We start from the raw sequence: 115,343 nt of genomic DNA, 5'->3' as shown, positions 1-115,343 counted from the left end.
TTGCAGCGTGGAGAGGCGCTGCGCCAGCGGCGGTGCGGTCGGAATTTCAACCCGTTCTACGACCTTGGCCGGCAGGTATCGGCCCACCGTCCGATTAGCCGGACGGAAATAGGTCGCCCGCACTCGCTCAACATCAGCCAGGGTGACCTTCGGCAGTTCATCCATCAGTTGAAACAGCAGCCGCCAGTCACCCGCTGCAATCAAGCTGGATATCTGTTGAATGAGTGCTTCAGGATCTTTCATTTGCTGGCGATAGCCATTGATCGCGATTTCACGCACCCGTGCAAGCTCGCGTTCGTCAAATGGCTGGGCATTTCGCCCCTCAGCCAGGTCCAACAAGGTCGACTCAACTTTTGCCGTGTCCGCATCCGGTGCCAAGACCGCAACAGCGCTCATCGTTCCAGGATCCACCCCTCCGGCGCCAGATAGCCCAGCCGCAACCGCCAGCTTGGGCTCGACGAGTTGCTTGTAAATTTGTCCACTGGGCTGCAAGCTCATCAACAAGCCGTAAATCAGCAGCGGCGCCGTATCTGGATGGGTGATGGCCGGCACGTGGTAACTTGCCATCAAAATAGGCTGCCCCCCGACGCGCCGAACAACGACACTTCGCTCGCCATCCTGGGCCGGTTCGACGGTGTAGGGCTGCGGCACAGCCGTGGAAGGACTCACCAGGGGGGCGAAGTGTTTCGCAAGCATCGCCAGAGTGGCGGGCTTGTCTAAGGCCCCCGCAATTAGCAGCGTCGCGTTATCGGGGCGGTAATAGCGCTTGTAAAACGCTTGCAGCTTGGTGATGGGTACATTCTCGATGTCACTCTTGCTGCCGATAGTGGCGTGACCGTAGGGATGCCACGCGTAGGCCGACGCATTCACGCGTTGGTTCAAGACCGCAAAAGGATGATTCTCACCGCGCTCGAACTCGTTACGCACCACAGTCATTTCGGTGTCAAGGTCAGCCTGTGCTATGCGGCTGTTGACCATGCGGTCAGCTTCTAAATCGATCAGGAATCCCAGCGTGTCGGCGTTCGCATTGAAGCTGGCAAAGTAGTTCGTGCGATCCACGGTCGTTGTGCCGTTGAAGCGTACGCCTCGTTGAGCCATGGCACCTGGAATATCACGCTGCTTCTCTGTTCCCTTAAACAGCAAATGCTCCAGCAAATGGGCCATGCCGTACTCTCCGGCTGACTCATGGCGACTGCCCACCCGATAAGTGATATTGACCGTCGTCGTGGTTTGCGTCGCATCCGGCAACAGCAATACTTGGAGGCCGTTGGCCAGTCGGTATTCTTCGATGCCTCCCAGCTCACGCACGAACTCGGGAGCTCGAGCAGTCGATGCCGCGGCAGCACGGTTCGCCAGTGGCGTCGTCGGCGCGCTTGGGTTCTGCGCCCAAACACTTGTGGCGAGAAGGCTAGTCAAAATCGCCAGTGTTGCAAATCTATTTTGGTTATACACGTAAGTCTCCAAGTGAGTGATTTCGGGGCGTGCCCGCCCCCCAATGACTTTCTGAAAATTCGCCGCCGGCTTTTCAACTACGCCTGCTCACTTTCAGCAAAGGCGGGTACGGCTCTGGCAAGTTCCATCACTTGCCCGTCACGCACGATCACCACCCGCTGCGCCCCAGCAATCGTTTCGGGTCGATGGGCAATGATCAAACGGGTCAACGGCAAGTTGCTCAAGGCCGCGGTGACTGCGCGTTCGTTTTGCAAATCCAAATGACTCGTCGCTTCGTCCAGCGCCAAGATGCGCGGCATCCTGTACAAGGCTCGCGCCAGCAAGAGCCGCTGCTTCTGCCCACCCGACAGGCCCGAGCCCAAGTCGCCCACCAAAGTTTGGTAGCCCATGGGCATGCGGCAAATGTCGGCGTGCAACTGCGCCAATTCCGCGCAGGCCTGAATTCGGGCCTGATCGGGCTGCACATCGAAGAAGGCGATGTTGTCGCTGAGTGAGCCCGTGAGCAAAGCATCCTCCTGCATCACCGTGCCGATCTGGCGGCGATAGTTCTGCAGGCCCAATTGGCGCACCGGCATGCCACCGAACAAGACCTCACCCTCGCTGGGTTTAAGCAGGCCTAACGCAATCTTGAGCAAGGTCGTCTTGCCCGCCCCCGATGGGCCAGTGACGGCCACGCTCTCGCCGGCTTCGATTCGGAAGTTAGCGTTACGCAAAATCCAAGGCTCGCCCTCACCGTAGCGGAAACTGACGCCTCTGAGTTCAATGCTGGGCACGAGGTGCTGCAAATCGTTTGCCGGCACGTCGTCCTTCTCGGGCGGCTCCAAGGCAATATCAGCCAGGCGCTCCGCATGCAGGCCCAACATCTTGAGTTCCACGGCGTAATTGATCAGGGCCGACACGCGGCCCGTGAACTGGCCCTTGTAGCTGAGGTAGGCAAACAGCATGCCCACTGTCATCGTCACCGCACCCGCTTGCTGCCCGGTCATGATGAGCTTGGCGCCCAGCCACAGCACCATCAAGTTCTCCAGCCCGAAGATGAAGGTGTTGGCTGTCGAAAACCCAATGCTCATCTTGGCCGTGCGCACATCGCGGTTTTGCACATCCACGATCAGGTTCTGCCAGCGGGCACGGCGCTCTTCTTCTCGGCCGAACAGTTTGAGTGGCGTGATGGCGCGCAGGGTTTCCAGGAAATGGGTGTTTTCTTTAGCGGCCACCACCAAGCGCTCGGCTGCGGCATCGCGGAAGGGTCGGTAGGCCGCCCAGCGCAGGAGGCCGTAAGCTACGACGGCTGTGACGGTCACCGCGCAAAGCGTGGGTGCGTAGATCAGCATCATCACCAGCGCGGCCACGGCCATCAGGCCATCCAGCACCGCTTCAATAGCGGCCGTGGTCAAAGTCTTTTGAATGGCACTGACGGCGCCGAAGCGCGAAGTGATGTCGCCCAAGTGGCGCTTCTCAAAGAAGTCCACCGGTAGGCGCACCAGATGAGCAAACACATTGCCCATCCATTGCAAGGACAGTGTCTGACCCAAGACCATCACCATCCAAGATCGAGCCAAGCCAATCGACGTCTGCACCACAAGCAGCAATGCAAAGCCGATCACCAACACTGACAACAGATCGCGGTCTCCCGAGGTGAGCACGTCGTCCACAACCATCTGGTTGAACAAGGGAGCCACGATGGCGAACATCTCCAGAACCACGGCCACGGCAAAGATTTGCAACAGCGAACGCTTAAGCCCCATCACTTTGCCGGTCAACGCTCGCATCGACACCCTCGGTGCCGATGCTTGGGACTTGAACTCCGCATTGGGGCTCAGTTCCAAAGCCACGCCGGTGAAATGGCGAGATATTTCGCTCATAGACAAGCGTCGTTCGCCCACTGCCGGATCGAGGATCACTGCGGCCTTGCCGCCGTGAAGAACTTTCTTAAGAACGACGAAGTGGTTCAAGTCCCAGTGGAGGACGCAGGGTGTTTGCAGTTCGCCGAGTTCATGCAATTCAAGACGCAAGGGGCGGGAAGAAAAGCCCAGCGCGCCAGCATGCGAGATCAGTTGCTGAAGTGTGGCCCCCTTGAGGCTGACGGGGAAGCGACGTCGTAGATCGGCTAAGTCTTGATGCCGGCCATGGACGCGGCCAATCATTGCAAGGCAGGCAAGCGCACATTCGCTAGCTTCAGATTGGAGCGATAGCTTCATTTGTGCGTCAAGGTCTACTCGCCTCTCTTGGCTAAGGCCCGTCCAGCGCGAATGCCCAACCAAGATAAGCCTGCACTGCCGACCAAAGTCCAAAAGACTTGTTCTGGATTCGGATCTGGAAATGTCAGCCTTTGTCCCACGGCGGCCAAGCACGCCAGGCAAGCATTTACCCAAGGCGCATGACGCCTACCTGCTTTGGCTGAAATAACAGTTTTGGAAAAAAAATATGACCCTGCCACCACAAATAATACAAACACCAAAATTTCACATCCTTCTTTGATTTATCTACATCAGAATCAAGACGTGCTGCCGATTTAAAACTGTAAAGCACTCGACCCGCACTTCTTCCAAGCGCGAGAAATTGCCGCAGCAAAAAATGCACGTTTCGTCGGCGCAACGCATGCAATTAATGTAAATTAACTTTCTGTAGACAACTTCAATCTAGCAAATAAATAAACATAAAGAAATTTAATGGCAAAATTCAATCGACTTATTACCACAGAGCTGCTCAGATTTTATTCTTTCTGGACCAGGCCCCAAAGGCAATGACTGCGAAGCATGAAACAGCAAGAGCAATAAACTTTATAAGCAATATTCCTGGCGCATCACCCCCCCCCAGAATCAGGCCTGAAGCACCAACAACCCAAGTAACACAACCTACTAGGATGGATTTCCTTATACTTTTCTTGCGAGCAGCCCAGTAATTATAAAAAATGGCGCAATGAATATAAATAGATAACAGCCCATGATGTCACACTTATAACACCCATTATATACGAGCCGTGGGCGCCGCAAATCATCGCGATGGAAGCGAGGGCGCATTCGAAATGCTTCGGATTGGGTTGGAGTCCACATTCAGAAAATCACCCTAGCAATCCCAGCACAACCGACACGACTAGCAAACCAGATGTCGCCAAGGTTAACCAACGCACCAATTTGTATTTCGCTAGAATTCCAACAAGGGATAGAAGTGCAACCGCCATTGCAAGAAAGGCAGGCCTCATAAATTTTCTTCTTAATGTTAAAAAATATGAACAACTGGCTTCAGAGTGCAAGAAGCTTGTCAAAAATTACCGGGCTGCGCGCGTGTAATGATTCATGTCGGACTGTATTTGTAAATTATTTGGTATTCTTCATGAAGATAACCATATGGACTATTTAATTTCAATCGCAATTACTGGCGTAAAATCTCGCAAGTAAAATATGCTTTTAAAAGCATTCTTCAAATCCAAAAAATCAACAACCTCTATGATTTATATTGAACTCCATCGCGGAAGTTGGTGCCGCTTGCGATCTCTTTCATAGAACATCGCGACGACAGATCCCCACGCCACGGTGAAAAACAGTGCGACGACTAGCATTTCCAGCATCATTTGCAGGATAAACACACTTGAATTCTCGTGGCCCATCATATAAAGTCCAACCGCGGAAATTCCTAGTGGAAGCCCGGAAATTAACATATTGGAAAAAAATCCCAAAAAATGTGGAGGCGGCAGGCGGAAGCCAATTTTCCAATATAACTTATACATTGGTGGCGAATATGATGATTCGCTTATATTGTTTTTTTGCAAAATGACCAAGGAAGCCGATAGTCGCCTACGGAATTCTTCGTTACGCATGAGTGCCCAGTTTCGATTGGCTGAAATTTTGTAGATGTTTTTTGAGAGTTGTTTGTCTGCCTGATTATTTTTCAGGAACATCGCTGCGCCGCAAAATTTTTGGCGCAACAACGAGAGTCAAACTCATTAAATCCTAACTAAGTTCCACTTAGCTGAATCGTCACTCTGAAACAACTACTTGCATGTTTTGCTGGCGGCCACCACCGCAAGTGCCGCCACTCGAAGAGTAAGACGAGAGAGCATTTGCTCCGACTGCAGCAATTGCCAACACGCCACCAACTGCACCCCAGACTGGGGCAGTGCAGATTGCAATCGTGCCGCCGGCTACGGCTAGAACAGCTCCCGCAAATCCCCAGCCATTGTTTGCGCCGCCATTGACTGCTGCAACCTGATCAATAGAGAGTTCTTTCATTTAAGTTCCTTAATTCAATCGAAAAGACGGTCGATCGTTCCGTTCTGGAGCTTTGAAGTTCATTCGCTATGTGCGAACGAACGTCTGCCTCCAAGTTCTTTGAAAAAACTAGAAGTGGCAAAGATGGGCTCAAACACCCATTCCCAAACTGTCCGACGGTACTGCATTACGTCGGCATCCAGTGCCATGCCGGCCTTCAGCAACTGCGTGTTGCCATAGGTGGTGATCGCCTGCTTTTTCAACTTCACACTAACCCGGTAGAGGGGTTCATTGGCCTGCGCCGCAGTGAGTAATGCCTGCCCCTGACCGACCGGCAAATCCTGCGCAGCAATAGGCGTTTGGCTGATGGTTTGCACCTCGCCCTCAGCCATGCCGAACTTTTGATAGGGGTAGGCCGCATAGCGCAGCCAGACAACCTGGCCAGGTTTGACGAAACCCGCTGTTCGGCTCGGCGCGTAGAGTTGCGCCTCCAAGGTTGAGGCGCCTTGCTGCGCAGTTTCGGGAATCAAGTTCACGAGCGTCTGCCCGGCCTGCACCGGCTGCCCCGTCATGATGAGCTTGGCGCCCAGCCACAGCACAAGCAAGTTCTCCAGCCCGAAGATGAAGGTGTTGGCGGTGGTGAAGCCAATGCTCATCTTGGCCGTGCGCACATCGCGGTTTTGCACATCCACGATCAGGTTCTGCCAACGGGCACGGCGCTCTTCTTCCCGGCCGAACAACTTAAGCGGCGTGATGGCACGCAGGGTTTCCAGGAAATGGGTGTTCTCTTTGGCGGCCACCACCAAGCGCTCGGCCGCGGCATCGCGGAAGGGTCGGTAGGCCACCCAGCGCAGGAGGCCGTAGGCTGCGACGGCTGTGACGGTGACCGCGCAAAGCGTAGGCGCATAGATCAGCATCATCACCAGCGCGGCCACGGCCATCAGGCCATCCAGCACCGCCTCAATGGCGGCCGTGGTCAAAGTCTTTTGAATGGCACTGACGGCGCCGAAGCGCGAGGTGATGTCGCCCAAGTGCCGCTTCTCAAGAAAGTCCACCGGCAAGCGCACCAGATGGGCGAACACGTTGCCCATCCATTGCAAGGACAAGGTCTGGCCCAAGACCATCACCATCCAAGACCGAGCCAGGCCGACGGCAGTCTGCACCACCAACAGCAAGCCGAAGCCGATCACCAGCACTGACAACAGATCGCGGTCTCCTGAGGTCAGCACATCATCCACCACCATCTGGTTGAACAAGGGTGCAAGAACAGCAAACAACTCCAGCACCACGGCCACGGCAAAGATTTGCAGGAGCGAACGTTTAAGGCCCATGACCTTGCCAGTCAAGGCTCGCAATGACACCTTTGGCGCCGGGGCTTGGGATTTGAACTCCGCATTGGGGCTCAACTCCAAAGCCACGCCGGTGAAATGGCGAGATATCTCGCCCATCGACAAGCGTCGTTCGCCAACAGCCGGATCGAGGATCACTGCGGCCTTGCCGCCGTGAAGGACTTTCTTGAGAACGATGAAATGATTCAGATCCCAGTGGAGGATGCAGGGGACCTGCAATTCGCCAAGCTCATGCAACTCAAGGCGCAATGGGCGCGAAGAAAAACCAAGGGCTGCGGCATGCGCAATCAAGTGCTGAAGGGTTGCGCCTTTGAGGCTGACAGGGAAGCGCCGGCGCAGATCTGCCAATTCATGATGCAGGCCATGGGCACTGCAAACCATAGACAAACTAGCTAGCCCACATTCCGCAGACTCAGATTGGAGAACAATTCTCATTGTTGTCGACAAATATAACGCCACATTCTTTCAATCAAATGCGACCTCGTGACTACCATTGAAGCCAAAAACAATGCACCACTGATCAGGCATTTGGAACGCTCTGACTCCAACTCTTGAAGGCCATATATTCTTCATAATTAATCAACAACTCAACCTTTAAGTCATACTATGGTGATATTTTTTCAAATACAAATGAACAAAAGCCATCGCCATTACAACAAGAAAGAATACTGGGCGCACATTCTCTAGAACGGCCGAATCCAACAAAGGCGAGACAGTGAAATTTGACCCAAATAAAATATCAAAAGAAATATTCATGCAAATATGCAGAATCGAGCATGACAATACTGATTTAGTTATTAAAAATACAACCCCCAGCGCCACAGCCCCAGGAAAAACTATCATGAAATTATCCGTAGGGTGCCCCAACGTGAACAAAACCGCAACAACAACCAAGCCAATTACTTCGCTAGAAAACATTTCCCCCATCAAAGGCTGCAGTACGCCTCGATTCAGCAACTCCTCTTGAAAGGCTTTAATCAACAAACCAACAAAAGAGGCCCACCAATATTCTGAAACCGGATTGAATGGATTAATGAGATTCGGTGAAATTTCCGCAACATTTTTGCCACTACAGGCCACTGCAACAACAAGAATAGCACTCGAATATACAAAAGAAATTAACAACGTCTCAAGCCAAAAAGGTTTAAGCAAGTCCCCAATCGAGATACCCCTGTTGACTCTCGCGAGAACGACCGCCAAAATTGCAGCTTCAACCAGAAAGAAAATTGATAATAAAAAATTCTCAGTCAACCATTCACGCGAACCAACGAACCCAAAAAATAGATGCTTCAATAATGAACCAATAATTTGACAGGCGGCCGCCAAAACAATTAGCAGCAAGAAATTTTCAAAAAACGCTCTGGCTTTATTCATTTGATTTTTTAAAAGCCGGAATGCAATGCACTCCGGCCTTGTTCTAAAGCACTTCTAAAATTTACTTACGGGTTGTCACTGGAAAGCATTTGAAGAACCTTCTTGCCGCCGCAATAGAGGCCAGCGATCACTGCATTTGCCTGCGACCATCCGACAGAGTCAACCATGCACTGAGTAAATGGCGACACATACGGTGCTCGACCTTCTGGAGTACCAGCCCAACTATCTCCACCTGACGCCAAATTCAATTCTTCGTTTTGCAAAATACGCATATACACCCTTTTTTTTGAGGATTTATTTGCCAATTGAAATCCCTCAATTTCAACCAACAATCCAGCCACTTTGGCCAAATGCTTTTCGACATTTTCGTCAACTTCCAATGTCTCTCTCAAGAATTTTTAGCCAGCCCCAATAGCCAGCCACAAAACAACCAACGACTTTATGCCGGACCCCATTCAAAAGCCACAGCCTGCCTCAGCAGCGGTACCTTGATACTCAAAAACCCAAATATATCGAGGCAGAGATTGGGATTAAATTTATCGATCCCTAAGAAAAATTCAATTTAGTCTATTCGTTACTCAGAATCGACTGTCGCATACTTTTCCGGCACAGTACATCTGCCGCCAACCGCACCCTAGACTGGCCCGAGGAGATTGCAATCGTGACCCCAGTGGCCGCCAGAAAAACACATAAAAATTTTCAGCCGTCATTTACTCTGCATTAACTAAATCAGTAGAATTTTTTAATCAAAACTCCTTGATTCAATCAAAATATCTTCGGCTGTTTCGTTTTGGCGCTTTGAGAAAATCATTCGCTATGGCTGAACCTATTTCCACCTCCGAGATCTTTGAAAAGACTCGAAGCGGCAAATACGGGTTCGAACAACCATTCCCATATTGCCCGGCGGTCCTGCATGACATCAGCATCAAGCGCCATTCCCGCCTTCAACGCTTGCGTATTGCCATAGGTGGTGACGTCCTGCTTTTTTAACTTCACACTAATTCGGTATAGGGGTTCATTGGCCTGCGCAGCGGCGAGCAAGGCCTGTCCCTGCCCGACAGGTAAATCCTGAGCAGCAATAGGGGTCTGGCTGATGCTTTGCACTTCGCCCTCAGCCATGCCGAACTTCTGATAGGGGTAGGCCGCATAGCGCAGCCAGACAACCTGGCCGGGTTTGACGAAACCCGCTGTTCGGCTCGGCGCGTAGAGTTGCGCCTCCAAGGTTGAGGCGCCTTGCTGCGCACTTTCTGGTATCAAGTTCACAAGTGTCTGCCCAGCCTGCACCGGCTGACCCAGATGAATGGTGATGGCGCTCACCCGGCCTGCCTGGGGTGCGGTGAGCGTCAATCCGCCGCGAGCATCGTTTTCGGTGAATTCCTGGCTGAGGCTAGCCAGCCCACGATCAATTTGAGCCAGGCTGGTGCTGCTACTGGTTTCGTTGTTGAGCAGTTCTGCTTTTGCCGCTTGAATGTCGCGCTGCAGGGCTGCCAAGCTTCGCTCGGCGTTGCGCTCCCGCAGTTGCACGTCCAGCAGCTCTTCTTGCTTCTGCTGCAGTTGCACGGCCGAAACAAAGCTGTCTTTCTCTAATTCGACGTAGCGGGTCAGACTCTTGGCCGCCAAGCCAGCTCGCAAACGGTTGGTTTCCAACTCAGCCTGAGCCTGACGCTCTTCGGCGGCCAAGCTGCGCAGTCGATCATTGAGGGCTTGCTGTCGTTGACGTTGCTGCTGTTGCGTCAGCATCCGCTCGGTTTCTAGCGTTTGCCGGCGCTGAGCCAAGGCCTGGGCGTTGAGGATTGCTGCATCACCAAGCGATGTTGTGCGCTCGCTTCGCAACCGCATCACCGGCTGACCCGCTGCGACCAGATCGCCTTCCTTGACCAGCAACTCAGTCACAACCCCGACTTGTGGGGCGCTGACGGTCAGCATCCCGGCCGTCGGCATCAACAAGCCCGGCAGCTTGGCCTTGCGGGTAACTTCACCACAGATGGCAAAGGTAACCAAGGCCAACGCCATGCTCAGCGAGATACCGGTGACCCATGCAAAACTGGGTGGCCGGCCAATGCGAATACTGCCGAGCCATTGAGCTTGGCTGGCCTGCATCACTTCTTGCCTGAACAACGCTTGCGTCAAAGCCATGCTCTCTGAACCCTCAAAGGATTCGAAGGCGGGCCGACTAACGCTGAGCTTGATGACGACCTGAGGAACTCAGACCGGCAACCCCGCTATCTTGCGAAGGTCCCGTGTTTAAAACGGAACCCTCCAACACCGGAGGCTTTGCGTCGCCGGCTCGCGCCGGGTTTGCGATTCAGGCCCTCCCCATTTGGGTATGAGCCTTGTCCTGATCGCAAAGAAGCCGAAGCAACTTTGCTGGCACTCCATGACTTTGCTCATGAACTGCTGACCGTGTGACAAATCTAACGGCAAAATCACGAACTCGCACTCCCCCATCTTGCAGGGGTAGCAACCCACCGGACTCTGTGCTAGGACTATTTACGGTTCTGTCGCAATAACAGCCAGCTGGCGCGGGCACTTGCGGGGTCAAATGCATACTGGGGCCGATTGTTGAAGTAGCGATTCTTGGATTAGTTCAGGTGATGAGGCGCAGCAGTTTCCCGATCATGTTGCTGGTTCCTAGTTTTCGAATTCGATACCGTAGATGAATTGGTCGAGCCTGCAAGATCAAGCGGCTCTCAGCAGTGCGAACCTGGCTAGACTTCGGTCGCTTCCCTTGCTTTGGCCCGTCGTTCACTGAACTCCGTGTAGCGTTCGCTGCTGATGCCTCGCCCCTCAATCGGCCCAGGCCCATTGCGCCCCCAATTCTGTAGCCAGAGTGGCATGGCATTCAGCATCCGATAGTCGATGCGCAACGCTACCACTGCATGCAATGGCTGTTGACACTGCATACACAAACTTAGATCCTCCACCCCAGGTTTGCCTTTAGCGGGCTGGATCATGTCCTGCACTAATTCGATAGGCACTTGACAATGCGGGCATTGCTCCTCAAGTAAACATCGATGCCAAGGACAGAAGACTAGCTCTCGCATGCGAGCGTACATATGGATGCAAGGAACCCTCGCTGTCTGAAGGCAAAGCGGGCAGAAACGATACCTACCGCGTCGGTAGTAAGGGTTGGGCAGCGTATATCCGAACTCTTTCTTCTTCCTAGAAAAATCAAAATAGATGCGCCCTGCTTCAAGCCCTTGAACCTGGGGCGAGGTAGCCCTTACTTTTCGGAAAGCAAAGTAATAGAAGCTGTCGAAGTCTTGTCGGAATGAGAACCCCAAATAGGTCGCGAATTCCTTGGCCGTGCACCCTTGCATCGCTGCGGCACGGGTGAACCAGGAATTCGGCGCCTCGTGTGGCTGCGCAAAAGGGACGTTGGCGAGCGCCGCCAACCGAGCGTCGAAATGTCGAAGGATTGGAATGGTCCAGCGAAAAGGCATAGCAAGAATGGGTGTCGGTTCAACATGTTGTGGCCTCGAGAACGCACAAGAAACCTAGGTGAATAAATCGAGTTGATGGTGAAAGGCAGGGCGCCTGTTACGCCAGCGGGCAGGTAGACCCATGGCATTTCGAAGGTGCCCGGCGGCAGTCCGATCAAAGGGCGTCACGCCGCGAAGCTGCTGCTCAGCCAAACTGCTAGTGCATCGTTGGACCTCACTTCGAGAGCCCCACATGAACCCAGTTGGCTCGGCCATCCTACGAATCGCCGTCGCGAGCACCTCATGCATGGCCGCACTGGTCAGCCATGACTCAACACTATTGAGCACTCGGCCCCGCAGCGCTGGTTGCCCCCCTCCGAATGCCAACAGAACTCGATAAGCACCGTCGGCGCTCAGGCCTTGCAGCAGGCTCAAGCCACCAAGGTCCGTGGCGCAAATGCCGGCACCTGCGCCTACCGCATCAGCGCACATTGCGGACCATCGAACTACGGCCGAGTCTGCAGGCATCATCTCGGCTGCGATGTAGTGGCCACAACTGCAGATGTCCACGGCCGGTCGATCTGGCGAAATCCCTCGACCGCAATAGCCGCAGTGATCGAGCAGAATTGTCCCGTGCAGATGGCAGGCCGCGTATGCGTTCAAGTCCCATTCGGCCCGGGCAAATCCCTGTTCTGACAGACACAGAGTGCAGACCTGTTGATGCGTTCCTCGAAGAGTCCAGTCGTCGCGCCATGCCTGGCCGAAAAGTTCGATCTCGCGCCACCGATCTCGATCAAGCCAACGAGGCAACCGGTGCTCAAACCATGCCTGTGGAACGCCAGTCAGCTGGGAAAAGGCGGCAGCCCCCTCAAACGGAATGTGTCGCCGCCCATGAGCCATCGTCTCGCTTGGCCGAGTTTCGGGTGATGACTTGGTGCGCTTCATCGATCAACAAGAGCCTGATCTTGTGGCGGCGCAAGGCATCCAAGGTCAAAGAGCGCTTGGCATCCAGGTTCGCATCATTGACCTTAAACAGTGGGTACTGCAATTGGCCAAGGATCTGCTGCACCACGGCGGCCAACGATCGCCCGCGTCGCAGACGGAGGTACAACACGCCAGACCCGCTTTCGGTCAGGTTATGCAGGGGCAAGGTGTCCATGAAGTAGCGGCACAAGGTACTCTTGCCAACCCCTGCGCCGCCATTGATGACCCCGCCCACAGGCTGCCGTAATTCCTTGCCCAGCAAGAACATCCGCTCAAGGTCGCCGACAAGCTCCTGGAACCTCGTGTGCTTGACTAGGGCGTTGTCTATGCCCGCGCCTTGCTTGATTGCTTTGGCGGAGTAGGTGCTCAACCAACGCTCGCGTGCTCTGCGCTGGGTCGCCTCGATTTCAAGTTCTTCCGGCTCCGCGAGCCGGAACTCTCTGTTAGTCAAATGCATAGGTCTCGTATTCCTTTGGGATGGCTAACAAGTCATCTTTGGAGATGGGGATCTGGCGTTGCACCTCAGGGGTGTTGTCCTGTTTGGGCTTGCCAGCAGCTGAAAACACTCTGGTAGAGGCCAGACCCTCCAGCGCCAGGAGCTCCTGGCGCTTGGCACGCTTACCCGCGCGAGCTGAGGTATTCCAGAGATCGATCAGCTCCAGCTTGGACTGGATCAGCACCTCCTCAGCATTGCGGTGGTTCAAGGTACTTTTTTTTCGAGCCCTAATGGCTTTGTGCTGAACTGTGGAGAGGCCTGCTGTGTACTGCGGGTAGCACGATGGGACTCGCATCCATGCGTTGTCCCGGGGGTTCTTCAGCCAAATCTGGTCAAGGTCTTCGTGATTGACCTTGATCTCCGCCTGGAACGTCAGAGCAATTCCTCGGCGCATTTCTTGAAGCTCGGGCGAGTTGTAGCGAAGGTACTGATGAAGAACGCCCTCGTTCCCGACGGTGAGGGTTTTTGAGTCAGCCATGATGATGTCCAGTGCATCCATGCTCGTGGGGAGCCGAGGTGGCAGTTGTGTTGCAAAGCCCTCGGCGTAAAGGTCGTACGCGCGATCGAGCCGTCTCTCGTTGATCTCAAAAGGATGAACGTCAACCACAAACTTCAACAGCCCCTTGCAAAGGGCGCTGAAGGTGATGCAGGCTGACTTCTCAGGCTTGTCTGGGATGTAATTGGTCAGCTGCTTCTCAACCCGGCCGTGGTGCGAAAGAGATCGATTGATCTCGCCAATTACCCTCTCGACGAGGGGCTTGAGCCAGGGCTGTCGAACTGCACAGTGCAGAACGTCGGTCGCCAAATGTGCAGCGACGGAGTGAAATCGGAGCGAGTGAAATTCCAGGCCGTTGTCGACGACCATGAGGTCAGGGATTCCGCAGCTCAGCCACTTGTTCTTCAAGCCAGCGATTTCCCACAGAGGATCCTTGGGACGGATGGCCACCTTGAAGGCTGACAGGGCGCTCGCAAGGCCCGCACTCCAAAAGCTGACGTAAAACCCGGCGATGTATCCGCTGAATGCATCTACGACCACCGTTATGGTTGGCCGTCCCATGGGTAGCCCCGTCAGATCATCGACAACGACGATGTCGAGAATGGTGTGATCAATCTCATACCTTGCCAGCGGCCGTGCAGCATCGATGCCACCAAGGCTGTATCGCCACTTGTTGCGGGCGTAGTTGGGACCGTATCTTGCAACGCACCGGTCATAGGGCGAGACGTCTAGGATCAGACGGCGCAGCGTGCTAGTACTGATCTCCGCGTTTTCTGGCTCAATTCGCCCTTTGGAGACCTGTTGCTCAAGTTCTCGATTGATCAGCACCTTCGTTTTGTCGGCCGATGGGCGCTGCCTTGTGCAGTAGTAGTCTCTGATTTTTCGACGTGCGATTTCCTCCACCAGGGGAATTAGCCGTCGAGGCATCTTGCGGAAGCAGATGCCGCTGATGAGCGACATCGGATTGCCACCTGACGCGTCAAAAATACGCATCCAAGCCATGACCGCAGACGCACGGGGCTTGGTGGAAATCCGCGCGTTGGCAACATCCGCAGGCGGCACGCCAAAAGGCAGTTGACCATCCAGACTATCCAGTTCAGCCTGAATCGCCCCCCTCATCCCCTTGCGCAGGCCTCGTCGCAACATATGCTTGACGAAACCCAACCGAAGCCGCAAACCAACCTGTTCCCGAATCGGCAGGCTTTCGACTGTCTTTACGAGACGAAGTTTGGAATCCGTGGCGCTGGAGAGGGCCACTGGGTATTCCTGGACGACTTGGATCCGGTCCGCCTCCAGATCACGCTGCAGCTTGGCGACAGAAATGGTCTTTAGCGCACCGGTCGACTGATCAAGGAAGGACAGTTGTGAGTCGGGAAGCGTACGATCAAGCCGCCACGTCCTCAGCCCTTCCCGGATAACCAAGCCAATGGTCAATGTGTACGTGCTCATGCTTGCTCCCGAGTTGAAGCGACTGATTGGGGGAAAGATCGAAGGCCGGGCCAACGGACAGCAATCGCCGGCCAACGGCGTAGCCAATGTGCGCGAGCGGATGCCCCGCTGTTTCGGCGTCTCCGATGGACGCTCCGGCACTTCGTGACGCCCACCGGAGCAGTGCATCGATCGTGCCGTCCGGCGGCGTGCGCCGCGCCATGGATCTCAGATCCGAGACTTGGGACCTGTGCCTCTGGTCGACCAGCCTGCCTGGCACAAGGTAAAGCGGCATCTCGAGGAGACGCAGGCGTTCGTGCAACCCTCCTTCGAGAAGTTCCCGAAAGCGGTTTTCGTAAGGCTGACCTTTGGCTTCCACCAGCGCGCGACTCCCGTCGTGCAGGGTGATTCGAAGGTCGGGCGTGTACTCCAGCTTCTTCCCGCCAATTTCATATTGAATGGTCAGCGGCTGATGCTCGATCCTCACGACGCTCGGCGTCAGAAGCAGCACCTCGATGCAGTATTTCTCCAGCTGGGATTCGTGATGAATCGGCTCAGCTTGGAACCATGGCTCGTGAATAGCGCCCACACTGCGGTGCGGCGCACGAGTGATTACTTTTCGAACTGGTTTCATATCCCGAAAGGCAATAGTTATCCAGCCCCGGTGGTTGCCGGGGATTGACTTTTTGCGCGGGGAGTATGAAACTAAAGGTTCTTGCGGTAGCTTCAAGCTCCCGGACGCCGATCACCCTTCCCGGGGTGGTCGGCGTTTTTTTGCGCGCCTGTTACTTCAGGTTGGCGGTTACATGGAATCCTCCTTCCCTGCCAGGGGCTGCGTCAGTTCTGATTGCATTGATCTTCCCTTGACGCCCAGTGCTACAGCAATCCTATGAGAATTACCTCTCGCCGCAAGTGATTGCCCACTTAGAACTCGATAGACAGCGCCTGGGCGAAAGCCATGATGGCGAGACCATTCCGCGACTGACTCTCCTCTTTGATAGAAGTCTTCGCGAATTCGCATGAGTTCCTGCTGGAGAGCGGACTTTCGTGAACTGTCTTGGCTTGACATAGCAAATATGGGTGAATAAGGGATGTTAATGGGGGCGTTCGAAGTTACCAACCCTTATTCACTCACGTGTACTTTTAGTTCATTATTTAATATACTTTTCGAAAATTCTCGCTCAGCCCGAAATTGGGACTGCTTGGCATATCAATAACTTGGCATCAATCAGAATCTGCAAAAGTCGATGTATAGAGTCGCCAAATGCTGCAAAACCATTTTATCAACATGGTTTATCATGCATCGAGCCTTTATGATTTCAATCCAGCACTGGTAGGCCTACGTTTCATATATGGCCTGAGAGGGGATTCGGCGCAGGCAAACTCAAGACTTCAGCAGAAGTTTCCGATTGAGAGTGGCGATCTTTTGCTTGGTGCACGGCATACTCAAAGTCAAGAGATTTGCCCATGTCCAATTTAGATGTTCTGGAGGCGATACCCGTTCACCGAACGCCGCTGGGAACTGGATACGTCCTCATGGCCGAAGTACCTCAACCCTGGCGGGATTTGGGGTGGGAGCAAACGGCCCATCGACGCGTCCGCTGGATCATCGCCAGCGTTGGTGACGCCGCGTTCATCGAAGAGTGGCGCGATTGGATTGACTCACTGCCGGAGAATGCCTAGGACTTTGGCCTAGGCTACTCGGGGTCGCAACGCCTGACTGGCCGCATCGCCAACCGAACCAGTCGCTAAAGAAAGAAGCGCTCGCCCCTTACATCCTTGAACGTCAGGGTACAAGCGACGACCCGCTATTGCTGCCGCGACAGCATCAGCAAGCGGAGAGTCACTGTAGATAATAAGTTATTATTTTTGATCAGTTCAGGGACTAAGAAAGTGAAGCATGTACAAGAAGGCATTTGGTGCGCAGCGGCAGAAGCTTCTGGAGTGGCTGACTTGCACCTGGCTTCCGGGTGGTCCCCCGATCTGCTTCATTGAGGGATTTCCAGGCGTAGGGAAGACTGCCCTAGCAGGTGACCTCTGTGAAGCAGCTAGAGAGAAGTTCAGCCTTCAGTCCTGTTTCGAAGAGGTCTCAAACCGTCTTGACCCGTCACTGACAGATCTGTTCATCGATCTCGCCGCCAATCTGAGCAGCCATTGCCATCAACCAGAGATGGAGGCAATGTTGCTTGGCGAGGAAATGAGTCTGCCCAAGGCTTTGGACCGGGCGTTGAGAAATAAAGTTCTCATCGTCATAGATGACATACAGAGGCTGTTCAAGCCTGACTCCGGTGAGCCAACCGACGAGCTGGCAGCCGTCCTCTCGTCGATAGGATCGCGACGGGGCCACGTAGGCCGGCTATTGCTGCTCAGCGACCGGCTGCTGGTTGAAGGTCGTTGGTCGGCCGAGATCCCGATCAAAAAGCTCGATGAGCTGGACGTCGAAGAGGCGGTATCTCTGCTCGACGATCGATTGGCCGAGGCCGGGCTTCCTGAGGCCGTCAACGATGAGCGGAAGTCCGATCTGGTGCAAGCGCTTGGCCGAAATCCACGCGCGATCGAGACCCTAGTCTCGTCACTCGCTTTCGAATCACTCGATGAGGTGATTGGACGGCACCCTGGCTTCTGGTCCGTCGAAGATCGCAGCGTGTCGCGGGACTTCCTGAAGAAGCTGGAGGCGGACCTCCTGGAGCGTTCGATCTCTCGCCTCAGCGCCGAGCACTACAGGCGCTTGCTGATGTTGAGCGTTCACCGGAAGAACTTCGAGCAAGCCGTTTTCCAGTTGCTTTTTGACGGCAAGCGCACCGAGAGCAGGCATCTCGCTCACGCCCTTGTCTCACATTTCCTTCTGAAGCAAACAGCGGGCTGGTACTCGGTTCAGCCCGTCGTGCGCGAGATTGGCCTAGCACATCTCAAGGAGCATGAGGTCGATTTCAGGCAAGCACACTCGCGAGCTGCGGACTACTACGCGCGCCCGCTGAAGTCGGTGGACGCTAGCGGCTTCAACTCGCGCCTGGTCAACTCATTCGCAGAGGCTCGCTATCACCTCTTCCATGCAGGACGTGTTGATGATTTGAGACAACTGCTAATCCAGATGCTGGACGTGGCGCGTGACCTTGGCGGCAATGCGCCGGTGCCCGATCACCCCGAGGTTCTGAACGAACGCATTGGCATCCTCACCATACTCCTGGAAGACGGTGGTCCTGGCGGGCTGCACTACTTCCTTGCGAGATGTCTTCGGGCTCGCAAAGGCGCTGGAGATTTGCAGACCTCAATTGCCCATGCGCGCAAGGCCACATCGAGCCGCAGGGCGCCAGCTGACCATTGGGTACTCCTGGCGCAACTTCTCGACCAGGCGGGCAAAAGGTCCGGAGCCATCGACGTCGTCTACAAGGCGCTTGACTCGGTGCCGTCTCAGGATAAGAGATTCGCGCTGTATCACTTTGGCGCCGGCCTCTTGGTGGGCGCAAAAAAAGCGGAGGACGCCCTGCTCCTACTGCAGGAGGGCATCCTCAACGTTCCTGCAGAGAAGAACCTCGCGGCCCTGTACCTCAAGGCTGCTGATATCTATCAGGAACAGCATCGGCCGGACACGGCGATTGGCCTGCTGAAGGAAGGACTTCAGCGGATTCCGCCGAAGCACGAACTCATCTCCATCGCCAGGGCGTTGTCACAGGCGTTGATCAAGCAAGGACGCGCTGCCGAAGCTGCAGAGCTGCTTCGCCAAACTGCGGCAGAGAACGCGTTTGACGAAGCCGACACCACCGCGCTACGTGAGATTCAGCGCGTGGTAGGAGCCAACAACGCAGGATCGGCAGAGTTGGCAGTGACCACCATGGAGCCTTCCCGCCCCTTCCGGGAGCCAGCATCGGAAATGCAGCAGGCGAAGCCGCAACCGAAGAAGGAATCCCCAAGCAAGAATATCCTTGTCATGGCAACGGAGTGGATCGCTCGGCAAGGTGGGCTGTCTACTTTCAACAGGGAACTCTGCTGTTCGCTGGCCAAGCTCAATCACGAGGTGGTGTGCGTTGTGCCGGTTATCCTTGACGATGAACTGCAGTCTGCAAAAGACGCAGGCGTCAGGCTTGTAGCCGCATCCCCCGTGAGCGTCGGTGGTCCGCTGGATGGGCTGCTTCGCAAGCTTCCATTGGACGGGTTCGCGCCAGACGTCATCATCGGACACGGTCGCGTCACGGGCCACGCAGCCAAGGCGCAGCAGGAAGATTCTTACCCTCGCGCCAAGCGCATCCACTTCGTTCACATGGCACCTGGGGAGATCGAGTGGTACAAGGGAAAAGAAGATGCCGCCCAGACCGCAGAGGCCAGAGAACAGATTGAGCGGGGGCTTTGCAAAGGTGCGAACCTCGTAGCTGCCGTGGGGCCGCGCCTACACCTGGAGTTCAGCAATCTGCTGTCTACGCTGCTACCTCCCATCCCCGTCCATCAATTCATTCCGGGCATCCGCTCCGCCAATGTTGGCAACCCCGCGCCCGGCAACTTCTGCCTCGTCCTAGGCCGCGCAGAAGACCTGGAATTGAAGGGCTTGGATATCGCGGCCTTGGCCATGGCCAAGCTGCTGGAATCAGGGTCTGAGTTTGAAACTCAGCCTGAGCTGGTTATTCGTGGAGCGCCGATCAACACCGGCACGGCGTTGCGAGAGCAGCTGCGGGGTCTGATCTACCCCAGCGACCTCCCGATCCGCGTCAAGGAGTATTCTGCCGATGTGGACGCCATCGAGAATGACTTGCGGCGAGCAGCAGTGCTGTTAATGCCGTCAAGGCGTGAGGGGTTCGGCCTCGTGGCTCTTGAGGCACTTCAACTGGGGATCCCGATCCTGGTGAGCAACAAGAGTGGATTTGCCGAGTACCTCAAGACCAAAATTCTGGCTGCGAGCAACCTGCAGCAGTACGTTGTCAGAACCGTGGATGACGCCAATGATTCCGCTGATGAATGGTGCAAGTCGATCGATTTCGTTCTTCGAGATCGGAAGGCCGCTTTCGACCGGACCATGAGCCTCAAGGAATTGCTAGCCGGCGACACGTGGGAGACAGCGTCTGCCGGACTTATAGCAGCGGCACTAGAAGATCGGCATTGATCCTCGCTAGACGATGAAGTCGGTATGGGTTAACCGCAATGCCCTCGAGACCAGTCGTTTAGACCGTCAGATGCGCCGGCGAATGTTTCATGCCAGGCAGCGTAAATTCGGCGGCTGATCGCCAATGACGGCAACCGCTGCTTACCTGCCGTCCAACAAGTTCTCTGATCATGTTCTACGAACTGACCGGAGTAGTGCTTGCGAGCGCAACGTATCCTGGACCCCGACGAACCCATCGGGCCTAGCAAGCGGCGCTTGCTAGTCTTGGAGCTGAGCAAGGGCCTATCCTTCCTCGATAAACTAGCTTTGTCCAAACAACGCCCGCTCGCATCAGAGTTGGCATCGCTTCTTTGGCATTACCAGTCTTCGCCGGGCTTGTCGAACTCCGAGTTCGGATTTGGCGTGAACGTATAACCATCAAGATCGCCACTCTGAACCGCCCAGAGGCTGCGCGCCGATCTCCGTCCGGCCGCGACATCTGCCTCGTCCTTGGCCTGAACCTCCATTAGCATCGCTGGCACGCTGATATCCCGTGCGATCTTTAACTTTGAAGCCAGCTTTCGCATGTTGGACCAGGTCCGCCCATACGGCAGACCTGCTTCAGCGATGATCTGCGCGCCCACCCAGGCAAGCGTAGGCCGTGGGGCATCCTTAAGCAGCGTGCCTATGTGCGGCGCGAAGTCCTCAGGGACCACGCCCGAGCGCAAAGCACTTTCCAACACCTCTGGCGGGAGAATGACGCTGTAGCTCGTGCTAGCTGACTGTGCCAACTCCACCAGGGCCGCACGGAGCGCCGTTGGTGCAAGTCGTGCGGTGTCATTTTGATCAACCGGCGTTTCCATGAGCCGCATTGTCCGCGCGGAGTCTCAATGGCGATTCAGCTGTTTTCCAACTTTTAGTGCAATTCAGGGAGCCGAACGTCTGCGCGCCGGTGGCCACCCCGCCGCTACGTATGCCGCGTCCGTGGCTTGCTGGTCCATCAGCATCGCTGAAACGCTGATATCCCGTGTGATCTTCAATTGTGAAGCCAGCTTCTTCGGCCCAGACGCCCCATCAAGCCTAGCAAAAGGTGCTGCCAGCAACTGGGACTCCTGTAACGACATATCGCCGAGTACGCCGGGGTCCGTCGTAATAGTTCAGACATGAACGAGCGGAATTCGTAAAAGTTCAGACATGGATGAGTAAACGGTTCAGACATGCCGGAGCAAACATTTCCTAAGTGCTTGTTCTATCTACAGATGCAGTTCAGAGATGAATGGTTTTCGACAGTCGGGCCCGCCATGCCCGCAAGGCCTGGCGGTAGCGGTCCATCTCCAGGTCGTAGAGATCAAAGACGCAGGGATCGCAGCCATTGCCGCAGCAGGCGTCTAGGTCGGGCTGCGGGGGTGGCAAAGGCATGGGATCGGGTTCGGAAACGGCAGGGGAAGACATAGCGGGGGATTGTCTCGCAGCGTTGATTTCCCCAAGGACCGCGGCGGGAATAGGGGCGGCTATGGCGCCAGCAAACGCCCCACCCCTCCCGCCCCGGCGCCGTGCAGCCCCCTCGCTCCTGATTTCAGCTCAGCCCAAAGCCTCCACCGGCCGCAAGCCCATCGCCAGGCGCAAGTGCCGCGCTGCCGCCAGCGTGCTCACGCCCAGGGTCAGCAGTGCTGCCGTGGCCAGCGGCCAACCGAGGCCAGGCGCCAGCGCGATGCGCTCTTCAAAGCCTGCCAGGTATTGCCAGCCCAGCCAGCCGGCCAGGGGCAGGCCCAAGGCTGCGGCGCCGAGCAATGGCCAGGCGAATTCGCGCCCCACGCTGAGCGCGATCTGCAGCGGGCTGGCGCCGTGCAGATGGCGCAAGACCAACTCGGTGCGGCGGCGGCGCAGGGTGTCGGCCACCAGGGCATAAGCCCCCAGCATGGCCACGCCCACCGCCAGCAGGGCGATGGCACTCAGGAGGCTGGTGATTTGCTGCTCCTGGCGGTAGACCTCGGCCAGCTGCTCGTCGGCGGCCTGAATTTCGTGCCGCACGGCCGGGCCGTGGGCGGCCCAGATCTCGTCCAGCGCCCGGCGCAAGGCCACCGGGTCGGGGCCGTGCACCGTTAAATCCCACTGCGGCGCCTCGCTGAGCAAGAAGGCTTGCGGCCGGGCGGCGTCGCGGGCCGACTCCAGGCGCACATCTTTCACCACCGCCACCACCCGGCGCAGCGCCTTGCCTTCTTGCAAAAAGCCGCCGCCCGCGCGCAGTTGGGCGCCGACGGCCGCCTGCGGGCTGGCGAAGCCCAAGAGTCTTGCCGCCTTGGCATCGATCACCAATTTGGCCTCGCCGTCCTCGCCCGCGGCATTCGCAGCAGAACTCAGCGCGGTGCTCGAACCCAGCTTGGGGTCACCCGCCAACACGGTCATGCCGTAGGTTTCGAAAAAACCACTGGACACGGTGCTGACGCGCAGCACCTGTTTGTGCTGGCTGGCGCTGACGTGCAGATCGATCTCACCCTCGGTGTCTCGCGCCGGGCGCATGCCGCTGAAGGCCCAGTGTTGAATGGCCGGATGTGAGCGCAGCGCAGCGATCAGCGGCGCCATCTGCGGCACCTCGTCGGGGTTCATCACAATGCCCAGCCAGAGCCGGTTGTGGGTATCAAAGCCTCGGTCCAGATGCAGCAGATGTTGCTGCTGCAGGGCCAGCACCCCGGCCAAGCCTAGCAGCGCCATCGAGCCGCACAGCTGCAGCGTCAGCAAGCCTTGGCGCAGGCGGCGGCCCCAAGGCCCTTCGCTGGCCGTGCGGCCTTGCAAGGCCGGGGCCGGGGCGCGTTGCAAGGCGGCCCAGGCCGGCAAAGCCAGGGTCAGCGGCCACAGCAGCAAGACGCTCAAGCCCAAGCCCAGCAAGACCCGGCCGGGCAGCGGATCAGCCACCGGGTGCTGCGCGGACAAGCCCATCCACTGCGCCAGCGCGGGCGCCAGCCACCAAGCCAACAACAGCGCGCCGGCGGCGGCCAGCAGCAGCGGCAGCAAGACCTCCAAACCCCACAGCTGTAGCAGGCGCGGGCCATCCGCACCCAAGCTGCGGCGCAAGGCGGTTTCGCGCTGGCGTTGCAGCAGGCTGGCGGTGTGCAGATTCATGGTGTTGAAGGCCGCCAGCAGCAGCAGCACCAAGCAGGCCAGACCGACCGCACCCAGCAGCTGCCAGCGCAGCTCCACGCCACGCGCCTCAAACGGCAGCTCGGTCAGCGGCAGGCCACGGAAGAAGGCGGCCTCGCGGCCATTGGCCTTCCACTCGGCCGGCAGCTTTGCATACTGCGGGTTGGCCATGAAGGCGGCGCGCATCCAGCCGCCCACCTGCGCCGCCGTGGCCCCCGGTGCCAGGCGAGCAAACACCCGGCCGTTGATGACGAATAGCGCCTCCCGCTGCGCCGGCGTGCGGGTATTGGCTTGCGAGTCATAGCCCACCATGGCCATGGCTTCGCCCACCGAAGCCAGCGCGCCCGGATTGGCCAGCGGGTTGCGGGCATCGATATTGGGCATCACCGCGCTGACGGTGTAGGTCTTGCCCCCCGCCTCGATGCGGCGGCCCAGCGCCTGTTCGGGCGGCAGCTCGCCCCACAGCTTGCGCAGCAGATCAATATTGATGGCGATGCCATCATGCCGCGCCAGGCTGGCGCGCAGGTCGCCCTGCAGGGAGGGCAGTTGCAGCAGCGGCACCAGATCGGGGTCGGCCAGCAGCAAATAGCTGGCTTGCAGGCGGCCGTCGATCTTGATGTCCAAGCCGCCGCCACTGGCCCGGCTGATCAACTCCAGCGGGACCTTGCGCTCCTTCAACATCTCAGCGAACACGAGCGGCGAGGCGCTGAACCAGAAGTTTTGCTCGCCCGGCAGATTGCCCTTGAAGTCCAGCAGCACCACGCGCTCAGGCGCCGGAATGGCCGGATCGGGGTCAGACAAAGCCACCGCCAGCAAAGCCACCAGCACACAGGCCGCCTGCGCCAGCATCAGCCCACCCACCGCCACGGCCGTGGCCCAGGGCCGGGCGCGCAGGCCACGGCAGGCGTCGCGCATGAGCGTGAACCAGGTACTCATGCCGCGACCTCGGCGCAGGCATCCACCAGCACCCGCCCGTCCAGCAAGCGCACGGTGCGCGAGGCCAGCGCGGCGTGTTCGGCGCTGTGGGTCACCATCACCAAGGTCGTGCCTTCGTCATTGAGTTCGCGCAGCAGCTGCATCACCTCCTGGCCATGGCCGCTGTCGAGATTGCCGGTGGGCTCATCCGCCAACAGCAGGGCCGGGCGAGCCGCGATGGCGCGGGCAATCGCCACCCGCTGCTGCTGGCCACCGCTGAGCTGGCTGGGGTGGTGGGCAGCGCGGTGGCTCAGGCCCAGGCGCCCCAGCACCTCGGCCACGCGCTGGCGCTGCGCCTGCTCGGGCATGGGGCCGTAACGCAGGGCCAGTTGCACGTTGTCGGCCACGCTCATTTCATCAACCAGATTGAAGCTCTGGAACACAAAGCCGATGCGGCCGCGCCGCAGGGCCGCCAAATCGCGCGGGCGCAGCGCCGTGACGTCCTGTCCCAGCAAACGGTACTGCCCGCTGCTGGGCAGATCCAGCAAGCCCAGCAGGCCCAGCAAGGTGGACTTGCCGCAGCCCGAGGGGCCGGTGATGGCGACATATTCGCCCGCCTCGATGTGCAGGTCGATGGCGTCGAGCGCGGTGGTTTCGATATCACCGGCGCGGTGGCGTTTGCTCACGGCTTTGAGTTCGATCATGGGAGAGTCAGCCTTTCAAGATCAAAAGAGGGAGGTTGGGACACCAGCACTTCATCGCCGGCCACCAAGCCGGACAAAACTTCCACCTGGCCGGCCGCACGCCGGCCCAGCTGCACCGCGCGGCGACGTAACTCGCCACCCTGACGCACAAACAGCTGGCTCTGCACGCCGGGCCCGTCGGGCAAGAGCAAGGCTGGCGCGGGCTGGGCCAGGGCCAGGCGCAACTCCACCGCCTGACCGGGGCGCAAGTCGGCGGGCGCCTGGCCGGCGGGCCAGCGCAGCAGCACGCGCAGCTTGCCGCCCTGCACTTGCGGCAGGATCTGCGCCAGGCTCAGCACGCCCTTGCCCTCGCTATGGGCGCTCTGGCCGGCTTGCAGGCGAGGCAAATAGTATTCGTCCACTTCGGCCGTTAGCTGCATGCCACCGGCCGGGTCATCGATGCGGCCCAGGCGGTCGCCCAGCCGCACGCTGGTGCCGGGTTGCAGAGCAAAGCCACTGAGCTGGCCGGCAATGGGCGCGCGCTGCAACAGCCGGTCGCGCGCGCGCTCCAGCAACTGCAGGCCGCGCTGCAAGCCCTGCACGGCGCGGGCCATCTCATCAAGGGATTGCTGGCGCGTCTGCGCCTCCAGCGCCTGATCCTGGCGCGCTTGCTGCAGCAGCTGTGTGGCCAGGCGCTGCTGGCGTTGCGCTTGCTCCAGAGCGGCGGCCGACAGAAATCCGTCTTGCGCCAGCTGGCTGGCACGCTGCAGCTCGTTGTCGGCCTGCTGCTGGCCGGCTTGCAGCTGGGCCAGTTCACGGCGGTTCTGGGCCAGGCTGGCCGCTTGCGCACTGCGCTGGACCGAGACGTTAGCCATCTGCTGCGCCACCTCGGCGCTGCGCTGCATCAAAAGCTGCTCCTGCTCGGGGCTGAGCAGGCGGTACAGCGGCGCACCTGCCTGCACCTTGTCGCCGTCGGCCGCGAGCACCGCCTCTACCCGCCCGGCCTCGGCCGCATCCAGCTGCACCGAGCGCAGCGGCTCAACGCGAGCGCGCAGCGCCAACTCATCGCGGAACTCACCCAGGCGAACGGTAGCCAGCTGCATATGACCTAGCGGCTGGGCCGGCGTGGCGCGCACCGACCACAGCCAAGCGCCGCCAAGCGCCAGCGCGGCAACAGCCGCCGCCGCAATCACCCGCGCGCGCCGCCAAAGAGGTGGCCGCGGCAGGCTGCGGTCCATCGCGGCACCGCTGGGGGGCAGGGTTTGGGGAACAGGTTTTAACAACATCTTGCTGTGCAGCATCGCGGCGCGGCAAGCGCCGGCCAAGCCCCCTGTCCGCTTTCGGACAGGGCTCTGGCGAGCTCGCGCGCGCGGCTGCGAAGATAGGCGCCTATGCCCGCCGCTGAACTGCTTTCCCCCACCATCTTGCTGCTCGACGACGACCCCGATGTGGGTCTGGCCGCGCAGCTCTTGCTGCAGCGCCGGGTAGCGCCGCTGACCTGCTTGCGCCGCCCGGCCGAGCTGCTGCCGGCCATCAACCGCCTGCGCCCCGCCCTGCTGCTGCTGGACCTCAACTTCGGCCCCGGCCGCAGCGACGGCGCCCAAGGCCTGCGCCTGCTGGCCGAGGTGCAAGCCCTGGCCGATCCGCCACTGGTCGTCGTGTTGACGGCTTACGCCGACATCGACCTGGCCGTGCAAGCCCTGCGCAAGGGCGCTTACGACTTCCTCACCAAGCCTTGGGACAATGTGCGCCTGATCGCCACTTGCCGCGAAGCGCTGGCGCAGGGCGCAACAGCCAGCACTGAGCCGCCCAGGTCCTTGACGCCGCCCGCGCCGGAGCAAGAAGCCCCGCGCTCCCTGGCGGCGCAGGAACGCGCCGCCGTGCTGGCGGCCATGGCACAGGCCGAGGGCAATCTGAGCGCCGCCGCGCGCTTGCTGGGCTTGTCACGCGCAGCGCTCTACCGTCGCCTGGATAAACATGGGCTTTAACTCCGCACCGGCCCGGCTGGGCGCCGCCGCGCTGCTGCTCGCGGCCGCCGGAGCACTGGCCCATGGTGCTGACGGCACAGCGCGCGGCTGGGTCGGCCCGGCCCTGCTGAGTACAGCAGCGCTGGCCCTGGCCTGGCGGCGCGGCTTGCCGCCACCAGCCTTGCCCGAGCCCCAGCCCAGTGCCGCCGCCACCGCCGTGGCCCAACAAAGCCTGGCCATCGCGCTGGCCCAGCTGGAACACCTGCCCGTGGCTGCCTGGCTGCAAACGGGTGAGAGCCAGCTCAAGCCCTTGAGCAGCCGCGCCCGCCGCCTGCAAGCGCCCGGCGGCGTGCGCGATGTGGCGGCACTGCAGCAGCTCTTGCTCACCCAAACGCATAGCGGGCCGGTGCTGCTGGACACCGAGCGCGGCAGCGATGAACGTTGGCAGCTGCGCCGCCAGCCCTTGGCGCTGGACGGCCAAGCCCAGGTGCTGCTGGTGCTGGTGCCGCTGGAGCAAGCGCTGGAGAGTGAGTCGCTGCTGGCCTGGCAGCAACTGGTGCAGGTGCTGACGCATGAGATCATGAACTCGCTCACACCGATTCAAAGCCTCAGCCAGACCACCCTGCTCCTGCTGGATGAGCAAGACGAGGGCCCGGCCGCGCATCCCGTCAGTTCGAGCACAGACAGCCGCGCCGAGATGCGCCAGGCGCTGCAAGCGATTGCCTTGCGGGCGCAGAGCTTGTCCAGCTTTGTGCGCAACTACCGGCGCGTCAGCCAATGGCCGGCGCCGCAACTGGCGCCGGTGGACTTGGGCGCCCTGATGGCGCGCTTGCAGCAGGCCGTGGGCCCCGCCTGGCTGGCGCGCGGCGGGGCCGTCAGCTTCGAGCTGGCCACGGCGGGCCTGCGCTTGCAGGCCGATGCCGGACAACTGGAGCAAGCCCTCCTGGCCCTGCTGCGCAATGCCGAGCAAGCCACCTGGGGACTGGCCGCGCCACGGCTCTGGGTCAAGTGCGCGCAAGGGCGCGGCGGGCGGCTGCTGATCAGCGTGCGCGACAACGGCGCCGGTGTGCCCGCCGGCCTGGAGCGACAAATCTTTCTGCCCTTTTTCAGCGCGCGCGAGCAGGGCGCCGAGGCTGAGGGAAGGGCCGGCCAGGAAGGTCAAGCCGGCCAAGCAGGACAAGGCATAGGCCTGACCGTCGTGCGCCAGCTCGTCAACGGCATGGGCGGCCGGGTGCGGCATGTGCGGCCGCTGGAAGGTGGCGCGGCCTTTGTGCTGAGTTTTTGAGTTGACACCCTAGGCCCACAGGTACGGAAGTTGCATCGCCTTGGCCACCATGCCAAGCCTGCCACCCGACACCCCGGTGCTGCGCGTGCTGTTGATCAACGACGGCGCCCACCACCTGCAGCTGATCCAGCAAGAGCTGGCGGCGCAGGGCTGCGAGGTGGTGGGGGTGATTGCCGAGGCCACCTTGATTCACGACTGCGTGCTGCGCCTGCAGCCCGATGTGGTGATTGTGGACAGCGCCTCGCCCTCGCGGGACACCCTGGAGAACCTGGCCACCCTCAACGAACGCATGCCGCGCCCGGTGCTGGTGTTCTCGGAAAGCAGTCACGATGACCCAATGCGCCATGCCCTCAAGGCCGGCGTCAGCGCCTATGTGGTGGCGGGCCTGCAAAGCGGGCGTCTGGCCGGCGTGATGCAGGTGGCGATTGCCCGCTTCGAGCAAGATCTGGCCCTGCGCCAGGAACTGGGCCGCGCCCAGGCCCAGCTGGCCGGGCGCAAGTGCATTGAAAAGGCCAAAGGCATCCTGATGCGCGAGCTCACGCTGGACGAAGACGGCGCCTATCGCCAGATGCGCCGCATGGCCATGGACCGCGGCATGCCGCTGGTGGAACTGGCCGACCGCATCATCGACGCACACAGCCTCTTGCGCCCGATTTGATGCTGCAGCGCACCAAGCTGGCACGCCCGGCCACTCAGAAGTGCCCGCAATGCGTGCATCAGGGGCCGCCCGCCCGGGAAAAACGCTGGCACGCTTCCTGCTGAATGAAGCCTGCGGCCCGCAACGACGTGGGCCGGCAAGACTGAATTTTCCGTACCGCATTCTTCTTTCGGGCAAAGGCGTCCGACCGTTCAACCCCGCCATTTCTTGGCGCCGGGCTTGAAGGTCGCGACGCCTTTTTTCGTTTTGTCTTGGAGGTTTTCATTCATGCACAAGGTCAAGCACGCCATGGAGGGTTTGATGAGCGAACCACGTCGAAAACTGCTGCTGGGCGCCGCCGCTGCGGCCGCCCTGCCCGCCGCGTCCGCGGTATCAACAGGCGCCTGGGCCGCCGGCTCGGACAAGCCCGAGAAAGAAGAAGTGCGCATCGGCTTCATCCCGCTGACCGACTGCGCCTCGGTGGTGATGGCCTCGGTGCTGGGCTTTGATAAGAAGTACGGCATCAAGATCGTCGCCAGCAAGGAGGCCTCCTGGGCCGGTGTGCGCGACAAGCTGGTCAACGGCGAGCTGGACATGGCGCATGCCCTCTACGGCTTGGTCTACGGCGTCCATCTGGGCGTAGCCGGGCCCAAAAAGGACATGGCCGTGCTGATGACGCTCAACAACAATGGCCAGGCCATCACCCTGGCCAAGAAGCTGGCCGACCAAGGCGCGGTGGACGGTGCCTCGCTGGCCAAGCTGATGCGCCAGGACAAGCGCGAGTACACCTTCGCCCAGACCTTCCCCACCGGCACGCACGCCATGTGGTTGTATTACTGGCTGGCCGCGCATGGCGTTCACCCGCTGAAGGACAGCAAGGTCATCACCGTGCCGCCGCCGCAGATGGTGGCGAATATGCGGGTCGGCAATATGGACGGCTTTTGTGTGGGCGAGCCCTGGAACCACCGCGCCATCATGGACGGCATCGGCATCACCGCGGCCACCACCCAAGACATCTGGCCCGACCACCCCGAGAAGGTGCTGGCCTGCAGCGGCGACTTCGCCAAGAAGAACCCCAACACCGCGCGCGCCGTCATCATGGCGGTGCTGGAGGCCAGCCGCTGGATCGACGCCAATCTGCAGAACAAGCTGAAGATGGCCGACACCATTGCCGACAAGGCCTACGTCAACACCAGCGCCGATGCGATCAACCAGCGCATCCTGGGCCGCTACCAGAACGGCCTGGGCAAGACCTGGGACGACCCGAACGCGATGAAGTTCTTCAACGAGGGCGCGGTCAACTTCCCCTACCTGAGCGACGGCATGTGGTTCCTCACCCAGCACAAGCGCTGGGGCTTGCTCAAGGAGCACCCGGACTATCTGACCGTGGCCACGCAGATCAACCAGATCGAGCTCTACAAGCAGGCCGCCAGCCAGCTCAAGATCGCCGTGCCCAAGGAGGCGCTGCGCAGCGCCAAGCTGCTGGACGGGGTGGTGTGGGACGGCAAGTCGCCGGCCAAGTACGCCGATAGTTTCAAGCTGAAAGCCTGAGGCCCATCATGGTGAGCGCCGTGTTCCATTCGCCGCGTGGCGATGATGATGAAGTTCTTGCCCCGGCCGTGCCAGCGCCACTGGCGGCCGGCCCGGCCCGCAAGCCCGGGGCCAAGCCCCAGCCCGCCCACAGCCGGCCAGGCTTCGACTGGCATGGCCTGTGGATGAAGCTGCTGCCGCCCGTGCTGGGCCTGGCCTTGATGACCGGGCTGTGGGCCTTGTTCACCCTCAAGACCAGCAGCGGCATCCCCACGCCGGCGGCCACTTGGGACTCGGCCGTGCAGCTGTTTGCCGACCCCTTCTACCGCCGCGGCCCCAATGACCAAGGCATTGGCTGGAACATCCTGGCCTCGCTGCAACGCGTGGCCCTGGGCTTTGGCTTGGCCGCTGCGGTGGGCATACCGCTGGGTTTTGTGATCGGGCGCTTCGAGTTCATCGGCCGCATGGTGTCGCCGCTGATCAGCTTGCTCAAGCCGGTCTCGCCGCTGGCTTGGCTGCCGATTGGCCTGCTGGTGTTCAAGAGCGCCAACCCAGCGGCGATCTGGACCATCTTCATCTGCTCGATCTGGCCCATGGTGGTGAACACCGCCGTCGGCGTGCAGCGGGTGCCGCAGGACTATCTGAACGTGGCGCGGGTGCTCAAGCTGTCGGAGTGGAAGGTCATCACCCGCATCCTGCTGCCCGCCGTGCTGCCCTACATCCTCACCGGCGTGCGGCTCTCGGTCGGCACCGCCTGGCTGGTGATCGTGGCGGCGGAAATGCTGACCGGCGGTGTGGGCATTGGCTTTTGGGTCTGGGATGAGTGGAACAACCTCAATGTGGCCCACATCATCATCGCCATCTTCGTCATCGGCATCGTCGGGCTCTTGCTCGAATGGCTGCTGATGAGCGTGGCCCGGCGCTTCTCGTTTGAGGACTGAACCTAAGCTGAAGGAGTTTCCCCATGAGCCAAGCATTCATCGAAGTCCAGGGCGCTGAAATGGTATTCAGCACCCGCAAAGGCCAGTTCCACGCCCTGCGCGACATCCATCTGCAAATCGAAAAGGGCGAGTTCATTACCCTGATCGGCCATTCCGGCTGCGGCAAGTCCACCTTGCTCAACCTGATCGCCGGCCTGCTGCAGGCCAGCCAGGGCGTGCTGCTGTGCGACCGGCGCGAGATCAATGCGCCCGGGCCGGAACGCGCCGTGGTGTTCCAAAACCATTCCCTGCTGCCCTGGCTGAGTTGCTTTGACAACGTCTACCTGGGCGTGGAGTCGGTGTTCGGCGCCAGCGAGCCCAAGCCCCGGCTGCAAGAGCGCACCCAGGCCGCGCTGGAGCTGGTGGGCATGGCCCACGCCAGCGCCAAGCGCCCGCATGAAATCTCCGGCGGCATGAAGCAGCGCGTGGGCATCGCCCGCGCCCTGGCCATGGAGCCCAAGGTCTTGCTGATGGACGAGCCCTTTGGCGCGCTGGACGCCCTGACCCGCGCCCATTTGCAAGACGAGTTGCTGAAGATCGTGGCCCGCACCCAGAGCACCGTGGTGATGGTGACCCACGATGTGGACGAGGCCGTGCTGCTGAGCGACCGCATCGTGATGATGACCAACGGCCCTGCCGCCACCATCGGCGAGATCCTGCGCGTGGACCTGGCCCGGCCACGCGAGCGCGTCGCGCTGGCCGAGGACAGCCATTACCTCAGCTGCCGCAAGGCGGTGATCGACTTCCTCTACACCCGACATGCCCGCAGCGAGGTGGCCGCATGAAGACCAAGAAACTCAAGCTGGTGCTGATCGGCAATGGCATGGCCGGCGTGCGCACGCTGGAAGAGCTGCTCAAAATCGCGCCCGATCTCTACGACATCACCGTCTTCGGCGCCGAGCCCCACCCCAACTACAACCGCATCCTGCTGAGCCCGGTGCTGGCGGGCGAGCAGACGCTGGACGAGATCGTACTCAACCCGCTGGACTGGTATGCCCTGCACGGCATCACCCTGCACCTGGGCAAGACGGTGACGCAAATCGACCGGCAACGCCGCAAGGTGGTGGCCGCCGACGGCACTGAGGCCGACTACGACCGCCTGCTGATCGCCACCGGCTCCAGCCCCTTCATCCTGCCCGTGCCCGGCAAAGACCTGGACGGCGTGATCGCCTACCGCGACATCGCCGACACCAACGCGATGATCGACGCCGCCACCCGCTATCAACACGCCGTCGTCATCGGCGGCGGCCTGCTGGGCCTGGAGGCCGCCAACGGCCTGATGCTGCGCGGCATGCAGGTGACGGTGGTGCACCTGGGCGACTGGCTGATGGAGCGCCAGCTCGACGATGTGGCCGGCGACTTGCTGCGCCAAAGCCTGCAAGCGCGCGGCCTGCGCTTCATGCTGGGCGCGCAGACCCAAGCCTTGATCGGCGGCAAGGACGGAAGGGTGATGGCTGTGCAATTCAAGGACGGCAGCGAAATCCCCGCCGACCTGGTGGTGATGGCCGCCGGCATCCGCCCGAATACGGCATTAGCGGAAAGTGCCGGCCTGCTGTGCCAGCGCGGCATCGTCGTCAGCGACACCTTGCAAACCGCCACCGACCCGCGCATCTACTCGGTGGGCGAATGCGCGGCCCACCGCGGCATTGCCTACGGCCTGGTGGCGCCGCTGTTCGAGCAGGCCAAGGTTTGCGCCACCCATCTGGCGCAGTTCGGCATCGGCCGCTACCAGGGCTCGCAGACCTCGACCAAGCTCAAGGTCACCGGCATCGACCTGTTCTCGGCCGGGGACTTCATGGGCGGTGAAGGCAGCGAAGAAATTGTGATGAGCGACCCCTTCGCCGGCGTCTACAAAAAGCTGGTGATCAAGGACGACCGCCTGATTGGCGCCTGCCTCTACGGCGACACGGTGGACGGCAGCTGGTACTTCAAGCTCTTGCGCGAAGGCCGCAAGGTGGCCGACATCCGCGACAAGCTGATGTTCGGCGAAAGCAATATCGGCGACGTCGGCCACCAAGGCCACAGCAAGGCCGCCGCCATGCTGGATAGCGACGAGGTCTGCGGCTGCAACGGCGTCAACAAGGGCACCATCTGCAAAGCCATCAAAGACAAGGGCTTGTTCACCCTGGACGAGGTGCGCAAGCACACCAAGGCCAGCGCCAGCTGCGGCTCCTGCACCGGCCTGGTGGAGCAGCTGCTGATGTTCAGTGCCGGCGGCGACTATTCGGCCACGCCGAAGAAGAAAGCAGTTTGCGCCTGCACCGAGCTGTGCCACCAGGACGTGCGCGATGCCATCCGCCAGCAGCATCTGATCAGCCTGCCCCAGCTCTACAACGCCCTGGCCTGGCGCAGCCCCAATGGCTGCGCCACCTGCCGCCCCGCGCTGAACTACTACCTCACCTCCACCTGGCCCAAAGAGGCCGAGGACGACCCGCAGTCGCGCCCCATCAACGAGCGCAGCCACGCCAATATCCAGAAGGACGGCAGCTACTCGGTGATCCCGCGCATGTGGGGCGGCGAGACCACGGCCGACGAGCTGCGCCGCATCGCCAATGCGGTGGACAAGTACAAGATCCCCACGGTCAAGGTCACCGGCGGCCAGCGCATCGACCTGCTGGGCGTGAAGAAGGAAGACCTGCCGCAAGTCTGGGCCGATATCGGCATGCCCTCGGGCCACGCCTATGCCAAGGCCTTGCGCACGGTGAAGACCTGTGTGGGCAGCGAGTGGTGCCGCATGGGCACGCAAGACAGCACCCAGATGGGCAAGGACCTGGAGCGCGCTTTTGTGGGCATGTATGCGCCGCACAAGGTCAAGTTCGCCGTCTCGGGCTGCCCGCGCAACTGCGCCGAAGCCGGCATCAAGGACGTCGGCATCATCGGCGTGGACAGCGGCTGGGAGCTTTATATCGGCGGCAACGGCGGCATCAAGACCGAGGTGGCGCAGTTCTTCGTCAAGGTCAAAACGCCCGAAGAAGTGATGGAAGTCACCGGCGCCTTCATGCAGCTCTATCGGACCGAAGGCTGGTATCTGGAGCGCACGGTGCATTACCTGGCCCGCGTCGGCATGGACTATGTGAAGCGCCGCATTCTGGACGACCACGACGGCCGCCGCACGCTCTGGGCCGAGCTGCAATTCGCGCTGGCCGGCGAGCCCGACCCCTGGTTCGACTTCGCCAAGGCCAAGGTCGATTTGCGCCAGTTCGAGCCGCTCTGAACCCCGCCATCCCACCGACAGAGATAGATAGAGACACAGCCATGACACCAAGCTGGAAAACCATCTGCGCCCTGGCCGACATCCCCGTGCTTGGCGCCCGCCGCGTGGCCCGCGCGCAGGGCCCGCAAGTGGCCATCTTCCGCACCGAAGACAACCAAGTCTTCGCCCTGCTGGACCGCTGCCCCCACAAGGGCGGGCCCTTGAGCCAGGGCCTGGTCTTCGGCCATTCGGTCGCCTGCCCGCTGCACAGCTGGACGATTGCACTGGACAGCGGCCAGGCCATCGCGCCGGACGAGGGCTGCGCCGCGCGCTTCCAGGTGCGCGTGCTGGACGGCCAGGTGCAGCTCGACCAAACCGAGCTGGACACCGTGGGCCTGCAGTTCGCGCCACTGAAGGCCGGCCCTTGCGCCAAGGCCGCCTGAGCATGGGCATGAGCAAGAGCAGCGCGCCATGAGCACCGAGACTCGCTCCACCTGCCCTTATTGCGGCGTCGGCTGCGGGGTGATCATCGAAAGCAGCGCGGGTGAAATCACCGGCGTCAAAGGCGACCCAGCCCACCCCGCCAACTTCGGCCGCCTGTGCAGCAAGGGCAGCACCCTGCACCTCACGGCCACGCCGCTGATCCGCCAGACCCAGCGCCTCTTGCAACCAGCCTGGCGGCCGAGCCGAGGCGCCGCGCCCGAGGCGCTGAGCTGGGACGCCCTCAACCAGCGCCTGGCCCAGCGCATCGCCGCCGTGCGTGCCGAACATGGCCCCGACGCCATCGGCCTCTACATCTCCGGCCAGCTGCTGACCGAGGACTACCAGGCCTTCAACAAGCTGGCGCGCGGCCTGCTGGGCACCAACAATATCGACAGCAACTCGCGCCTGTGCATGAGCTCGGCGGTGGCCGGTTACAAGCAAGCCTTGGGTGCGGACGCGCCGCCCGCCTGCTACCAAGACATCGAGCTGGCCGACTGCGTTTTCATCAGCGGCGCCAACCCCGCCTGGGCCCACCCCATCTTGTTCCGCCGGCTTGAAGACGCCAAGGCGCAGCGGCCGGCGCTCAAGCTCATCGTCGTTGATCCACGGCGCACCGAAAGCGCCGAGCTGGCCGATCTGCATCTGCAGATCCTGCCCGGCACCGATGTGGCCCTGATGCACGGCCTGCTGCACGCCTGTATCTGGGAGGGCTGGCTGGACACCGACTTCATGGCCCGCCACACCCAGGGCTTTGATGAGCTCAAAGCCCTGGTTCGCAGCAGCACGCCCAAGGAAGCGGCACGCATTTGCGGCATCAAGGAGGCCGATCTCTTGACCGCCGCGCGCTGGTTCGCGCAGTCGCCCGCCACCTTGTCGCTGTATTGCCAGGGCCTCAACCAAAGCAGCAGCGGCACGGCCAAGAACACCGCGCTGATCAATCTGCACCTGGCCTGCGGCCAGATCGGCCGGCCCGGCGCCGGGCCGTTTTCGCTCACCGGCCAACCCAATGCCATGGGCGGGCGCGAGGTCGGCGGCATGGCCAGCCTGCTGCCGGGCCACCGCGACCCAGGCAATGCCGCGCACCGGGCCGAGATCGCCCGCCTGTGGGGCGTGGACGCCTTGCCCGAAACGCCGGGCAAGACGGCGGTGGAGCTGTTCGAGGCCGCCGCCAATGGCGAGATCAAGGTGCTGTGGATCGCTTGCACCAACCCCGCGCAGTCCATGCCCGACCAGGCCCTGGTGCGGCGTGCGCTGGCGCGTTGCGAGCTGGTGATCCTGCAAGAGGCCTTTGCCGACACCGCCACCGCCGCCTTTGCCGACGTGCTGCTGCCGGCAGCCTCCTGGGGCGAAAAGGAGGGCACGGTCACCAATAGCGAACGCCGCATCAGCCGCGTGCGCGCCGCGATTGCGCCGCCAGGCGAGGCCCGGCCCGACTGGCAAATCGTGCGCGATCTGGCCCGCCAGCTCGCCCCCTTGCTGGGCCAGCCCGATCGCTTGCCTTATGCCTGTGCCGAAGACCTGTGGCTGGAGCACCGCGCCGCCACCGTCGGACGCGACCTCGACATCGGCGGCCTCAGCTGGGCCATTCTGGACCGCGACGGCCCGCAGCAATGGCCCTACCCGGCCGGCGCCAGCCAAGGCCAGGCCCGGCTCTATCTGGACGGGCAATTCCCCAGCGGAAACGGGCGAGCCCGCTTCATCAGCCAGCCTTACCGTCCGCCTGTCGACAAGCTCGACGCCCGCTTCCCTCTGGCCCTCACCACCGGCCGCCTGCGCGACCAATGGCATGGCATGAGCCGCAGCGGCCTGCTGCCGCGCCTGTTCGGCCACGAACCCGCACCGGCCCTGCGCCTGCATCCGCAAGACCTGCCCCTGCGCGGGCTCAAAGATGGCGAGCTGGCCCTGATCAGCTCGCGCCACGGCCAGCTCATCCTGCCGGTACGCGCCGACCCGCTGATGCGCCCGGCCCAGGCCTATCTGGCCATGCACTGGGGCGAAGAATTTGTGTCCGGCCGTAGTCGCGACGGAACCGGCAGCGGCAATGAAGATGGCCCGGTCTGGCCCGGCGTCAATGCCTTGCTGGGCAAGCAATGCTGCCCCGACTCGCAGCAACCGGAACTGAAATTCGCCGCCATCCAGGTCAAGTCGGTGGCGCTGCCCTGGCGGCTCAGCGCGGCGATTTGGTGCACGCCCGCCGAGGCCGTGCCGCTGCGCGCCAGCTTGCGCGCGCTGATGAGCGAGTTCGACTACGCCAGTTGCCTGCCGGTGGCCGGCGCCACGCCCGAGCAAACCGGCTGGTGCTTTGACGCTGCGGCGGCCACGCCCCCGGCCTCCGCGCTGCTGGCCCAGCTGCGCGCGCTGCTGGGTTTGCACGGCGCTCAAGTGCTGAGTTATGCCGACAGCCATCGCCAGCGCAGCCGCCTGCTGGGTTTGGACCGTTTGGGCGCGGAGGCGCGCCTGCGTGCCTTGCTGCTGGTCGGCGGGGCCGAACAGGATGAGCGCGCAGCCAGCGCCTGGCTGCTGACGCTGTGGCGCGAGGCCGCGCCGGTAGCCGCCCTGGGCGCTCAGCTGCTGAGCCCCAAGCCGGTGCTGCCGGGCCAGGCACAAACGCCGCGCAGCCCGCAGGTCTGCAACTGCCTGGATGTGTCGGAAGCTCGTATCTGTGCGCAGCTGCAAAGCTTGGCCGGCACGCCGCAAGAGCGCTTGCAAGGCCTTCAAACCAGCTTGCGCTGCGGCAGCCAATGCGGCTCCTGCCTGCCCAGCTTGCGGCGGCTGGAAGCACAAACACCCTTTCTTGAAGAGGTCCTCACATCATGATGAATCAGCGCCCTCACAACACCGCGCCTAGCATCAGCCTGGTCGGCGCTGGCCCCGGCGACCCGGAGCTGCTGACCCTGCGCGCCCTGCGCCGCATCGAAGCCGCCGACGTGGTGCTGAGCGACGATCTGGTCGATGCCCGCGTACTGGCCTTGATGAAGCCCGGCGCGCGGCTGATCCATGTTGGCAAGCGCGGCGGCTGTGTGTCGACCGAGCAGCGTTTTATTCACGAACTGATGATTCGGGAAGCCGGCGCCGGCCTGAAGGTGGTGAGGCTCAAGGGCGGTGATCCCTTTGTGTTCGGCCGTGGCGGCGAGGAGATGGACGCCCTGCGCGCGGCCGGCATCACGGTCGAGGTGGTCAGCGGCATCACCGCCGGCATTGCCGCGCCTGCCAGCATCGGCATCCCGGTCACCGACCGCCGCCACGCCCCCGGCGTTGCCTTCGTCACCGGCCATGCGCGCGAGGACGGCGGGGCGGGCGTCAACCCCGACTGGCAGGCCCTGGCCCGCAGCGGCCTGACCCTGGTGATTTACATGGGCCTGGCCCGGGTGGAGCAGCTGGTGGCGGCCCTGCGCGCCGGCGGGCTGGCGGCGGGCACGCCGGCGGCGGCCATCGCCGCGGCACACACGCCGCAGCAGCGCGCCACGATCTGCAGCTTGGGCACGCTGGCCACGCAGCTGCACAGCGAGCGCATCAGCAGCCCCGCCATTCTGGTGATCGGGACGGTGGTGAGCCTGGCCTATGTGCAAAGCCTGGACCTGGACGGCGCGATGAGCGCGCAGATGCGCTGCGCTTAAGCGCGGGCCGGCAGGCGGCCATCAACCGGCAAGTTCTAAACTGCGCCCATGCAGCCTAAACCTCTTAGCCTTCTCAGCCTCAACACCGCCCTCGCCCAAGCCCTGCTCGTCCCTGGCGGCCAGACCGTCAGCAGCGCGATCCGCAAAACGCCCAAGGCGCAGGCCCTGGCCGTGCGCCCGCTCGGGCTTGAAGGCGATGAGCAGGCCGATCTGAGTGTGCACGGCGGCTTGAGCAAGGCCATCTACGCCTACCCGGTGGAGCATTACCCTTTCTGGCAAACGGTGCGCGCCCAGGCCAAGGTGGCGGCCTGGCAAGAAGCACTGCCGCATGGCGCGATGGGCGAGAACCTCACTATCAGCGGCCTGCTGGAATCGCAGGTCTGGGTTGGCGATGTGCTGGCCTTCCCCGACTGCAGCCTGGTCGTCAGCGAACCCCGCTTCCCCTGCTTCAAGTTCAACGCGGTGATGGGCTTCAACCAGGCCGTGAAGATGATGGGCCAGAGCGGCTGGTGCGGCTTTTACCTGGCGGTGAAAGCGCCGGGCACGCTGCAGGCCGGCCAGGCCTTTGAGCTGCAGCCGGGGCCGCGCGAAGTCAGCATTGCGGAATTGTTCAGAGCCAAGTTCCGGGCCTAAGTCTCCAGCCGGATTGCTCAAGCCGGCCCACCAACGGAGTTCCCTATGAAACGCGTGACTGGTATTGGCGGCATCTTCTTCAAGGCCAAAGACGCCCCGGCCTTACAGGCTTGGTACCAGCGTCACCTCGGCATCGATGTGCAGGCCTGGGGCGGCGCGGCCTTCCGCTGGGCCGATGCAGCGGGCCAGCCCGTGGGCGGCAGCACCATCTGGTGCGTGGCGCCGCAGGACGGCGAGCAGTTTGCCAACAGCGCCAGCAATTTCGTCATCAACTACCGGGTTGACGATCTTGCGGGCCTGCTGGCCCAGCTGCAAGCCGAGGGCTGCCAGGTGCTCGACCAGCGCATTGACGAAGACGCCGGCTACGGCAAGTTCGGCTGGGTCATCGACCCCGAGGGCAATAAGGTCGAGCTGTGGCAGCCGCCTGCCGGGCAGTGAGGCGGCGAAGGCTGCCGCTTTGCGACTACAGGCTGGGGTAGTCGGTATAGCCCCGCGCATCGCCGCCGTAGAGCGTCGCCTTGTCCAGCGGGTTCAGGGCGGCATTCAGGCGCAGGCGCCGCACCAAATCAGGGTTAGCAATGAAGTCGCGGCCAAAGGCCACCAGATCAGCCTGGCCCTCGGCCACCGCCTGCAGGGCCATGGCACGGGTGTAACCGTTATTGACCATCCAAGGGCCGCCGCCGAAGTGAGCGCGCATGGCCTGGTAGTCAAACGGGGCGATATCGCGCGCGCCGCCGGTCTGCCCTTCGATGACATGCAAGAAAGCCAGCTTGAGCGGCGCCAGCGCACCGGCCAGGTGATTGAACAAGTCTTGCGCGGCGCTGTCCTGACCCGCGCCATTGACCGGCGTGACGGGGCTCAGGCGCAAGCCGGCGCGGCCGGGGCCGATGGCCTTGGCAATCGCGCTCATCACCTCCACCGTCAGGCGGGCGCGGTTGGCGATGCTGCCGCCGTACTCATCACTGCGGTCATTGATGCTGTCGCGCAAAAACTGGTCCAGCAGGTAGCCGTTGGCACCGTGCACTTCCACCCCGTCGAAGCCGGCCGCCAAGGCGTTTTCGGCCGCGCGGGCGAAGGTGGCGATGACGCCGGGGATCTCGGCCACGCTCAGCGCGCGCGGGGTGGACACCTCGACAAAGCCCTCGGCCGTGTAAGTCTTGCCGCCGGCCGAACGCGCGGTGGAGGACACCGGCGCGCGCCCCTCGGGTTGGAACTGCACATGCGAGACGCGGCCCACATGCCAGAGCTGCGCCACGATCTTGCCGCCCTCGGCATGTACGGCGTCGGTGACGCGGCGCCAGGCGGTGATCTGCTCGGGCGTGTGGATGCCCGGGGTGTCCAGATAACCTTGACCTTCGGCGCAGATCTGCGTGCCTTCGCTGATGATCAGGCCGGCGCTGGCGCGTTGGCGGTAGTACTCGACTGCCATCTCACCGGGCAGCAAGCCGCGCGAGCGGCTGCGCGTCAGCGGCGCCATGACGATGCGGTTGGCGAGGGCGAGGTCACCGATCTGTATCGGGTCAAAAAGATTGGGCATGGTGGCGGGCTTCAGATTAACGGTGGGTTCACACGGCGCGCTTAGACTGTCACGCGCTGGCAAGGCAGTTTTCTTGATGACGGACAGATCAAACAAGGACGATGGCATGAAGGATAGCGCGCTCAACCCCCAACGCCGCCTGGCCCTGCAGGGCGCGGCCGCTGCTGCGTCCTGGCTCGCCTTGCCTTCCGGGTTCTGTGCGGCTCCGGTGCAAGCTCAGGCTCAAGCCCAGCCCCGCGCCACACTCAAGGTCGGCCCCAAGCGCGAGATCCGCAGCCTGTCCGCCGCGTCGCGTGAGGCCAAAGACGGTATGTTGATCGAGGTTGACGCTGGCGACTACCTGGGCGATGTGGCCTTGTGGAGCCAGAACGGCATCACGCTCAAGGCCGTGGGCGGGCGAGTGGTGTTGCGGGCGGCCGGCATGAGCATGCAAAACAAGGGCATCTTCGTCACCACCGGGCGCGACATCAGCATCGAAGGCTTCGATTTCTTCGGCGCCGTGGTGCCAGACCAAAACGGCGCCGGCATTCGCCTGGAGGCCGGCTCGCTGAAACTGCGCGACTGCAGCTTCAAGGACAACGAGAACGGTGTCTTGACCAGCAATGACAACAGCGTGCGCCTGGAGGTCGAGAACTGCGAGTTCGGCACCATCGTGCGCCACCAGGGCAAGAACCACAATATTTATGTCGGCGCGATTGCCTACTTCCGCGCCGAGGGCTGCTACTTCCACCACGGCCAGGCCGGCCACTTGCTGAAAAGCCGGGCCGCCATCAATCACATCTTCTACAACCGGCTGACCGACGAAATCGGCGGCCAGTCCAGCTACGAGCTGGAATTCCCCAACGGCGGCCAATGCCTGGTGGTGGGCAATGTGATCGCACAAAGCGCCACCTCCGAGAACCCGCACATGATCTCCTTTGGCGCCGAGGGCTACACCTGGCCCCGCCAAGAACTGCATCTGATCAACAACACAGTGGTGGACGGGCGGCCCAGCGGTGGGATATTCCTGCGTGTAAGCCCCGCCCAGGGCGCAGCGCAAGTAAAAGTGCGGCTGTTCAACAACCTCTGGGTCGGCAACCCCAAGCTGCCCGAGCAGGCCGATTGGCAGCAGGGCGGCAATTTGGCGGTGGACTACGACGTCTTCGTCCAGGCCAACCGCGACAACTATCTGCTCAAGCCCGGGGCCAAAGTGCGCGGCAAGGCGGTCGACCCCGGTGAGGTGGACGGGCTCAGCCTGCGCCCCGTCGCCCAGTTCCTGGCACCGCGCGGCACGCTGAAGCTGACGGCGCCGGCGAGCCATCCGGGCGCTTTCCAGTTCCCATAAACCGGGCCGGAGCGCCGCTTGCAAGGCTAGGAAGGTACAGTTCGACCTATGCTCGCCTATCGACACGCCTTCCACGCCGGCAACCATGCCGATGTTCTCAAGCACCTGGTCCTGACCGAGGTGCTCCGCTATATGGCGGAAAAAGACAAACCCTATACCTTGGTCGACACCCACGCGGGTGCCGGCGGCTATTCCATCGAAGGCCAGTACGCGCAGAAAAAAGGCGAGTATGTGCACGGCGTCTCCCGCCTGTGGGACGCCAAAGATTTGCCCGCGCCGCTGGCGCGCTACCTGGAACCGGTGCGCGCCTTCAACCCCGGCGGCCAACTGCGCCAATACCCCGGCTCCCCGGCGATTGCCAACTTGCTACTGCGCGCAGAAGACCGGCTGCGCTGCTTCGAGTTGCACCCGACCGACTACCGCATCCTGCAGACTTACCTCTCCACCCGCCCCAACACCTTTGTCAGCGACAAAGACGGTTTCGCCTCGCTGCGCGGCGAGTTGCCGCCGCCCTCGCGCCGCGGCGTGGTGCTGATGGACCCCAGCTACGAAATCAAGAGCGACTACGGCAAGGTCATCACCGCCGCGCGCGAAGGCTTGGAGCGCTTCAAGGACGGCGTCTTCATGGTCTGGTACCCGCAGCTGCAATTGCTGGAATCGGCCCAACTGCCCCAGCGCCTGAAGGCCGCCGCCGATGCGGGCGAAGGCGCCAAAAAGGGCTGGTTGCATGTGCGCCTGACCGTGGCGCAACAGGAAAACACCCGCGGCATCGGCATGCTGGGCAGCGGCATGTTCATCATCAACCCGCCCTTCACCCTGCACGACGAGTTGCAGGAATGCCTGCCCTATCTGGTTGAGAAGCTGGGCCTGTACGACGGCGCCAACTTCCTCCTGGAACAGCGCGCGAGCTAAACCGGCGCACGCCGTCACCGCCCTGGCCCGCCACCATGGCTGGGCCCATGAAGTGGGGGTGGCCGCGGCCAAGACAGTCACCATTTCAGGTTACGCTGCAAGCCTTCCTGACTTGGTCCTGTGGCCGCCATTCACCGCCTCATGAAGCTGAACCCGATTCTGGGCCTAAGCCCAGCCGCCCTTGCCCGCTGCGTGCCTTTTGCGCTGTTCATGCTGATGCTGGCCTTGCGCGGCTACCTGCCCAGCGGCGCGGGCGTGGACGCGCGCTGGATCTACGGCGTCTCGGTGCTGGTGGTGGGCGGCGCGCTGGTTTGGTATTGGCGCGGCTACGGTGAGTTGGCGCGGCAGAACCTGCCCAACGCACGCGAAACCTTGTTGAGCTGCGCCGTCGGCCTGCTGGTCTTCGGCCTGTGGATTCAGCTCGACGCACCCTGGATGCAGATCGGCGAGCCCACCGCCAGCTTCCTGCCCCTGGACCTGCAAGGCCAAAAGATCTGGCCCTTGATCGCCCTGCGCTTGATAGGCGCGGCCCTCCTGGTGCCCATCATGGAAGAGCTGTTCTGGCGCGCTTTCCTGATGCGCTGGATCGAGTCGCCCCAGTTCGAAACCGTGGACCCGCAGCGGGTTGGCGTCAAGGCCATCGTGCTGTCCACCTTTGTCTTCATGCTGGCCCACACCTTGTGGCTGGCGGCCATCGTGGCCGGCCTGGCCTATGCCGATCTCTACCGGCGCACCGGCAAACTCTGGACCGCCGTGATTGCGCATGCCGTCACCAACGGCGCACTGGGGATTTGGGTGGTGCAGACCGGGCAATGGCAATTCTGGTGAACCAAGGCAAGTCCTGACCCTCGGCACGCTGGAACCCGGCAAACCGCCCAGCGGCTTCATTCAGCCAGAATGCCGTCCACATTCCATGACAAGAAAGCCCCCGCGGTGAATCCCCCAAGCCAGCACACCAGCCAGTTCGGCCTGCTCAAGCAGCGCCGCTTCGCGCCTTTCTTCTGGACTCAGTTCCTCGGCGCGGCGAATGACAATATCTCCAAATTCGCGCTGACTGTGATGGTGACCTACCAGCTGCAGCTGCAGTGGTTGCCGGCGGCGCAGGCCGGGGTCGTCATCGCGGCGCTGTTCATCCTGCCCTTTGTGCTGTTCTCAGCCACCAGCGGGCAGCTGGCCGACAAGTTCGAAAAAGGCGGCCTGATGCGCCTGGTGAAAAACTTCGAGATCGCCATCATGGCCCTGGCCCTGTGGGGCTTCTGGCATGCGCAAGTGCCGCTGCTGCTGGCCTGCGTGTTCATGATGGGCATGCATTCCACCTTGTTCGGCCCGGTCAAGTTTGCCTATCTGCCGCAGCAGCTGAGCGAGCGTGAACTCACCGGCGGCAACGGCATGGTGGAGATGGGCACGTTTGTGGCCATCATCCTGGGCAATGTGCTGGGCGGCCTGCTGATTGGCCTGCCCGAGGTGGGCGCCATCGCCACCGGCCTGGCCTGCCTGGCGGTGGCCGTGGCCGGCCGCATCGCCGCGCAGTTCGTGCCTCACAGCCCCGCCACCGACCCCCAGCTGCGCATCAACTGGAACCCCTTCACCGAGACCTGGAACAACCTCAAGCTGGCCTACCAGGACAAGGTGGTATTCCGCTCGCTGGTGGGCATTTCGTGGATGTGGTTCTTCGGCGTCGTGTTCCTGGCCAACTTCCCCAGTTTTGCCAAAGAGGTGTTGCACGGCCAGAGCGCCGTGGCCTCGCTGCTGATGGTGGTGTTTTCGGTGGGCGTGGGCATTGGCGCGCTGCTGTGCGAGCTGCTCTCGCGCCGCCATGTGGAGATCGGCCTGGCGCCGCTGGGCGCGCTGGGCATGACGGTGTTTGCGGTGGACCTCTACTTCGCTTCGCGCGGCCTGCCCGCCGCGCCGCTGCTGGGCGTGGCCGAGTTCCTCAGCCTACCCGCCCATTGGCGCGTGCTGCTGGACCTGGGCATGCTGGCCTTGTCCGCCGGGCTTTACAGCGTGCCCATGTACGCGCTGATCCAGCTGCGCTCGCAACCCTCACACCGCGCCCGCATCATTGCCGCCAACAACATCCTCTTATATCGGGTCAAGTTGTTCACGGCGCAGGGCTTCAACGCAGCGCGTCCAAGCTTCGCATGAGCCACAACAACATGAACGGGCCGGACATGAACCACCACACTTCGAACGACGGAGCATCGCCATCCCAGTTCCGCCTGCTCGGTCAGCGCAGGTTCGGGCCGTTCTTCGCGACTCAACTGACTGGAGCGTTCAACGACGCGTTCCTGAAGCAATTGGTCATCCTGCTGGTAACGTTCCACGCCACCGAGTACACGACGCTGTCCGCCGGGCTGGTCGCGAACATGGCGGCCGGTTTTTTCATCCTTCCGTTCGTGCTTTTCTCGGCCTACGCTGGCCAGCTAGCCGACCGGTTCGACAAGGCCAGGGTCATCCGCGCCGTGAAGACCGCCGAGGTCGCCATCATGGTGATAGCCAGCGTAGGCTTCTACATGAAAAGCCTGCCGGTGTTGCTCTCTTCCATCTTCGCGATGGGGTGCCACTCCGCCTTCTTCGGCCCGGTCAAGTATTCGCTGCTCCCGAAGGTCCTGGCCAAGGAGGAGCTGACCGGCGGAAACGGCCTGCTGGAGATGGGCACGTTCCTCAGCATCCTCATGGGCACGCTGGCGGCTGGCGTCATTGCTGCTATGACGATCAACCCCCTATGGCTGTTCATCGCTCTCCTGGGCTTCGCTCTCCTCGGTCTCGCCTCGAGCCTCTTCATCCCGGCCACTGGCGAAGCGGCCCCTGACTTGAAGCTCCGCTTCAGCGTGGTTTCCGAGACCATCGCAACCGTGAAGATGGGCAAACGCGAAGGTGAAGGCGTCTGGAACAGTCTCCTCGCCATCTCATGGTTCTGGTTCGTTGGCGCTGTGGTCCTTTCGCAGATTCCCGCGCTTGGCAAGGACGTGCTGCAAGGGGACACCACGGTCGTGACGGTTCTGCTGGCCACGTTCTCCGTAGGCATCGCTGCGGGCTCGCTGCTGTGTGAGCGCCTGTCTGGACACAAGGTAGAGATTGGCTTGGTGCCAATTGGCTCCATCGGCTTGTCGCTCTTCACCGCAGACCTGGCCTGGTCTTGCGACCGCTTCGCTGCAGCGCTGCATGCCTCAACCTTGAACATGCCATTGAGCTGGACACAGTTCCTCGCCACCACTGGAAGCATCCGGGTACTCAGCGGCGTTACCCTGCTGGGTCTGTTCGGAGGCCTGTTCATCGTCCCGCTGTACGCCTTCGTCCAACTGCGTACAGCCCCGGCACGTCAGTCGCGCATCATAAGTTCGAATAACGTACTTAATGCGGTGGCTATGGTTATCGCCGCGGGCATGTCCGCCGGCCTGCTCGCATACGGCATCTCAATTACCGGGCTCATCTGGGTTTGCGCCGGCCTGAATGCACTGGTCGCTGCCTACATCTATCGGACGGTGCCCGAGTTCCTGTGGCGCTTTGTGAGTTGGTTCGTGGTTCACGCGATCTACCGGCTCCGAACCACCGGTACCCACAACATCCCTGAGGAAGGGCCGGCGCTCCTCACGCCCAACCACGTATCGTATGTGGATGCGCTGGTGCTGAGCGCGCTGTGCCCGCGACCAATCCGTTTCGTGATGGACGCGCGTATCTTCCGTGTTCCCGTGCTGTCTTGGCTCTTCCGCCAGGTCAACGCCATCCCCATCGCATCGGCGAAGGAGGAGCCGGAGGCCCTCGAACGTGCCATGGCGGCCGTCAACGAGGCGCTCCGCAACGGTGAGCTGGTGTGCGTCTTCCCCGAGGGCGCGCTCACCCGCGATGGTCAACTGGCTGAGTTCAAGCCCGGTGTCCGCCGGATGCTCGACACCAACGCCGTGCCGGTTATCCCAATTGGGTTGACAGGCCTGTGGGAGTCAGCCTTCGCCCGGAACCGCAAGGGCCTGGGTGCTCGCCTGGTCAGCTTGTATCCCAGGCGCCCGGTGGATGTGCACGTCGGCCTCCCGCTGCCACACGAAGTAAGCGTAGATGAGCTTCGGTCCAAGGTTCAGGGCCTGCTCTGAGCCACTCCGGCCAAGGCCCATGCGAATGGCCGATAGGCAGTACACCCAATCTGACCCTATCGGGTTTGACCTGCACCCTCCCAGCCGTACCAGCGTAATGGAGAGGAAGTCCATCAACCAGGAGAATGATGGACATGAAAAAGAGCAGATTCACTGAGGAACAAATCATTGGGTTCCTGAAGCAGGCCGAGGCCGGCATGCCGATCAAGGAGCTGTGCCGGCAAGGCGGCTTCAGCGACGCCACGTTCTACAAGTGGCGGGCCAAGTACGGCGGCATGCAGGCCACGGATGCCAAGCGACTGCGCGAGCTCGAAGGCGAGAACGCCAAGCTCAAGCGCCTGCTGGCAGAGGCCCACCTGGACATCCACGCGCTCAAGGACGTCTTCGGCGTAAAGCCCTAGCCCCGCAGGTCAGGCGCGACGCGGCGACCCAGATGATTGCCCAGCACCATCTGTCCGAACGCCGCGCGTGCCGCCTGGTGGGGCTCTCCAGAGACAGCTATCGCAACCCGCCCGTGGTCGATGAGGCCACGCAGCAACTCAGCGCCAAGATCGTCGAGATCGCACAGGTGCGGCGCCGCTTCGGCTATCGCCGCATCCATGACCTGCTGCGCCCACAGTTCCCAGGCGTCAATCACAAGCGCGTCTATCGGTTGTACAGCCAGGCGCAGTTGGCGGTGCGCAAGCGCAAGAAGATCAGACGGGCAGCCAGCGAGCGCGTTCCGCTCACCGTGCCGACCCGAGTCAATGAGGTGTGGAGCATGGACTTCGTTTCCGACAGCCTGGCCAATGGCCGGCGTATCAAGTGCCTGACTGTGGCCGACGACTTCACGCACGAGTGTGTGGACATCGCCGTGGACTACGGCATCTCGGGCCAGTACGTGACGCGGTTGCTGGACCGGGCCGCGATCTTCAGGGGCTACCCTGCGGCGGTGAGAACCGACAACGGGCCGGAGTTCACCTGCCGGGGTAACCCTCCCGTCAAACCACTGGCGCGAGAAGTAGAAATTTCTCGAAGAGAATTTCTACATGAAGAAGTCCAAGTTTTCCGACAGCCAGATCATGGATGCGCTCAAACGCGCTGAGGCAGGCTTGCCCGTTCCCGACCTATGCCGAGAGGTCGGCATCAGCACCGCCACGTTTTACAAATGGCGAGCCAAATTTGGAGGCATGGACACCTCCCTCATGGCCCGCATGAAGGAACTCGAAGAGGAGAATCGGCGCCTCAAGAAGATGTACATTGAGGAAAAGCTCAAGGCCGAGATTGCTGCGGAGTACCTTGCAAAAAAGTAACGTGGCCGTCTCGCCGCCGCGAGATGGCCAAAGAAGTGGTGGCCCAGCGTGGCACCAGCATCCGGCTGGCCTGCAACATCTTCACAGTCAGCGAGTCATGCTACCGCTACGAGGTCAAGAAGAATGACCAGGACGATCAAATCGCCGATTGGCTGATGCGGCTGACGGACAACAATCGCCACTGGGGCTTTGGCCTGTGTTACCTGTACTTGCGCAACGTCAAAGGCTTCCCATGGAATCACAAGCGCGTTTACAGGGTTTACCGGGCGTTGGAGCTGAACTTGCGCATCAAACCGCGTAAACGGCAGGTGCGGGGCAAGCCTGAGCCCTTGAGCGTGCCGCAGGCCATCAACGAAGTCTGGTCCATGGACTTCATGCACGATCAACTTGAGGACGGGCGCAGCTTCCGGTTGTTCAACGTCATTGACGACTTCAACCGAGAAGCGTTGGGCATCGAAATAGATTTCTCGCTGCCCTCAGAGCGCGTCATCCGGGCACTCAAGCAGATCATTGCTTGGCGTGGCAAACCACAGGTCATTCGTTGCGATAACGGCCCCGAGTACATCAGCGCAACCATCCAGCGTTGGGCACATGACTGGGGCATCAAACTCGACCACATCCAGCCGGGTAACCCGCAGCAAAACGCCTATGTCGAGCGCTTCAACAGGACGGTGCGCTATGAGTGGTTGTCGCAATACCTGTGGTCCGATTTGCAAGAGGCTCAGCTGTTCGCCACCCAGTGGATGTGGAAATACAATCACGACCGCCCAAATATGGCCTTGGGCGGCATCACCCCCAAGCAGCGACTGGCCAACGTTGCATGACCCTTTCTACTTCTCGATTCAATGTAAAACGGGGGGATTACCCCGGGCCTTCATCGCTTGGGCGCAAGCTCACGACGTGCGGCACATCCTCATCCAGCCAGGGCGGCCCATGCAGAACGGCTACATCGAGAGCTTCAACGGCAAGTTCCGCGACGAGTGCTTGAACGAGCACTGGTTCCAGACGCTGCCGCAGGCGCGCTCGGAGATCGCCATCTGGCGGCAGGACTACAACGAGGTGAGGCCGCACAGCAGCCTGGGTCGGATACCGCCGGCCGAGTTCGCGCAGCGCCACCGCACCAAGAACCAGGCGCCACCGGCTACACGCAACGAGATCAAGTAACCTTCAACCGGGACTTCCGCATGGCTGGTACGGCGGGAGGGGGCAGGTCAGGTTGGCGGGTGGTATCAACACTTTCGCATATGTGTGTGGTGGGAGGATCCGTTGAATGCAACAGATTCATTTAGGCTATTTCACACACGCAGGTTTATCGGCGTAGCTTGGGCATGCCAAAACACGAATTCACCGCCACCAGTTCCCTTGTATCCAGATGGGCCGATGGGTAGGAGTTGCCCCACCGAAAAAGCGGGATTACCTGTCAAGATCAACGACGGCCGGGGGTGGCGGGATTCGCCAATGTGGCACTACCCTTTAATGGTGGCTGTATATGGCGCTGGCCGCGGTAGGCGCCATGAGCGCCAATTTTTCCTTCATCGCTGTTGGTGGTATCCATCCGGTTTGGACGGAATACCAACTAGAGGAGTACCGAGGGCTCGGCAGGCGTTCAATCGAGGAGATCGAGGCGCAGATTTTGTTGTGGAATGAAATCCAGAATCACTATGAAAATATGGACTACTGAGACTTATCAAGCCGTATCAGGATACCTCGAATCGCTTGGTTTTGGGGGACCGAACGAGCAGCCGCCATCTGTGGGCATCAGCGATCCGGCGTATGCATTCGCTCGCCAAGATAGAATAATCCCCACATGGTTATGGTGAGCATCTGGAACAAGGCCCCGAAATAGATAGACGTGAAGGCAGCCTTTATCCAGCGGATCAACAGCGGTGAATTTTCCTGAATCGCCGCCTTGATATCTTCAGCAAACGTCATGGCCGCGATCGAGCTCATGGTCAAGACAAAACTCAGTACCGTAAGGTAGGCGAACATGATGCAAAGCATGCGCCGCCTGGTGAGTTCAACCGTGATCAGCTTGCCGTTGTAGAGAATCCTTGCGGTCGGCGGCGTACCAGGCATTAGCCTGTCCATATCCGGATTGTTGAAGGTGGCGACTGCCGCCAGTGCTGCGAGGTAGAAGCCTGGCAGGCTCTGAATGAAGCCCAGGACCTTATTGATTACTCCGGACGCGCCGAAAAGGTCGACGCGTCGCTCCATGGAGCCACAAAGGGCAACCAATGCGATGCTTGCCAGGAGGGGTAGCCACCAGTTCACCCACCGCACGCCCTCCGCAGGATGGCGGATGCTCAGGTAGGAGAATGGGCGGCTGAGTTCGGTAAGCACGGTCGGCTACCTATTCATCGCAGAGTTCGCGCATCGCGGTCATGATCGTTCGGTTGATTCGAATCTGTTGAGATGGTAGGTCAGTATCGAACTTAAGGCGTTCCTTGCGAACAAAGGCTGCCTCTAAGTCATTGGCGGCGAAGAGTTCTTCGCGCTGCGTGTCGTTGGCATCCTTGAAGCGGACCCGCACGGAATCGTAGCGCTCATGGGTGGATTTGGTGACGGTTCGAACCGCACTGATGACAGCGCCCAGCGTGGGATGCGCCGTAGAAACCGGCTTGATGTTGAGCGTTCGAGTGGCGACGAAGAATGAACTGCCCGCATCGATGCTGGACGGTTCTTTGCTGATCAGTTCCACGCTCTGGAGGTTGCCTCGGACCAGATCGTCGCTGAGTTTCTGGCTCTTGTGGCCCACGCACTCGAATCTGTACTTAACCGAATAGAACTTCCCCGCCTCGCCCGAGGGGTGGCGAAATTCGAAAAACGATTTGTTCCGCACATCACCGCCAGCGAGACCCATCAGTTTCCCCAGCAGCCATTCGATTAGCTTGGCCGTCACCCCCGAGCCATAAGTGACCAGCAGCAGGGCCTCGTGCGTGTCCATTGTTGAGGGCCGGATAAGCACATGAGCGGAAACATCGATGCCTTCAATGGCTTCCTTGCCTGCGTTTCGAACCCGACGATTCTCGAAATTCTTGAAGACCGGGTCAGCCAGGGCCTTGTCAGCATGATTGATCAGCAGTTGCAATTCGCACGTGGCAGGATTGAAATGGAAATCCTGAATCTGAAACAGCTCGGTTTCCGCGCGCTGGAATGCACCATGCCGTCCCTTCAAGTCCAGCTTCGAGATCAGCGTGAGCACTTCTCGCATGGAGATACAGCTCGGGGTTTCGATACCATCCGATCGAGTTTTGGCCTGAACCCGGGTGTCGTAGAAGTAAATCGTTCGTTCTCTAGTTTTCATAACCCTGAAAGTATAGTTGTGGGCAGCGTGCGCTGGTCGACGATACAATATTCCATTTGACCATCGCGCTTTGATATTTCCAGGGTGCCAATCGTCCGTTGACAGGTGAATGTTGACGGATGATTGTGTACTCTGGAACGGCCACTGAGCCGTTTTGATCTGCAGTCGTGCGGCCTCGCCACTTGTGACGACGCGAACGGCGGTTGCCATAGGATCAGCCGCCGAGGGTGGGCTCGGGCCAGAAGTTGGCACTGAAGTTGTTCAGCCCACGTGAATGCGAGTCAAGTTTGGCCAGGAACACCCGCGGGATGGCGTCAGCCCGACCACCGTCGCGGAAGTACCTTTTCACGGCGTGAAGTGCCAGCATCGTGAGGTGTTCCCAAGTGCGGTAGAGCTCCTCCCTCCGCGCCTCAGCCTGCTTTGCGGCGCTGGGCTTGCGATTAGGCGGCGGCATGCGGAAATCGGGTTGCATGTCGACGTCGTGGACAAATGTGATGCTGCCGCGGGTCCAATCGTCGTCTACAGATCGCCGCCAACGGTAGCCCACGCGTACGTTGATACGCTCATCGAGGACGTGTGGCGGTGAGACGCAGTCTTCCACTTGAAAGAGTTGGTCTTCCGTCTCTTCGGTCGCCACCCGATGTTTCATCTCGTGGATCGCAGCTACCAGATCGCTACCGGCGGAACGTGCCCTGTGATCCGTCATCGACCGCTTCTTGGCTGCCTTCGCTGCCGCATGGTCGGCCAGCGATTGCGCGTAGACTCGATATTTAGATCCGACGTAGGTGCCGCAATCCTCAAGCCGCAGCTCTATCAGTGCAGATAGACGCTCCTCGCGCATGCACTGATCGACCAAGTGCAGCAATCGAGTGACATCGACGGCCTTGATCGCCTCGCGCTCCTCGCGCGGAACATTGATCTCAATCACCTTACCTCCCTGGTTTTTTGCCCAGGATAACGCCAAAGCACAGGGGGTTATGTCGTTTCGAGGCCTGAATGAGTCTTGTACATCGAGACTCCGCCAGGAGTCATGGAAGCTCCGGCCTAGGCATGATGTCGACATGACCACCGAATCATGGGCTGGCCCCTATCTTTCAAACTCGCTCGTCGTGCTTGTGCGGGGTGGTGAGAACCCGCCCTCCTCAACTGTGCCAGGCTGCCATCCTCTGCAATAGCGGCGATGGGCGCGGTTGAGAGTAGGAGAATGAAGCGGTCTCACCATGCGCCCGCTCGGCCGGCATCTGCGCATTGCTGAGGACGCAACTTCAATTGCTTCGGTACTATAAAAATAGTGATCTGACTACCCCCGTCATTTTGGGGAGTATCAAGTTGCAAATATCGCCGCTAGAGTTCGCTCTCGGTCATCAGTTCATGAACAAAGTCATGAATTGCCATCAAAGCTGCTACGGCAGCTTTGAGATCAAGACTAGGCCCATGTCCCCATCTGGGGCGGCCTGAATAGCAAACCCGGCGCGAGCCGGCGACGCAAAGCCTCCGGTGTTGGCGGGCTCCCCTTTTATACGAGGAGCCCTCCCAAGATAGCGGGGTTGCCGGTCTGAGTTCCTCAGGTCGTCATCAAGCTCAGCGTTTGTCGGCTCGCCTTTGAATCCCTTGAGTATTCACAGAGCATGTCCATGACACAAACGTTGTACAGGCACGAGGTGATGCACGCACGCCAAACTCAATGGCTGGGCGGCACCCGCATTAGCCGTGCGCACCGCTTTACTTGGGGGCCGAAGGAAGGCCCTTGGCTCGCAATGGGCCGATCGGTGATGTTGCTGCAAAGTGAGCGACCAAAGGCTGACGGAGATATGGCGTTGCCCACTGCCCCAACTTGGGCACAACGCCGCCGACCTCTTGCACCGGTGAGGTTTCTTTGATTCAGTCTCACCAGCGACAACGGCCAATGGTGCGCCATCCTGACCTCTTGCGGTTGAAGAGTCGAGCAGCGACAAGCTCAGGTGGAACTGGGTATCAATCGTTGGCGGGCGAAATTGCCAGCCAAGAGATGGCTCTGCTAAATTGACCTGCCCCCTCCTAAGGGCATCTCAATACGCAATGGCATGGCTTCGTCTCAAATGCGCCAACGTGTTGACCGATCGTCCCAGAATCGAAGGCGATCAAGATAGTTCGTTCCAAGTGAGACGTAGTAAGCAATATGTTGGGCATCCGAGCGCAGCGGTGCTCTCCATTGGGGTGTTGGCTCTTCTTCTAGGGCTCAGCCGCAATGCCTACGGTCAAGGCTTGGCTTCTTTGGCAGGTACCGTGGATGAAGGACTTCGCCGCCAAGCCCAGAGAGATCGTGCGCAGCAAGAATCAACCCTCCCGCGCGCTGACAACTTGAAGCAGGCTCGTCCCGGCGCCCAGGCGCCGGAACTGCCCAAAGAAACCCCATGCTTCCAGATTCAGGATATTGCGATCTTGGGTGGGGACGCCGTGCGCTTTCGTTGGCTGCAGTCCTATGCGCAGCAGTTTGAGCAACAGTGCATTGGTGCGCAAGGGATTGCCGTCATAGCGGCTTACCTGGACGGATTGCTCATCGGCGAAGGCTGGGTGACCAGTCGGGTCGGTGTGGGTCAGCAGGACATGAGCCAAGGGCGACTGGCCTTTGAGTTGTACGTCGGACGCATTGAGCAAGTGCAGATGCTACGCGCCGCCCCTCAATCAGCCCAGCCACAAGCAGACCGCGAATGGGGAACATGGCGCAACGCTTTCCCGTTGGCGGCTGGTGACCGTCTCAATGCCCGAGACCTCGAGCAAGGCATTGAGCAGATGAAGCGCCTTCCCAGTCAGGATGTCAAAACCTCCCTGAGTCCGGGGAGCAAACCTGAGACCAGCGTGCTGACGATTGTTCGCCAAAGTGGCGACTGGCAGGAGCGCTTGCGCGGCGGGTTCTCTTTAGATAACTCGGGCGGGCCGACCTTGGGTCGCGCGCAAGTGGCGGCCAACTTGGCCCTGGACAACCCGTTCGGGTGGAACGATCTTGTCAGCGTCAATGTCAACAGCAATCTTGAGCGGCTCAGTCCTGAACACAGGTCACAAGGGCTGTCGATCGCGTACAGCGTGCCTTGGGGATACGACACCTTCAGCATCAACCTCAACCACAGCCGGTTTGCCCAGCGCGTGCAACTCACGAGCACGACGATCCTCTCCAGTGGCGTCTCGGACAGCGGAGAGCTGCGTTGGCAACGTGTTCTTTTGCGTGGCGAGGCCAGCAAAGTGGGGCTCACTGTGGCGCTTTCCAGTCGCCAGTCGCAAGGATTTTTGGAAGACATCGCGCTGGAGACGCAGCGCCGCCGGACACGTTTTTTTGAAAGCGGCCTGAGCTTCAAGCGCATCCTTGGCCAGCACGGGACCTTGGAGGGTGAGGCAGCCTACAAGCGAGGCGTTTCTTGGCTGGGGGCCGAGGAGGATCTCGCCCAAGATCCATTGAACCCCGGTGGAGTACCGACGCTGCGCCCGCACTTGTGGTTGACGGGCTTGACGCTCAACCTGCCGCTTTCCGAATCTCGGGACTGGCAGTGGAGCAGTCAATGGCGCGCGCAGTTTGGCGGCCGCCTGAGCCTGAGCGCAGACCAGATCGCCATTGGTGGGCGCAGCAGTGTTCGGGGCTTTGATGGCGACGCGGTCTTGATGGCTGAGAGCGGCTGGACCTGGCGCAATGAGCTGTCTCGCGCATTTCGTTTAAGTGAGGTGGAGGGCTCGGTTTATATCGGCGCAGATGCCGGCAAGGTTTGGGGGCCCAGTGCCACTCACCTGCCCGGTCATCACTTGGCTGGCTTGACGCTGGGCACGCGCAGCAAATTCAAGTCTTGGCCTGCCCTGCTTTTGGACATCGCTGCAGGAGCACCCCTGTACAGGCCTGAAGGCTTCAAAACAGCCCGTGCCAGCCTGTATTTGAGCGCCAGTTGCGCTCTTTGACTCCCATTCGTTTCGAGCTGAAGCCCCATGAACAAGAAGTGTTTTCGTATTGTCTTCAATCGCCATCGTCAGCAACTCATGGCGGTGCAAGAGGTGGCCAGCAGCTCGGGCGGAGGCGGCAGCGCTGGCGCGACGGGGCAAACCCGAGGTGCGGGTGCGCAGGGCGGCCCCGCTAGGCCGTGGCAAACAGTTGCGTTCGCAGCCTTGTGCACCATAGGCTTGACCTTATGGGTCTCCCCACAGAGCTGGGCTCAAGGCATCCAATCGGCACCGACCTCCGCGAGCACGGGGGTAAAAGCGCGACCCATTGTTGACGCAGCGGCCAATGGCGTACCGGTGGTGCACATTGTCGCGCCGAGCACAGCGGGCGTTAGCCGCAATCAATTTAGTCACTTCAACGTTGACGCGCAGGGCTTGATTCTGAATAACAGTTCAAGCGCTGTGCAGCCTCAGCTGGGGGGCTGGATTGCGGCCAATCCACAACTGGGCTATGTGCCAGCCCGTGTCATCGTCAATGAGGTACTCGGCACTCAGGCCAGCCAACTCAAAGGCGTCATCGAAGTCGCCGGCCGCCGAGCGGACATCGTCATCAGCAATCCCAACGGGCTGCTTGTCGATGGCTTGGGCTTCACCAACGCAGGCAGAGCCACACTGACGACAGGGCTCCCCACCTACGCTGCACAGGGCGGGCTGCAAGGGTTTGATGTGCAGCAGGGCCAACTGCAGATTGCCAGCGGCGGCCTCAATGCTGCGCAACTTGAACAACTGGATCTTTTTGCGCGCAATTTGCGGGTCGAGGGCGAGGTTTGGGCGCAGGCGCTTCAAGTGGTGAGCGGCGTCAACTCGATCAGCTATGCGCGACCCGGCCAATTGCCGACGGTGGAGTCGCAGGCCAATGCCGGCACTCAGAGCTCGACAAGCGCCCCCAGCTTTGCAATCGATATCAAAGACCTGGGAGGCATGTACGCGCGCCAGATCTATCTGGTCTCGACTGAACGCGGCCTGGGCGTCAATTCCACAGGACGACTCGCCGCGCTGCAAGGGGACTTGCGCCTGAGCAGCAGCGGCCATTTGACCCTCAAAGACGCCTACGCCAGTCAGGCCATGCGACTGGACAGCGCAAGCGACATGCACCTGTCTGGCCTGATTCAGACTGCTCCCACTGTCAATGCGACAGCGCCTGGCGACCTGGCCCTGAGTACCGCTGGCGATTTGACCGTCACTGGGCGTGTGGAGAGTGCGGGCGGCCTGCAAGTGAGCAGTGCCGGCTTGGATCAGCGTGGGACCCTGGTTCAGCATGGGTCGAGCTCAGCGCTGGACCTCCGAGTCAAGGGCTTGGCGCACACCAGCGGGCTCATCGCCAGTGCCGGCGACCTTCAGTTGAACGCTCAAGAGTTGATCGATAACGCAGGTCAATGGCAGGCGCAAGGCCAGCTGAACTTGAGCGCTCAACAACTGAACTTGACGCAAACGCAGCTCACCAGCGGTGCCGCGACACATTTGAATGCCAATGGCGGTGCACTGGTCGCAAGTGATACACGCAGCAACAGCCTAGACCTCCAACTGAGTGCCGGCACTGAACTCAGCAACACGCGGGGACTCTGGTTGGCTCAGCATGATGTCAACGTGCAAGGCGCCAACATCTCGAATCGAGATGGCACCTTCCTTGCCAATGGTCAGCTCTTGATCAGCAGTCCTGGTGTGGTGGACAACACTGGTGGCAAGCTGCTGGGCGCCAGTGCCTTGCAGCTCCAAGCATCAGGCCTGATCAATAACGCCAGCAGTACCAATCCCGCGTTGATCGCCAGCGACCAGACCAGTTCCATCCAAGCGGCGGTATTGGGCAACCGGGGCGGTGTGATATCAGGCAAGAGCGTTCTGGACATCGATGCACGCGGCCAGGTGTTGAACAATGGTTCCGGACTCTTGGTTTCTGACGGCCAACTCTCTCTCAAAGCAGGAGACCTTCAGTCCGACCATGGGCAAATCGTCTCGCGCGGTAAAGAGGGAGGCACGCTCGACATCAGCGCTCGCAGCCTGGTCAACGACCATGCCTGGATCAGCGCCGCCGGTGCGGCCGTCCTCAATTTGGACAACACCTTCAGCAACGCTGCGGGAACTTTAAGTGCGGGTGCCAGTGGCTTGACGCTGAAGACCGCGACCTTGCAAAACGATGCAGGCGTGATTCACAGTGCAGGCGGCTTACAGCTGAGTGCCTCCACGCTGAACAACCTCAATGGGGCGCAGATCGCCGCCGAAGGCTTGGGGCAGATTCAGACGCTTAACTTGAACAACCAAGCCAGTTTGGTGAGTGCAGCTGGCCTGACGCTTCAGGCCAACGTACTGACGAACACAGGCGGCAGCATTTCATCTCAGGGGGACTTGGTGCTCTCGGCCCAGTCAGTGAGCAACCAAGCAGACATCATCGGTAAGGGCGGCGGCAATATCGGCAGCAAGGGCGCCACCATCAGCAGCGCAAAGGCGCTGAGCATCACTGCTTCAAGTCTCACCAACCGTGCGGAGATCGCTTCAGGGCAAGGTCTGAGCATCACCACCGGCTCGCTCGACAACACGCAAGGTCGTCTCAGCGCTCAAGGGGATCTAAGCCTGCACGCGGCGCAGGTCAACAACCAAGCTGGCCGAATCCTCAGCAACGCCTCAATCGAAGTGCGTGCAGATGGCGATTTGAGCAATTCCTTGGATCGTCCCCTGAACAATGCGCAGGGCATTGTGAGCGCTGCGAGTCAACTCGCGATCGTCAGCGCAGGAGGCGTGAACAACGCACAAGGTCAGTTGCTGAGCGGCCAAAGCCTAAATGTGCACGCCAGCGACCTGGACAACAGCGCCGGTCAAGTCGCTTCAGCTAACACCGTCCTTGAACTCAACAAGCGCGCTGGCACGCCCGGTGCCCTGATCAATAAGTCAGGCCAGGTTATCGGCAGTCAGACCTTGACGCTTTCGGCTGCCCAAATCGACAACCGAGCAGGAAAACTGCTCACAGGCGGCGACCTGACTCTAGACACCCGAGGCAAAGAGTTTCTGAACCAGGCGGGTCAGGTGTCCGCTGGCGGCAAGCTCAGCCTTGCGGCGGACGTGCTGGACAACAGCCAAGGGCAACTTCTCGGTGCGCAACAGATCGACCTGCGCGCGACAGATGTCAACAACACCGCAGGCGAGATCTCCAGCAAGTCGGGCCGTGCGACCTTGTCGCTGGCCGGCTTGAACAATGGTCAGAACAATGGCAAGCAGGGCCTGATCAGCAGCCAAGGTGAGTTGCAGCTGAACAGCAGCGGCACTCTGGTGAATGCCGGCACCCTGAGCAGTGATGCCAACACCACGGTCAACGCGCAAACTTTGGATCACAGTGGCCTGCTGCAAAGCGGCGGCACCTTGCGCCTGAACGTGGAACAAGGCTTGAGCAGCACGGCGGGTCGCATCATCAGCGCCGGCGATACCGAACTCAGCGCCGGCAGCTTCAGCCAAAGCCGTGGTGCAGTCATGGCCAGCGGCGCAGCACTCACGACAAGCATTGCAGGCACTCTGAGCAACACCGGCGCTAGCGTCATGCAGTCCGAGGGGCCGCTGGGTGTGGCCGCCCAAACTCTCATCAATGACAGCGGGACCATCGCTAGCAACGCTGAACTGAGGCTCCTCAGCGCGGACCAGCTCAGCAACTTGAGTGGTCGCGTGCAGTCGCGGGGCCAGTCCGAGCTCCAGGTCGGTAGTTTCAACAACAGCGGCGCGATCACCTCGGGTCAAGGCTTGACGCTGGACGTAACGGACCGCAGTGCCAAGAATCAAAACACCGGTGGGCAAATTGTCTCGACCGGTGCGCTTGTGCTGCAAGCCGGGGCGCTCGACAACTCGGGCGGCCAAGTGGGGAGCAGTGCTGGCACGGCTCGCGTGGAATTGAGCCGCTTGATCAATGGCGAGTTGCCCACCTTGAGTGGCTTTGGCGCCGTCACGGGAGTCAACACAGGAGCCAGCGGAGCGAAAAGCGGCACCAAGGGTTTAATCAGCAGCCATGGCGATTTGCAGCTCAGCGTGAGTGGCGAGCTGCTGAACGCAGGCACCTTGAGCAGTGATGCCGCGACCACGGTGAGTGCGCAAACCCTGGAGCACAGCGGTGTGCTGCAGAGCGGCACTCACTTGAGGCTGAACGTAGCGCAAGCCCTCAAAAACTCGGCCGGACGCATCATCAGCGCGGGCGACATCGACCTCGTCGCGGGGCGATTGACCCAAAGCGGTGGAGCTCTGCTGGCCAGTGGAGCGGCGCTCACCACCCACGTTGCCGGAGCACTGAGCAACACGGAGGCAAGCGTCATCCAGTCTCAGGGTCCCCTGAGTGTGACGACTCAAGCCCTCAGCAATGACGGGGGCACCATCGTCAGCAACGCGGCGTTGAACCTGAGCAGTACTGGGCACCTCAGCAATTCGAGCGGCAGCGTCCAGGCACGAGGCCCCGCGCAACTGACGGTTGGCAGCTTCAACAACAGCGGTGCGATCACCTCGGGTCAAAGCTTGACCCTTGAAGCTACGGACAGTGCCGCCAAGAATCAAAGCACTGGCGCTAAAGGCTTGATCAGCAGCCAGGGTGAGTTGCAGATCAGTAGCCACGGTGCTCTGCTCAATGAGGGCACTCTGAACAGCGATGCCAAGGCCGTCATCAAAGCGCAAACCTTGGATCACAGCGGCCTGTTGCAAAGCGGCAGCACCCTGAAGCTGGATGTGGCCCAAGCCTTGAGCAACAGCGCCGGCCGTATTCTCAGTGCGGGTGATAGCGACATCAGTGCAGGCAGCTTTGCGCAAAGCCGCGGCGCCGCTTTGGTCAGCGGTGCGGCGCTCGCCACCAATATCTCCGGAGCCTTGAGCAACACAGGCGCGAGTGCCATCCAGGCCCAGGGGCCGTTGCGAGTGACGGCGCAGACCGTAAGCAATGATGGCGGTGCCATTGCTACTGAGGGCAATTTGTTCCTGAGCAGTGCGGGTCAACTCAGTAACCTGAGCGGCAGTGTGCAAGCACGTGGCCAGGCGGAACTGACGGTTGGCAGCTTCAACAACAGCGGCGCGATCAGCGCGGCACAAAGGTTGACCCTGGAGGCAACTGACACAGCCGCGAGGAATCAAAACATCGGCGGCAAAATCGTCTCGGCCGGCGCACTTCAGTTGCAAGCCGGTGTTCTCGACAATACAGCCGGTCAGATCGGCAGCAGTGGCGGCGCGGCCAGCTTGACGCTCAGCCGCCTGAACAACGGAGTCAGCAGCGGCATCAAGAACGGCAGCGCGGGCCTGATCAGCAGCCATGGTGACTTGAATCTGAGCAGCGGTGAGTTGCTCAATGCAGGCACCCTGAATAGTGATGCCAAGGCCGTGGTCAAGGCCTCCGTTCTTCAAAACAGCGGTGTGTTGCAAAGTGGGGCGGCGCTGAACCTGGACGTCGCGCAAGCCCTGAACAACTCCGGCGGAAGCATCATCAGTGCGGGGAATACGGCGCTGATCGCCGGGCAACTCAGCAACTTGAATGGCCGCTTGCAGGCAGGGGGGCAGGCCGCGATCAAAGTCAGCAGTTTCAACAACAGCGGCACGATCAGTGCGGGTCAAAGCCTGAACCTAGAGGCAACAGACCTCAGTGCGAAGAATCTCAACATCGGCGGCCAAATTGTGTCGACCGGGACGCTCCTGCTGCAAGGCGGAGCGCTCGACAACTCGGGCGGTCAAATCGGCAGCAGTTCTGGAACGGCAAGCCTGACACTGACTGGCTTGAATAACGGTATCAATATCGGCAACAACAGCGGCAGCACTAACAAAGTCACCCAGGGCTTGATCAGCAGTCACGGTGACTTGCAACTGATCAGCACCGGTGAGCTGATCAATGCGGGCACGTTGAGCAGCGACGCGAAGGCCACAGTCAAGGCACAAACCTTGGATCTCAGCGGCGTGGTGCAAAGCGGCAGTGCGCTGAGCCTGAATGTGGCGCAAGCCTTGGACAGTACCGGCGGGCGCATCCTCAGCGTGGGTGACACGGAACTCAGCGCTGGCACCTTGAATCAAAGTCAGGGTGCGGTGCTTGCCAGCGGTGGCGCGCTCAGCGCAAGCGTGGCGCGCTCATTGAGCAACACCGGCTTGAGTGCCATCCAGGCCAAGGGGCCGCTGGCGGTGAGCGCGCAAAGCTTGAGTAACGACGGCTCGATCGCCACCGAAGGCCGCTTGACCCTCAGTAGCACGGGTCAACTCAGCAACTTGGGGGGACGCGTGCAGGCGGGTGGACAGGCGGAGCTCAAGGTCGGCAGCTTCAGCAACAGCGGTTCGATCAGTGCGGCGCAAAACCTGACCCTCCAAGCGACTGAGATCAGCGCGAAGAATCAAAACATCGGTGGCCAAATCGTCTCGACCGGTGCCCTTGTGCTTCAAGCCGGGGCGCTCGACAACTCGGGCGGGCAAATTGGCAGCAGCGCCGGTTCGGCCGACTTGGCGCTGACGGGCTTGAAAAATGGCCTGAACAAGGGCATCCGGGGCCTCATCAGCAGTCATGGCGACTTGCAACTGATCAGCACAGGTGAGCTGCTCAATGCGGGCACCGTGAGCAGTGATGCCAACACCACGGTCAAAGCACAAACCTTGGATCACAGCGGCGTCTTGCAAAGCGGCAGTTCACTGAGCCTGAGCGTGACGAACGCCGTGAACAGCACGGGCGGGCGCATCCTCAGTGTTGGAGACACCGAACTCACAGCGGGCAGTCTTGCCCAGAGCCGGGGTGCGGTCCTGGCCAGCGGTGCTGCGCTCACGGCAAGCGTTGCAGGATCCCTGAGCAACACCGGTGCGAGTGCGATCCAGGCCAAAGGGCCTATGACGGTGAGCGCGCAAACCTTGAGTAACGACAGCGCCATCGTCACCGAAGGGCACTTGTTCCTCAGCAGTGTCGGTCAGCTCAGCAATCTGGCCGGACCTAACCAGACAGGCCGTATCCAGGCGGGAGGCAAGGCCGAGCTCCAAGTCGCAAGCTTCAGCAACAGTGGCGTCATCAACGCAGCTCAAACCCTGAGCCTCGAAGCCAGGGACCTCAGCGCCAAGAATCAAAACATTGGCGGTCAAATCGTCTCGACCGGTGCACTGCTTGTGCAAGCCGGTGCGCTCGATAACTCCGGCGGTCAAATTGGCAGCAGTGGCGGCGCGGCAAGCTTGACGCTGACGGGCTTGAACAACGGCATCAACAACAAGGTCTTGGGCTTGATCAGCAGTCATGGTGATTTGCAACTGATCACTTCCGGTGACGTGCTCAACGCCGGCACCTTGAGCAGCGACGCCAAAGCGACGATCAAAGCGCAACACTTGGATCACAGCGGCCTGTTGCAAAGCGGCGGTGCCTTGAACCTGACTGTGTCGCAAGCCCTGAATAGCGTGGGGGGGCGCATCGTCAGCGGGGGCGATGCCGAAGTCAGCGCAGACCGTCTCACCCAAAGTCATGGCGCCGTTCTGGCCAGCGGTGCAGCGCTCACCACCACCATTGCCGGATCGCTGAGCAATTCCGGCTCGAGCGCCATCCAGGCCCAGGGGCCGTTGAAGCTGAGCACGCAGACCCTGAGTAATGAGGGGGCCACCATCGCCACGGCTGGCAGCCTGACCCTGAACAACGCCGGTCAACTCAGCAATCTGGGCGGCACCGTGCAGGCCGGGGGGCAAGCCGAACTCAAGGTCAGCAGCTTCAACAACAGCGGAGCGATCGGTGCAGGTCTTGGCCTGACCCTAGAAGCAACGGACTTGAGCGCCAAGCACCAGAACATCGGCGGTCAAATTGTTTCTGCGGGCGCTCTGCAGTTGCAAGCGGGGGCGCTCGACAACACGGGCGGCCAAATCGGCAGTAGCGCCAGCAGCGCGCAATTGAACCTGAGTTCACTGAACAACAGCCAGGGCAAGTTGTTGGGTACGACCGGTTTGACCTTGACCGCCAGCGGGGAGGTCACCAACACCCAAGGTCTCATTGCTAGCAATCAGGCGCTCAAACTGCATGCGCGCGACTTCACGAACGCGCAAGGCACTGTGCAGGCGCTAGGCACCGCGATGCTGAGTGTTGACAGCAGTTTGAACAATGACCGCGGCGTGCTGACCGCTGCCGGCACGGCCGAGCTGAGCGCCCAAACCTTGAGCAACCGCCGAGGTGTCATTGCCAGCCAAGCCGACCTGCGCGCCATCGCCACGGACCTGCAGAACCTTGGCGGGCAAATCAGCGCTCTAGGGGCGGTGAAACTCGACACCCAGACCCTGAATAACAGCACCGACACCAGCCAAGCTGTGCTGCAGCCCGGCGACTTCGCCGGCGGTCAAATCATCGGCGGCCCCTTGGAGTTGACCGGCCAGATCAACAATCAAGGCGGCCGTTTGATCAGCCGTGCTGATGTGCGCATCAACAGCGCCGGACAGCGCCTGGTCAATGACGGCGGCATCATTCAGGCGCAGGGCAGTTTGGCAGTTCAGTCCGCAGATTTGAGCAATGTGGGCGGCCGTGTTCTGAGTGCCAAGTCGACACAGATCACCGCGGGGGATGTGGACAATTCCGGTGGAGAAATCAGTGCCTCAGCCGGTTCAGTCAATCTTCGTGCGAAAGCCTTGAATAACGGAGAACTCGTCGGTCAAGCGCGGAGCCAAGGGGGTAGCCAAGGCGGCGTGATCTACGCTCAAAACACCGATTCACCTTCATCGGCCACGCTCACCCTGACGGTCAACTCGCTGCAAAACAAAGGCAGTGTTGCTGCCCTTGGAGGACTGAGTCTCACCGCAGACCACGTCGACAACCAAGGCATGCTGCAAAGTGGCGCCGACGCGGCCCTGCAGGTGAGTGGTGCTTTGAACAATGTGGGCGGCAAACTCGTCGCCGCAAATCAGTTCCGCGTGAGCGCCGGCAGTCTGAGCCAAAGCGCGGGCGCCGTTCTGCAATCTGGCGCAGACACCCATTTAGATATTCGCGATGGGGTCTCCAACAGCGGCAGCAGCATCGGGGCTGGCGGCAATCTGGTGCTCAAGGCAGCCTCGTTCACCCAAGACAGTAGAGCTCAACAGACCGCCAGCTTGGCCAGTGCGGGCCAAGCCACGCTCACGCTGAGCGGCGCTTTGAACAACCAGGTCGGCAGCAGCATTGCCGCAATGGGTGAACTCGGCGTGACTGCTGATCGCATGGACAACGCTGGCAGTATCGCCAGCCATGCGGCGCTGAGCCTGAGCGCTAGCGGACCAATCCAAAACAGTGGCACTGTGGCAGCCGATCAAAGCCTCAGCATCTTGGGCGGCGGCTTGCAAAACACGGGCCTGATCAGCGCGCAGCAAAACCTCAAGCTGGACGTTCAGGACGGTGCCGCACATGCGGCGGGCGCCCTGGTGAACCATGCCGGCCGCATCGTTGCGGGTGGGGAGTTGCAGGCACGTGCGGGCTCGGTGGACAACAGCTTGGGCCAATGGGTCAGCGTGGGCGCGATGCAGATCAGCGCGTCCTCCATGAATAATGTCCAGGGCAAGTTGAGCAGCCAAGGTGCGTTGAGCGTGAATGCCGAGGCCATCGACAACACCCAAGGTCAACTGGGGGCCAATCAATCGCTGTTGTTGAACGCGCAAAGTCTTCAAAACAAGAGCGGCCTGCTCAGCAGCGGTGCAGCGTTGACGCTGAACCTCACGCAAGACCTGAGCAATGACGCCGGCACCATCCACAGCGCGCAAAACGCTGATCTGACGCTGGGCAGTCTTCGTACCAATGTGGGCGGTGTGATTGCCAGCAACGCTGGACTGACCGTGCAAAGCAGCGACACAGCTGCCGGACGCGTCAATAACGCGCAAGGCCTGCTGCAAGCCAAAACATCCTTGACGCTGAGCTCGCAAAGCCTCTTCAACGACCAAGGCCGTATCCTCGGTGGTGAGGCTTTGACGGTCACTGCAGCACAACTCAGCAATGGCACCGGCGTCATGAACACCGCTGGCGATGCGAGCGTCTTGACGCTGAACAGCCAAGATTTGAGCGTCGCGCTGGGTGGCCAACTGGTCAGCGGCGGTGCACTCAAGGTCAACGCTCAGCACAGCCTGATCAACGCGGGTGACATCGCCAGTGCGCAAGAGATGCTCATCAGCAGTCCGACGTTGCTGAATTCGGGTCGAGTGCAGAGTGGAGCAGGCCTCAGCTTCACCGGGCAGGAAATGCAAAACCTGGGCGGCCAGATCCTGGCCCAGGGTCGGCTGAACATCGATGCGCAAAACCTCAGCCAAACGCGTCAAGCCTTGCTGCAGTCAGGAGGCATTGCGACGGTTCATGTGAGCGCAGCTCTCAGCAACCAAGATGGCAGCAAGCTCCAGACGCAAGGCGCGCTGGACCTGTCCGCTGCCAGCGTCGACAACAGCGGCGGCGCCCTGGCCAGCTTGGCTGATCTCAAGATCAAGACGGAGGGCCTTTTCCAGAATGCTGGCGGCACGGTTCAAGCCGTGGAGGCGCTCAGCCTAGAGTCAGGCAGTCTGGACAACCGTAGCGGCAGCATCAGCAGTCGCGCCAATGTTCGCTTGAACACTGGCTCGGGAAGCGTGAACAACCAGGGCGGCAAAGTCGTCGCTGGGGGCTCGTTGAGTGCCCAGGCCGGCGAGTTGGACAACAGCGGCGGCAGCATCGCCAGTGCCGAGCAATTGCAAGTGAGTGCCACAACCCTCACCAATGGTGTGTTGGGCAATGTCGCGGGCAGTTTGCAAAGTCTCAAAGCGGCCACACTCCATGCGACGGCGTTCAAGAATGCGGGCGGACGGGTCATCGCTGACGGAGCGCTGGAGGTGAGCGCACAAAACCTGGACAACACGGGCGGTCAGATTGGCAGTTCTTATGCAGGTTTGAACCTGACCGTGAGCGCAGATTTGAACAATCAGCGCGGTCAGATCGCGAGTGCCCAGGCGGCCCAACTCAATCTGGGCAGCCTCAGCAACAACCAGTCCGGCAGTATCAACAGCTTGGGCGCATTGACGCTGAATGCGACCGGCATGCTCAACACCGCCTCAGGCAAGGTGGGCGCGGTGGGCGACCTGCGGGTCAGCAGCCAAGCCCTGGACAACACCCAGGGGCAAATCGGCAGCAGTCAAGGTCAGGTGCTGATCGACACCCAAGGTCAGAGTTTGCTGAATGACGGCGGGCAGATCCTGGCCGCAAACGTCTTGACGATTCGCAGTGGCACCTTGAGCAATCAACAGCATCTTCCCAGTGCCAAAGCGGGCGTACTGCGCGCCAGCACGATTGATATCGTGAGCACGGATTTCAGCAACGCGGGCGGGCTCACTGCTGCGGTCGGGACGGCTGCCAGTGCAGCCGCTGGCGTGCTCAGCATCCAAGCCCAGCAGGTGAACAACGCGGGCGGCTTGCTGCAGTCCAGCGGCAGCATGAGGCTGATCGCTGAGTCCTTGAACAATACGTTGACCAATACATCAAACAACGGAGGAAGCAGCGCCTCCGGCGGTCTGATCTCTGCAGGCGACATGACGCTCAACGTCAGCCAGTCCTTCAACAACCAAGGCGGCTACGTTGGGGCCGGTGGCGCTTTAGCGGTCAATGTGGGCCAGGTCTTGGACAACAGCCATGAAGGCGCCATCCTGGCCAGTGGAGCCGCCGCGGCGAAGATCAATGCCCATGAGTTGGACAACTCGGCCGGTGGCCGCATTGCCACGCACGGCAACCTGGACTTGACGGTCGCCGGCACGATCAACAACACAGGGGGACAACTTGCGAGTGATGGCACGCTGAGTGTCTCGGCAGATGCTTTGATCAACCGGGCGTCAGGGGCCGTTACCAGCGGCGCCGCAGGCGCCGGCAGAGCGGCCATCTTGAGTGGCAGTGAGGGCCAAGCTGGCACGATCTCCGCCCAGATCGTGAATCTGGGAAGTCAGGACCAGGCGCTGCGAAGTTTTGATAACACCGGCGGCAAGGTCACGGCCAATCTGGACTTGCAGGCGAACGCGCAAAACCTCATCAACGATGCGGGCCTCTTGCAGGCTCAAAACGCCTTGACGCTCAACGCGCCCACGCTCAGCAACGCGGGTGGAACGGTGATTGCCAATCAGGCACTGACCATCAACACCCAAAGCCAGAGCTTGGCCGGAAGCCTGGTCAGCGCCAGTGACCTGACCCTGAACATCAGCGGGGATTACAACAACACCTCCAACGTCAGCGCTTCTCGCAACCTCACGCTCAACGCGACCCACATCACCAATAGCGGCACGCTGCATGCTGCACAAGACCTGACGCTCAGTACCCTCGACGCCACAACAGGGCGTTTGACCAACACCGGAGAAATCAGCGCCGGACGCAACACCGTGCTGACGGCAGGCGAGTTCAACAATTCGGGCGTTGTTGATGCATCCACGGGAGATACACGCATCACGGCCGCGACCTTCAGCAACAAGGGGGCGGTTTATGGCACGGGACTGCTGATTCGCGCATCCCAGAGCTTGACCAACGAAGGCACAGGCGCGCTCATGTCGCGGGGCGACATGCAACTCCATGCGCCCAGCATTCAAAACAATCGCGGCGCCTTGATTTATGCCGACGGAAATTTGACGTTCGGTGACGGCGGCGCGCAGACCCTGAGCAACTCAGCCAGTCGGATCGAAGCGGGTGGCCATATCAACTTCAACAACACGGCGGTGAGCAACCTGAACGTGGGCTTGCAGACCGGGACTCGCACCTACACAGAAGCCGTCAACCTGACCTTCATCAGCAGCAGTGACGGCATGGATCTGTGCGGCCAAACCTGGTGCGACACCTCGACCATGCGGCTGTCCTTGGGTGACAACGGTCAAAACCATCGCATCAGCGGCTGGGTCCTGCCCAGCAAGCAATACCCCTTCATTGATGACATCAACGCGGTGGCCAACGGTTGGCGTTTCATCACAACGGACAGCTGGGGCTACGAGTGCTACCGGGACAATGAATGCACCAAGGTCTACAACTACGACGCGAACAACCCAATCTGGGCGCGCCTCAAAGTTGCGGCCCCGACTGATCTTGTGACTCCCGCCATGCCGTCGGATCGGCAACTGGACGGATGCACCTTGTCCGACAATGATGGCGGCAACGTCAAGGACACCACCGGTGCGTGCGGCACCTACTGGACGGCACTGGAGAACTACCACTCTGCGTTTCAGGCGCGCTACGACCAGTTGGGCTCGGCCATCTATGCGTACAACGAAGATCTGGCTCGACGCAATGACCACAATTGGGTAGAACGCAAAGTCACCCAGCAGACCATCACGGAAACCGTGGTGCAAGACCCGGGCGTGCAGGGGCAAATCCTGGCCGGCGGCAACATCGTGCTCAATGGGGGCAGCCTGCTCAACAGCAGCAGCCGCGTGGTGGCCGGTGGAGCCATCACCGGCAACGTAGAAAGTATCGTCAATCAAGGCGTGCAAGGCTCCAAGACTGTCGCCAGCAGCGGGACGGCTCAAGCGCTTTACACCGACTTCTGGGGTGGCGGTAAGCACTCAGGGATTAAGTCGGCGAGTGATGTCACCGCCTACAGCGATCCGGGTACGACCACGACTTCCAGCGTGATGAGCTACACCTATACGGAACTGGGTGGCGCTGCAGTCAACCAAGTCGTCGGAAAAGGCCTTGCCAAGGCCAATGACTCCCGAGCAGAGCTCGCTGGTGCGGTTCAGTCCCAAGTGCGAACCGAAGCTGTCGATGGGGGCAACACCGAGGTGCGCGGTGTCACGCAGGCCCAGGTCGCGGCGGCGGCAGCCGCCGCAGTCCTTGAAGGGGCCAGTCAACGCGCTGCGACGCATCAGAGCCAAGTGAGTGGCTTGAACGCCAGCGCTCAAGTGGGTGTTGCAGGGGCTGCCGGTCCGGCGTCCTTGCAGCAAGCTCAACTCTCGGCCAGTGGCAGTGCTTCGGGGCAAGGTCCGGGGGCGCCATCGACGGCAAAACTCGACAAGGGCACTCAAGGCCCCGATCTGACTGTTCCTGCCATTCGCCCTGTGGGTCCCAACAGTCCAGATCAACCCGGCTTGGCCGATCAAACCGTGGCCCCCGTGCGCCCAGTGAGGCCTGATCACCCCGAGTTGCCCGATGGCACGGTGAACCCCACACGACCCGGACTCGCAGATCGGCCCGAGCCTTCTGTGCAGCCTGTGCGGCCCGGGTTCCCTGATCACGCTAAAACACCGGTCCAGCCCGTTCGCCCAACGCAGCCGAACACACCGGCAAACATCGCTCAGCCCGAGCAACAGGCCAGCTCCGTCTCGGCGAACCTGGCAGCTCTCAATAGCGATAAGCGAGCGACTGTTGGCGCATCGGATGCTTCTGCGCCCGGTCGTACGACCACGGTGGGCGCAAACAAGCCTCAAGACATTCAACTGCTCCGCCTGCCCGGTACTTTAGAGCGTGCGCGAGACGTCATCTTGACGACGCGGCCCAGCTTGGCGCTGCCGCAGAACGCTGTTTTTAAGATCGACGCTGCTCCTGGCAGCAAAGCCTTGGTAGAGACTGACCCGCGCTTCACCAACTACAAGACCTTTGTCTCCAGCGACTACATGCTGCAGCAACTGACCGCTGACCCCAGCCACAGCATGAAGCGTTTGGGCGACGGTTTTTACGAGCAACGCCAAGTGGCCGACGCCATTCTTGCGCTCACCGGCCAGCGCTTCCTGAGCGGCTACAGCGACACGCAAACCGAGTATCAAGCGCTCATGCAAGCAGGTGTCGCCTTCGCCAAGCGCTACCAGCTCACCCCTGGCGTGAGCCTGTCGCCTGAGTTGATGGCGCAGCTCACCACCGACATCGTCTGGCTGACCACTCAAACCGTCACCTTGGCAGACGGCAGCAGCCAAGAAGTGCTGGTGCCGCAGGTTTACCTGCGTCGACCCCAGTCGGGCGACTTGCAAAGCGGTGGCGCCTTGATCGCGGCCAGCAGCATCACCCTCAAGAGCAGCGGCGACATCGTCAACGACAACGCCGCCCTGCAAAGCAGTGGCACGTTGAACGTGAGCGCCGCCAAAGACTTGCGCAACACCGGTGGCAGCCTCCGAGGGCAAGACCTGCTGCTGTCCGCTGGGCAAGACCTGGTCAACATGGGCGGCAGCCTCATCGCCACGGGCGACGGCCGGCAGGCCAGCAACAACGGCGTTTTGATGGCCAGCGCGGGGCGCGACATCATCTTGCAAACCACCACCCAAACCACAGCCAGCGACTTCGCAGCCGGCGCCATCGGCCACACCAGCATCGACCGCATCGCCACCGTGCAAGGCGGGAACGTCACCCTGCAAGCCGCGCGCGACCTGCTGGCCGCCGGGGCCCAAGTCCAAGCCAGCGCAGACCTGCAAGGCCTGGCCGGAAGAAACTTGAGCGTGAGCGCCGTGCAAACCAGCGACAGCTTGGCACTCAAACTCAGCCCGCAACAAGTCAACGCGGGAGGCCTGAATGGCACGGGCAGCTATGCCCAGTCCGCCGGCACGGCCCAGTTCGGCAGCCAACTCAGCGCAGAAGGCAAAGCCACGCTGATTGCAGGTGCTGCCCTGGATCTCAAAGCCAGCCAAGTGAGTGCCGGAAACACGCTGGGCCTGCAAGGCGCCAGCGTCAACATCGCCGCCGGACTCAACACCCAAAGCTCAGACATGCAAGGGGTGCACAGCAGCGGCTTCTCCCAAGCGGCCATCAGCCAGCAAAGCCTGAGTGGCGGCACACTCACCGCCGGCAAAGACCTCACCGTCATCGCCAAGACAGGCGACATCACCCTGCAAGGCGCAAGCCTGAACAGCAGCTTAGGCGCAGTGCAACTCAGCGCTGCCAACGATCTGTTGGTCAACGCCCTGGCCACGCAAAACAAGACCAGCACGGCGAGCCGCCAAGAGTCCAGCGGTTTGCTGAGCCACAGCACACAAACCTCCGCCAGCAGGTCTGAAGAAACCCTGCAAAACGCCAGCACGATCAGCGGCAACACCGTTCACCTGAACGCAGGGCGAGATCTGAGCCTCAGTGGCTCCCAGGTCATCAGCGATGCCGGCACCCAGCTCATTGCCGGGCGGGATGTGAGTGTCGTTTCCGCCATCAACAACCTCACCACCTCACAAGACCAAAGCACCACCACCAGCGGCCTGCTCAGCTCGGGCGGCATTGGCTTCACCGTGGGCACCCGCAAGCTCAGCCAAGAGAGAGACCACCAGGGCGACAGTGCTGCAGCCAGCACCGTGGCCAGCCTGGGGGGAGATGTGTTGATCCAAACCGGCAAGGGCTACACCCAAACCGGCTCGGCCGTGCAAGCATTGGGCGGCAACGTCGACATCCTGGCGCAAAGCGTAGCCATCACCGAGGCCCAGCAAAAGGCCACTGACGTCAACAAGACCGCCTTCACCCAAAGCGGCTTGACCCTGGCCTTGAGCGTGCCAGGCCTGGACGGAGCCATGAGTGCAGCGAGCGCCGCAAGACAAGCCACACAAGCCGAAGACCCGCGCATGAAGGCCCTCGCGGCAGCCACAGCGGCCCTCAAGGCCATCGAAGCGGCCAAGGATCTGGCCAAGCTCGCCAAAGACATCGAAGAAAAGTCCGACAACAAAGGCATCAGCCTGAGCCTGACCGTGGGCGGCAGCAAAGCCACCAGCCAGCAAACCAATCAAAGCGAGCAAGGGGCTGGCAGCTCGGTCACGGCAGGCGGCCGAGTCAACATCAGCGCCCAAGGCGCCGGGCCAGACAGCAATGTGCTGATCCGCGGCAGCGAGCTCAGCGCGCGGAACGTCCAACTCAGCGCACAAAACCAACTCAGCCTGCAAGCGGCCGCCAACAGCAGCAGCCAGCAATCCGACAACCAAAGCGTCAGCGGAGCTGCTGGTCTGTCCATAGGTCTGGGCGAAGGCAGCAAAGACGGCTTCACCGCCAACGCCAGCATGGCGCGAGGCAATAGCGACGGCAGCGATCAAAGCTATGCCAACACCCACATCAAGGCCCGCGAGCAGGTCAGCCTCCAGTCGGGTGGGGACACCGTCTTGCAAGGCGCCGTGGTGCAAGGCCAGCAAGTCAAGGCCGATGTGGGTGGGGATCTGAAGGTTCAGAGTTTGCAAGACAGCGCCAAGTTCGCCAGCAAGGACCAAAGCCTCTCGGGCAGCGTGACCGTCTCCCCCGGCAGCTTCAGTGGCAGCCTGAGCGCCAGCCAGACCCAGGTCAGCGCAGACTTCTTGAGCGTGGCCGAGCAAAGCGGCATCAAGGCGGGGGACGGCGGCTTCCAAGTCAAGGTCAAAGGCAACACCGACCTCAAGGGCGGCGTCATCTCCAGCAGTCAGGCCGCCATCACGGACAACAAAAACAGCTTGAGCACCGGCAGCCTCACTGCCAGTGACCTCAACAACTACAGCCAGTACAAGGCCGAGTCTGTGAGCCTCACTGTGGGCACCAGCGTTGGCAGCGGCAACAGCGCCGGGGCCTTCAAGACCAGCGGGGATGACAGCAGCACGAGCAAAGCCGGCATCAGCCAAGGCCAGCTGACCATCACCCATGGCGACACCAGCGCCCTGAGCAAACTAGACCGCAGCGTCAGCAGCCAAAGCACGGGCAATGGCCTCCAGCAAGGCTGGGATGGGCAGAAGCTGCAGGAGCAGGCGGGCCTGAATGCGCAGATCGTGCAGCAGTTCGGGAGTGCTGCGAGCAAGGCGGTGGGGGACCGCTTCAAAACCAAGACGGACGAACTCAAAGCCCAAGCCAACAAGGAAGATGACCAAGACAAGAAGCAAGCCTTGCTGGATGAGGCCAAGAAGTGGGATGAAGGCGGCGTCTACCGGGTGGCTGCGCACGCGGTCGTTGGTGGGCTAACTGGCAATGTAGGCGGTGCCGTGGGCGCCGGGCTGAGCGCAGCGTCAGCGCCGGCACTGGAAAAGATGCAAGCTGGCCTGCAAGACAAGCTTGTGGCGGCGGGGATGAGTCCGGAAGCGGCCAAGGGTGTGGCCCAACTGAGCGCGGGCGCTGTGGCAGCGGCGGCAGGTGCAGCGGTGGGGGGCGTGGCCGGTGCGGCGGCGGGTTTCAATCAGGATTTGAACAACCGGCAGTTGCATTCGAAGGAAACCCTTCGAATCAAGGATTTAGCTAAAGGCGATCCACAAAAAGAGGCGCGCCTGACCGCAGTAGCTTGTGCTCTCGTGCAGTGCTACGCCGAGTACCCCGAAGGCAGTTCTACCTACACCGCGCTCAAAGCGTTAGCCGATGCCGGGAGTAGTGATGCCTTCGCTGCCGAACGTCAGCAGCTACAGGCGCAGCAGGGACTGTTCAACTACAGCACACAAGGGGTGTTGAGTGACAAGAACATTGACTCAGCCAAGCAACTGAATAACACCTACCAGCTCACCACTCGCGCAGTAGGCGCTGGACAAGCTGTATTGGGAGGATTGGGAGTAGCTGCAAGCGCTGCAACTGCCCCAGTCAGTTGCGCCACGGGCATTGGCTGCGTCGCCAATGCAGCTGTAGCAACATTCAGTGCAGATGCGGCTTTGACCGGAGCAAAGCAATTGGTGTCGGGTCAGCCGGAAAACACTGCACTGAACGCCACTTTACAAGCTGTGGGCCTAAGCCCAGAGGCAGCTAGTTACGCGGAAGCAGCGCTGGGCATTGGTGCTGCGGCCAAAGCTGGCAGTGTGGTGAGCGCCGCGACTGCGCAGCAAGCAGCTAACAGCGCAGCAGCCAAATTGTCTTACGAGGACATCAGCAAGTTTGGTGCGAAGGGCGTGAACGTTACGCCTGAGGTGATGCAGACACCTCAGGCAAAGGCGTTGATTGCTGAGTATCAGGCGGCGGGGGTAACAGCAGATCGAGCGCTCGACTATGCAACGGATGTGTTGAAAACCGGCAATGCTTTACCTGTTGTTCGGACTGTCTCGGTCAACGAAGAGCTGATCAAGGTGGTGCCGAAAAATGTTGTAGGCAGTGATGGTGTTGGTGCGTTTTCACCCTATTTCATGACACGATCAGAGTACGACGCATTGAGCAAACTCAGCCCTGCCGAAATTAGTCAGCGCCTGGGACTGCCAGCAGAGCAAAGCGTTCGTGGTGCGCAACTGGGGTTTGAGGCGTACGCCATCGCGCCAAAACCGGGCACTGCACCCAAGGTATTTACCAGCACAGTCGCGCCTGTGGAACAAAACGCATACAAAGCAGTTGGTGGAGCACAACAAACCATCGTCCCCAACCGTTCGTTGTGGACTGAGCCAAAGCCGATTGGCACGATTGGAGGTAACAAATGAGCTGGCCTGATATTGTTTTCAGCGAAGAAGACAAAAACCAATTCCAGATGATTGCATTCGCGCTCGAGCGGCGGATAGCAGCCGATAGCAATAAGTTTAAGGACCTGGGAATATTTTCTCAGTACCCACCTTTTGTTGACGCCCTGCGGCTTGCCAAGGAAAAGAAAATCGATAAACCATTTGTGGTTCCAAACATGAACTATTGGTATTTTGAAACCAATCTGCAGGAATGGAGTAACCTTGAGGGATTAGAACTACTGAGCAAGTTTATGCTGGCAATTAAAGGTTTCCCTTATAACAAGATAGACGAAGATGGCGTGGTTGATGGCTCTTGACCAGGCGAACAAGTCGCAGCCCTCACGGGTTACCGCTATGCCCAGTCCGCCAGCACCGCCCAGTTCGGCAGCCAGCTCAGTGCAGAAGGAAACGCCACACTGATCGCAGGCGCCGCCCTGGATCTCAAAGCCAGCCAAGTGAGCGCCGGTAACACGCTGGGCCTGCAAGGCGCCAGCGTCAACATCGCCGCCGGCCTCAACACCCAAAGCTCAGACATGCAAGGGGTGCAAAGCAGCGGCTTCTCCCAAGCGGCCAGCAGCCAACAAAGCTTGAGTGGCGGCACACTCACCGCCGGCAAAGACCTCACCGTCATCGCCAAGACGGGCGACATCACCCTGAGACCGCTGCATAACCCGTTCCGCAAACTCGCGCACCTCAGCGGCAGCCGAGGATTCCATGATGCGGAAAAAATCGCTCGGTTTTAGAGCGTTTTGAAGGGTTTTCGGCCCTTCCTTCGGGCCCTTTGGCCCATCAAGACGGACTACTCCCTGCACACGGCTGCAGCCGCCCGCTTTGCAGCTTCCTCATCGCCTTGAGCAGGTTGACACCCAGCGCCGCCCACGCCATTTGCGCCTGCGTTTTGGCCGCGCCAAAGTACCGTGCTCGGCTCAAGTGGAACTTTCTCTTCATTGTCCCGAAGCCTTGCTCGACCTTGTAGCGCAGCGTGGCGATGGCCCGGTTCATCTGCGTCTGCAAAGGATGCACCGGGTTGCCTCGGCTCCCCTTGAACTGGATCAGGTCGCCGATGACCTTGTTCTTGAGGTACTCCCGGTTGGCTGCGCTCGCGTAGCCCTTGTCGGCCAGCACACCCTCAGGCTGGACGCCTTGCGCTGCGAGCGCCTCCACGATGCCGGGCAACTTGTTGACTTCGGCTTGGTTGGCGGAGTGGACTTCGACGTGCTCGACATAGCCATCCTCTGTGTCCACCGCGCTGTAGCCGCGATAGCCGAAGAAGGCGTCCTTGCCTTTCTTGACCCAGCGGGCTTCGTCGTCTGCACTGTCCACCACATCGGCCTGGCCGTCCTCATCGACTTCGATGTGTTGATTCGGCCGAGCCGCGCTCTCGATGATCGTGGCGTCGATGATGGCGCCCCGGCTGCCGGCCACCTTGAGCCCCTGGCCTTCAAGTTGCACATTGACCCGGCGCAGCAGCACTTGATCGAGCTTGGCCGTCACCAATCGGTTGCGGAAGCGGCAGATGGTGGTGGCATCAGGAAAGCTGTCGTCACCGGGCTCGAAGCCAGTGAACACCATAAAGTCCAGTCGAACCTTGAGCGCATGCTCCAACTGCGTGTCCGACAGACCATGCCACTGGCCCAGCAGCATCAGCTTGAACATCGCCAGCGGCGCATAGGGCTCAGGTCCGCCGCCATTGCTGATCTCCCGTTTGTACAGCCCTTTGAGCTTGTGGCTGATCTCAACCCAATCCAGCAACTCGTGCAACTTCATCGTCGGCGAGTCTTGAACCAGGGGCTTGGCACCCATCAGGAAGAAACTGTCCATGCCCGGTATTGCACCGCATCTTCGTGTTCCGCGCATTAGGGAAGTTATGCAGCGGTCTCTAAGCGCAGTGCAACTCAGCGCCGCCAATGATCTGTTGGTCAACGCCCTGGCCACGCAAAACAAGACCAGCACGGCGAGCCGCCAAGAGTGCAGCGGTTTGCTGAGCCACAGCACACAAACCTCCGCCAGCAGGTCTGAAGAAACCCTGCAAAACGCCAGCACGATCAGCGGCAACACCGTTCACCTGAACGCAGGGCGAGACCTGAGCCTCAGCGGCTCCCAGGTCATCAGCGATGCCGGCACCCAGCTCATTGCCGGGCGGGATGTGAGTGTCGTTTCCGCCATCAACAACCTCACCACCTCACAAGACCAAAGCACCACCACCAGCGGCCTGCTCAGCTCGGGCGGCATTGGTTTTACCGTGGGCAAGAGCGAGACCAACAGGGCGACAGAGCGGCGGCCAGCACCGTGGCCAGCCTGGGTGGAGATGTCTTGATCCAAGCCGGCAAGGGCTACACCCAAACCGGCTCTGCGGTGCAGTCCCTGAGCGGCAACGTCGACATCCTGGCGCAAAGCGAGGCCATCACCGAGGCCCAGCAAAAGGCCAGTGACGTCAACAAGACCGCCTTCAGCCAAAGCGGCTTGACCCTGGCCTTGAGCGGGCCCGGTCTGGACAGTGCGATGACTGCGGCCAGCGCCGCCAAGATGGCAGCACAAGCCGAAGACCCGCGCATGAAGGCGCTTGCGGCAGCCACAGCGGCCCTCAAGGCCGTCGAAGCCGCCAAGGATCTGGCCAAGCTCGCCAAAGACGCTGAAGAAAAGTCCGACAACACAGGCATCAGCCTGAGCCTGACCGTGGGCGTTAGCAAAGCCAACCCCGAGCAGCTGCAGCACCAGCGGCAGCTGCTGTTGCTGATTAAGGCGGGGTTGAAGCACTGATGCGTTGAGGTTGCGGCGGTACAGCCGTCGCGCCCCCGGCCGCGCTCGACACCCCCTTTCGGGGGTGTTGTCGTTTGAATTCAAACGAATATACTGCCTCGCATCGGGTCGTTTCAGCCCCGCAGGAGCAGGACCATGACGCAATCGACGAGCACGACGATGGAGCCGCTGTCGGCACGCATCCCTAGCGACCTCTACCTCTGGCTGGCCCAGCTGAAGGTCGAGGGCGCCAGCACCAACAGCGACAAGCTGCGCGTGCTGCTGGGCCAGCTGAAGCGCCAGCATGACGGAGCCTTCGACTTCGTCGCCGCCTTGGCCTGGTGCCGCGATCTGGCCGCCCGGCCACGCAATGCCCTGGCTTTGTTGGAGGCCGGAACTGGCCGGCACTCCGAGGTGCTGAGCCAGGCCCTGGAACACATCAGCCATGCCATGGCGCTGCTAATCAGCGCCGAGGTCGGCAGCCTCGAGCAGGCAGCCAAGTTGGAAGACAAGCTTGTGCGCCGCAGCTTGGCCCACACCGAATCGCTGATGCGCCAAGCCACCACGCCGAGCGCGGCGGCGTTCGACCCCGATGTGGTGCAGCGTCACTTGAGCGGCACCCTGCAATTGGCGCAAGCCATCCAACGTCTGCAACACAGCAGCCCCAAAGGAGACTGATATGGCCGAGACCCTGAGATCCCGCGTCACCCGCGCAATGGCTAGCGGCGTGCATGCCTTGCTGGACCGCATCGAGGACCGCGCGCCCGAGGCGATGATGGAGCAGGCGCTGCGCGAGCTCGACCAGGTGGTCGACGAGGTGCGCCACGAGTTGGGCACGGTCACCGCCAACCGGCACCTGGCCCAGCAACGCCATGCCGAGCTGAATCGCCAGCACGACACGCTGAAAGCCCAGATCGACACCGCACTGGGCCAGAGCCGCGAGGACCTGGCGCGCGCTGCCGTGGGCCGCCAGCTGGACATCGAGGCCCAGCTGCCCTTGCTGGAAGCAAGCCTGGCCGAGCTGGCCCAGCAGGAAGGCGAGCACCGCGGCTATGTCGACGCCCTGCTGGCCAAGCGGCGAGAGATGGAGGCGGCGCTGAGCCAGTTCCGCCAGAGCCGGGCCAGTAGCGCGGGCACGGCCGCCAGCCCAGGCAGCAGCGCGGCCCAGATCGAGCAGCGCATGGCCGGCGCCACCGGCGCTTTTGACCGCATCTATGAGCGCCAGACCGGGCTCGGTGGCGTCGCCCGCGCCGGTCGGCTGGAGGATGCCAGCAAGCTGCAGACGCTGGAGGAACTGGTGCGGCAGAAGCAGATCGAGGCCCGACTGGCCCAGCTGAAGCTACCCGGCACGGACGGCCAGGCATGAGCTTGTTCACCACCCCGGAGAACCTGCCCTTCGGCATCGCCTTCGCGATGATCGTTGGCATCGCCTTGCTAGAAGGCCTGGGCATGATGATCTCGATGAGCCCCAGCAACTGGCTGGACGACTGGCTGCCCGAAGCTGGCCATGACGGCGCGCTCGACCGGGTGCTGGGCTGGCTGCATCTGGGCCGCGTGCCAGCCCTGGTCGTGCTGCTGCTGTTCCTGACCGGCTATGCCCTGTTCGGCTACAGCCTGCAATTGGTCAGCCGAGGTCTGGTCGGCCACTACCTGCCGGCCTGGATCGCCGGCCTGGCGGCGGTGCCGGCAGGCCTGACCACGACACGCGCCCTGGGCGCCCTGGTGGCCCACATCATCCCGCGCGACGAAAGCACGGCAGTGAGTGCCCAGAGCCTGCTGGGCCGGATCGCGACCGTCTATGCCGGTCACGCCCGCCGGGGCCTGGCCGGGCAAGCGCGGGTGCGCGACGAGCATGGCCGCGTGCACCATCTGCTGGTCGAACCGGACCTGGCCGACGATGTCTTCGAAGAAGGCAGCGAGCTGCTGCTGGTGCGTAAGAACGGCGCCATCTACCGCGCCATCCGCAACCCGCACCCGGGCCTGGTCGAACGCTGAGCCACCCATATGATTCAAGGAGGAAGAGGAAACCCATGGACAACAATCTGATCGAACTCGGCAGCATCGCCGGCATCGCCCTGCTGGGCCTTTTGGCCATCGGCCTAGTGTTCGCGCGCCTGTACAAGCGCTCGACCAAGGAAACCGCTTTTGTGCGCACCGGCCTGGGCGGGCAAAAGGTCATCATGGACGGTGGCGCCATCGTGCTGCCGGTGTTTCATGAGCGCGTGCTGGTCAATATGAACACGCTGAAGCTCGAAGTCATGCGCCGCGAACGCGAAAGCCTGATCACCAAGGACCGCATGCGCGTGGACGTGACCGCCGCCTTCTTCGTGCGCGTGCAACAAACGGCCGAGGCCGTCAGCACTGCGGCCCAGACCCTGGGCACACGCACCCTGGCGCCCGAGGCGCTTAAGTCGCTGGTGGAGGACAAATTCGTTGACGCCCTGCGCGCCACCGCCGCCACCATGACCATCCAGGAACTGCAGGACAAGCGCCGTGATTTCGTGCAGGCGGTGCAGAACGCCGTGGCCGAAGACCTGGAGAAGAACGGCCTGGAGCTGGAATCAGTCTCGCTGACCAGCCTGGACCAGACCGACAAGCAGTTCTTCAACCCCAACAACGCCTTCGACGCCGAGGGCCTCACCCGCCTGACCGAGCAGACCGAGGCGCGGCGCAAGCAGCGCAACGATGTCGAGCAGGAAACAGAGATGCAGGTGCGCACCAAGAACCTGGAAGCGCAGCGCCAGAAGCTGACCATCGAGCAGGACCAAGAATTCGCCACCCTGGCCCAGCAGCGCCAGGTCGAGACCGCGCGGGCCGAGCAGTCGGCCCAGATCGCTACCCAGCAGGCCGAGCGCAGCCGCGAGGCCGAGGCGGCCAAGATCGAGGCCGAGCGCCAGGTCGGGCAGAAGAAGATCGAGGCCGAGCGCGAGATCAAATCGGCAGAGATCGAGAAGAACCTGGTCGTGCAGACGCGCGAGATCGAGCTCGAGCGCAAGACCGAGATGCAGCGCGCCGAACAACGCAAGCAGGTGGAAATCGCCCGCCAGGACATGGCGATCGCGATCGCCAACAAGAGCAAGGAACAATCGGTCGCCGACGCCTTGGCCAACCAGGCACGTGCCGATGCCGTCAAGGCCGAGGAAGGCGTGAACACCGCCCGTCAGGTGGCCGTAGCCGAGCGGGAGAAGAACATCCAGCTGATCGAAGCCAGCAAGGAAGCCGAACAGCTGGCGATTGCAGTCAAGGTCTCAGCCTCGGCTGAGAAGGAAGCCGCGCTGGACCGCGCCGAGGCCATCACCATCGAAGCACGCGCCAAGCAGGCCGCCGCCCTGGCCGAAGCAGAAGGCAAACGCGCCATCAACGAGGCGCTGAACACCTTGTCGGCCGCGCAGATCGACCTGCAGGTGCGCACCCTGCTGCTGCAGCAACTGCCGCAGGTCATCGAACAGGCGGTGCGGCCGATGGAGAAGATCGATTCGATCCGCATTTTCCAGGTCAATGGCATGAACGGTGGCACCTCAAGTAGCGCGCAGGAAGGAGCTACCACCGCCCCGGCCGGCACCTTCCCTGAGCAAGTGATGAACTCGGCCCTGCAGTACCAGATTGCCAAGCCCATCGTCGACGCAGTGATGAAGGACGCGGGCCTGAGCAACGAGGGCATCACGGGCATTGCTCACAATCTGGCAAGCATGTTGCAGCCAGGCTCGGCAAACCAGGCCCAGCCCAGCAACTGATTGGGGCGCCAGCCTGAACAGCAGCTTAGGCGCAGTGCAACTCAGCGCTGCCAATGATCTGTTGGTCAACGCCCTGGCCACGCAAAACAAGACCAGCACAGCGAGCCGCCAAAAATCCAGCGGTTTGCTGAGCCACAGCACATAAACTTCCGCCAGCAGGTCTGAAGAAACCCTGCAAAACGCCAGCACGATCAGCGGCAACACCGTTCGACTGAACGCAGGGCGTGACCTGAGCCTCAGCGGCTCCACCGTCATCAGCGATGCCGGCACCAAGCTCACTGCAGGGCGGGATGTGAGCATCGTCTCCGCCGTCAACAAGCTGACCACCTCACAAGACCAAAGCACCACCACCAGCGGCCTGCTGAGCTCGGGCGGCATTAGATTCACCGTGGGCACCCGCAAGCTCAGCCAAGAGCGTGACCACAACACGTGGGCTATTTCCGACATTGGCACTGCAGCAATTGTCGAGCAGCTTACGGGGCACACCCCTGCAAATCACTGTTTCTCACCTCGGGAGTTCGTTCTTTCTGTGAAAGCCCACGGCTGGTGGCAGTTAGCCAGGGCTCCCGCCCCACCACGAGCCGCTCGGTGATCGCCTTTTCAAGTAGCTCAATCTCAGCTTTCTTGGCAACGGCCCAGCGCTGTTTTTCGGCAGGTAATTCGCTCTCGCTCAGGGTTTCAGTCAATGTGATACCTTCAACTGCCGGGCTTCGGGCCGCAGCCCAAAAATCGCGCGCACTTCCCAATTCTTTGACTGTTGTGATGGGATGACCGTGTGTGATCGCCAAGTACTTAAGCATTGCAATGCCGTAGCCCTGACGCCTGTGAGCAGGGGAAATCAAGATGTCAAACAAATATGTACGATCCGCAAGAGGTGAGACTGCATACGTCGCCGCCCCCACTAACTCACCATGCCTGTTTCGCATCGTCGCTTTGATTTCGGGACACGGCGACGTAAACGCCTTGTAGAAATTTGACGTTGTCGCGACTGTAATCTCTGGCAGATTTTTCACGACTTTCCGCCCGCTCAATGCGCGAATTCGTCGCACGAGTTCGTTCGCGATCATGTCCGACTCCAACCAGTTGCAAGCGACGATTTTCCCTGAAAGATGAGGCGATTCAGAATTGCCTACACAAACAAGCCATTCAAGGGAACCAAAGCGCCTTGTTTGGGAAGCTCAGGCACTGGCCTGCAAACCCGCATAGAAAATGAGTGGAGGCAAGGCGGTACAACCGATGTCTACACGGGAGGTTAGTACCGTAGCTAGTGGTGCCTCTGGGATCTTGTCCTCGCAGTTCCGGACAATGCCCTTGCTCTTGCCTTTGCTCTTGCCTTTGCGGCGATTGGCGGGGCCACCTTCGGGCTTGGCCTGGCCAGGCGCGTAGCCCAGGTGCTGCCTCATCTCGGCGCCCAGCGCCCGCTCAAGCACTGATTTCTTGAAGTGCTGGAAGCTGCCCTCCAGCTCGGCTGTGAATTACGGCTGCGTCGCCCTGTCCGTCGCTACGGTGGTCTCTGTCTTGCGTGGCATGCATGCCCCTTGTCGACATGCTACGCCTTACACACAAAATTTCTGACAGGCTCAGAAGCGGCCGCGGTAGAAGGCCACCTGCGCCTCTCACCGCAGCCACTGGACAGGACCTCGAGTGTCAGCGGCTAATCCCCGCCCCTGATCGGCACCAACTTGGCCACCGGTTTGTTCTCGCGCCTCCGCTGGTTCTCCCGCTGCAGGCGCACCACATCCTTCTCCAGCCGAAGAACACGAGACAGCAAAGTGGCATTCAGGCTCTGGGCGAGCCTCAACTCGCGGCTCAACCTCACCGACTCCACGCGCTTCTTTGCAACCACGTCCTGCAGTCGCGTCGGATTCTCCGGGTCCTCACGCAGCGCGACGATGAAGTCGCGAGTGTTGGGGTACCTGCACTTGTCATGGCCAATCAAGGTCCTCGAGTGACCCGCCTCCTTGGCCACAGATACCAGGGTGATGCGCAGCGTCCCCTTCTTGGCGCTCGCGGCCAAGTCCTTGTTCTTGGGACGTCCAGCCTGTAGCCGGGCCAGCGCATCGAGGAAGTCCTTCTCTAGGTCGTCCACCGGCGCCGGCGGCTGCAGCTTGCGTTCAGTCATCACTCATCCACTCCCACTTCGTTCACCTGTGCACCGAGGGTCCGCAAGATCGACTCAGACTGACGCACTCGCTCTTGCGCCACCTTGTACCCGGCACTACGGTCCGCGCCGGCCGCGGCAAGCACCGCCGAATTCCGCTGGTACCGCTCCTTCCAGAACTCAACATGCTCCCCATCTACGGCAAAGCACTTGCAGCCACCGCACACTGAGGCGGTGCGGTTCGCATAGTTCGGGTGCCGCATCAGCCAGGGGTCAGTCTTTGCTATCGAGTGGCAACGTGCGCTACCGGGCGTCAGGCTCATGAAGCACTTCCCATGCTCGGCGAACCAGATACGAACATCGCCCTGGACGACCCACTCTTCCATCAGTAGATAGGCGTCAGTTCCTTTGGCGTCTCCGACGACATCCTTGAGACGCTGGCGGTGCTCCCTCACCAAGTCGGCCATGCCACCTGCAATGACCGTCGTTCCCGATGCCTGCTGCAACAAGAAGGCTACCGTCCGCTGCCTCCGCACCGAGTCAATGCTGTCCAGCAGCCCCGGGTCATTTCCGATGTAGCCCTGCTCTGTCATCGCCATGGACATATGCTTGAAATGTTGAGATATGGCCGGCAGCATTCGCGAATCCGTGCGAAGCGCGTACAACGCATAAGTCTTTCGCCACTGATGAGTCCTGAACCCCTCACCAGTCTTGTAGACACGAAGGTCCAAACTGCCCGAGGGGGTCTGCAGGACGTCAGGGAGAGTCTCGAGGCCGCAGTACGCTGCGACAAATCTCTTCATGTTCGTTGAGATTTGCTCGAGCGTAGCGCTGACCCCAGTCGTGCGGCCCAACGTGGTCACCCCGGCTGGGGTGAGGATCAATTGGGGTGCAGTCACTGCATCGCGCCATGGGCTGAACAGCGCGTCCAACCGTTGAATTGCGCGTACTGCTGGGGGGATGTAGGCGCTGCCGGCGGGGCGCATGCCAATCACCCATTCCATGACGGTTCCATCATAAATCTTGGTGACCTGCGACTGCACCATGAACAGCTCGTTCAGTCCCGTCTTGGACGGTCGAATCCGCACGCAACTGGGAAGACCAGTCTCGGCGTCGGTGCCGCCCCGCAATGCGGCGAGTTCGCTGATACGCATGCCGGTCGTACCCTGCACTAGGACTGCGCAGGCAGCGCCGGCGTGGAGGACCAGTTTGCGAAGTTCGCGCGACGCCTGGGGCGACGCGACATCGAGGGACGTGTTCAGCGAAGGGTGCCACGGCTCCGTTTCGCCCGGCAAAACGGAGAATACGAAGCTCGCAAGTGCCGTTTCCACGGGACGGCCCCTAACAGTTGTCCCGTTAGACGGAACAACGCGCTGCTGCAAGGCGATCAAAGCCAGCACGTCATCCATCGGCTGCTCGATCCAGCGGAAACTTGTACCGAGAATTTTTAGCGCGACCTCGTCTGGCAGCGGAGGTATCCACCCATCTGCTGCGGTTGCAGCCTTGTCTGCGACCTTCCCAGGAGCTTCACCGTTGTAGGGCGCCTCGGGTATCACGCGGGCGCCCGCGTCTTGTAGGGCCAGCGAATGCCGATGGATCGTGACTAGGACTTGGAGGTCGTTCTGCAGGGACTGCGGAGTGACCTCTGCCTTCGCCTTGCGATGGGAATTTAGGACGTGCTCGTAGAACTCCCAGCTCGCTTCCGAATCGAGTTGGCCGAAGTGGTCATAGCCAAACTCAGCCATCCACGTCAGGAGCTTGCGGAGTTGCGTACCGAACCTGGTCGAAACGGTGAACGCATCTTGCGCGCCCGTCATGCGCGGGTCATAGACGAGTGAGTACACCAAGACACGGCAGTCCTCCAGCAGCTCCTCCCACGCGGGGTCCAGAAGAGTGGACCCACTACCCATGTCAATCCCCCAGTTGAACCTGCCTACGCTGTCACGGAATCCAACCTTCTGGACATCCAGGTACCACTTTGGGTCTCGCCAGTAGCTGCGCGACGAGACCTTCATTTCTGGGCGAAGCTCCTTCGCTAGCAGTTGGGATTGTGTTCGCATCGGTTACTCCACGGAAGGCAGCGGTGAGAGCGTGAGCGTCCCCGCGTCGGCTAAGACGTCATCGTCGAATAGGCGCAGCCAGTAGACGTCCAGGCGCTCCCCGACTGCCCGCCAGCACTCGTGCCATCGCCGCGGCTCCAGTTCGGCCTGAGCGACCTGGACGGTCGCACGCAACTGAAGAAGTCGTGCCCCAACGTAGGCCGACTTCAGGTTGACGCAGGCCAGAGGACAGGTCGGGCACATGCCATAGGCCTTGCACAGCCGTCCTTCCACCTCCGTCGGCATCGGTGAGGAAAACGGGTCCAGGCAAGTGAAGCCAGGCGTGGCACAGCCACGGTCCGCTTCCTGAGGCTCCGTCCTCGGATCGGCCACCATTCCTTGGGTCTCAACTAGCCGGTCCCGAGTCTGCATCGCGGCGGCCAACTTCTCGTTGTTCCGCAGCCGCGCAGCATCGGAAGTGTAGTGGTCCAGAATCACCTGCGGACTTCGGTGGTTGCCTGCGGCCTGGACCGCCTTGAGGTCGCCTCCTGTGAGTTCATGAACAAGGTCGAGCGACGTCGGCCGCACCTGGGCGAGGGTGAACTTGGGAAGATCGTGTTCCTCCACAAACTGCCGCAGCGCCGTGTACCAGGAGCGTGGCATTGAAGCCCCACTGTTGCCCACGAAGTCACCGATTGGCGCGCGCGTGCTCTCGGCGGTCTCAGACAAGGGACTGAAGAAGATGAACAGCCTGTCCTTAAGCGGTGCAGGCGCGACGCGCCGAATATGGGCTGTCCACGCTTCAACCATCGCTACCAGCGCTTCTGGCCCTACGGGATCTCCTACCGCGAACGTTCGAATCTGCTTCCGACCTGCACGCCCCTTCGGCGGGCGAAACCGGATGCGCCGTCCGCCGAACTCCTCCGGATAGTCGATCTGCGACTGCCTAAGGCCACGCAGAGAATCCGGATTGAAGCTGGTCGGCAAGGCCAAAAGAAGAACGAAGGGGACTAAGTCTCTCGCTCGCGGCATCACGGGACGCCTCAGCTCCACGAAGGACGTGCCCAGACGTTTCGGCGCCGAACGCAGTTGGACGTCGTTTAGGCGTAACCAGGTATCGTGGGGAACCGAGTCTGAATAGCGTCGGGCGAAGATCGCCCGCCAAGCTGCCGCGCTGCGTGGCAGGGCATTGACGTCAGCTTGGTCCATTGACGCATCCATCTCGGCCCATGCCGATTTCAACAGTGTTGCGGTCGATAGCACCTCGTCCCGGCATACCGCAAGCAGCCGAGCGACTGTTGCGTCATCCAACACCTCGCGAGGGTTACGTCTGCGGCCACCGCCCTTCCAAGTGGAGCTGGGAATCTGCAGATTTGGCGCCAATCGCCCAGCCCATTGCGCGGCGCACATGAGTTTCTTGAGCACGACTCGGAAAGCGGTGAGGTGGCCTGCTTTGGTCGCTGGCGACCACACGGGGGTGCCTGCTTCATCCTTGCGATCCAGCCACTTCACGAAACCACTAATCCACCGGGTGTCGAGCTGCCGGAGGCTCAATGCGCCTTGACGGTTCACCTGCGCCAAGTAGCGCCAGAACCCTCGATCAAGTTCCCCGACTCGGGTGTCGACGGTGTTGCTCTGCTGACCCGCACTCCAGGCCTCGAGGCCCCATAGGATGGCGCCCACAATCTCAGGCTCCGTGAGCCAATGCGAGGCGTCAAACTGCCAACCGTCGCCGACGATGATGAGCGTACTAACTGTACGTTCGATCCTCAGGAACAACGCCCGACTGCTTACAACGGCGGCCTTCGCGTCAAGTATCGACATGACCTTGGGATGACCCACAAAATTGAGTTGGTCGTACCGTGTCGCACGCTTGGCTCTTGCTTCAGCAGCGGCTGGCACATCGCACATGACTGGCATGACCGGCTCATCCGGAGCTGCTACTACCGAGTTCGCCAGCCCTAGGCCTTCGACGAGTCGACCTAGCTTGAGTTGAGCGTATCGATTCGGTCTGCTGGGTGAGGTGGACTTGTTGGTCATCGGGCTAGGCGAAGAAGGCCCGCAAGGTGCTCAGTCACGCGATCAGATACCATCGCCTCAAACTCGCCCGCGACCCGCAGATAGGTGTTGGTGGTGGTTTCCAAGTGGGCATGGCCAAGGAGCACCTGTAGCTTCTTCCAGGGCTCAGCGTTGCCGGCCGCCCGCTCACCCAGGTAGTACCAGACTGCGAAGGTATGACGCAGGCAGTGAGGCGAGAAGTTGGGCTCCCGAACCGTGTACTTCTCGGTGGTGTCTGGGTCAGTCTTGATCACCGTACGGAGCAAGCCGGCAGACTGCCCGCCCGAGCTTGCCGCCGTCTTCACGGCGTTCGCGAACACGTCATGAAATGTTTGGTACCGCATGGGATTGCCAGCATGCTGACCAGCGCTTGTGTGATTGAGGAACAACGAGGACGGCTTCGACCTTGCGCTGATATGGCCGCGGCGGACTCCCTCTGCAATGGCCTCTTCACGCTCGTTCTCGATGTACCCGTGTAGCCAAACGAGAACTTGGTTCGGCAGTTCGACCTTGCGGAACTTGCCCCCCTTGCCACGAATGCCCAGGTAGGTGATGCCCAACGGGTTCGTTGGATTCTGAGGGCTAAGGTCGAGGATATCGTAGATCGTCAGCCTCTCCGGCTCGCCAGGCCGTAGGCCAGTGTGGATGCAAAGCTCCGCCCAGAGCCGGTCCCGAACAGGCCTACGGTCCTCCGGATCGAGCCCCGGTGTCGGGCCCAGCACATTCGCTATGAGCTGGTACTGCCTGCTGGACATCGCTCGGACTTCATCGTCCGGAGCGTTCTCCTGTACCGGCAGCACCTCGCTGCTCTTCCTGGAGCCTCCTCCACGGATGTGGGTCAAGGCATCCTGGTCGTGCGGTCGCGCTTTGACTTCAATAGCACGGTCGCCGACATCAACGTCCGTCTCCCCACTCAAGTTGAAGTGGCGGTAGAACTCCTGAATAGTGCTCACCCGGCGGCTGACGGTCTTCAGTGAATAGTGCTCGTGGGTCTTCGGGCTGACCAGCTTAGACATCAGGTCCCGATAGTCCTCAATGTCGGCCCGACAGACATCGCTCCAGACCTTCTCGAACATCGCAAGGTAGACGTACCAGTCCTTCAGGTCGCTGACCTCGGCGTTGGCAGTGTTGCGGCGGAAATTTCCATCCTTGACGTGCCGTGTCCACACGAAGCGAAACACGGGCTCAATGATTTCCTGGCTGTCCCGGTCGACGAGGAACGGGAAACCTATAGGCAACTGACAGTGGAGAAAATCCTCAGAACTAAGGCCTTCCACGGCCTTCAAGGCAATTGTCTCGACCTTAACTATGTTCACGACGACCCGAAGCCTTCTCCTAGCGGTGAACACTGGATTAGCAACTAGATTCCGCTCACCTATGAATCTGCTAAAATTATGAACATTTTGACACCGAGCAAATACCCACTTTGCAACAAGTCATGCTAACTTGTGAACTAATTCACTGGATCGGTACTTGCGGCTTGAGCACAGGAGAAATGAAGCTCAGGGGAGACAAGACCTGACCCCGTCTGTGAACAGAGAATGGATCCTATATATATCCTCAACGCCTTGTTCATGATTGCTAGCTCGCTGGGCGCGGGCGTGCTGATCGGCGCGGGCTTCAGCATCCCCGAGGTCTTTCTGACCGTGGGCCTGATCAATCTGGCCATGGCGGTCTATATCTGCGTGCTGGTGCCGGAATACCTGCTGCGTGCGATCGCTTTTGTCTGCTCACGCCTACGCTACCGGCTGGGCCACAGCGGCACTGGCGCCATTCCGGCCACAGGCGCGGCCTTGCTGCTGCTGGAGAGCAAGCCCGTCAGCGCCAGCCATGCCCTCTTGCTGACGGCGGCCAGCCCGCGCAGCATCAACTTCTTCATGGCCCGGCCCCTGGTCGCCCGGCCCGTCGCGGGTTGGCTGTGGCGGGCCACCCTGGCCTGCCCCTTGGCCCCACCCGAGCTGGCCTTGCGCCATGCCCGCCAGCGCTTGACGGCCGGCGAGTTGGTCTGCCTGGGCCAGGCGGATGCGGGTGCCACCGAACTGCTGGAAAAACTGCGCAAAGCCCGGCCCGATGTGCCGGTGCTGACGCTGCAACTCAGCGGCGCAGATGGCCTGCTCAGCCGGGTCGATCTGCACGTATCGGGCCCAAGCCCTGCCGAAGCAGCCGCCACCGCACCAAGCGCAGCCGCTTGAAACTCAGTGGCGCGCCCAAATCCTGCGCAAGCGCCGCTTGAGCAGGCGCGCGCTGCGCCACAGGGCTTGTTGGTGCAGCCAATCCATCAGGCCTTGCTTCCAGCCGATCCAGCGCCGGTAAAGGCGCTCGAACCAGCTTAGGCGCATCAAGGCCGGCTGAATCAGCTCAAACAAGCGCGCCAGCAAGGCCGTGCCGGCCAGCTTGGCCAGCACCACCACCGCCAGGCCCAACAAGGTGCGGCCCTGCAGCACCAGCCACAGCGCCAGCAGCTTGACCGGAATGATCAGCAAGCTGGGCAGCAAGAGCAGGCACAGCGCCGCATAAGGCGGCAGGCCGCGAATCAGCGGCCCCAGGCGCCGCAGCAGGGGCAGCTGCCCTAGCCGCGCCATGGCCCGCGAGAGCGGCGCCCAACCCCATTCCTCGAACAGGATCAGCAGCGCCAGCAGAACGCGAATCAGCCAGCGCAGGGGCGTGAGCAAGGTTTTCAGCATGAGCGGCCATCATGGCCGAGCGCCCGGCCGCTGCCAAAAGACATGGCGGCGGGCGGGCGACTCAAGGGGGGGCTAAACCCCACGCGCCCGATCGGCGGCGAACTTCAGCTTGAAGGAGGCGAAGCCATCGGTGCCCGGCTGCTCCAGCGAGTCGCGCACTTCCTTCATCAGGTTCAGGTAGTAATGGATGTTGTGGATGCTGGCCAGCATGGGGCCCAGCATCTCGCCGCAGCGATCCAGATGATGCAGATAGGCGCGGGAGAAGTTCTTGCAGCAGTAGCAGCTGCAGGTCTCGTCCACCGGGCGCTCATCGGTCTTGTAGCGAGCGTTTCGCAGGCGCAGATCGCCAAAGCGGGTGAACAGATGGCCGTTGCGGGCATTGCGGGTGGGCATCACGCAATCGAACATATCGATGCCCTGGCTGACGCCTTCGACCAAGTCTTCCGGCGTGCCCACACCCATCAGATAGCGCGGCTTGTGCGGTGGCAGCTGGTGGCCGATGTGGCTGAGCACCCGCTGCATATCTTCCTTGGGCTCACCGACGCTCAAGCCGCCGATGGCATAGCCCGGCAGGTCCAGCTCGGCCAGGCCGGCCAGGGAATGGTCGCGCAAGCTCTCGAACATGCCGCCCTGCACGATGCCGAACAAGGCGTTGGGGTTCTCCAGGCGCGCGAATTCGTCTTGGCAGCGCTTGGCCCAGCGCAAGCTCATTTCCATCGAGACGCGGGCTTCCTTCTCGGTGGTCAACACGCCCTTGCTTTCGTAAGGCGTGCATTCGTCGAACTGCATGACGATGTCGCTGTTCAGCACGGTTTGAATCTGCATGCTGATCTCGGGCGTCAGGAAGAGCTTGTCGCCGTTGACGGGTGAGGCGAAGCGCACGCCTTCCTCGGTGATCTTGCGCATCTCGCCCAGGCTCCAGACCTGGAAGCCGCCGCTGTCGGTGAGGATGGGCTTGTTCCAGCTCTCGAAGCGGTGCAAACCGCCGAACTGTTTGAGGATGTCCAGACCCGGCCGCAGCCAGAGGTGGAAGGTGTTGCCGAGAATGATTTGCGCATCCGCCTCTTCGAGTGAACGCGGCATAACACCCTTGACGGTGCCATACGTGCCCACCGGCATGAAGATGGGGGTTTGCACAACGCCGTGGTTAAGCGTCATCTGGCCGCGGCGTGCGCGGCCCTCGGTCTTGAGGAGGTCGAACTTCAGCATAGTGGCCCGATTGTCGCAGGCGCTGATCCAGCGGCGCTGCGGTGACGCGCCAAGCGTTGAATTAGCGATACAGCGGCCCGGCGGGTCCGGGTCTTCACGCCCACGGCCGGCCAAGCCTTGACGTAGGATGAGCCGCTTGATCCGCAGCCCCTCACTCCGATGATCGTGACCCGCTATTTGCGCCTGCTTGCCGCCAGCTTAGCTTTGCTCAGCGGCTCGGTGCTGGCCTGCGGCCCTTACAAAGTGGCTTTCTATGAGCATGGCGTGCTGTACTTCCGCGATGCACAAGGCCAGTTTTCCGGCATAGACCGCGATGTCATCGCGGAGTTGGCCAAGCGCAGCGGCTGCGTCTTCCAGCCCGTGCTGGAGTCCCGCGTGCGCATTTGGGACCAGTTGGCGCGGCAGCAACTCGACATCACGGTATCCGGCATCCCAACGCCGGAACGCGAGCAATATGCCGAGTTCATGCTCTATATGCAGTCGCACAACTATGTGCTGATGCCCAAAGGGCTGAACTCGCAACTGACCTCCATGGCGGCGTTCTTGGCGGACAGCAGCCGTCAAATCGTGGTGGTCAAGAGCTTCAAGCATGGCCTCGTCCTCGACGCGTGGTTGGAGCAATTGCGCGCGCAACAGCGGGTGATGGAGGCGCCGGACTTCGAAGCCGCGCTGCGCGTGCTCAAGGCTGGCCGGGTTGATGCCATGCTGGCCCTGCCGACCACCTGGGCTTTGTTGGTGCGTCGGGAGGAGGCACACAAGCAGTTTGATCTGCTGGACTGGGCGCCCCAAGACCACATCACCGCCGGTCTGGTGGTGTCCCGCCACAAGGTCAATGAGGCCGACCGGCGGCGTTTGCGTCAAGCCCTGCTGTCCATGCGCCGAGATGGCACGCTGGACGCCATCTTCAAACGCTACGTCGGCACCGAACTGCTGCCAAGCCTGCGCCTGGACGCCAACGCCGACCTGCCGAGCTGAGCGGCCCAGCGAGGCCCGCCGAGGTCCGGCGAGAATGGCGCCATGCCCTTTTCCCTCGCCGCGCCGGTTCATAGCGAAGTCATCATCAAGAAAAGCCGCTTCATCGCCTGCGTCGAGCGCATGGCGGATCGGCAAAGCGCCACCGAGCGCGTCGCCGCCCTGCGCGCCGAGCACCCCGGCGCCGTGCATGTCTGCTGGGCCCTGTTGGCCGGCGGGCAATCGGCCGCGGTGGACGATGGTGAACCCAGCGGCACGGCCGGCCGGCCCATGCTGGACGTCTTGCGGCACCAAGATCTGGAAGGCGTGCTGGCCACCGTGGTGCGCTACTGGGGCGGCTGCAAGCTGGGCGCGGGCGGGCTGGTGCGGGCCTATACCGATGCGGTGGCCCAAGCGCTGCTGAAGGCCGAAAAGATCCCCCTGGTGCGCCAGCAAACCCTGCGCTGCACCCTGCCCTACGCCTTTGAAGGCCTGCTGCGGCGCGAACTGGAAAACGCCGGCGCCCAACTGCTGGCGGTGGCGCACGGCAGCCAGGTGGAAGCCTCCTTCAGCCTGCCGCAAAGCGCCGCCGCCGATCTGGTGCTGCGTTTGAATGAAGCGGGGCAGGGCCGCATTGGCTGGTTGAAGGACTGATGCGCCCAACACGGCCGCCGGCGGGGTGAGCGGCCCTCGCCCATGTGCAAAAGCTATACCCCGCGTCGGCATTGCAATGCAGCCCCCGCGCCAAGGAACCTGCCAGGCCTGCAACAATGCGGCACTGCGCACTTGCTGCCACCACCGCCACGGTATGAAGAAAAATCTCCTGATCAGCACCGCCTCCGTCCTCTTGATGAGCGCTTGCGCCAGTGCCCCGCGCACCCCGACGGCGCCGCCACCCACCATCGACAAGACCTACACCTCGCTGAACCAGGACAGCCGGGCGCAGTTCCTGATCCTGCACTACACGGTCTTGAACTTCGAGAAGTCGCTCAAGGTGCTGACCACCGGCGGCCAGGTCAGCAGCCATTACCTGGTGCGTGACGAGCCCCCCATCAGCTACTACATCGTCGATGAGAACCGCCGCGCCTGGCATGCGGGCAATAGCAGCTGGGGCAATAGCCAGAACCTGAACGCCGGCTCCATCGGCATCGAGATCGTCAACCCCGGCTTCGTCGACACGCCCAGCGGCCGCGTCTATGCACCCTTCCCGCAAAAGCAGATCGACGAGGTGATCAAGCTGGTGCGCGACATCCAGACCCGCCACCAGATCAAGCCCGAGCGCATCATCGGCCACGCCGACATCGCCCCCGGCCGCAAGCAAGACCCCGGCCCGCTCTTCCCATGGAAGCAACTGGCCGATGCCGGCCTGATCCCCTGGCCCGACAGCGCCCAGGTGGCCGCGCGCCGCCCGCTGTATGAAACGCTGCCGCCCGACGCGGCCTGGTTCCAAGACAAGTTGGCCCGCTTCGGCTACAGCGTGCCGCGCCATGGCGAGCTGGATCAAGCGACCAAGGATGTCGTCAGCACCTTCCAGATGAAGTACCGCCCCAGCGACTACAGCGGCGTGCTGGACGCCGAAACCGCCGCCTTGCTGGACGTGGCCAACACCCCCGGCGGCATGCTGCTGGCCAAGTCGCCTTTCCCCGCGCCACCGGTCAAGGCCGGCGGTTCCAAGTTCTGAATCTGAAGCCAGCCACCGCGCCGTGTTCACTTTCCTGCTCAAAAAGCTGGCCACCCTGATTCCGACGCTGATCGGCATCACCCTGGTGGCCTTTGGCCTGATCCGCCTGATTCCGGGTGACCCCATCGAAGTGATGATGGGCGAGCGCCGGCTCGACCCCGAGGCCCACGCCGCCCTGGTGCAGCGCATGGGCCTGGATCAGCCCCTGCATGTGCAATACCTCGACTACATCAGCAAGCTGGCTCAGGGTGATCTGGGCCTGAGCCTGGTCAGCCGTGAGCCGGTGGCCAAGGAGTTCGCCGTGCTCTTCCCGGCCACGGTGGAGCTGGCCCTGGCCGCCCTGCTGCTGGCGGTGAGCCTAGGGCTACTGCTGGGCATGTTGGCCGGGCTCAAGCGCGGCTCGCTGCTGGATCAGGGCGTGATGGGCGTGGCCACAGTGGGCTACTCAATGCCGGTGTTCTGGTGGGGCCTGATCCTGATCATGTTCTTCTCGGTGGGCCTGGACTGGACGCCGGTATCCGGCCGCATCAGCATCGAGTACGACGTGGCGCCCGTCACCGGCTTCTTGCTGGTCGACGCTTGGGCTTCGGGCGAGCCCGGCGCCTTCCAATCCGCCTGCCTGCATCTGCTGCTGCCGGCCATCGTGCTGGGCACCAGCACCATGGCCGTGGTGGCGCGCATGACCCGCTCTTCGATGCTGGAAGTGCTGCGCGAGGACTACATCCGCACCGCCCGCGCCAAAGGCCTCTCGCCCAGCCGGGTGGTGATCATTCATGCCCTGCGCAATGCCTTGATCCCGGTGCTGACCGTGGTGGGCATGCAAACCGGCAGCTTGCTGGCCGGCGCGGTGCTGACGGAAACCATCTTCTCCTGGCCCGGCATCGGCAAATGGCTGATCGACTCGATCGCCCGGCGCGACTACCCCGTCGTGCAGGCCGGCATCCTGATCTCGGCCCTGACCTTCATCGGCGTGAATTTGCTGGTGGACATTCTGTACGGCGTCGTTAACCCACGCATCCGTTCGCAATGAAGATGCCCCTCGCCCAATCTCGCCACGCTGAACGCGGGCGAGCCCGGTCGGTCCCCAGAGGGGACGGCGATGCTTGTCGGATTGACCGACAAGCACATCGCCAACGCGGGCCGGCTTGGGACGGCCCGGCGCTCGGCCCGAATACTCCAACGCGCTATGGACACCTGACATGAGCCCAGCCGACTCCCTGGACAGACAAGACCTGACCCCACTCGCGCCCCACCCCACGCCGCTGCAGGAATTCTGGCGCGGCTTCAGCGCCAACCGCGGCGCGCTGGCCGCCCTGCTGCTGTTCAGCCTGATCGCCCTGGCCTCGCTGCTGGCGCCCTGGCTGGCTCCGCATAGCCCGATCGAGCAGTTCCGCGAGCACATGCTGGTCCCGCCCGTCTGGGCCGCTGGCGGCAGCTCGCAGTTTCTGCTGGGCACCGACGAGCTGGGCCGCTGCATGTTGTCGCGCCTGCTGTATGGCGGGCGGGTGTCCATGGGTATTGGCCTGGCCTCGGTGCTGCTGTCCCTGCTGCCCGGCGTGCTGCTGGGTCTGCTGGCGGCCTTCTACCAGCGCCTGGCCTCGCCGCTGATCATGCGGGTGATGGACATCATGCTGGCCCTGCCCGGCTTGCTGCTGGCGATCTGCGTCATCACCATCCTGGGCCCCGGCCTGATCAATACCGTGATCGCCATCGCCATCGGCGCCCTGCCCGGCTACACCCGCCTGACCCGCGCGGCGGCGTTGGCGGAAATCGGCAAGGATTACGTCACCGCCAGCCGCGTGGCCGGCGCCGGAAATCTGCGCCTGATGTTCGACGCCGTGCTGCCTAACTGCATGGCCCCGCTGATCGTCAATGCCTCGCTGAGCTTTTCCTCGGCGATTCTGGAAACTGCAGGCCTGGGCTTTCTGGGCCTGGGCGTGCAAGCGCCCACGCCCGAGTGGGGCACCATGCTGTCGGCCGCGCGCGACTACATCCAGCGCGCGCCCTGGGTGGTGACGCTGCCGGGCCTGACGATTTTGATCACTGTCTTGTCCATCAATCTGATGGGCGACGGCCTGCGCGATGCGCTGGACCCGAAGCTGAAGAAGGTGGGCTGAACCATGCCCTTGCTGAATATCAAAAACCTGCGCGTCAGCTTCGGCGCCTTCCCCGCCGTGGAAGGGCTGGATCTGTGCCTGGAGGCGGGCGATCTAGCCGGCATCGTGGGCGAATCGGGTTCGGGCAAATCGGTGGCCATGCTGGCCTTGATGGGCTTGATCGACGCGCCCGGCAAGGTCAGCGCCGATGCCGTCGAATTTCAAGGTCAGGACTTGCTGCAGCTCACGCCCAAGCAGCGCCGCCAGCTGATCGGCAAAGACATCGCCATGGTGTTTCAGGACGCGCTGGCCAGCCTCAACCCCAGCTACACCGTGGGTTATCAAATCAAGGAAGTGCTGCGCGAACACCTGGGCCTGCGCGGCGCGGCGGCCACGCAGCGTGCGCTGGAGCTGCTGCAGCTGGTGGAGATTCCCGACCCCGCCAGCCGCCTGGACGCCTACCCGCACCAACTCAGCGGCGGCATGAATCAGCGCGTGATGATCGCCATGGCCATCGCCTGCAAGCCCAAGCTTTTGATTGCCGACGAGCCCACCACCGCGCTGGACGTGACCATACAGGCGCAAATCATGGCCTTGCTGCTGCGCCTGCAGCGCGAGCAAGGCATGGGCCTGATTCTGATCACGCATGACCTGGCCATCGTGGCCGAGTTGGCCCAAGCCGGCCGCAACTCAGTCACCGTGATGTATGCCGGCCAGGCGGTGGAATGCGGCCCGGTGCCCGAGCTTTTCGAGACTCCACGCCAGCCCTATACCGAGGCCTTGCTGGCCGCCATCCCTGAGCACAACCGCGGCGCGCATCGGCTCTCGGCCCTGCCCGGCATCGTGCCCGGCGCGCTGGACCGGCCGGTGGGCTGCCTGCTGTCACCGCGCTGCCGCTATGTGCAGCCGCGCTGCCGCGCCGAGCGGCCCGCCCTGGTGGACGGCGTGCGTTGCTTCTTCCCTGTACAGGTCCAAGCAGAGGTGGCCCATGGCTGAGCCACAGGACGTTTTGCTCCAGGCGCAAGACCTGGCACGCCACTACCGCGTCAGCCGCGGCCTGTTCGCACCCAAGGCCACGGTCAAGGCGCTGGACGGCGTCAGCTTCAGCCTCAAGCCGCGTCAGACGCTTGCTGTGGTGGGCGAATCGGGTTGCGGCAAGTCCACCCTGGCACGCCAGCTGACCCTGATCGAGCCACCCAGCGCCGGCGCCCTGCACTTCGGCACCACCGATGCGGCCAGCGCCGACAAGGCCACGCTCAAGGCCTTGCGCCAGCAGGTGCAGATGGTGTTCCAGAACCCATTCGCCTCGCTCAATCCACGCAAGACGATTGCCGCCACGCTGGATGAGCCCTTGCTGATCAACACCCGCTTGAGCAAGGCCGAGCGGCTGGAGCGCATCGAAGCCCTGGTCACCAAAGTCGGCTTGCGCAGCGAGCATTTGCGCCGTTACCCGCATATGTTCTCGGGCGGCCAGCGCCAGCGCATCGCCATCGCGCGGGCGATGATTCTGAACCCGAAGATCGTCGTGGCGGATGAGCCGGTATCGGCCCTAGACGTGTCCATCCAGGCGCAGATCCTCAACCTCTTCATGGACCTGCAAGCCGAATTCGGCTGCGCCTATGTCTTCATCAGCCACAACCTCAGCGTGGTGGAGCATGTGGCCGATGAGGTGATGGTGATGTACCTGGGCCGCGCGGTGGAAATCGGCCCCAAAGCCAACTTGTTCGCGCAGCCCTTACATCCCTACACCCGGGCCTTGATGAGCGCCACCCCGGCCCTGCGCGCGGCCGACCGGCGCGAGCGCATCCCGATTCATGGCGAATTGCCCAGCCCCCTCAATCCCCCCTCAGGCTGCGCCTTCCATAAGCGCTGCCCGATGGCGCAAAGCCGCTGCGCCGCGGAGCAGCCACTGCTGCGCGAAGTGGCCGGGCGGCAGGTGGCTTGCCACCTGGTTTGAGGGCTAGCCAGCAGGCTTCGCCCTGATCGCGAGGCCTGCTGCGTGATCGCTTGCGGCGTCAGTTCAAACCGCGGCCTGGCGCAGCATGCCCACCACCGCCGCAATCAGCAGGCCAATGGTTGGCGTGACGCTGAGCGCGAAACCCAGGGTGCGGCTAGAGGGCTTGGACACATAAGCGCGCCAGTATATGAAGCGGCCGAGCAGGAACACCGCGCCCAGTGCGCCGCTCCAGGTGGGCGACCAATACTTGGCGGCAAGCGCCAGGGCGGGGACGAAGATCACCAGCATTTCCAGCGTGTTCATCTGCACGCGGTAGATGCGCTCAAACATCTCATGACCGCTGACCGCAGGCGCGTTGACGCCATACTTGCCGCGTGCACTGCCGACCAAAATGCCGAAGAAGAAAAATTGGCATAGTGCCAAGACGATGACCAGATCTGCCCAGTTCATAGCTTTGTCGCTCCCTTGATTCAATCGTGACGAGATGATGGCGTGGTTGATACAAGCCGGCATGGATGGGTCCAGCATACTTGAGCCACTTCGCCAATTCGCCGACTCAGAAGACGCCCATGCTCCCAAGCCCTGAGGACCTGAACTTGAACGCTCACCACGCCGCGCTGCGCGCACCCGCCCTGCTGGCAGCCCTGCTGGCTCTGTTGACCGGCTGCGCCACAGCGCCCGATGCCATCCCCGGCAAGCGCCACAGCACCCAGGAGTTGCTGAGCTATCAACCGGCCGACTTCCGCTGGCAGCCCACCCGGGCCAGCGCCGAAGAAGCCGCCCGTGAGCGCGACTTGAGCCTGCTGCGCCAGCGCCTGAGCCTGGCCCCTGGCTCGGCCGAGGCACAGGCGGCGCTGCCCGACATTCTGGCCGCCGTGCTGCACTACAACACCGAGATCGACGCTGCACGCGCGCCGGCCCTGAGCGGCCTAGCAGGCCTGGAGGCCAGGCCTGCCGACGTGCAGCGCGCGGTGCTGTCCGCCGTCTACCGCTTTTACGCGCCGGAGGCGAGCGCACAGCTGTGGGCCCTGCTACCCAAGCTGAGCAGCCCGCGTGAATTCGCCATCGCTGCCAATGCCTTGCTCAAACCCCTGACGGGCCCGGCGCGCCAAAGTGCCGCCGCGCAAATCAAGGCGCAGATGCAGCTGAGCTTCCCCACCACTTGGACCGATGAGCCCAGGCTGCGCGCCTTGAGCTGGCCGCTCGATCAGGCCTTGCAGCCCAGTGCGCCAAACGCCGCCCCGCCCCTAGCCGAGTTGCTGGCCGCGCCCCTGCGCCCCGGCTACCCGGTGGTGTTCAGCCTGCAGCGGCCCGGCCGCGAGGTGCTGGGCCTGGCCCTGCTGCGCGGCGCCGACGGCCGCTTTGTGCGTGAGGCTGATGGCCGGCTGTTCCAGGTGCCGCAGCTGGCCCGCGCGCTGTCGAACCTGCCGGGCACCATCACCTTGGGCAATACGCCGCAAGGCATTTTTGCGGTGCGCGGCAGCAGCACGGCCAGCAACCCCAGCATCGGGCCGACGCCGTTTCTGGAAACCAAGCTGCCCATCGAGGCCAGCGTCTCTGAGTTCTTCCAAGTCGACGGCAGCGACCTCGATTGGAGCGAGCCGCTTTACGCCGCCTTGCTGCCGCAGAGCTGGCAGGCCTGGGAGCCGATCAAGGAAGCTTGGCTGGCCGGGCGCGCCGGGCGTGACGAAATCTTGATGCACGGCAGCGTGGTCAACCCCGACTACTACCGCGGCGCCAGCTACTACCCCGCCACGCCCACCGCTGGTTGCCTCACCGCGCCGGAGCAATGGGACCCCGCCAACGGCCGCTTGCTGGCCAGCGGCCAGCTGCAGCTGGCCCAGGCCTTTGCGCGCGCCTACAGGCAGGCGCAGGAGCGCAACCCGGGCGGCCTGGACCCCATGGTCAAAGGCTATTTGGTGATGGTGGAATTGCCCGGCAATGACGGAGCGGGCGGGCCGGTGCTGGCCGCCGAGCTGGAGGCCAGCGTGCAGGCGGCCGAGCAGCGCTGGCTCAACCGTCCGCGTTGATCTTGCTGATCAATTCCTGCAACACCGTGGCGGCGCGGTCTATGCCAACCTGACAAGTGCCGGCCGCATGGTGGCCGCCGCCACCGTAGGCCAGCATCAGCTCGCCGATATTGGTCTTGCTGCTGCGGTCCAGAATCGACTTGCCGGTGGCGAAGACGATGTTTTGCTTCTGCACACCCCACATCAGGTGGATGGAGATATTGCAGCGCGGGTACATGGCGTAAATCATGAATCGGTTGACGGCCCAGATGGTCTCCTCGCCGCGCAGATCCAGCACCACCAGATTGCCGTGCACGGTGCCGCAGCGCTTGAGCTGCTCCTTGGCATTGACCTTGTCCCCAAAAAACGGAGTTCTTAGCTCGTGATGAAATCAGAGCGAGGAACGATGAAATGAGTCAGCAAAAGCAGGTGCGTGGCAAGTACACGCTGGAGTTCAAGATGGAGGCGGTTCGCCTGGTCAAGGGCGGGCAGTCGGCCGCGGTGACGGCGCAGATTTTGGGCATACCCAAGGCCAGTCTGAGCAACTGGGTACGGCTCAGCGAGGACGGGAAGTTGAGCGGAGCCGGCGACAAGCCTGTGACGCCTGAGCAGATGGAGTTAGCGCGCTTGAGGGCCGAATTGGCTCGGATGACGATGGAGCGAGACATCGCAAAAAAAGCGGCGGCGTACTTTGCGCAGGATCTTCTGCAAGGTACGCCTGGATTCAAGAAATGAAGACTCAGTGGCCGGTTAGCCTGAGCTGCAAGGTCCTGGATGTGAGCGTGAGCGGCTATTTCGAACACCAGAAGGCCAAGGCCGCCAGAAGGCCCAGCAAGGCCGCCACGCCGCGTTTGAGCGATGAAGCGGTGCTGACCCACATCCGCGCAGTCCATGGCGAAGTGGGTCAGGAGTACGGCTGGCCTCGCATGGCCAAGGAGCTGGTTGCGCGTGGACATCGAGTGGGCAAGGAACGGGTGCGCAAGTTGATGCAGCGTCACGGGATTCGTGCGCGCGGCCAGCGCAAATTTGTTGTGACCACGGACAGCAAGCACAGCCTGCCGGTGGCGCCAAATCTGCTGCGGCGGGACTTTAAGGCGCAGGCTCCGAATCAGAAGTGGACCAGTGACATCACCTACATCGAGACGGCTGAAGGCTGGCTCTATCTGGCGGCGGTCGTCGACCTGCACAGCCGGCAAGTGGTGGGCTGGAGCATGCAGGACCATATGCAAACCAGCCTGATCACGGACGCCCTGCGCATGGCCTGGTTTCGGCGTCGACCGGCGCCTGGGCTGATTTTCCACAGCGACCGCGGAAGCCAGTATTGCAGCCGAGAATTTCAAGGCGACTTGAAGAAATTCGGCATGCGCTCATCGATGAGCGGCAAGGGTGATTGCTGGGACAATGCGCCGACGGAGAGCCTGTGGGGGCGACTGAAAGTGGGCCGGCTACACGGTCAGAAGTTCAGCACAAAACGGCAGGCCAAGGATGAAGTGATTGCCTGGTTGACCTTCTACAACCACAGTCGAATTCACTCGACCCTGGGCTACGTCAGCCCCATGACGTTTGAGAAAAACTGGCACGCGGCCCAGCAGGATAAAGCCGCGTAACAAGGTTGCTAAGAACTCCGGGGAAGAGGGGCAAGGTCAGCATGGCGTTCGTGCTCGAAGTAGAGGTCGACTCGCTCTTTCACATCGGGCAGGTCGAGGATGTCGTCGATGTCGTGGTCGGCGCAGTACTTGATCAAGTCCATCATCAGCGTGTAGTTGCTGATGCGGAACTCACGGAAGCGCCCGAGGCCGGTGCGTGAGTCCATCAGGTAGTTCAGCAGCGGCCAGCCCTTGGGGTCGAGGATTTCCTCGCGCGTGAACTGGGCCGAGTCGGCCTTGTCCACCGCGTCCATCATCTCGTCACTGATGCGCGGAAAAGCCTTCTTGCCGCCGTAGTGCTGGTAGACCACCCGCGCCGCCGAGGGCGCATCGGCCACGATGATGTGATTGAGCCGCTCGCCGGTATTGCGCACGGTTTCCGAGGCGTGGTGGTCGAACACCAAATGCGCGGCTGCCACATAGGGCAGATTGGTGGTGATGTCGCGCGGGGTGATGGCGATCTTGCCGTCTTGCATGTCCTTGGGGTGGACGAAGCTGATGTCGTCGATCAGCTTCAACTCATTCAAAAGCACGGCGCAAACCAGGCCGTCAAAGTCACTGCGGGTGACGAGGCGGAACTTGGCATTGCTTTGACCGGCTTCGGACTTGCTGCTTTCCAGGCTCATCGCTGACTCCTTGGCTTGAGTGAATGGCATCGCACCCTCACCTTTCGGAACACTGGCCGCACACTTAAGCGACAAATTACCCGCCCCGCTGGGTCCACAATCAAACTTTCACCACTCCACCGTTGCCTCCGCATGAGCACCTTCGCCTTCAACGCCGACAACGCCTTCATGAAGCTCGCCCGTGGCGACGCCAACAAGCCCTTCGGTCTGGCCGGCATTGCCTGGGATGGCTGCGTCACCAACCGCCCCGGCGCCCGCTTCGGCCCGCGCGCCGTGCGCGAAGCCAGCCATATGCTGTGCGACGGCATCCACCCCTTCTTCAACACCACGCCCGAGGGCCAGCTGACAGATCTGGGCGACTTGGTGCTGCCCAATACCAATCTGGATGCCATGCGCGCGGCCATGCTGCCCCTGGTGGCGCCCTTGCTGGCCCAACATCACATGACCTGGCTGGGGGGCGATCACTCCATCACCCTACCCTTGCTGCGCGCCTACCGGGCGCATTACGGCCAGCCCCTGGCGGTGATCCACTTCGACGCCCATTGCGACACCTGGGAAGACCATTTCGGCGAGCCCAGCGGCCACGGCACCTGGGTTTATGAAGCGATCCAGGAGGGCTTGGTGCTGAAAGAGGGCTTTGTGCAGTTCGGCATCCGCTCGGCCGGCCTGCGCGAGGCGCGCGAGTATGTGGCCGACCAGGGCGGCATGATCTTCGATGCCCGCAGCCTGCGCGGCCTAGACAATGCCAGCCAGTTGGCGCCGATTCTGAACCGCGTGCGCGAACGCATGGCCGCGCTGGGCCACCCGCCGCTCTACCTGAGCCTGGACATCGACTGCCTAGACCCCGCTTTCGCGCCCGGCACCGGCACGCCCGAACCAGGCGGCATGAACACCAATCAGCTCTTCAGCATCCTCGAAGAGCTGGTGCCCGGTCTCAACTTCGTCGGCATGGACTGCGTGGAAGTTGCGCCCCCTTACGACCACGCCGAACTGACCAGCTATGCAGCGGCGCAATTGGTGTGGACCTATCTGTGCGGGCGCATCGCCGCGAACAAGGTCTGATGTGAAGGACAAAGGCCAGGGCGCTGTTGCTGCCCCGGCTCCTGCCCTTATTGCACCCGAAGTGGCTTCAGTAGCGCAGGCACAGCGTCGGTGACTTCTTCGCGAATTTGCGTGCGCAAGGTCTCCACCTTCTGCTCGGTGGTGAGGTACTCCCACGGATTGGCGGCCGCCTCCTTGCGCTTGCTGATCAAGGCCTCGCCACGCGTCACCATACTCCGTCCCTCGACCTTGCCACTGGCCACGTCGATCAGCGAGATTTTGAAGTAGGTGTAAGGTGCCAAGAAGCCCTTGTAGCGCTCATTCTCGGCCGCAGCCTTGACCATGCGGTCCCCAATATAGAAACCCTGGCCTTCCAGATAGCCACGGCCCACATTGTCATCCAGGGACTTGATCTTGTTGTCGGTTCGATAGCTGGTGATCAGCAGCAAATGCGTGGCCTGAATTTGCTTGAACACCGGCGCCAAGGCGGCAGGCGTGACAAAGCGCTCACCGTCGATCAACGCTTGCGGGTCACCGAAGACCTTGGCCGAGGGCAGCTTGAGGCCAAAGAACTGTGCGCTTGTGTCCGCTTTGCGCACGGCCGCGTCCAGGGCGGCCAGCGCGGCTTGGTCGAACACGCCACCGTTGAACTCAAAAGACTCACGCAGATTGGCGTCCAGGCGGCTACCCGTCTGATCCTGGCGCGTCACCACATGCACCGTGTCGCCCAGCAAGGACACCGCCACATATTTGCGTGCCGCGGCCTCACCAGCGGCCGACGCCTGGCCGGCCACGAGCAAGCCGGCCGCCAGCGCCAGCCATTGGCGACGACGCGCGCCGACGCTGGAAGCTGCTATTTTTTTAAACATGGCCTTCCCCTCCCCAATAGATTCATGAAATGCCGGCAACTCAGCTGAGCCGGCTCAAAAACTTGCCGCCGCAGTCTAGGACAGAAAAGTGGGGATGCCAGAAGTCTCAAACGCATGGGGTGAATCTTGACGGCGATGGCACCAGCAGCGCCGAAGCAGGCCCGCCAGGGCTCCAGCCCATAAGCTCATGTTATGGTTAAAACTCGCTTCGTCACTGCTCCGCACTGACCTCGTCCCGCACAATCCCAGCACCCTTGCTGCCAGCATTTACGCCCCATGCCGACCCTGCCGCCCCTGTCGACCCTGCCCAGAACCCCCTTCATCAGCCTGGCGCTTGCCGCTGTGCTGGCCAGTACCGGCCTGGCAGCGCAGGCCGCCAAACCCCTGGTCTACTGCGCCGATGCCAGCCCCGAAGGCTTTGACCCCGGTCTGTGGGACAGCGCCAGCACCAACACGGCCAATAGCCAGATGTTCCAAGGCCTGCTGGCCTTCAAGCGCGGCACGACGGAATTGATCCCGCAGCTGGCCACCGCCTGGCAGATTTCGCCCGACGCCAAAACCTTCACCTTCACCCTGCGGCCGGGTGTGAAGTTCCACAGCACGCCCTACTTCAAGCCCAGCCGCACGCTCAATGCGGACGATGTGCTGTTCACCTTCCAGCGCTTCATCGACCCGCAGCACCCCTTCAACAAGGCCTTCCCGGCCAATTTCATTTACCCGCAGAACATGGGTCTGGCCAAGCTGCTGGACGGGATTGACCGGGTCGATGACATGACGGTGCGCTTTCGCCTGAAGTCGCCCAACGTCACTTTCGCCACCAATCTGGCCATGGCCTGGTCGGGCATCCACTCGGCCGAATACGGCGCACAGTTGCTCAAGGCCGGCCAAGCCGCCCAGATCAACAACCAGCCGGTGGGCACCGGGCCTTATGTATTCAAGTCCTATGCCAAGGACGATGTGCTGCGCATGACGGCCAACCCCGACACCTGGGGCAAGAAGCAGCAGACGCCAGCGCTGATTTTCAGCATCAGCCGTGAACCCAATGTGCGGGTGCAAAAGCTCCTGGCGGGTGAATGCCAGGTGGCCTCGGCGATCCGCGATGTAGATGTGTCGGCCATGGACGGCCGGGCCGACATCACGGTGATGAAGATTCAGGCGCTGAACATCTCCTATCTGTCCTTCAATATGAAGAAGGCCCCCACCGACAAACGCGAGGTGCGCGAGGCGCTGGACATCGCGGTGGACCGCAATGCCATCTTCAAGGCCCTGTTCCCGCGTGGTGATGCAACGCAGGCCATCAGCGCCTTCCCACCCGCCATTCCCGGCTACAACAAGCAGCTCAAGAACGAATACAACCCCGAGCGCGCCAAGCAGCTCCTTGCCAAGGCAGGCTTTGCCAAGGGCCTGGAGATCGACCTGTGGGCGCTGCCGGTCAGCCGCCCCACCAACCCCAATGGCCAGCTGATGGCCCAGCTGATCCAGCAGGACTGGGCCAAGATCGGCGTCAAAGCCAATATCAAGACCTATGAGTGGGGCGAATACCTCAAGCGCGCCAACAACGGCGAGCACAACGTCTATATGAGCGGCTGGGGCGGCGAGACCGGCGATGCCGACGAGTTCCTGACCCCCAACCTCAGCTGCGCGGCCAACCGCAGCGGCGTCAAGTTCTGCAATCCAGAGTTTGAAAAACTGATCGACGAGGCCCGCGCCACCCCGGACGCCAAGAAGCGCAATGCCTTGTACGAGCAGGCGCAAGTGATCTTCAAGCGCGAGCGGCCCTGGATCACCATGGCCCACTCCACCGTCTACATCCCGGTGCGCAAGGATGTGCAGGGCTTCATCATGGCGCCCAACGGCACGGTGGACTTCGAAGACGTCTACCGCAAGTAAGGGCGCTCCAGCCAGTCAGCCAGAGCCAAGGCCCATGCGACTCAGACACATCGAAGTCTTCCACGCCATCATGCAGGCCGGCACCATCAGTGGTGCCGCCCAGCTGCTGCATATCTCCCAACCCGCCGTCACCAAAGTGCTGCAGCATTGCGAGCTGCAGCTCGGCCTGCCTCTGTTCGACCGCGTGCGCGGCAAGCTCTACCCCACGCCCGAGGCGCACCGGCTCTTCGTCGAGATCGACAAGCTCAACCGCGATTTGGTCAGCATCCGGCGCCTGGCGGCCAGCTTGCGCAGCGGTGAGTCGGAACGGGTGCGCCTGGTCGCTACCCCGACCTTGGGTGCGGCGGTGATCCCCGCAGCCATGACGCGCTGGTGCGCTGCTTTCCCCGACAGCCATTGCTCGCTGGCCACCCACCACACGCGTGAGATCGTCTCGGCGCTTTTGCTAGGCGAGGCCGATCTGGCCCTGTCGCTGCAAGACCCGCATCACCCCGGCATCAAGGCCGAGGTGCTGGCCAGCGGCGCGATGATGGCCTTGTGCCCGCTGGGCAGCCCCGAGGCCGCCGGTGTCGGACCCTTGAGCGTGAACGATATCCAGACCGAGCTGATCGGCCTGGGCGCCGACGATCCGCTCTCCGATGTGGTGCAAAGCGCGGCCGAAGCCCAGGGCCGGCCGCTGCACAGCCGCCTGACCGTGCAGACCTATCAGCTGGCCCGCGCCTTGGTGGAAGCCGGTGTGGGCATGACGGTGGTGGACCCCTTTACCGCCGCTTCGGCCGACCGCAGCCGCCTGAGCCTGCGGCCGCTGGCACCCGCCGTGCCGGTGCATCTTTATCTGCTCAGCGCCGCCAATGCACCGCTGGCCCAAACCTCACGCCGCCTGGTCAAGTACCTGGGCGAAGCCGCTCGCCTGAGCCTGGAAAGCCTTGCCCCATGAGCCCGACGCCACCGATGATTGATTGCGAGGACATCGCCCAGCACCCCGACTTTCGCGCCCTGCTGAGCATCGAAGGCATCGCCGTCGACCTGCGCTACGCCACCCCGGACAACTTCGTCAGCCGCAATATCTACGGCGGCCTGGACTGCAGCTGGCTGCGCCGCGAGGCCGCCGACGCCCTGGCCCAAGCCGCGCAATGGCTGACACGCCACCGCCCCGGCTATCGGCTGCTGGTGCTGGACGCGCTGCGCCCGCAACGCGTGCAAGAGCTGCTGTGGGCCGAGCTGGCCGGCACGCCGCTGACGCTTTACCTGGCCAACCCGGCGCGCGGCTCCATCCACAGCTGGGGCATGGCGGTGGACGTGAGCCTGCTCGACCCGCAAGGCCGCGAGGTCGATATGGGCGCGGCCTTCGACGAAATGAGCCTGATCTCGCACACCGATCATGAAGCCGAGCACCTGGCCCTGGGCCTTTTGCGCCACGAGCATCTGATCGAGCGCGGATGGCTGCGCGCCGCCATGCGTCAGGCCGGCTTTCAAACCATCAGCACCGAATGGTGGCATTTCGACTTTGGCGACCGCGAGGCGGTGCGCCGGGATTTGCCGCGCGTGCTTTGAGCTGGTTTGAACTCAAGGCGCGGTCAGCGCACACGCCTGCCCCGCTGGCCTGACAAGCCCGCCGAAATCCCGCTAAACGCCCAATCCTTGCTAACCCCAAGCCGCCACGCATGACGACAACCCGCCGCCTGTTCGCCCAACAATCCCTCGCCGCCTTGGGTGCTGGCACGGCGCTGGCCGCGTCGGCCGCCAACGGCAGCAGTAGCGGCAGCCATCCCAGCCACCGACCGGCCCTGCTTTTGCCGCGCCGCTTGCAGCCTGGTGACACCATCGGCCTGGTCGCGCCCTCACATGCATTCTTCGAGCGCGAGCCCTTCGAGCTGGCGTTTGAAGCCGTCCAAGCCATGGGCTTCAAGGTCAAGCCAGGCGCCCATCTGCGCGCCCGTTACGGCCAGTTCGCCGGCACCGATGCGCAGCGCGCCGCCGATGTGAACGCCATGTTTGCGGACGATGGCGTGGCCGGCATCCTGGCCCTGCGCGGCGGCTCCGGCTGCAGCCGCATCGTCGACAAGCTGGACTACGGCCTGATCAAGTCGCGCCCCAAGTTTTTCGGCGGCTTTTCGGACCTGACCGCGCTGACCAACGCCATTCACGCCCGCACCGGCCTGGTGACCTTCCACTGCCCGATGGGCACGGCCGAGTGGAATGCCTACAGCTTGAACAACTTCCGCCAGCTGGTGATGGAAGGCGAAGCCGCGCTCTTGCGCAACCCCACGCCCGAGCGCGGCGACGCCCTGGTAGCCAAGAATGACCGCACCCGCGCCCTGCGCGGCGGCAAGGCGCGCGGCCATTTGCTGGGCGGCAATTTGAGCGTGCTGGCCGGGCTGGCGGGCTCGCGCTTCTGGCCGGACTTCCGCGGCGCCATTCTGTTTCTGGAAGACGTCAACGAGCCCATCTACAAGATCGACAGCTGCCTCTCCACCCTGCGCCTGGCCGGCGCGCTGGATCAATTGGCCGGCGTGGTGCTGGGCGGCTTCACCAAATGCGAACCGGGTGAGGGCTATGGCTCGCTGACCCTGGACGAGGTCTTCGACGACTACTTCGTCAAACCCATGAACATCCCGGTCTACCGCGGCGCCAGCTTCGGTCACATCAAGCGTCAGCTGACCCTGCCCTTGGGCGCCACGGCCGAAATTGATGCCGATGCAGGCACCCTGCAGCTGCTGCAGCCGGTGGTGCTGACTCAGGCGTAGAACTCGAACTGCGCCTCGATGCTGCCAAGGTAACCGCTCAGGCTGAAGCGGATGTGCAGCGTGAAATGCCCTGCCCTTGGTGGAGTGCCGCACAGCGCACCGGTGGCCATGTCCAAAGCCAGGCCGGCAGGCAAGGCGGCTGCGTCAAACACCTGCCAACGCGCCCGACTGGCATCTGCAGCCGGCAAACCCAGCGCCAGCGGGCGAGCCAAGATGGCGCGGCCGGGGGCTAGGTGAATCGGTGCCAGCGGCGTGCAGATTTGGCCATCGATCTCATACGCCAAGCTGATGGCCAAGCCAGCCGGTGGCGGCGCAAGGCTGGTATCCCACCAGCCATCGCCGCCGTCGTGGCCGAAAGCACTGGCCACAAAGTCGGCCACGGCATGCCGCCATGACCTGGGGCGAGAAAGCTCTTTGCTCAAGCTGCCTGTCATTTCAAACCCTGCATTGGTTTGAGGCCTAAGGAGGCACTGGTGTGGAACAGTGCGCGGCGCGAGGCTCAAACTGATACGTTTGATAGCTGTGATTTGAATATAGGCGAGGGCTCAGGCTTTGTCCAAGCGCAAGTGGACGGGCATGCGCCGGACCTGAAACATCCGGCTAGGTGCGCTGTTAGCCGCAAGGGCCGCGCATAGCCTTCATTGCTGCTTGGCCACCCATTCCACCGCAGCGTCCAGCACGGCACGGCCCTTGGCGGCAGCGGCGGCGTCGTTGACGATGGCCACCAGCACCCAGGGCTTGTGCTGGGCGTCAAAGGCATAGCCGGCAAGCGCCGTCACATCGCGCAAGGTGCCGGTTTTGAGTCGGGCTTGGCCTTCGGCCGCCGTGCCTTTCAGGCGGCGGCGCATGGTGCCGTCCACACCCGCAATGGGCAGGCTGTTGAGCAGCTCGGGCGCTTGCGGGCCATCCCAGGCGACGGCCAACAAGGCGGCGAGCTGGGCGGGCTTGATGCGTTCGCTGCGCGACAGGCCCGAGCCGTTGTCCATCACCAAACCGCTGCTGTCCAGACCCTTGGCCGCGAACCAGGCGCGCACCTGGGCGGCGGCGGCGTCCTGGGTGGCTTGGCCGGGCGCGGCCACGCGGCTACCCAGTTGCAGATAGACCAGCCGGGTCAGGGCGTTGTCTGACTGTTTCATCATGCCGCGCATGGCCTCGGCCAGGGGCCGGCCCTGATGGCTGGCACGCAGCTGCGCCCCGGCAGGCGTGGCCGCCTCGACATCCGGGCCGCTGATCTCGCCACCCAGCTCGCGCCAGAGCTGGCGCAGCAGCTGCGCCGTCAGCCATTGACGGTCCAGCAGATTGAGGGCCTGGCGTTGCTGACAGTTGGCGGGGAACTCACCCTGCAGCTGCAGCACGACCTGACCCTCGGGGCGAGGGAGCACTTGCGGTGGCAACCAGCCCTGCTCCCAGTCCTTGCAGGCACGATTGGGCGCCAAGCGCACAGACGAAACATCGACTTGCAAGCCGGGCCAGACCGGGCTGCTGCGGGCGCGCAGCGCTTGAGCGTCGGCGCTGAATTCGAATTGCAGCAAGCTACCGTTGAGGTTCAGCGCATCCGGAATGACGTTGTAGGGAAACTCGGGCGCCTCATCAAAGGGGGCGACGCCCAGCTCAGGGCGGGCCGGATTGAACAGGCTGCGGTCCACCACCAGGCCACCGCGAATCTCGCGCAAGCCTTGCTCGCGCAGCTGGCGCAGCATCAGCCACAGCGCCGGCCAGTCCAGGTCGGGGTCGGCGCCGCCGCGCAGGTAAAGCGGGCCGGGCAAGACATCGCCCTGCGGCGTGTCCGCGATCAGCAAATCCGTGCGGCCACGCGTGTTGGCGCCCAGTTGATCCAGCGCCACCACGGCCGTCACCAGCTTCATGGTGGAGCCGGGCTGCATGGCCACATCCGCTTGCACCCGCGGCCCGGTGCCACGCGCATGCAGCGGAAAGGCCACCAGGCCCAACGCGGACTCAGGCAGGCCGGCTTGTTGCAAGGCCTGCTGCAGCTCGGCCGGCAAGGCCTTGCTGGCCGGCTGCTGCCAGCTGGCGCAGCCGCCAAGACCCAGGCTAAGGGCCAGAACAAGGGCAATCCGCTTGGGCGATGTTGGCAATAGGGGCGGCATGGGGCGCATGAGCAAGGATCAAGAGTGGCCTAACTGTACGGTCTCGCGCCCACTCGTTTGGCCTGTTCATCACCCCAGGTTATGCAAGCCCGACAAGCTTTCATTGGGGCATATGCAACAAACGCTGGCCTTCCCTGAGGCGCGCGGGCCCGGCGAGAGTCCATCATGGACTGAGAATCCTGCCGCCCCGTTTATCCCCCCGAAGGAGAAGAACCCCATGTTGAAGTTGTCCCCTCTCACGCATCGCCTGGCCCTCTTGGGCCTGGGCGCCCATCTGGCCCTCTTGGGCTCGGCAGCGCTGGCCCAAGCGCAAGATGGCGCCCAGAAAATCGAACGCGTGGAGGTGACCGGCTCGCGCATCAAGCGCATCTCGGACGAAGGCTCGCTGCCGGTGCAGGTGATCACCTCCGTGCAGATGGAGCGCGCCGGCATCGTCACCGCCGAGCAGCTGTTGGCCTCGCTCACCAGCAATGGCAATGGTCTGGACAATATGGCCAGCCAGTCCGATGTGGTGGCCGGCAGCTCGCGCGGCAATAACGGCGCCAGCTTCGCCAATCTGCGCGGCCAAGGCTCCGAAAACACCCTGGTACTGCTGAACGGCCGCCGTGTGGCGGCCCACGGCCTGAACGGCACCGCCGTCAACCTCAACACCATTCCCATGAGCGCGGTGGAGCGGGTGGAAGTGCTGAAGGATGGCGCCTCGGCCATCTACGGCACCGATGCCATCGGCGGCGTCATCAACTTCATCCTCAAGCGCGACTTCACCGGCCTGCAGTTCCAAGCCTCGGCGGATGCGACCCAGCAAGGCGGCGGCAATATCTACCGCGTCGCCGCCACCGGCGGTATCGGCAATCTGGCCACGGATGGCTATAACGCCATGTTCGCGCTGACCCGCACCGAGAACAAGATTCTCAGCGGCAGCGACCGTTCCTTCGTCAACACCTTCCAGCCCGAGCGCGGCCTGGCGGTGGACACCCGCGGCACGCCCACCGGCACGGTCTTCACCAGCACCGCAGGCACATTCCCTGACAACATCTTGGGCAAGGGCTCGGGCCCCAAGCTGCCCGGCGGCACGCAGGCCTATAACGGCATCAATGTGCTGAACCTACCGGGCGCAGCCGGTTGCCAGACCATGGCCAACTCCGCCGCCTACGACGCCGCTCTCTGGGCCACCCCCAGCGCGGCCTACGGCTGCGCCTGGGACACCGGCGTGGCCGCCACCTTGCAGCAACCGGTGGAGAACAACAACCTGGTCGCACGGGTCAGCAAGAGCCTGGGCGAACATTTGCTGACGGCGGAATTCGTCGCCGCCAAAGTGCACTCGGCCAAGTCCTTCTCGAACTCGCAGCTCAGCACCAGCGGCACCAACAAATACCTCTACCCCAGCACCGGCGCGTCTTACGACAAGGTGTTCAATTCGATCGCGGCCGTCTTCCCCAGCATCGCTGCCAACAAGGGCAAGCCCATCGCCTTCCGCTGGCGCTGCATGCCTTGCGGCGCGCGTGAGATCGAGACCGAGACCGAATCCAGTCGCTTCTTCATCGGCTTGGACGGCCCGCTGCCTTTTGCCGACTGGGACTACAAAACCGGCATCTCCAGCGCCAGCAGCGATGACAGCTCCAAGCTGGGCAATGGCTACTACTACCGCCAAGGCCTGATCGCCGCCTTTGCTTCGGGCAATCTGAACCCCTTCGCCATGCCCGGCGAGGCGCAAACCGCCGCCGGCCTGGCCGCGCTGGAAGATGCCACGGCACGCGGGCTCAAGCTTTATGGCGGCAAGTTCAAGGTAACGCAGCTGGATGCCTCGGCCACCGGCCCCTTGTTCAAGCTGCCGGCCGGCACGGTGATGGGCGCCTTCGGCATCGACCTGCGGCGTGAAACCTACCGCTTCGGCGGCATTGACGGCGCACCCAGCAGCGACAAGTACACCGACCTCAACATCCCCAACGCGCCCTTCGACAGCAGCAACTCGGTGACCGGTGCCACCCGTGATGTGAAGGCGGCTTACGGCGAGGTGATGATCCCGGTGCTGAAGGAATTGGAAGTCAGCGCCGCCCTGCGCACCGACGACTACACCGGCTTCGGCCGCAGCACCAACCCCAAGATCTCGGCCCGCTTCACCCCCAGCAGCGCCCTGCTGTTCCGCGGCTCCTACAGCACCGGCTTCAAGGTGCCGACCTTCAGCCAGGCACTCAACGGCGCGACCATCTCGCCCTACGCGGGCAAGGATCTGGTGGACCCGGCCAAATGCGCTAGCCTGGTGGTCAGCGCCAGCAATCCGGCTTGCGCGGCAGTCACGCCCGACATCGTCAGCGGTGGCAATGCAGCCTTGGCGCCGGAGACCTCCAAGCAGTATTCCTTCGGCTTCGTGTTGGCACCCATGCAAGACATGACCCTGGGCGCCGACTGGTGGAGCATAGAGCGCAGCGGCGCCATCCGCACGCCGGGCATGAGCGAGCTGCTGAACAACTACGCGCGCTTCTCCGACCGCTTCGCCCGCAATGCGGCAGGTGATCTGGTGGCCATCGACCAGCGCTGGTTCAATGCCGGCGGTGGCAAGACGCAAGGCGTGGATGTCAGCGCCGCCTGGGCCGGCACCATGCTGGAAGGCAAATGGGTGGCCAGCCTGGAAGGCAGCTATCTGATCGAGAAGAAGTCCCGCATCAGCGACACCGACCCCTGGGGCCCCAGCGAACTGGGTAAGTTCAACCGCTACAGCGACCCCGGCATCCGCTGGAAGCATGTGGCCAGCTTCAGCTACGCCAAGGGTGACTGGGTCGGCAGCCTAACGCAGCGCTTCACCGGCGGCTACGAAGACGCGGTGCTGCCGGGCGTGGCCAACGGCACGGTCAAGCCGGCGAAATGGGTCAAGGATGTGAAGAGCTACAGCACCTTCGACACCTCGGTCACCTACAGCGGCTTCAAGAGCCTGCGCCTGACGGCCGGCGTCAAGAACCTGCTCAATACCGACCCGCCGTTCAGCACTTACTACGACGCCGATCTGGGCTCGGGCAGTTCTTGGGATCCGCGTGTGGCCGACCCGCGTGGCCGCGCCTTCACCTTGCTGGCGAACTACACCTTCAAGTAAGCGCCTCGGGCTGTGGCCGGCTCAGTCCGGCCCAGCCCAAGCCATTGCTGGTGCCGCCCGCCACCGCCCCGCGGGCCGGGCGGTACTCGCATCCCACCCAGCCGCTCCAGCCACAGGCAGCACTGATCTCGTCAATCAGCGGCAAGAGATAGGCGTAATTCAGCTCACCCAGGTCTGGCTCATGGCGCATGGGCACGCCGGCAATCTGCAGATGGCCGACCCGGCCGCTGGGCAGGTATTCGCGCAGCTTCATCGCCACATCGCCCTCGACGATCTGGCAGTGATACAGATCCATCTGCACCTTGAGATTGGCGGCGCCGAGGCGCTGCACGATCTCGTGCGCCGCATCCTGGCGCTGCAAAAAATAGCCCGGCATATCACGCGGGTTGATCGGCTCAATCAGCAGTTCCCGGCCAGCCTGGGCCGCCTGCGCCGCCGCCCAGGCCAGATTGGCTTCATAGGTGGCTTGCAGCTGAGCCCGCTCCACGCCGACCGGCGCCAGCCCCGCCATCACATGGATGCGCGGGCAGGCCAGCGCCTGGGCATAGCTCAGCGCCAATTCAATGCCTTGGCGGAACTCCGCCTCCCGGCCGGGCAAACAGGCCAGGCCACGCTCCCCCGCCTCCCAATCTCCGGGGGGCGCATTGAACAAGACCTGGCTCAGGCCATGCGCTTGCAGGCACTGCGCGATGTCGCTGGCCACAAAGGCGTAGGGGAATAGGTATTCCACCCCCGCAAAACCGTCTTGGGCGGCGGCGGCAAAACGGTCCAGAAAACCATGCTCGGGGTAGAGCATGGACAGATTGGCGGCAAAGCGGGGCATGGCGGGGCACTCCTGAATCAAACCCGATTGAGCGGCAGCGGCGCGCCGCTCTTGACGCAACGGATGGCGAAATTGCTGGTGATGTCCTGCACCATGGCCAGGGCCTGCAAGCGGCGCACGATGTGCTCGTAAGCGCTCAGCTCGCCCACCACCACTTCCAGCAAATAGTCATGCGCGCCGCTCACCACATGGCAGGCCACCACCTCGGCCATGGCCTCCATCGCGGCCTCGAACTGCTGCACCGCATCCTCGCGGTGATGCATCAGCCGCACATTGACGAAGACGG

At 62.0% G+C, this 115,343-nt stretch carries 81 protein-coding genes, 8 pseudogenes and 2 riboswitches (2 of these 91 running past the window's edge); of the genes and pseudogenes, 49 read left to right on the top strand and 40 right to left on the bottom strand.

The features are described 5' to 3' along the window. From AT984_RS19795 to AT984_RS24010, 15 genes and pseudogenes are all read right to left on the bottom strand, one after another. Positions 1-1,452 carry the 5' portion of a M16 family metallopeptidase gene (locus AT984_RS19795; RefSeq protein ID WP_156422135.1) on the bottom strand. Its footprint begins 1,329 nt before the window's first position, so only the first 1,452 of its 2,781 coding nucleotides appear in the window; it begins with the start codon at positions 1,450-1,452; the stop codon falls past the left edge of the window. Between the two features lie 77 nt (positions 1,453-1,529). Then, positions 1,530-3,650: a peptidase domain-containing ABC transporter gene (locus AT984_RS19790; RefSeq protein WP_058721571.1), complete on the bottom strand. Its 2,121-nt coding sequence runs from the start codon at positions 3,648-3,650 to the stop codon at positions 1,530-1,532. A gap of 1,253 nt (positions 3,651-4,903) precedes the next feature. Next, a complete protein-coding gene (locus AT984_RS23110; protein WP_156422134.1) occupies positions 4,904-5,380 on the bottom strand; it encodes a DUF6404 family protein in 477 nt (158 codons plus the stop codon). 49 nt (positions 5,381-5,429) lie between these two features. Then, positions 5,430-5,681 (bottom strand): hypothetical protein, encoded by a 252-nt coding sequence (locus tag AT984_RS23105; RefSeq protein ID WP_156422133.1) that lies wholly within the window; start codon positions 5,679-5,681, stop codon positions 5,430-5,432. Positions 5,682-5,740: 59 nt separating this feature from the next. Beyond that, a complete protein-coding gene (locus tag AT984_RS19785) occupies positions 5,741-6,991 on the bottom strand; it encodes an ABC transporter transmembrane domain-containing protein (RefSeq protein ID WP_231741470.1) in 1,251 nt (416 codons plus the stop codon). Between the two features lie 120 nt (positions 6,992-7,111). Next, positions 7,112-7,390 (bottom strand): annotated as a pseudogene (locus AT984_RS24020) (cysteine peptidase family C39 domain-containing protein); the annotation flags it as partial. 213 nt (positions 7,391-7,603) lie between these two features. Beyond that, positions 7,604-8,383: a CPBP family intramembrane glutamic endopeptidase gene (locus AT984_RS19775; protein ID WP_058721568.1), complete on the bottom strand. Its 780-nt coding sequence runs from the start codon at positions 8,381-8,383 to the stop codon at positions 7,604-7,606. A gap of 65 nt (positions 8,384-8,448) precedes the next feature. Further along, entirely contained in the window at positions 8,449-8,763 is a 315-nt protein-coding gene (locus AT984_RS23100) for a hypothetical protein (protein WP_156422132.1), read from the bottom strand. 427 nt (positions 8,764-9,190) lie between these two features. Continuing rightward, positions 9,191-10,519 (bottom strand): HlyD family secretion protein, encoded by a 1,329-nt coding sequence (locus tag AT984_RS19770; RefSeq protein ID WP_058721567.1) that lies wholly within the window; start codon positions 10,517-10,519, stop codon positions 9,191-9,193. 73 nt (positions 10,520-10,592) lie between these two features. Next, a riboswitch (cyclic di-GMP riboswitch) is annotated at positions 10,593-10,696 on the bottom strand. Positions 10,697-11,091: 395 nt separating this feature from the next. Next, positions 11,092-11,826, bottom strand: coding sequence for a TniQ family protein (locus AT984_RS19760; RefSeq protein ID WP_082680204.1), 735 nt, complete (start codon positions 11,824-11,826; stop codon positions 11,092-11,094). A 54-nt stretch (positions 11,827-11,880) separates the two neighbouring features. After that, positions 11,881-12,705, bottom strand: coding sequence for a TniQ family protein (locus tag AT984_RS24015; RefSeq protein WP_442952190.1), 825 nt, complete (start codon positions 12,703-12,705; stop codon positions 11,881-11,883). Next, positions 12,674-13,246, bottom strand: a complete 573-nt coding sequence (locus AT984_RS19755; protein WP_082680202.1) for an ATP-binding protein — start codon at positions 13,244-13,246, stop codon at positions 12,674-12,676. The genes AT984_RS24015 and AT984_RS19755 overlap by 32 nt, the downstream gene beginning before the upstream one ends. Continuing rightward, positions 13,233-15,230 carry an integrase catalytic domain-containing protein gene (locus AT984_RS19750; RefSeq protein WP_197418185.1) on the bottom strand — a complete coding sequence of 666 codons (1,998 nt, stop codon included), beginning with the start codon at positions 15,228-15,230 and terminating at the stop codon, positions 13,233-13,235. Before AT984_RS19750 ends, AT984_RS19755 begins: the two co-directional genes overlap by 14 nt. Next, positions 15,166-15,843: a TnsA endonuclease N-terminal domain-containing protein gene (locus tag AT984_RS23320; RefSeq protein ID WP_058721562.1), complete on the bottom strand. Its 678-nt coding sequence runs from the start codon at positions 15,841-15,843 to the stop codon at positions 15,166-15,168. The genes AT984_RS19750 and AT984_RS23320 overlap by 65 nt, the downstream gene beginning before the upstream one ends. A gap of 168 nt (positions 15,844-16,011) precedes the next feature. Next, a complete protein-coding gene (locus tag AT984_RS24010) occupies positions 16,012-16,230 on the bottom strand; it encodes a hypothetical protein (protein WP_082680382.1) in 219 nt (72 codons plus the stop codon). Between the two features lie 879 nt (positions 16,231-17,109). Between AT984_RS24010 and AT984_RS19735 the strand changes: the two genes are divergently transcribed. Next, a complete protein-coding gene (locus AT984_RS19735; RefSeq protein WP_058721560.1) occupies positions 17,110-20,301 on the top strand; it encodes a glycosyltransferase in 3,192 nt (1,063 codons plus the stop codon). A 356-nt stretch (positions 20,302-20,657) separates the two neighbouring features. Here the strand turns inward: AT984_RS19735 and AT984_RS19730 are convergent, their stop codons facing one another. From AT984_RS19730 to AT984_RS19710, 5 genes are all read right to left on the bottom strand, one after another. Further along, positions 20,658-21,143, bottom strand: coding sequence for a hypothetical protein (locus tag AT984_RS19730; RefSeq protein ID WP_156422131.1), 486 nt, complete (start codon positions 21,141-21,143; stop codon positions 20,658-20,660). 403 nt (positions 21,144-21,546) lie between these two features. Then, the gene (locus tag AT984_RS19725) at positions 21,547-21,732 is read right to left on the bottom strand and encodes an oxidoreductase-like domain-containing protein (protein WP_058721558.1); all 186 of its coding nucleotides are present in this window, start codon (positions 21,730-21,732) and stop codon (positions 21,547-21,549) included. 129 nt (positions 21,733-21,861) lie between these two features. Next, positions 21,862-24,354, bottom strand: a complete 2,493-nt coding sequence (locus tag AT984_RS19720; RefSeq protein WP_082680199.1) for an FtsX-like permease family protein — start codon at positions 24,352-24,354, stop codon at positions 21,862-21,864. Then, positions 24,351-25,037 carry an ABC transporter ATP-binding protein gene (locus tag AT984_RS19715; protein WP_058721556.1) on the bottom strand — a complete coding sequence of 229 codons (687 nt, stop codon included), beginning with the start codon at positions 25,035-25,037 and terminating at the stop codon, positions 24,351-24,353. Before AT984_RS19715 ends, AT984_RS19720 begins: the two co-directional genes overlap by 4 nt. Next, entirely contained in the window at positions 25,034-26,302 is a 1,269-nt protein-coding gene (locus AT984_RS19710) for an efflux RND transporter periplasmic adaptor subunit (RefSeq protein WP_156422130.1), read from the bottom strand. Before AT984_RS19710 ends, AT984_RS19715 begins: the two co-directional genes overlap by 4 nt. A gap of 105 nt (positions 26,303-26,407) precedes the next feature. Between AT984_RS19710 and AT984_RS19705 the strand changes: the two genes are divergently transcribed. From AT984_RS19705 to AT984_RS19650, 12 genes are all read left to right on the top strand, one after another. Then, the gene (locus tag AT984_RS19705; protein ID WP_058721554.1) at positions 26,408-27,004 is read left to right on the top strand and encodes a response regulator; all 597 of its coding nucleotides are present in this window, start codon (positions 26,408-26,410) and stop codon (positions 27,002-27,004) included. After that, entirely contained in the window at positions 26,994-28,268 is a 1,275-nt protein-coding gene (locus AT984_RS19700) for a sensor histidine kinase (RefSeq protein ID WP_058721553.1), read from the top strand. The genes AT984_RS19705 and AT984_RS19700 overlap by 11 nt, the downstream gene beginning before the upstream one ends. 49 nt (positions 28,269-28,317) lie before the next feature. Beyond that, on the top strand, positions 28,318-28,926 hold the full coding sequence (locus AT984_RS19695; protein WP_197418184.1) for an ANTAR domain-containing response regulator: 609 nt from the start codon (positions 28,318-28,320) through the stop codon (positions 28,924-28,926). A gap of 300 nt (positions 28,927-29,226) precedes the next feature. Continuing rightward, the gene (locus tag AT984_RS19690) at positions 29,227-30,456 is read left to right on the top strand and encodes a CmpA/NrtA family ABC transporter substrate-binding protein (protein ID WP_231741468.1); all 1,230 of its coding nucleotides are present in this window, start codon (positions 29,227-29,229) and stop codon (positions 30,454-30,456) included. An 8-nt stretch (positions 30,457-30,464) separates the two neighbouring features. Next, a complete protein-coding gene (gene ntrB, locus AT984_RS19685; protein ID WP_058721551.1) occupies positions 30,465-31,376 on the top strand; it encodes a nitrate ABC transporter permease in 912 nt (303 codons plus the stop codon). A 23-nt stretch (positions 31,377-31,399) separates the two neighbouring features. Further along, positions 31,400-32,200 (top strand): ABC transporter ATP-binding protein, encoded by an 801-nt coding sequence (locus AT984_RS19680; RefSeq protein WP_058721550.1) that lies wholly within the window; start codon positions 31,400-31,402, stop codon positions 32,198-32,200. After that, positions 32,197-34,629, top strand: coding sequence for a nitrite reductase large subunit NirB (nirB, locus tag AT984_RS19675; RefSeq protein WP_058721549.1), 2,433 nt, complete (start codon positions 32,197-32,199; stop codon positions 34,627-34,629). Before AT984_RS19680 ends, nirB begins: the two co-directional genes overlap by 4 nt. Positions 34,630-34,670: 41 nt before the next feature. Continuing rightward, positions 34,671-35,051, top strand: coding sequence for a nitrite reductase small subunit NirD (nirD, locus tag AT984_RS19670; RefSeq protein WP_058721548.1), 381 nt, complete (start codon positions 34,671-34,673; stop codon positions 35,049-35,051). A gap of 28 nt (positions 35,052-35,079) precedes the next feature. Continuing rightward, on the top strand, positions 35,080-37,908 hold the full coding sequence (locus AT984_RS19665) for a nitrate reductase (RefSeq protein WP_058721547.1): 2,829 nt from the start codon (positions 35,080-35,082) through the stop codon (positions 37,906-37,908). Then, entirely contained in the window at positions 37,908-38,708 is an 801-nt protein-coding gene (gene cobA / locus AT984_RS19660) for a uroporphyrinogen-III C-methyltransferase (protein ID WP_058721546.1), read from the top strand. Before AT984_RS19665 ends, cobA begins: the two co-directional genes overlap by 1 nt. Before the next feature lie 48 nt (positions 38,709-38,756). After that, positions 38,757-39,341 (top strand): MOSC domain-containing protein, encoded by a 585-nt coding sequence (locus AT984_RS19655; protein ID WP_058721545.1) that lies wholly within the window; start codon positions 38,757-38,759, stop codon positions 39,339-39,341. Between the two features lie 45 nt (positions 39,342-39,386). Then, entirely contained in the window at positions 39,387-39,779 is a 393-nt protein-coding gene (locus AT984_RS19650; protein WP_058721544.1) for a VOC family protein, read from the top strand. Between the two features lie 25 nt (positions 39,780-39,804). On the opposite strand, the gene AT984_RS19645 is transcribed toward AT984_RS19650, so the two are convergent. Then, positions 39,805-40,878 (bottom strand): alkene reductase, encoded by a 1,074-nt coding sequence (locus AT984_RS19645; protein ID WP_058722485.1) that lies wholly within the window; start codon positions 40,876-40,878, stop codon positions 39,805-39,807. Between the two features lie 76 nt (positions 40,879-40,954). Between AT984_RS19645 and AT984_RS19640 the strand changes: the two genes are divergently transcribed. The 9 genes and pseudogenes from AT984_RS19640 (at position 40,955) to AT984_RS19590 (ending at position 50,175) form a co-directional block, all read left to right on the top strand. Continuing rightward, positions 40,955-42,202: a right-handed parallel beta-helix repeat-containing protein gene (locus AT984_RS19640; RefSeq protein WP_156422129.1), complete on the top strand. Its 1,248-nt coding sequence runs from the start codon at positions 40,955-40,957 to the stop codon at positions 42,200-42,202. Between the two features lie 48 nt (positions 42,203-42,250). Beyond that, entirely contained in the window at positions 42,251-43,114 is an 864-nt protein-coding gene (locus tag AT984_RS19635) for a 23S rRNA (adenine(2030)-N(6))-methyltransferase RlmJ (RefSeq protein ID WP_058721542.1), read from the top strand. A 141-nt stretch (positions 43,115-43,255) separates the two neighbouring features. Next, on the top strand, positions 43,256-43,942 hold the full coding sequence (locus AT984_RS19630) for a CAAX prenyl protease-related protein (protein WP_058722484.1): 687 nt from the start codon (positions 43,256-43,258) through the stop codon (positions 43,940-43,942). A 69-nt stretch (positions 43,943-44,011) separates the two neighbouring features. Then, positions 44,012-45,196: pseudogene (locus AT984_RS19625) on the top strand (MFS transporter); the annotation flags it as partial. 59 nt (positions 45,197-45,255) lie between these two features. After that, positions 45,256-47,202 carry an MFS transporter gene (locus tag AT984_RS19620; protein WP_058721541.1) on the top strand — a complete coding sequence of 649 codons (1,947 nt, stop codon included), beginning with the start codon at positions 45,256-45,258 and terminating at the stop codon, positions 47,200-47,202. A gap of 134 nt (positions 47,203-47,336) precedes the next feature. Further along, a pseudogene (locus AT984_RS23710) lies at positions 47,337-48,169 on the top strand (IS3 family transposase); the annotation flags it as partial. A 61-nt stretch (positions 48,170-48,230) separates the two neighbouring features. Continuing rightward, positions 48,231-49,318 (top strand): IS3 family transposase gene (locus AT984_RS19600; RefSeq protein WP_156422128.1). Its coding sequence is split into 2 segments (ribosomal slippage): positions 48,231-48,483 and positions 48,483-49,318, totalling 1,089 coding nucleotides; the frame shifts between segments, so codons are not numbered across the junction. A 43-nt stretch (positions 49,319-49,361) separates the two neighbouring features. Further along, positions 49,362-49,658, top strand: a pseudogene (locus AT984_RS19595) (integrase core domain-containing protein); the annotation flags it as partial. Between the two features lie 349 nt (positions 49,659-50,007). Beyond that, a complete protein-coding gene (locus AT984_RS19590; protein ID WP_156422127.1) occupies positions 50,008-50,175 on the top strand; it encodes a hypothetical protein in 168 nt (55 codons plus the stop codon). A gap of 77 nt (positions 50,176-50,252) precedes the next feature. Here the strand turns inward: AT984_RS19590 and AT984_RS19585 are convergent, their stop codons facing one another. From AT984_RS19585 to AT984_RS19575, 3 genes are all read right to left on the bottom strand, one after another. Continuing rightward, positions 50,253-50,834, bottom strand: coding sequence for a hypothetical protein (locus tag AT984_RS19585; RefSeq protein WP_156422126.1), 582 nt, complete (start codon positions 50,832-50,834; stop codon positions 50,253-50,255). A 10-nt stretch (positions 50,835-50,844) separates the two neighbouring features. Further along, positions 50,845-51,705, bottom strand: coding sequence for a hypothetical protein (locus AT984_RS19580; protein ID WP_156422125.1), 861 nt, complete (start codon positions 51,703-51,705; stop codon positions 50,845-50,847). Between the two features lie 307 nt (positions 51,706-52,012). Next, entirely contained in the window at positions 52,013-52,726 is a 714-nt protein-coding gene (locus tag AT984_RS19575) for a hypothetical protein (protein WP_058722482.1), read from the bottom strand. A 522-nt stretch (positions 52,727-53,248) separates the two neighbouring features. Beyond that, a riboswitch (cyclic di-GMP riboswitch) is annotated at positions 53,249-53,353 on the top strand. 536 nt (positions 53,354-53,889) lie between these two features. On the opposite strand from AT984_RS19575, the gene AT984_RS19570 reads away from it, so the two are divergent. From AT984_RS19570 to AT984_RS19555, 4 genes and pseudogenes are all read left to right on the top strand, one after another. After that, positions 53,890-55,719: a ShlB/FhaC/HecB family hemolysin secretion/activation protein gene (locus AT984_RS19570; RefSeq protein WP_197418183.1), complete on the top strand. Its 1,830-nt coding sequence runs from the start codon at positions 53,890-53,892 to the stop codon at positions 55,717-55,719. A 27-nt stretch (positions 55,720-55,746) separates the two neighbouring features. After that, a complete protein-coding gene (locus tag AT984_RS23095) occupies positions 55,747-74,943 on the top strand; it encodes a hemagglutinin repeat-containing protein (RefSeq protein WP_156422124.1) in 19,197 nt (6,398 codons plus the stop codon). Then, positions 74,940-75,278 carry a hypothetical protein gene (locus AT984_RS19560; protein WP_058721535.1) on the top strand — a complete coding sequence of 113 codons (339 nt, stop codon included), beginning with the start codon at positions 74,940-74,942 and terminating at the stop codon, positions 75,276-75,278. Before AT984_RS23095 ends, AT984_RS19560 begins: the two co-directional genes overlap by 4 nt. Before the next feature lie 51 nt (positions 75,279-75,329). Continuing rightward, a pseudogene (locus AT984_RS19555) lies at positions 75,330-75,704 on the top strand (hemagglutinin repeat-containing protein); the annotation flags it as partial. Between the two features lie 46 nt (positions 75,705-75,750). Here the strand turns inward: AT984_RS19555 and AT984_RS19550 are convergent. Further along, a complete protein-coding gene (locus tag AT984_RS19550) occupies positions 75,751-76,782 on the bottom strand; it encodes an IS5 family transposase (RefSeq protein ID WP_058721533.1) in 1,032 nt (343 codons plus the stop codon). Positions 76,783-76,849: 67 nt separating this feature from the next. On the opposite strand from AT984_RS19550, the gene AT984_RS19545 reads away from it, so the two are divergent. From AT984_RS19545 to AT984_RS24005, 7 genes and pseudogenes are all read left to right on the top strand, one after another. Beyond that, positions 76,850-77,278, top strand: coding sequence for a hemagglutinin repeat-containing protein (locus tag AT984_RS19545; RefSeq protein ID WP_058721532.1), 429 nt, complete (start codon positions 76,850-76,852; stop codon positions 77,276-77,278). Continuing rightward, positions 77,275-77,721 (top strand): hypothetical protein, encoded by a 447-nt coding sequence (locus AT984_RS19540; RefSeq protein ID WP_058721531.1) that lies wholly within the window; start codon positions 77,275-77,277, stop codon positions 77,719-77,721. Before AT984_RS19545 ends, AT984_RS19540 begins: the two co-directional genes overlap by 4 nt. Before the next feature lie 135 nt (positions 77,722-77,856). After that, a complete protein-coding gene (locus AT984_RS19535; protein ID WP_058721530.1) occupies positions 77,857-78,378 on the top strand; it encodes a hypothetical protein in 522 nt (173 codons plus the stop codon). Between the two features lies 1 nt (position 78,379). After that, complete coding sequence (locus tag AT984_RS19530) at positions 78,380-79,066, top strand: PspA/IM30 family protein (RefSeq protein ID WP_058721529.1); 687 nt, start codon at positions 78,380-78,382, stop codon at positions 79,064-79,066. Further along, entirely contained in the window at positions 79,063-79,695 is a 633-nt protein-coding gene (locus tag AT984_RS19525; RefSeq protein ID WP_058721528.1) for a YqiJ family protein, read from the top strand. The genes AT984_RS19530 and AT984_RS19525 overlap by 4 nt, the downstream gene beginning before the upstream one ends. A gap of 35 nt (positions 79,696-79,730) precedes the next feature. Then, positions 79,731-81,434 carry a flotillin family protein gene (locus tag AT984_RS19520; RefSeq protein WP_058721527.1) on the top strand — a complete coding sequence of 568 codons (1,704 nt, stop codon included), beginning with the start codon at positions 79,731-79,733 and terminating at the stop codon, positions 81,432-81,434. Positions 81,435-81,597: 163 nt separating this feature from the next. After that, a pseudogene (locus AT984_RS24005) lies at positions 81,598-82,026 on the top strand (hemagglutinin repeat-containing protein); the annotation flags it as partial. Here the strand turns inward: AT984_RS24005 and AT984_RS19515 are convergent. From AT984_RS19515 to AT984_RS19490, 5 genes are all read right to left on the bottom strand, one after another. Beyond that, positions 81,908-82,501, bottom strand: a complete 594-nt coding sequence (locus tag AT984_RS19515) for a GNAT family N-acetyltransferase (RefSeq protein ID WP_058721526.1) — start codon at positions 82,499-82,501, stop codon at positions 81,908-81,910. The pseudogene AT984_RS24005 and the gene AT984_RS19515 overlap by 119 nt on opposite strands. Positions 82,502-83,088: 587 nt before the next feature. Next, entirely contained in the window at positions 83,089-83,556 is a 468-nt protein-coding gene (locus AT984_RS19505; RefSeq protein ID WP_058721524.1) for a hypothetical protein, read from the bottom strand. After that, complete coding sequence (locus tag AT984_RS19500; protein ID WP_058721523.1) at positions 83,556-85,595, bottom strand: hypothetical protein; 2,040 nt, start codon at positions 85,593-85,595, stop codon at positions 83,556-83,558. Before AT984_RS19500 ends, AT984_RS19505 begins: the two co-directional genes overlap by 1 nt. A 3-nt stretch (positions 85,596-85,598) precedes the next feature. Continuing rightward, positions 85,599-87,494 (bottom strand): hypothetical protein, encoded by a 1,896-nt coding sequence (locus tag AT984_RS19495; protein ID WP_156422123.1) that lies wholly within the window; start codon positions 87,492-87,494, stop codon positions 85,599-85,601. A gap of 116 nt (positions 87,495-87,610) precedes the next feature. Next, positions 87,611-88,981, bottom strand: coding sequence for a tyrosine-type recombinase/integrase (locus AT984_RS19490; protein WP_058721521.1), 1,371 nt, complete (start codon positions 88,979-88,981; stop codon positions 87,611-87,613). A 192-nt stretch (positions 88,982-89,173) separates the two neighbouring features. Between AT984_RS19490 and AT984_RS19485 the strand changes: the two genes are divergently transcribed. Next, positions 89,174-89,824: a hypothetical protein gene (locus AT984_RS19485; RefSeq protein ID WP_156422121.1), complete on the top strand. Its 651-nt coding sequence runs from the start codon at positions 89,174-89,176 to the stop codon at positions 89,822-89,824. A gap of 3 nt (positions 89,825-89,827) precedes the next feature. Here AT984_RS19485 and AT984_RS19480 read toward each other — a convergent pair whose 3' ends face one another. Next, complete coding sequence (locus AT984_RS19480; RefSeq protein WP_058721519.1) at positions 89,828-90,316, bottom strand: hypothetical protein; 489 nt, start codon at positions 90,314-90,316, stop codon at positions 89,828-89,830. Between the two features lie 72 nt (positions 90,317-90,388). Then, positions 90,389-91,525, bottom strand: coding sequence for a tRNA guanosine(34) transglycosylase Tgt (gene tgt / locus AT984_RS19475; RefSeq protein ID WP_058721518.1), 1,137 nt, complete (start codon positions 91,523-91,525; stop codon positions 90,389-90,391). Positions 91,526-91,684: 159 nt separating this feature from the next. Between tgt and AT984_RS19470 the strand changes: the two genes are divergently transcribed. From AT984_RS19470 to AT984_RS19440, 7 genes are all read left to right on the top strand, one after another. After that, on the top strand, positions 91,685-92,500 hold the full coding sequence (locus AT984_RS19470; protein WP_058721517.1) for a substrate-binding periplasmic protein: 816 nt from the start codon (positions 91,685-91,687) through the stop codon (positions 92,498-92,500). A gap of 42 nt (positions 92,501-92,542) precedes the next feature. Then, a complete protein-coding gene (locus tag AT984_RS19465) occupies positions 92,543-93,130 on the top strand; it encodes an IMPACT family protein (protein ID WP_058721516.1) in 588 nt (195 codons plus the stop codon). Positions 93,131-93,284: 154 nt separating this feature from the next. Then, entirely contained in the window at positions 93,285-94,157 is an 873-nt protein-coding gene (locus AT984_RS19460; RefSeq protein ID WP_058721515.1) for an N-acetylmuramoyl-L-alanine amidase, read from the top strand. A 22-nt stretch (positions 94,158-94,179) separates the two neighbouring features. Beyond that, on the top strand, positions 94,180-95,187 hold the full coding sequence (locus tag AT984_RS19455; RefSeq protein ID WP_058721514.1) for an ABC transporter permease subunit: 1,008 nt from the start codon (positions 94,180-94,182) through the stop codon (positions 95,185-95,187). A 169-nt stretch (positions 95,188-95,356) separates the two neighbouring features. Further along, a complete protein-coding gene (locus AT984_RS19450; RefSeq protein WP_058721513.1) occupies positions 95,357-96,274 on the top strand; it encodes an ABC transporter permease subunit in 918 nt (305 codons plus the stop codon). A 3-nt stretch (positions 96,275-96,277) separates the two neighbouring features. Continuing rightward, positions 96,278-97,249 carry an ABC transporter ATP-binding protein gene (locus tag AT984_RS19445; protein WP_058721512.1) on the top strand — a complete coding sequence of 324 codons (972 nt, stop codon included), beginning with the start codon at positions 96,278-96,280 and terminating at the stop codon, positions 97,247-97,249. Then, a complete protein-coding gene (locus AT984_RS19440) occupies positions 97,242-98,210 on the top strand; it encodes a peptide ABC transporter ATP-binding protein (RefSeq protein ID WP_058721511.1) in 969 nt (322 codons plus the stop codon). The genes AT984_RS19445 and AT984_RS19440 overlap by 8 nt, the downstream gene beginning before the upstream one ends. A 63-nt stretch (positions 98,211-98,273) precedes the next feature. Here AT984_RS19440 and AT984_RS19435 read toward each other — a convergent pair whose 3' ends face one another. Beyond that, positions 98,274-98,660: an MAPEG family protein gene (locus AT984_RS19435; protein ID WP_058721510.1), complete on the bottom strand. Its 387-nt coding sequence runs from the start codon at positions 98,658-98,660 to the stop codon at positions 98,274-98,276. Between the two features lie 119 nt (positions 98,661-98,779). Between AT984_RS19435 and AT984_RS19430 the strand changes: the two genes are divergently transcribed. Then, positions 98,780-100,240 carry a hypothetical protein gene (locus AT984_RS19430; RefSeq protein WP_058721509.1) on the top strand — a complete coding sequence of 487 codons (1,461 nt, stop codon included), beginning with the start codon at positions 98,780-98,782 and terminating at the stop codon, positions 100,238-100,240. Here the strand turns inward: AT984_RS19430 and AT984_RS19425 are convergent. After that, positions 100,224-100,565, bottom strand: a pseudogene (locus AT984_RS19425) (exopolyphosphatase); the annotation flags it as partial. The gene AT984_RS19430 and the pseudogene AT984_RS19425 overlap by 17 nt on opposite strands. 65 nt (positions 100,566-100,630) lie before the next feature. Between AT984_RS19425 and AT984_RS19415 the strand changes: the two are divergent. Beyond that, positions 100,631-101,826, top strand: a protein-coding gene (locus AT984_RS19415; RefSeq protein ID WP_156421925.1) for an IS3 family transposase whose coding sequence is annotated in 2 segments (ribosomal slippage) — positions 100,631-100,889 and positions 100,889-101,826 — 1,197 coding nt in all. Because the reading frame shifts where the segments join, the coding sequence is not laid out codon by codon here. Between the two features lie 50 nt (positions 101,827-101,876). On the opposite strand, the pseudogene AT984_RS19410 reads toward AT984_RS19415, so the two are convergent. Beyond that, positions 101,877-102,491 (bottom strand): annotated as a pseudogene (locus AT984_RS19410) (exopolyphosphatase); the annotation flags it as partial. A 132-nt stretch (positions 102,492-102,623) separates the two neighbouring features. Here AT984_RS19410 and speB point away from each other — a divergent pair. Next, positions 102,624-103,553: an agmatinase gene (speB, locus tag AT984_RS19405; RefSeq protein WP_058721508.1), complete on the top strand. Its 930-nt coding sequence runs from the start codon at positions 102,624-102,626 to the stop codon at positions 103,551-103,553. A gap of 47 nt (positions 103,554-103,600) precedes the next feature. On the opposite strand, the gene AT984_RS19400 is transcribed toward speB, so the two are convergent. Next, positions 103,601-104,401 carry a hypothetical protein gene (locus AT984_RS19400; protein ID WP_058721507.1) on the bottom strand — a complete coding sequence of 267 codons (801 nt, stop codon included), beginning with the start codon at positions 104,399-104,401 and terminating at the stop codon, positions 103,601-103,603. Positions 104,402-104,677: 276 nt separating this feature from the next. On the opposite strand from AT984_RS19400, the gene AT984_RS19395 reads away from it, so the two are divergent. The 4 genes from AT984_RS19395 (at position 104,678) to AT984_RS19380 (ending at position 109,038) form a co-directional block, all read left to right on the top strand. Further along, a complete protein-coding gene (locus AT984_RS19395; protein ID WP_082680192.1) occupies positions 104,678-106,291 on the top strand; it encodes an ABC transporter substrate-binding protein in 1,614 nt (537 codons plus the stop codon). Between the two features lie 34 nt (positions 106,292-106,325). Continuing rightward, the gene (locus AT984_RS19390) at positions 106,326-107,228 is read left to right on the top strand and encodes a LysR family transcriptional regulator (RefSeq protein WP_058721506.1); all 903 of its coding nucleotides are present in this window, start codon (positions 106,326-106,328) and stop codon (positions 107,226-107,228) included. Beyond that, positions 107,225-107,845 carry a M15 family metallopeptidase gene (locus AT984_RS19385; protein WP_058721505.1) on the top strand — a complete coding sequence of 207 codons (621 nt, stop codon included), beginning with the start codon at positions 107,225-107,227 and terminating at the stop codon, positions 107,843-107,845. Before AT984_RS19390 ends, AT984_RS19385 begins: the two co-directional genes overlap by 4 nt. Before the next feature lie 110 nt (positions 107,846-107,955). Beyond that, positions 107,956-109,038: a S66 peptidase family protein gene (locus tag AT984_RS19380; protein WP_058721504.1), complete on the top strand. Its 1,083-nt coding sequence runs from the start codon at positions 107,956-107,958 to the stop codon at positions 109,036-109,038. Here the strand turns inward: AT984_RS19380 and AT984_RS19375 are convergent. Together AT984_RS19375 and dacB are read right to left on the bottom strand one after the other, a co-directional pair. After that, positions 109,029-109,472: a putative Ig domain-containing protein gene (locus tag AT984_RS19375; protein ID WP_058721503.1), complete on the bottom strand. Its 444-nt coding sequence runs from the start codon at positions 109,470-109,472 to the stop codon at positions 109,029-109,031. The genes AT984_RS19380 and AT984_RS19375 overlap by 10 nt on opposite strands. A gap of 204 nt (positions 109,473-109,676) precedes the next feature. Continuing rightward, the gene (gene dacB / locus AT984_RS19370) at positions 109,677-111,146 is read right to left on the bottom strand and encodes a D-alanyl-D-alanine carboxypeptidase/D-alanyl-D-alanine endopeptidase (RefSeq protein WP_197418182.1); all 1,470 of its coding nucleotides are present in this window, start codon (positions 111,144-111,146) and stop codon (positions 109,677-109,679) included. Between the two features lie 217 nt (positions 111,147-111,363). Between dacB and AT984_RS19365 the strand changes: the two genes are divergently transcribed. Beyond that, positions 111,364-114,234 carry a TonB-dependent receptor domain-containing protein gene (locus tag AT984_RS19365; RefSeq protein ID WP_058721501.1) on the top strand — a complete coding sequence of 957 codons (2,871 nt, stop codon included), beginning with the start codon at positions 111,364-111,366 and terminating at the stop codon, positions 114,232-114,234. Here AT984_RS19365 and otnI read toward each other — a convergent pair. Continuing rightward, the gene (gene otnI, locus AT984_RS19360) at positions 114,227-115,057 is read right to left on the bottom strand and encodes a 2-oxo-tetronate isomerase (protein WP_058721500.1); all 831 of its coding nucleotides are present in this window, start codon (positions 115,055-115,057) and stop codon (positions 114,227-114,229) included. The genes AT984_RS19365 and otnI overlap by 8 nt on opposite strands. A 17-nt stretch (positions 115,058-115,074) precedes the next feature. Continuing rightward, positions 115,075-115,343 carry the 3' portion of an Lrp/AsnC family transcriptional regulator gene (locus AT984_RS19355; protein ID WP_058721499.1) on the bottom strand. 190 nt of this gene lie beyond the right edge of the window, so only the last 269 of its 459 coding nucleotides appear in the window; its start codon lies beyond the right edge, outside the window — the gene reads right to left on this strand; it ends in the stop codon at positions 115,075-115,077.

It is taken from the genome of Paucibacter sp. KCTC 42545, assembly GCF_001477625.1.
GTDB lineage: Bacteria > Pseudomonadota > Gammaproteobacteria > Burkholderiales > Burkholderiaceae_C > Paucibacter_A.
The sequence above is the reverse complement of the archived record's forward strand: the minus strand, read 5'-3'. Positions and strand labels throughout refer to the sequence as shown.

Bases quoted from the DNA above. Each gene is read 5' to 3' on its own strand.
- AT984_RS19710 (WP_156422130.1), bottom strand. From the start codon at position 26,302: ATGTTGTTAAAACCTGTTCCCCAAACCCTGCCCCCCAGCGGTGCCGCG.
- AT984_RS19665 (WP_058721547.1), top strand. From the start codon at position 35,080: ATGAGCACCGAGACTCGCTCCACCTGCCCTTATTGCGGCGTCGGCTGC.
- AT984_RS19395 (WP_082680192.1), top strand. From the start codon at position 104,678: ATGCCGACCCTGCCGCCCCTGTCGACCCTGCCCAGAACCCCCTTCATC.
- cobA (WP_058721546.1), top strand. From the start codon at position 37,908: ATGAATCAGCGCCCTCACAACACCGCGCCTAGCATCAGCCTGGTCGGC.
- AT984_RS23320 (WP_058721562.1), bottom strand. From the start codon at position 15,843: ATGAAACCAGTTCGAAAAGTAATCACTCGTGCGCCGCACCGCAGTGTG.
- AT984_RS19730 (WP_156422131.1), bottom strand. From the start codon at position 21,143: ATGGAAACGCCGGTTGATCAAAATGACACCGCACGACTTGCACCAACG.
- AT984_RS19790 (WP_058721571.1), bottom strand. From the start codon at position 3,650: ATGAAGCTATCGCTCCAATCTGAAGCTAGCGAATGTGCGCTTGCCTGC.
- AT984_RS19645 (WP_058722485.1), bottom strand. From the start codon at position 40,878: ATGCCCAATCTTTTTGACCCGATACAGATCGGTGACCTCGCCCTCGCC.
- AT984_RS19440 (WP_058721511.1), top strand. From the start codon at position 97,242: ATGGCTGAGCCACAGGACGTTTTGCTCCAGGCGCAAGACCTGGCACGC.
- AT984_RS19705 (WP_058721554.1), top strand. From the start codon at position 26,408: ATGCCCGCCGCTGAACTGCTTTCCCCCACCATCTTGCTGCTCGACGAC.
- dacB (WP_197418182.1), bottom strand. From the start codon at position 111,146: ATGCCGCCCCTATTGCCAACATCGCCCAAGCGGATTGCCCTTGTTCTG.
- AT984_RS19755 (WP_082680202.1), bottom strand. From the start codon at position 13,246: ATGCATTTGACTAACAGAGAGTTCCGGCTCGCGGAGCCGGAAGAACTT.
- AT984_RS19690 (WP_231741468.1), top strand. From the start codon at position 29,227: ATGAGCGAACCACGTCGAAAACTGCTGCTGGGCGCCGCCGCTGCGGCC.
- AT984_RS19470 (WP_058721517.1), top strand. From the start codon at position 91,685: ATGATCGTGACCCGCTATTTGCGCCTGCTTGCCGCCAGCTTAGCTTTG.
- nirB (WP_058721549.1), top strand. From the start codon at position 32,197: ATGAAGACCAAGAAACTCAAGCTGGTGCTGATCGGCAATGGCATGGCC.
- otnI (WP_058721500.1), bottom strand. From the start codon at position 115,057: ATGCCCCGCTTTGCCGCCAATCTGTCCATGCTCTACCCCGAGCATGGT.
- AT984_RS19700 (WP_058721553.1), top strand. From the start codon at position 26,994: ATGGGCTTTAACTCCGCACCGGCCCGGCTGGGCGCCGCCGCGCTGCTG.
- AT984_RS19590 (WP_156422127.1), top strand. From the start codon at position 50,008: ATGAGCGCCAATTTTTCCTTCATCGCTGTTGGTGGTATCCATCCGGTT.
- AT984_RS19385 (WP_058721505.1), top strand. From the start codon at position 107,225: ATGAGCCCGACGCCACCGATGATTGATTGCGAGGACATCGCCCAGCAC.
- AT984_RS19530 (WP_058721529.1), top strand. From the start codon at position 78,380: ATGGCCGAGACCCTGAGATCCCGCGTCACCCGCGCAATGGCTAGCGGC.
- AT984_RS19735 (WP_058721560.1), top strand. From the start codon at position 17,110: ATGTACAAGAAGGCATTTGGTGCGCAGCGGCAGAAGCTTCTGGAGTGG.
- AT984_RS19695 (WP_197418184.1), top strand. From the start codon at position 28,318: ATGCCAAGCCTGCCACCCGACACCCCGGTGCTGCGCGTGCTGTTGATC.
- AT984_RS19520 (WP_058721527.1), top strand. From the start codon at position 79,731: ATGGACAACAATCTGATCGAACTCGGCAGCATCGCCGGCATCGCCCTG.
- AT984_RS19380 (WP_058721504.1), top strand. From the start codon at position 107,956: ATGACGACAACCCGCCGCCTGTTCGCCCAACAATCCCTCGCCGCCTTG.
- AT984_RS19640 (WP_156422129.1), top strand. From the start codon at position 40,955: ATGACGGACAGATCAAACAAGGACGATGGCATGAAGGATAGCGCGCTC.
- AT984_RS19375 (WP_058721503.1), bottom strand. From the start codon at position 109,472: ATGACAGGCAGCTTGAGCAAAGAGCTTTCTCGCCCCAGGTCATGGCGG.
- AT984_RS19535 (WP_058721530.1), top strand. From the start codon at position 77,857: ATGACGCAATCGACGAGCACGACGATGGAGCCGCTGTCGGCACGCATC.
- AT984_RS19505 (WP_058721524.1), bottom strand. From the start codon at position 83,556: ATGACTGAACGCAAGCTGCAGCCGCCGGCGCCGGTGGACGACCTAGAG.
- AT984_RS19630 (WP_058722484.1), top strand. From the start codon at position 43,256: ATGAAGCTGAACCCGATTCTGGGCCTAAGCCCAGCCGCCCTTGCCCGC.
- AT984_RS24015 (WP_442952190.1), bottom strand. From the start codon at position 12,705: ATGGCTCATGGGCGGCGACACATTCCGTTTGAGGGGGCTGCCGCCTTT.
- AT984_RS19620 (WP_058721541.1), top strand. From the start codon at position 45,256: ATGAGCCACAACAACATGAACGGGCCGGACATGAACCACCACACTTCG.
- AT984_RS19760 (WP_082680204.1), bottom strand. From the start codon at position 11,826: ATGCCTTTTCGCTGGACCATTCCAATCCTTCGACATTTCGACGCTCGG.
- AT984_RS19560 (WP_058721535.1), top strand. From the start codon at position 74,940: ATGAGCTGGCCTGATATTGTTTTCAGCGAAGAAGACAAAAACCAATTC.
- AT984_RS19500 (WP_058721523.1), bottom strand. From the start codon at position 85,595: ATGCGAACACAATCCCAACTGCTAGCGAAGGAGCTTCGCCCAGAAATG.
- AT984_RS19655 (WP_058721545.1), top strand. From the start codon at position 38,757: ATGCAGCCTAAACCTCTTAGCCTTCTCAGCCTCAACACCGCCCTCGCC.
- AT984_RS19650 (WP_058721544.1), top strand. From the start codon at position 39,387: ATGAAACGCGTGACTGGTATTGGCGGCATCTTCTTCAAGGCCAAAGAC.
- AT984_RS19435 (WP_058721510.1), bottom strand. From the start codon at position 98,660: ATGAACTGGGCAGATCTGGTCATCGTCTTGGCACTATGCCAATTTTTC.
- AT984_RS23095 (WP_156422124.1), top strand. From the start codon at position 55,747: ATGAACAAGAAGTGTTTTCGTATTGTCTTCAATCGCCATCGTCAGCAA.
- AT984_RS19465 (WP_058721516.1), top strand. From the start codon at position 92,543: ATGCCCTTTTCCCTCGCCGCGCCGGTTCATAGCGAAGTCATCATCAAG.
- AT984_RS19550 (WP_058721533.1), bottom strand. From the start codon at position 76,782: ATGGACAGTTTCTTCCTGATGGGTGCCAAGCCCCTGGTTCAAGACTCG.
- AT984_RS23105 (WP_156422133.1), bottom strand. From the start codon at position 5,681: ATGAAAGAACTCTCTATTGATCAGGTTGCAGCAGTCAATGGCGGCGCA.
- AT984_RS19750 (WP_197418185.1), bottom strand. From the start codon at position 15,230: ATGAGCACGTACACATTGACCATTGGCTTGGTTATCCGGGAAGGGCTG.
- AT984_RS19445 (WP_058721512.1), top strand. From the start codon at position 96,278: ATGCCCTTGCTGAATATCAAAAACCTGCGCGTCAGCTTCGGCGCCTTC.
- AT984_RS19515 (WP_058721526.1), bottom strand. From the start codon at position 82,501: ATGATCGCGAACGAACTCGTGCGACGAATTCGCGCATTGAGCGGGCGG.
- AT984_RS19400 (WP_058721507.1), bottom strand. From the start codon at position 104,401: ATGTTTAAAAAAATAGCAGCTTCCAGCGTCGGCGCGCGTCGTCGCCAA.
- AT984_RS19390 (WP_058721506.1), top strand. From the start codon at position 106,326: ATGCGACTCAGACACATCGAAGTCTTCCACGCCATCATGCAGGCCGGC.
- AT984_RS24010 (WP_082680382.1), bottom strand. From the start codon at position 16,230: ATGCGAATTCGCGAAGACTTCTATCAAAGAGGAGAGTCAGTCGCGGAA.
- AT984_RS19365 (WP_058721501.1), top strand. From the start codon at position 111,364: ATGTTGAAGTTGTCCCCTCTCACGCATCGCCTGGCCCTCTTGGGCCTG.
- AT984_RS19785 (WP_231741470.1), bottom strand. From the start codon at position 6,991: ATGGGCCTTAAACGTTCGCTCCTGCAAATCTTTGCCGTGGCCGTGGTG.
- AT984_RS19485 (WP_156422121.1), top strand. From the start codon at position 89,174: ATGGATCCTATATATATCCTCAACGCCTTGTTCATGATTGCTAGCTCG.
- AT984_RS19680 (WP_058721550.1), top strand. From the start codon at position 31,400: ATGAGCCAAGCATTCATCGAAGTCCAGGGCGCTGAAATGGTATTCAGC.
- AT984_RS19450 (WP_058721513.1), top strand. From the start codon at position 95,357: ATGAGCCCAGCCGACTCCCTGGACAGACAAGACCTGACCCCACTCGCG.
- AT984_RS19480 (WP_058721519.1), bottom strand. From the start codon at position 90,316: ATGCTGAAAACCTTGCTCACGCCCCTGCGCTGGCTGATTCGCGTTCTG.
- AT984_RS19775 (WP_058721568.1), bottom strand. From the start codon at position 8,383: ATGAATAAAGCCAGAGCGTTTTTTGAAAATTTCTTGCTGCTAATTGTT.
- AT984_RS19525 (WP_058721528.1), top strand. From the start codon at position 79,063: ATGAGCTTGTTCACCACCCCGGAGAACCTGCCCTTCGGCATCGCCTTC.
- AT984_RS19430 (WP_058721509.1), top strand. From the start codon at position 98,780: ATGCTCCCAAGCCCTGAGGACCTGAACTTGAACGCTCACCACGCCGCG.
- AT984_RS19580 (WP_156422125.1), bottom strand. From the start codon at position 51,705: ATGCGAGAAGTGCTCACGCTGATCTCGAAGCTGGACTTGAAGGGACGG.
- speB (WP_058721508.1), top strand. From the start codon at position 102,624: ATGAGCACCTTCGCCTTCAACGCCGACAACGCCTTCATGAAGCTCGCC.
- ntrB (WP_058721551.1), top strand. From the start codon at position 30,465: ATGGTGAGCGCCGTGTTCCATTCGCCGCGTGGCGATGATGATGAAGTT.
- nirD (WP_058721548.1), top strand. From the start codon at position 34,671: ATGACACCAAGCTGGAAAACCATCTGCGCCCTGGCCGACATCCCCGTG.
- AT984_RS19460 (WP_058721515.1), top strand. From the start codon at position 93,285: ATGAAGAAAAATCTCCTGATCAGCACCGCCTCCGTCCTCTTGATGAGC.
- AT984_RS19495 (WP_156422123.1), bottom strand. From the start codon at position 87,494: ATGCCAGTCATGTGCGATGTGCCAGCCGCTGCTGAAGCAAGAGCCAAG.
- AT984_RS19770 (WP_058721567.1), bottom strand. From the start codon at position 10,519: ATGGCTTTGACGCAAGCGTTGTTCAGGCAAGAAGTGATGCAGGCCAGC.
- AT984_RS19720 (WP_082680199.1), bottom strand. From the start codon at position 24,354: ATGAGTACCTGGTTCACGCTCATGCGCGACGCCTGCCGTGGCCTGCGC.
- AT984_RS19725 (WP_058721558.1), bottom strand. From the start codon at position 21,732: ATGTCTTCCCCTGCCGTTTCCGAACCCGATCCCATGCCTTTGCCACCC.
- tgt (WP_058721518.1), bottom strand. From the start codon at position 91,525: ATGCTGAAGTTCGACCTCCTCAAGACCGAGGGCCGCGCACGCCGCGGC.
- AT984_RS19715 (WP_058721556.1), bottom strand. From the start codon at position 25,037: ATGATCGAACTCAAAGCCGTGAGCAAACGCCACCGCGCCGGTGATATC.
- AT984_RS19635 (WP_058721542.1), top strand. From the start codon at position 42,251: ATGCTCGCCTATCGACACGCCTTCCACGCCGGCAACCATGCCGATGTT.